Here is a 113379-nt window from a genome sequence, read left to right as displayed (position 1 = left end):
ATCCGGCGGCACGTGTTCAACCAGCCGGTCCATGGCTGACTGCAGCGGCCAGTCCACGAGTGTTACCGACCGCTGACCAGAAACTCGGCCGTGTGGCGGATATCGCTAGGATGGTGCCAAGCCGTAAGCGGTCTACGTGAGGGTCATCCACCCACAGACGAAACTCAGCAGAGGAGCCAGCATGCCCATTGCAACCCCAGAGATCTACGCAGAGATGATCGACCGCGCGAAGGCGGGCGGATTCGCCTTCCCGGCCGTGAACGTCACGTCCTCGCAGACGCTGAACGCTGCCCTCCGCGGCTTCGCCGAAGCCGAGTCCGACGGCATCGTCCAGGTGTCCACCGGCGGCGCGGCCTACTGGTCCGGTGCCTCCACCAAGGACATGGTGGCCGGCTCCCTGGGCTTCGCGGCGTTCGCCCGCGAGGTGGCCAAGAACTACGGCGTCAACATCGCCCTGCACACCGACCACTGCCCCAAGGACAAGCTGGACGGTTTCGTCCTGCCCCTGCTGGAGGCTTCCGAAGCTGAGGTCAAGGCCGGCCGGAACCCGCTGTTCAACTCCCACATGTGGGACGGTTCCGCCGAAACCCTGCAGGAGAACCTGAAGATCGCCCGCGACCTGCTGGCCCGCACCGGCGCCGCGAAGATGATCCTCGAGGTGGAAATCGGCACGGTCGGCGGCGAGGAAGACGGCGTCGAAAACGAGATCAACGAGAAGCTCTACACCACCGTCGAAGACGCGCTGGCCACCGTTGAGGCCCTCGGCTCCGGCGAGAACGGCCGCTACATCACGGCCCTGACCTTCGGCAACGTCCACGGTGTCTACAAGCCCGGCGGCGTCAAGCTGCGCCCGGAGATCCTCAAGGACATCCAGGCCCAGGTGGGTGCGAAGATCGGCAAGGACAACCCGTTCGACCTCGTGTTCCACGGCGGTTCCGGCTCCTCGGACCAGGAGATCGCGGACGCCGTTTCCTACGGTGTGATCAAGATGAACATCGACACGGACACCCAGTACGCCTACACCCGTCCCGTGGCGGACCACATGTTCCGCAACTACGACGGCGTCCTGAAGGTTGATGGCGAGGTCGGCAACAAGAAGACCTACGACCCCCGCGTCTGGGGCGCCTCCGCCGAAGCCGGCCTCGCAGCCCGCGTCGTGGAAGCCACCAAGCAGCTCGGTTCGGCCGGAAAGACCTTCTAGATGTCGGATGAGTTCCGCAAGAACCTGATGGGGCCGGAGCCCACGCTCCTGCCGGCAGAACCCGAGATTTACCAGCACCTGGCCCTGGGCCAGGAAGCACTGGACCTCGTGGCGAAGCACCCCACATCCTCGCTCCTGTGGGCCATCCTGGCCGAGGAAGCATGGGCGGAGGGCCGCACCATCGACTCCTACGCCTATGCCCGCGTCGGTTACCACCGCGGGCTGGATTCGCTGCGCCGCAACGGCTGGCGCGGTGCCGGGCCCATCCCGTGGGAGCACGAGCCCAACCGCGGCTTCCTGCGGGCGCTGTACTCGCTGGGCCGGGCCTCGGCAGCCATCGGGGAAGCCGAGGAGCCGGAGCGGATCGAAAAGTTCCTCAACGACTCCGATCCCGCTGCCAAGGCAGCCATCGAGGGTTAGCAGGACAGTTTGGCCCACGCCGCCAGGGGGCGGGTGGAGAACGACGACGGCAGGTCACCTTCTCAGCGAAGGTGACCTGCCGTCGTCGTTATTTCTGCAGGCCCGGGCGATTCAGGCCTTGCGTGCGATGCCCGTCCGGGCCATGGCGTCCGCGTAGGCGGTGCGCATGTCCGCGAGGAACTCCTCCTGGCGTGCCGGCGAACCGGCGAAGGCGCGGCCGCTCAGCGAGCGGACCTTGTAGGTCTTCAGGCCGCGGCGCCACAGCAGCGGGACCTCGGTCTTCAGCAGCAGGTTGGCCAGGCGGTTCGCTTCGGTTCCGTGCGCGACGATGACGGAGGCCCGGGGTACCAGCGCAAGGAACTTGAGCAGGGGCTTCAGGCCGGCCTGGACCTGGTCCGGGGTGAACTTGCCGTTCGGTTCGCCCGGCACGTGCCACGGGTGCACGTTCCACGGCATGACGAACTCGGGACGCAGGCCCAGTGTCCACTGGATGCCCAGCAGCCGGGTGGCGGCATCCTGGTCGCCGGCGGTGATGAAGCCAGACCCGTCCGCCTCACCGATGTTGGAAAACAGGCTGATGATCCGGCATTCCTCAACATCATGCATGGGATCAACGTAGGGAACCACGGTGCCCGGTTTGGCGTCCTGCAGGGAATCGCACAGTTCATTGACGGCGGCGACGTTAGGTTCGTAGCGGCGGCTCAGGAGCTGTTCGTGGAGGGATTCTGGGGCCAAAGCGGTCATGGGGTGCTGGGTCTCCTGCGGGGATTGGCGGTGCTGCCGCCGGTGAATGAGGGCGTGCGGAGGCACACCACGTCAGCGGCGGTTTGTTGGGGTGGGCCGGGGCGAACCGGCCTTCCCCAGTTTAGCGCGTGCCGGGCAGCGAAACGCCTGCTGTGCGTTCCCGGTGATGGGATGCACAGCCGGCGTGGTGTGGTGCGGGGACTTGTTACCAGAGACGCTTCTTGGCCCGGCGGGCTCCCTCGGCCAGCGCTTCCAGCTTCGCGGAGGCGATCTGCGGATGTACCCGGCCGCCCAGGCCGCAGCCTGTCGGGACAATGACGTTCCCGCGGCCTCCCACCTCAGCGAACCGCACGATGGGGCCTGCCGCGAGGTCCGGGTGCGCGGGCAAATCGGTGCCGGAATGTGCGGAGCCCAGTGAGGGAGCTGTTCAGGATTTCCTGACACGTATAAGACGACTGTTGATAACAATTAGTACGTTGCCTTGACTTTAATTACTAAGTAATGATGGTGTAGAAACATCGGTCTTTTGGGGGAAATACCGATCAATCCCCCTCGCCCGTGTCCCGGTTCTTACCGTTCGGGGTTTTTAATTCTATTTTGGGGGAAATCATGGTTGCATCAACCAGCGCTAAGCCGCGCTCAGAAAAGGCTAATAAAGTCCGCGCAATTCTTGCCGGCGGGCTCGTGTTGGGGGTTGGCGCAGCCTTCACGCTCGCCGCGTGGACGGACAACGAATGGGTCTTCGGACAAAGCGAGAACGGCGGCGGCCCGGGCACCAAGGTGTACCAGATGCAGCAGAACACGTGGAGCGGCAGCGGGGGCGCCGAAGCATGGAGTGACCAGCCGTTGTCTCCAGGTGGGGCATTGACCTTCAGCGTCAACGCGGACAACCTGGTCCCGGGCAGCACCGTTTATGCGCCGATGCAGCTGCGGGCCGTGGCGGGATCCGAAGCACTCGTTGCCAGCCTCACTGAGGCTGCGCAGTCTGTCCCGATCGACAGCGTCACCAACTCGTCCCAGCTCTACACGGCCTTGCGCTACGAGGCCAAACAGGGTGTGCCCAGGTCCTCGTGCAATGCCACGGGCTTCAGCAGCGTCCAGAACGGAAACATCATTCCGGCGGGTTCGAACCTGAACACCATCTCCATCCCGGGGGCCGCCACCAATATCAACCTGCCCAAGGGTGACAACGTCAACAGTGGCACCGCGGTGGATGTCTGCTTTGCCCTGACCCTTCCCACGGATGCCCCGGCATCGCTGCAGGGGACGAAAACCGTCCCGCTCTGGAAGTTCTCCAGCACCGTGGGCCTGCCGTAGCACCTCCGGTGCGGCGGATCACGGCCAGGCGTAAGCCCGGGTTCCGGCCGGCGGTGCCGTCCGGAACCCGGGCCCGGCCCACAGTGCGGGGGGTTGCCAAGGGAATCCGCGAGACGGTCCTTACCTTCGCCGCCCTGCTGGGGCTGGTATGCATCCTCTCGCTGGTACTTGGCTTCTTCTTCAAGGCGTCGTTCGTCGTCTTCCGCACCGGATCGATGGAGCCGCAGTATCCGGTGGGAGCGCTGTCCCTGACGATCCAGGTGGACGCCAAGGACCTGGTGCCGGGCGACGTCGTATCGGTCCGCCGGGAAAGCGCGACGGCCCTGGTCACCCACCGCGTGGTGGCAGTCGACCCGCCCACTGCGGCGGGGGCAACAGCGTCACTGCGCCTTCGCGGCGACGCCAACATCTCCGATGACCCCTTGCCCTACGAGGTGGCCACGGCGCAGAAGGTGATTTTCACCGTTCCCGCCCTGGGAGCCTGGGTCATGGCCTCGCGCGGGCCGGAATTCCTTGGTGCGGCAACGCTGGCCGTGACGGCGCTGGTGACGTGGGCCTACTGGCCCAGGCGCAGGGTCGCCAAGGCTGCAGAGGCTATTGATGCCGCAGAGTTCGGCGATCCGACCGAGGCGAAACCACAACAGTAAGGTCGTAGATGACATGGCGGGACCCAGCTTCAGGCACGCCGCAAGAGCCGCGGGGGTGATTGCGGTTTTGCTGGCCACAACTGCGCCCGTCGCAGCAGTGGCTGACGAACAGTTGATTCCGGTCCCGGAGACTGGAGCGGCAGGATTCCTGTCCCTTTCTTCCTCCGTGTACCCCTTGGCACTCCCTGCGCTTCAAGCAGGGGAGTCCTTCAGTTGGCAGATCGGCATCTCACTGGACCAGCCCAGCGGGGAATCGACCCTGCAGGTGACTGCAGATGGCGGGATTGCCGGCACGGAAACCTACGTGGTCGCCGTAGACGAATGCGACGTCCCTTGGCAGGGAAACAGCGGCTTGGGCGGGAACCTGCGCTGTCCCGGCGGGTCCACGCCACGCATAGCGCCCGTGACGCTGGTTGAGCATCGGCAGGATGTGCAGGTTCCCTTGCGGGATCTGCGCGGAGGCACCTCGCCCTACCTTCGGTTCGTCCTGTCCCGGCCTGCGGGGTCACAGGATCCGCCGGACACGTCGTTGACGTTGGGCATTGGGGTTACCGCTGCAGGCAAGGACGACGCCGTGGTCCCGCCGGGGAGGCCGCCGGCGCCACTGGCGAACACGGGGGCAGCGGTGCTGCAGGGACTGCTGGCGGGCGGCGGACTTCTGCTGCTGGGCGCGGCGGCAGTGGCCGCCGCGCGCCGAACCAGGCCCCGGACCGGGAGGACATCATGAGAGCCCCACGCGGGAATGTACTTCACCATACGGTCAGGAATCCGCGCGTCTCCCTGGCCATCGCCGCGGCCGCGGCAGTATCACTGGCGGCGACCACCACTGTCACCACGGCGGCGTGGGTGGACAACGAATGGGCCACCGGCAGCGTCGGCGTTGGCACTCCGGGGGACTGTTCCACCAACACACTCTTCAACGGCGAGGCATCGGCCACCCAGCTGTCCGGGAACGTCCTGGGCATAGACCTGAAGTCCATTGCAGGAGTTGAGGGGCTCACCGTCACCAACGCGGACGGCGGGGCCTCACCGCTGCCTCTCACGGCAACCCCCGTGACAGGAGTTCCCGACGCCTTCATCAGCAAGCTGCCCGTGACCGCGCTTGGCCTGAACCCGGTGACGGTGGGCCTGGGACTGGGCCTCCCCGTGGGAGGCCTGGGTACCTACACGCAGTGGGCCCAGGCACAGGGCAGCGGACAAACCCGTGCTGCGTCCGGGCTGGTCACGGACCAATCCGGGGCTGTGGACGTGGGTGGAACGGCGACGGGAGCCACCACTGCTCCGCAGGCAGCCAAAATCTCGTTGGGCAATATTGTTCCCGCGTCACTGGCCGGCGTCACCCTCGACGTCGGTGCCGTCGCGTCCTCCGCGTCTGTCCAGGGATGCGAGATGGTCAATGGCTGGCCCACGCTGGCGGCGGACCCTCTGGATGTCCGCGACTACGGCATCGCCAGCCTGGATCTGGGTGCGAATGTTCCCGCGGCCGGCGCGATTGTTGACGCAACGAACACCGCGCTTGCTGGAGTACCGACGCCGCAGGATCTGCAGAGCAACCTCATCAGTGCACTGAATACCGGAGTTCAGGAGGCGCTCGGATCTCTGGGCCTCGTTAGGACCACGACAACCGCCGCCGTCGTAGGCCTGGATCTCAGCTCGGTCCGCGCACTGCTTGAAAAGCCGCAGACTCAAGGCGCTGTGACGCTGAACCTTGGTTCTGGCCGGCTCTCGGTCGACCTGGCGAAGCTTCCCGGCACGTCGCCGCTGGGCAACGGGCTGGCCCCAAACACTCCCGTAGTCCTCACGCAGTCCGACGTAACACAATTGCAGGAAGACGTTCGATTACTCCTGGCACAAATCACCAATCGCCTGCGGGCCGCCGTTGATGCGGTGACCGTATCAGCGACGGTCAGGGCCAGCGTTGAGGTGCCAATCGTTGGCACGTCTCTGGGCAGTACAGACGTCCGGATATCAGGAACCGTAGGGCAAATCAGAGCTGGTTCCGTTCAACCGACTATCACCCCCTTAGGGCTGGATCTCAGCACGCCGCTGACAGCATCACTGGTGGGTGCGGTTTTGGGAGCGGTCACCAGCTCCGTGGTGGGGCCACTGAGTGCAGTTGCGTCCAATCTGGAATCAACCTTGGCGCCAATTGCTACTGAAGCCCGTGCTGCCGCAGGGACTCTACTGACAGCAGTGGGCGCCCTGGTGTCCATCCACGTGAACGTCCAGCCAGACCGGTTGTGGACCGGGGTGAAACCTGCTGACGTCGCGGCCAGGCCGGGTGAATACAAAGTTTCAGCCATTCGTGTTGGCCTCATTAACCAGCCGGGACTGCTCAGCATTTCCTTGGGTACGTCCGCGGCCGGACCAGTGAATTATCGCCCTTCCTGATTTTTATGACCCTGGGGGAACCTTTCCCATTTATAAACCGTGAGTGCATTGTTTTGGTGGACTTCGCAGAATTAAATACAGCTTGTCAATTTAATTGACAGTAAGCGGTTTCATTGGTTGGCTTTTGTCACAGCCCGCAATGGGGGACATGGCGGCTGGACGCACCCAATGCACTCGAAAGAGGTACTGCACGTGAAGAAATCCCTGGCTACTTTCAGGACCCTTGCCGCTACAGGAGCCCTGGCACTGGCCGTGGTTGCCGCACCCGCGCCGGCCATGGCCGTCGGCGAAGGGCCTAACTACGGCGGCAACGGCCAGATCACTACCTCGAAGCTGGCCACCTATGACCAGATGGTTTCCTTCCTGAAGGACCAGGACGCCAAGCAGCCGGCCATGGAGCTGGAGGTCATTGGCCAGACCGTCAAGGGCCGGGACATCCACCTGGTGAAGTACATTTCCGATCCAGCCAAGCCCACCATCCTCTACCTCACCCAGCAGCACGGCAACGAACAGCTCACCACCGAGGGCGCGCTGGAGTTCGTCAAACACCTGGGCACGGGAAAGTCGGGCGACATCCTCAAAGGCGTCAACATCCTGATTGTTCCCATGCTGAACGCTGACGGCGCCATGGGCGACGTGAACTTCTCCCTGGACAACTACGTGGCCAAGGGGGACCGCCACCTCACCCGCTACAACGCCGAGGGAGTGGACCTGAACCGCGACCACGTGGCCAAGATCCAGCCTGAGACCCAGGCGCTGCACAACAACGTGATGCGCAAGTACCGGGTGGACTACATGATCGACCTCCACCACCAGGGCACCCGTTCCGAGCGTGACGGTAAGCTGGTGTCCGGCTCCATCCTGTACCCCACCACGCCCAACGCCGATCCCGCCGTCGTTGAGAAGTCCAAGCAGCTCGGCGCGGTCGTCTTCAACAACGTGGACTCCACCGGCTGGGGCCACCTGGGCAAGTACCAGGGCGGCAGCGCCGAAACCATCAGCCGCAACGGCATTTCCGTGGAGTACGGGATCGCCACCCTCCTGTTCGAGATGCGGGGCATGTCGGACCACTACCTGGACGGCTATGCCCTGGGCCAGCGCAGCAACGGCTACCTGATCAAGCAGACGGTCACCACGCTGACGTCCACGGCCGCCGCCATTGCGGACGGTTCAATTGCCGACGCCGACACCTCCTTCTGGGACACCCTCGCCGAACAGACCACGCGTCCCGCGGGCGAGGCCGACGACGAGTAGCCGCTCCGGACGACGGCCGCCCCTGCCCCTTGCCCCCGGGTTAGGGACAGGGGCGGCCCGGCGAGTGGACAAAGTACACGATCGGCTAAACTTGGGTGGTAAGAGCCCCGGGGCCAACGCCTTCGCCGATCCGCCTGCGGACCTGCGGGAGCCGGTCCACTCGGGGCATTCTCATGAACGGCGCCGGACCAGGACCGCCCAACAGCGGAACCCGTGCGGCCCGAACGAATGGGGGAGGATCCCATGCCAGCAATTGTGATCGTAGGAGCCCAATGGGGCGACGAAGGAAAAGGCAAGGCCACCGACCTTCTGGGCGGCCGTGTCGACTACGTCGTTAAGCCCAACGGCGGCAACAACGCCGGGCACACCGTCGTCGTAGGCGGTGAAAAGTACGAACTCAAGCTGCTGCCGGCAGGGATTCTCAGCCCCAACGCGGTCCCCATCATCGGCAACGGCTGCGTGGTGAACCTCGAGGCCCTCTTCCAGGAAATCGACGGCCTGCAGGCCCGCGGCGCCGACACCTCCAAGCTGCGCGTCTCCGCCAACGCCCACCTCGTGGCCCCGTACCACCAGGTCCTGGACAAGGTGACTGAACGCTTCCTCGGCAAGCGCGCCATCGGCACCACCGGCCGTGGCATCGGCCCCGCCTACATGGACAAGGTGGCACGCCTGGGCATCCGCGTCCAGGACGTCTTTGACGAATCCATCCTCCGCCAGAAGGTGGAAGGCTCGCTCCACCAGAAAAACGAAGTCCTGGTCAAGATCTACAACCGGCGCAGCGTCGTGGTGGATGAGATCGTGGAATACTTCCTGTCCTTCGCCGAACGCCTCCGGCCGCTGGTCATCGACAGCACCCTGGTCCTGAACACCGCGCTGGATGAGGGCAAGGTGGTGCTGATGGAGGGCGGCCAGGCGACGTTCCTGGACGTCGACCACGGCACGTACCCCTTCGTCACCTCGTCGAACCCCACGGCCGGCGGTGCGTCGGTGGGATCAGGCATCGGCCCCACCCGGATCTCCCGGTCCATCGGCATCATCAAGGCCTACACCACCCGCGTCGGTGCCGGCCCGTTCCCCACCGAACTCTTCGATGAGATGGGCGTCTACCTGCAGAAGACCGGCGGCGAATTCGGCGTCAACACCGGCCGCCCCCGCCGCTGCGGCTGGTACGACGCAGTCCTGGCCCGCCACGCCTCCCGCGTCAACGGCTTCACGGACTACTTCGTCACCAAGCTGGACGTGCTCACCGGCATCGAGCAGATCCCGGTGTGCGTGGCCTACGACGTTGACGGCGTCCGCCACGACGAAATGCCCATGACGCAGACCGAGTTCCACCACGCCAAGCCCATCTTCGAGTACTTCGACGGCTGGACAGAGGACATCACCGGCGCCCGCACCCTGGCAGACCTGCCGGAGAACGCCCGGAACTACGTGCTGGCGCTGGAAAAGCTCTCCGGGACCCGTTTCTCCGCCATCGGCGTCGGCCCGGACCGCGACCAGACCATCGTGGTGAACGATCTCATCAACGACTGATCCTGCTGGAAAGAACGACGGCGGCGGCCCACCTTTTACTGGTGGGCCGCCGCTTTTCTGTTGGTACAGGAAGCCTGCCCTGCGCAATTTACACAGGGTTTACGTCCGCTGCCTTGCAGGGGTGCACGCGCAGGCGAAAGACTTTTTGAACAGCATCCGGGACCGCCTGGCAGGCAGGTCCACCACTTCGCGGGACCGTCACAGCTCTGTGCCGGCCGGGCAGGCGGAGCAGCCGTCCGGAGGAACCCGTCCACCACCGAAGGGAAGTGCGCCATGGCGGGCAAGTTCGAAGTTTTCCTCGATTCCGAAGCAAAGTTCAGGTTCCGGCTGCTGGGTCCTGACGGGACCGTCATGGCGGAATCACAGCCTTTCGATGACAAGGCGGCCCTCGCCGCAGGAATTGCCGCGGTCCGTGAGTGCGCCGGAACGGGGCTGGTGACGGACCTGTGCCCGCAGGGCGTCCAGGGCCCGGCAGTTCCCAGTCGCCAGGATGTTCCCGCTTCCGCCGGGCTGTCCTGCGATGACCAGGCCGCAACCAGGCTCCGCGTTTTCGCGGCCGCCAAGGGAGTGCGGCACCACGTGGCGCCGGCACGCTGGGAGCGGCGCCGCGACCACGCCTCCATGGCGACCTAGCCGTGCCCATTGGTTCCGGCAGGCAGTGCCTCTACCTGCCAGCGGGAAGACCCGAAAATTCTTTTGCAAGCCGCGTAACCTTTTCCTGCCCCCAGACGATTACCTTTATGTAGCGCCGGCCTGGAACTTGTCCCCCATCACGTTCCAGGCCGGCTCTTTCACGTTTCGGCGGCACGGGCAGCGGCGCCGGGGACCGGGAGCGGCAGTGCTCGTGGCGGTCAGGAACGTGGTGGTTACCGCGGGGTAAAGTAGGCGGGCAAAGGCATTCCAATGGAATGCCTCCAGCAACCACCTCCCCGCACCAACCAAAGGCACTGCGTCCGTGACCGATGCACTGACAGACGAGTCCCTGCTGGACCCAGATCCTGGGCCGGCTGCTTTCGGCGCCGTCTACAGGACCTACGCGTCACAAGTATTGGGCTATCTCACAGCCAGGGGAGCGGAAGATCCGGAGGCGGCAATGCAGGACGTGTTCCTCGCCGTGCTGCCACGGCTCGATACCGTCACCGGCGGAAGCGACGGATTGCGGACTTTCATCTTCTCGGTAGCCCACGCCCGAATGGTGGATGACCGCCGCCGGCACGGCCGCGCACCGGCCAAAGTGCCCTTTGATCCCGAACTCGACCGCCGGGAAGACCTCTCGGCCGAGGACGAGGCGCTGGACCGGATAGCCCCGGGCGAGGTCCTGGGCCTGCTGGAGTCCCTCCCCGAAGACCAACGTGAAGTGCTGGCCCTCCGGCTGGTGGCAGGGCTGAGCATCGAGCAGGCGGCGGAAAGCATGGGCAGGAGCGCTGGTGCGGTCAAGCAGCTGCAGCGCCGCGGCATCCTCAGACTCCGGGAGCTCGCGTCCGTAAAGGAGTACCTGAAGCCATGACTGTGTCCAAGGACAGACTCCGGGCGCTCGTTGATGAGATGCTCGAAGAGGCGGGCCAGGACGGCAGCGACGGACTGCGCGACCTGCTGGTGTCGTTGGGTGGCCTGCAGTCCCTGCCCGCCCCGGCTCCTTCCGGTGAGCTGGCCGCCCTCATGGCCGACGGCGAAGGCACTCCCGGCCAAGCGGAGGTGGAAAGCCTGGCCGGGCGCCGGCGTCGCCATCTTCGCCGGAACACCGCCCTGGGCCTTGCCTTGATAGCGGGCATGGGCGTGGGCGCCGGCAGCGTGGCTGCCAGCCCCCAGGCCGGAGGGGGCGCCGGTACCAGTGTCCAGCACCTGCTGGAGGGGTGGGTTCCGTGGAGCATCCCTGCCCGGCCCGCAGCGGGCGCACTGTCCGAACCGATGGACCCGGAGCTCCAGCCGCGGCATGACCTGCGGGAAGGCGGGCGGGCGGCTGGGGACCCCTTGTTCCTCGACGTGGATGGTTCACCGCAGCCGCCGCGCCCTGCCCTGGAGATCGACGGCACGGACCATGACGAACCGGCCCCGCCCGCCTCAACACCCCACCGTGGTCGAGGACCGGGCCGCGGGCAGCCGCCGGGAACCATGCCGCCCGCAAGCGCAGCACCCGGGACGCCGGGCGAAGATGCCGGGACCGGCCGGCAAGCGGGCCAGCCGGACGATGGCTCCCGCCTGCAAGGCGGCGGTCCTGCCGGCGGGCCCGGGGCGACGCCGGACAACCCTGTTTCCACCCTGTACCCCGGGCCCTCTGAAGCGGGCCCGGGCAAAGCGGGTAAGGGCGCGGGCGAGGACGCCAAACGAAACCAGGGCAGCCCTTGGCTGGAGAAGTTCAAGAAGTGACGGAACTCCACAGGGAACGGGCAGCCCGGGACTAGGCTAAGCCCATGCCCCATACAAACGATCCTGCAGTCATCGAACGCCTCATGCGCACCAAAGGACGCTGGGCCATCGTCGGCCTGACCACCAATGAATGGCGGTCCGCCTACGACGTCTCCCTCTTTGTCCGGGACAAGCTGGGCATGGACATCATCCCCGTCAACCTGGCCGGCGATACCGTGCACGGTGAACCCGGGTACCGCAGCCTTTCCGACATCCCCCCGGAAAAGCAGCCCATCGACGTCGTGGACTGCTTTGTGAACTCCCAACGGGTGGGGGCGGTGATTGACGAAGCGATCGCCGTCGGCGCCAAGGCAGTGTGGCTCCAGCTGGGCGTCATCGACGAAGCTGCAGCAGAGCGGGCTAAGGCCGCGGGCCTGGACGTGGTGATGAATTCCTGTCCCGCCCAGCAGGCATGGAAATACAACCTCTGATGACTTTCCTGCGGATCAGCCGCGCTTTAACAGCCCGGGGTAATGCCTTTCGGTGACGTCCGGGTGGGCCCGCATCCTGCCTTTGAGCATGTTCATCCCGAACGAGGCAAGGAGCGGATTGGCGGGATCGTCGGTGATGCCGCGCGCAGCAGCCTTCAGCCCAGGCGCCAGGGGGACCGGCCCGATGACGGCATCCAGGCGCGGTGACCAGAAGAACGGCACCGAATAACGGTCAACGCCCGGCGGCGGTGCCTGGACCCGGTGGATGGTGGCCGCCAGGTAGCCTTCGGTTGCCACCTCCAGCATTTCGCCAAGATTGACCACCAGCGCTCCGGGCAGGGGTTCCACCGGGATCCAGCCCGTGGTTCCGGGCGGCTGGACCTCGAGGCCGCCCACGTCATCCTGGAGCAGCAGGGTGACGAACCCGTAGTCAGCGTGCGAGCCGACGCCCTGGTCGCCCGCAGCTTCCACCACGCCGCCCACGTAGTGGATCAGCTTTCCCATCCATGCCGGTGCATCCCGGAACGGTTCGTCGAAGTAGTCCTCCGGAAGCTGCAGGGAAACCGCAATTGCCCTGAGCAGTTCCATGCCCACGGCAGACATCAGCCCGGCCCACGCCATGGCCGCGGGCTTCAGTTCGGGGAACGCCTCGTCCGGCCACAAGTTGGGACCCTGCAGGAGCCAGTACGGCTGGTCCGGGGGATAGTCGGCCACGGGCCGGCGCTCGGGAGAGTAGTCAATCTGCTCCCGCGCGTCCGCCCTGCCCTGGGTCACCTCCGTTCCCATCCGCGTGTAGCCGCGGAAATGCGGCGAGAGCCGGTTGTCCAGCTTCATGCGTTCCTCAAGGGGCAGGGCGAAGAACCGGCGTATGGTGTCCAGCAGGCGGTCCGCTTGGCCGGGTTCACCGCCGTAGCCGGTGACCTGGAAGAACCCCACCTCGTGGGTGGCGTGCCGCAATTGCTCGATGAATTCCGGACTGAAGGACCCGTAGGGCTGCCGTGCGGTACTCAAGTCCAGGACAGGTATGGCGGCCCGATCGCGTGACATCCTCGCAGACTAGCACCGTGGCGGGCGGCTTTATAGGCTTCGTCCATGGACCCCACCACCCTGCGGACAATCTGCCTGTCATTTCCCGGTGCCTTCGAGGATTTCCCTTTTGGCCCGGACACGTCGGTGTTCAAGGTCCGGGCGCACATCTCCGGCGGAGCCCGGCATGAGGCAAAGCTCTTTGCGCTGTCCACCATGGACCCCGCCGATTTCTTCGTGAACCTCAAATGCGAGCCGTCCCTGGCGGTCCAGTTGCGGGCGGCGCACGCGGCGATCACGGGTGCCTGGCACATGAACAAAACCCACTGGAACGGCGTCCGCCTGGACGGTTCACTGCCGGACGACATGGTGCGGGACATGGTGGAGGACTCCTACGACCTCGTCGTGGCCACCCTCAGCCGCAAGCAGCAGGAGCGGCTTGGCTGGGCCCGGCTGGGACGCGGCGTTGAGTAGGGGCATGGACTACCCGGGCATCGGTGGTACCAGGAACGGGGAGGCGCCGGAAGGGTATGCCCGGGTGCTGGAGGAGATTTACCTCGGCTCCGGCCTGCCGCTGTACCGGCGCCTCGCCGACGCAATCCTCGAGTGGGAACTGCAACGACGGGCCGGGCTCCGTGTCCGGGCCGACTCGCCCAGGGCTGTGCCGGGCGCACGGGTGGTGAGCGGATTCGGCGTCGGCCCTTTCCGCCTCAACGCACCCTGTGAGGTGGTGTGGGCGCAGGAGCCCGCGGCGGAGGGGCTGCCGCAGTCGGCAGGCTTTGGATACGGAACGCTCCCGGGACATCCAGCCCGCGGTGAGGAATCCTTCGAGGCGGTCATCGACGCGGCCGGCGAAGTGTTCCTGCGCGTCAGGGCGTTCAGCAAACCCGCCAACTGGTTCTACGCCGCCGGCGGACTGGTGACCCGCGCAGCCCAGCGGTACGTTACTTCCCGGTACATTGAAGGGGCACGCAAACTCGCCGCGGAAGGAAAGTCCCAGTGATCTTTATCGTCGTCAAATTCAAGGTCAAGCCGGAATGGTCGGAACGCTGGCCGGACCTGGTGGCTGACTTCACCGAAGCCACCCGGAAGGAACCGGGCAACCTCTGGTTCGACTGGTCCCGCAGCCTGGATGACCCCAACGAGTACGTCCTGGTGGAAGCCTTCAAGGACGACGCCGCCGGCGACCACGTCAACAGCGCGCACTTCAAGAAGGCCATGGCGGACATGCCACAGGCCCTGGTCGAAACGCCCCGGATCATCAGCCGCCAGCTCGACGGCGAGGGCTGGGACCGGATGGGCGAGCTCACCATCGAGTAAGGAAGGCTGCCGGCTATGTGGATCGGCTGGATCGAGTTCGACGTCCTGCTGGGCGACGTCCACACGCTGAAGGAAAAACGCTCGGTGATCCGGCCGCTCCTCGCCGAACTCAAACGCCGGTTCGACGTCTCGGTGGCCGAGGTGGGGGACCACAGCCAGTACCGCCGCGCACAGCTTGGCGCCGGCCTGGTGGCAGGGGACCGGGCCCACCTCGTGGAGGTGCTTGACGCCGTCGAACGTTTTGTTGCCGGACGCCCGGAAGTCGAGCTGCTCAGCGCCCGCCGCCGGGACCTGCACAGCGAAGACTGACCACCATCGATTGCTCCGTAAACGCCCTTTAGAAGCCTCAAAACGGCGGAGGCACTCGATGAAGGGTGTGGATAACTTCTGCGGAGCTTGCACGGTTTTGGTCTGATGTAGCAATGAAGACCGCACGTCCGCTTCCGGGAGTACTTGAGGGCCGTCCTTTCACTGCGGCTGAGGCTGCACGGGCAGGAGTCTCGGCCAAGCGCTTGAGGCATCGTTCCCTAACAGGCTTGGTAAGGGCATCAGGGCGGACGGCCCGACGGCGGAGCTCGCCTTGAGCCTCAAGGTGCGGCCCTTCATTGAGGTCAACGAGCGATGCGCCGCATCCCACCTCACCGCCGCGGAGCTGCTTTCGCTGCCTCTTCGGCTGCGAAAGGAGAATCCCGACATGCACCACATCATCCGTCCCGAGGGCGAAGCGCATCTCGACCGGCCGCACGTTATCGTCCACCGGATGAAGCTCTATGAGGATGAAGTCACGGTGCATCAGGGTATCCCCGTCACTACACCGGAGCGGACCTGGCTCGACATGGCCGAGCTGTTGTCCGTGGATGAAATCGTGGCCATGGGCGATGCTTGTGTCCGTGTGCCGCGTCCCGAATTCGAGGGTAGGGACTTGCCGCTCTGCTCCATCGCCGATCTTCAGCGGATGATCGACCGGCACAAGGGCAAGCGGGGAATCCGCAAGGCTAAGGAGGCTATCCAACTGGTGCGGGTGGGCTCGGATTCACCGCAGGAAACATTGCTGCGGCTCGCTATTGTCCGGGCTGGCCTGCCGGAGCCGGAGCTCAATGTCCCGATCATTGCCAAGGACATCACGCGCTCTGAACGGCACGCCGCCCTGGGGTGGACGGAGGTCAGAATCTCCAAGCGCCATATGCTGAATGACGCCAAGCCGGCCGCCGCCAAAGTGCTTGTTGCCCTGGCACAGGCCGGCTGGCGCCCGGGCACTTAAAACGACTGCTCCGTACTTGTCGTTCTGACGGTTCAAAACGACAAGTACGGAGCAATCGATGGGGGGACTAGCCGAAGTACTTCGGCAGGGTCCCTTCATGGGCTTCGCGGAGGGCGTCGAGGGACAGGGCGTCCACTCCGTTGATCTCCAGCTGTCCACTGGCTGCGTCCACCACGCCGATGCGGGTGTGCGCAAAGCCGCGGGCGGTGCACATGTCCGTGAAGCGGACTTCCTCGGAGCGCGGGACGCCCACCACGGCGCGGCCCTGCGACTCGGAGAACAGCGCCGTGAACAGGTCCACGCCGTCGCGGTCCATGACGTCCTGCAGCGCGATCCGGGCACCCACGCCGTACCGCAGCGAGGACTCGACCAGGGCTGCTGCGAGGCCGCCTTCGGAGAGGTCGTGCGCGGAGTCGATCATGCCGTCGCGGGAGGCGTTGATCAGGATCTCGCCCAGGGCGCGTTCGGCGTCGAGGTCCACCTTCGGCGGCTGGCCGCCCAGGTGGCCGCGCATGTTGGCCCACTCGGAACCGTCCAGTTCAGCGGCGGTGGTGCCGAGCAGGTAGATGGCCTGGCCATCCTCGCGCCAGCCCGACGGCGTGCGGCGGGCGACGTCGTCGAGCTTGCCCAGGACCGCCACCACGGGGGAGGGGTGGATGGGTGTGGTGCCCGTCTGGTTGTACAGCGAGACGTTGCCGCCGGTGACCGGGATGCCCAGCACCTGGCAGGCGTCGGACAGGCCGCGGATGGCTTCGGCCAGCTGCCACATGACATCCGGGTCCTCGGGGGAACCGAAGTTCAGGCAGTCGCTGACGGCCATCGGGATGGCACCTGCAGTGGCAACGTTCCGGTAGGCCTCGGCCAGCGCCAGCTGCGCACCGTGGTACGGGTCCAGGTAGGTGTAGCGGCCGTTGGCGTCGGTGGCCAGGGCGACGCCCAGGCCGGTTTCCTCGTCCACACGGACCACACCGGCGTCGTCCGGGAACGCCATGGCGGTGTTGCCGCCCACGTACCGGTCGTACTGGTTGGTGATCCAGGACTTGGAGCACATGTTGGGGGACGCCACGAGTTCGGTGACGGCCTTGGCCAGTTCCGCCGGTGCGGCCGGGCGGCCTGCGTCCTGCACGGACCCGGTGAAGGTGTCGCCCTGGACGGCATCCTGCCACTCCGGGCGGGCGTATGGGCGGTCGTAGACCGGGCCGTCGTGCGCCACGGTACGGGGGTCGACGTCGACGATCACCTCGCCTTCCCAGGTGATGATCAGGCGGCCGGTATCGGTCACCTCGCCCAGCCAGGAGTACTCCACGGCCCACTTGTCCATGACGGCCTGGAACGCTTCCACGTTCTCCGGCGTCACCACGGCCATCATGCGTTCCTGCGACTCGGACATCAGGATTTCGCCCGGGGTCAGGGTGGGGTCGCGCAGCAGCACGGACGTCAGCTCAACCTGCATGCCGCCGTCGCCATTGGACGCCAGTTCCGAGGTGGCACAGGAGATGCCTGCAGCGCCGAGGTCCTGGATGCCCTCAACCAGGGAACCCTTGAAGAGCTCCAGGCAGCACTCGATGAGGACCTTCTCGGCGAAGGGGTCGCCCACCTGGACGGCGGGGCGCTTGGAGGGCTTGGTGTCGTCGAAGGACTCGGAGGCCAGCACGGACGCGCCGCCGATGCCGTCGCCGCCGGTGCGCGCACCGAACAGGACCACCTTGTTGCCCTTGCCGGAGGCGTTGGCCAGGCGGATGTCCTCGTGGCGCATGACGCCAACGGCCAGCGCGTTTACCAGCGGGTTGCCCTGGTAGACGGAGTCGAACACCATTTCGCCGCCGATGTTCGGCAGGCCCAGGGAGTTGCCGTAGCCGCCGATGCCGGCCACCGCGCCGTGCATGACGCGCGCGGTGTCGGGGTGGTCGATGGCGCCGAAGCGCAGCGGGTCCATGACGGCAACCGGGCGGGCGCCCATGGAGATGATGTCGCGGACAATGCCGCCGATGCCGGTCGCGGCGCCCTGGTAAGGCTCAACGAACGACGGCGAGTTGTGCGATTCGATCTTGAAGGTCACGGCCCAGCCGTCCCCCAGGTTGGTGACGCCGGCGTTTTCGCCGATGCCCACCAGCATGTCCTTCTTCATCTCCGGAGTCACCTTCTCGCCGAACTGGCGCAGGTGGTTCTTGGAGGACTTGTAGGAGCAGTGCTCGCTCCACATCACGGAGTACATGGCCAGCTCAGCACCGGTGGGGCGGCGGCCCAGGACCTTGACGATCTCGTCGAATTCGTTCCGCTTCAGGCCCAACTCGGCCCAGGGCAGCTCGGTGTCCGGGGTCTTGGCGGCGTTCTCGACGGTGTCGATGTTGAACTTCTTGGTGGTTTCGGTGGTCACTTGTCGCCTCCCACAATCTTGGTCAGTACGGAGGTGAAGAAGCCGAGGCCGTCGGTATCGGACCCGCCGATGCCGTCCAGGGATTCGGGGCCGAAGCCCGGTTCGGTGGCGTGTTCGGGGTGCGGCATGAGGCCCACGACGTTGCCGGCGGCATTCGTGATGCCGGCGATGTCGCGGCGCGAGCCGTTCGGGTTGAAACCGACGTACCGGAACGCGACGCGGCCCTCCGCCTCCAGGGCGTCCAGGGTCTTCTCGTCGGCGATGTACTGGCCGTCCTGGTTCTTCAGCGGGATGGTGATTTCCTGGCCCGCCTCATAGTCCAGCGTCCAGGCCGTGGTGTTGTTTTCCACACGCAGCACCTGGTCCCGGCACAGGAACTTCAGGTGGTCGTTCTTGATCATCGAGCCCGGCAGCAGGTGCGACTCGGTGAGGATCTGGAAGCCGTTGCAGATGCCCAGCACAGGCAGTTTGGCGTCCGAGTTGGCGGCGTCGATGATTTTGGACATCAGCGGGGCGAAACGGGCGATGGCACCGGCGCGCAGGTAGTCGCCGTAGGAAAACCCGCCGGGAATCACGACGGCGTCCACGTCACCGAGTTCGGTGTCGCCATGCCAGAGTTCGACGGCGGTGCCGCCGGCGAGGCGGACGGCCCGGGCAGCATCACGGTCGTCGAGGGTCCCGGGGAAGGTGACGACGCCGATCTTTGCGCCCGCGAGGCGCGGGTTTGCGGCGACGGCCACGGCCTCGCCGATCAGGGGAAGCTCAGTCATCTCAGGCCTCGACGACCTCGACGTTGACGACGTCCTCGATCACGGGGTTGGAAAGCAGGGTTTCCGCGGCGTTCCGGGCCTGGGCCAGGATCTCCTCGGTGACTTCACCGTCCACCGTGAGCTCGAACCGCTTGCCCTGGCGGACAGAGCTGAAGCTGGTGAAGCCGAGGCGGGGAAGAGCGCCGACGATCGCCTTTCCCTGGGGGTCAAGAATCTCGGGCTTGGGCATGACGTCAACAACGATCCGGGGCATCCGGCAACTCCTGTGCGTGAGCTTGGGTAAGGGCGCAGCGGAGTGGTGCCGTCTCACGCCGTACCGGTGTTGGGGACACGCTGTGTCAGGCAGTGTCGATGGCCGTTTTCAGACCGTGTTCCAGCCGTCTTCCAGACATTGTGGTGGGGCGCTCCGCGAGCTTGCCTTATCATTCTACCGGCCCGGCACCCCCACTCTGTATTCGGGGGACGTACGTCACTGCGGGGACATGCGGGCCGTCGGGCGGAGTACGGCTTGACCTGCTATGGAGTTGGGCGCCGGCCTTCATTAAGATGGCGGGATGGCAGAGAATTCGAAGTCCGTCCTTTTGCCTGTTATGGCCGCCGCCGTGTTTGCCGGCCTGGGCCGGATGGTCTTCCAAAAGATCAAAGCCGACCGCCATGCCCGGCGGAACCGTACAGCCGGTCCCGTGGACGAGAAGACCCGGCAGTGGATCAGCGACGTGGTCCGGACTCCCCGGCGGTAGGCTTCCGCCCGGTTTTTGGCCCTCGGCGCATGCTCCGGGGGCCGCCCCGCCTGCCTGGAAAACGGCGCCTGCTCCAGCCCCGTATGACTGGCAAAAATTCCCCTTATGTGCCTTATGTCATATTCGGCTATCAGTCTGTACTCTGTGAACCGGCTGGTCTTATTGGATTACAAAATCTGTAATTCCCTGTACCACGCCCGTCGTTTCCGGCCCTCCAATCCTGACTGGCCGGTTCATCGTGAAAGGGTGCACGTGAAATCAACTGGAAAAAGCCCTGTAAGGGCCAGTGGATTCCGGAGGGCCGCCGCGTTCTCTGTCGGAATCCCGCTGCTCCTCGGCTCAGTGGCAGCCACGCCGGCAACGGCGGCCCCCTCCGCCGGACAGGTTCCGGCGGTCCAGAAACAGGACCTTGATCCCAAGGACTACCAGGCCGGACGGTACATCGTGGTGATGACCGAAAAGCCTGCCGCAACCTATGCCGGCGGCACCGGGGATCTCCCGGCCACCAAACCGGACACGGGCAAGAAGCTCGACGCCGGGCGCCCGGAGGTGCAGCGCTACCAGCAGCACCTGGAAAACAACCAGCGCGAACTCGCCAAGGACGAAAGCGTCCAGATCAAGCGGAACTTCACTGCCGCCATCAACGGTTTCACCGCCGACCTCTCCGCCGACCAGGCGCTGAAGCTGGCCAGGGACCCGAAAGTCCTGATGGTTGCCCCGGACACCGAGAACGCTCCGGATTATTCCACCACCGACTTCCTGAACCTCTCCGGCCCCCAGGGCATTTGGAACAGCACCTTCGGCGGCACCGACAATGCAGGCAAGGGCGTAGTGGTGGGCGTCATCGATTCCGGTTACACCCCCTCCAGCCCCTTCTTTGCCGGGTCCGAGGTCAAGCCGCTGACCGGCAACCCCGAAGTCGGCGTGCCCTACCGGACGGCGGACGGCAAGATCGCCATGCTGAAGGCCGACGGCGACACCTTCCTGGGCGAATGCCAGAAGGGAGAAGGGACGGGGGCCGACTTCGACGGCACCGCCTGCAACTCCAAGGTGCTCAGCGCCCGTTACTTCGCCGACGACTTCAAGAAGTACGTCCCCCCGGCCAACCGGGCGCCCGAAGAACGGCTGTCTCCCGTCGACGTGGGCAGCCATGGCACCCACACCGCCAGCACGGCGGCCGGCAACGCCAACGTCCGCGCCAACCTGGGCGGCCGGGACATGGGCATTACCGGCGGTGTGGCCCCGGCAGCCAAGCTTTCCATCTACAAGGTCTGCTGGGAGGACACGGATCCCAACACGGGCGGCTGTTACAGCTCCGCGTCCGTGGCGGCCATTAACCAGGCAATCCTGGACGGCGTGGACGTCCTGAACTACTCCATCTCGGGCAGCACCTCCACCACCACCGATCCGGTGGCGCTGGCCTTCCTTTCGGCGGCGTCCGCAGGCGTATTCGTCTCCGCCTCCGCCGGCAACAGCGGCCCCACCGCCAGCACGGTGAACCATGGAGCCCCCTGGCTCACCACGGTTGCCGCTTCCTCCTTCTCCACGGAACTTCAGGGGACCGTGGAGTTCGAGGACGGCAGCAAGTTCCGCGGCGCCAGCCTGATGGCCAACAACGTGCCGGCCAGCCCGCTGGTGCTTGCCGCCTCGGCCGCGGCGGCCGGAGCTGCCAGCCCTGAGCTGTGCGGGCCCAACACCCTGGACCCTGCCAAGGTCTCCGGACGGATCGTGGTGTGCGACCGTGGAGTCATTGACCGCGTGGCCAAGAGCGCCGAGGTCAAGCGCGCCGGCGGCGTAGGCATGATCCTCGTCAACGTCACGCCGTCCTCCGAGGACGTGGACCAGCACGCTGTTCCGACCGTGCACGTCAATCCTCCGGCCACCCAGCAGATCAAGGACAAGCTGGCGGCCAACCCCGCCATCAAGGCTGCCCTGGTGAACAAGGACAGCACCGGCCTGCCGCAGGCTCCCCAGCCGCAGATCGCTGGATTCTCCTCCCGCGGCCCTCTCCTGGCCACCGACTCCGACCTCCTGAAGCCGGATGTCGCGGCTCCGGGCGTGGCAGTGCTCGCCGGTGTTTCGCCCATCGGTGAGGGCGGTGCCCAGTTCGGCATGATGTCCGGCACGTCCATGGCTGCGCCGCACGTTGCCGGCTTTGGTGCCCTGGTCCTTGGAAAGAACCCCACCTGGTCTCCGGCCACGGTGAAGTCCGCCATGATGACCACCGCCTCGGACGTCAAGAACGCTGACGGCAGCCGCAACACCGACGTCTTCGCCACCGGCGCGGGCCAGGTGTCCGTCGCCAAGGTCCTGGATCCGGGCCTGGTGTATGACGCCAATGACACCGACTACCTGAGGTTCATCCAGGGGACCGGACTGGACCTTGGCATTCCTGACCTGGGCAGCACGGCGCCCCGGGACATGAACCTGGCCTCGTTTGCTCTGGGTTCCCTGACCGGCAGGACCGAAGTCACCCGCACGGTCACGGCCCTGACGCCCGGAATCTACCGCGCCCAGGCGAACGTTCCGGGCGTAAAGGTGACGGTCACGCCGTCGGTGCTGAACTTCAGCGCGGTGGGCGAGAAGCGCACCTTCAAGGTCAGGTTCGAGAACGCCGGCGCCCCCACCGGACAGTTCGCCATGGGAAGCCTGGCCTGGCAGGGTGCGGGCAAGACCGTCACCTCGCCCATCGCCGTCCGGCCGCAGTCCGTCGTCGCGCCGGCCAACGTTGCCTTCAGTTCCACGGGCGGCACCGGCCAGGGCACCATCCCCGTGGTGTCCGGCACGAATGCCCCGGTGAGCATGACCGTGGACGGCCTGTCCAAAGCCGATTCGACGGCAGTCGAACTGGTTCCGGGGCCGCTGGCCCTGGCAGGCAACGCCTCCAACGCCATGAAGCAGGTGACGGTTCCGGCCGGTTCGCCGTTGGCCAAGTTCTCTGTTTTCTCCTCGGACGAGAACGCCGACTTCGATCTCTTGGTCTTCACCCCGGACGGAAAGCAGCTTGCCTCCCAGACGGTGTCAGCCAGTGAGTCGGTCTCCGTCAGCAACCCCAAGGCCGGCGTGTACACGATGTTCGCAAACCTCTACGCGAGCCCCAACGGACAGCCCACCAAGGCTTCCCTGGATGCGGCGGTCCTGGGCGCGAACGTCGGCAACGCATCCGTCAGCCCCAACCCGCTGCGCCTGCCGAACGGTACGTCCGGTGACGTGACGTTGTCCTGGCGGAACCTTGAACCCGGTTCGTACATCGGCCGGGTGAACTACTCCGGTGGGGCTGTCCCCACGTTTGTCTCGGTCGTCGTGACTCCGGGCACCAGTGCCTCGCTGCCGGATGATGAGCAGACTGATCCAAACAAGAAGGACAAGAAGGACAAGGTCAAGAAGGAAAAGAAGAAGAAGGAGTTCCAGGACGAGTCCGGGAGCGCTGACCTTGGCGTCTAGGGCCGTTCCCTCGGAAAACCTCTCGTAAAAAGCACGGCAGCAAGCGACACAACGGCAATGGCCGGCGGATCATCAGATCCGCCGGCCATTTCCGTGATGCCGGTGTCCCGTGCTCCGCTAAGCCACCCGGACGCCTAGGTCCTGCCTGCAGTACCGGCGGTTCCACCCAGCAGCGGCGCGAGGGCACGCCAGCGGGCAATCTCGCAGCCGTCGGTGAGCGTCAGCGTGGTGTGGACCCGCCTGCCGCCGAAGGTGCCCGTAACAACCGCCTGCTGGGGTCCGCCGTACTGCTGGGTGCACAGGCGCGGGGGACCCGGAACGGGGAAAAACACCGCTTCCCCGTTCCTGAGGACTGCATCGAGGGCGGCCTGCGGATCCGGCACGGTGGAGCCGGACGAGAGTTTGCCGTGGACGGCCCGCAGGGTGAATTCGTGGTGGGGGCCGTCGGGGGTTTCACTCAGGGTGACCGCCAGGTCCAGCGACCGGGGGTCAGGCTGCTCCGCGCTCATGGTCCTGTCCTTCCTCCGGGGCCAAGTCCGTCGCCGCAGACAGGGAGCTCAAGGCAGAGGCCAGCCTGTTGCGGAGGACGGCCGCTTCCCGGGCAAAGCCCCGCTGCCGGGAAACGTAGTCGGCTTTTCCGTCAGTGGTTTCTATCCGGATGGGCGGATAACCCCAACCGGAGAGGTCGTACGGCGACGCCTGCATGTCCATGGCCCGGATCCGCCAGGACAGCTCGAAGCAGTCCATCACCAGTTCGCTGGGAAGCGCGGGCAGCAGTTTATAGGCCCATTTGTAGAGGTCCATGTTCGCGTGCAGGCAGCCGGGTTGCTCCAGGTGCCGCTGTGATTCCCTGGTGGGCCGCAATTCATTGAGCGGAGACGCATCCGGCGTGTAAAAGCGGAACGCGTCGAAGTGGGTGCAGCGGATCCGGTTCTCTTCCACCACCGCGTCCGTGCCGGCGGCGCCCAGCCTCAGGTCCAGGTATTCGTGGCGGAGTTCGAACTTGTCCTGGTGGTACACCATGGCCCACTCGTGCAGGCCGAAACAGCCGAACTGAGCCGGCCGGGCCGCCGTTCCCCGCAGAATGATGTCCGCGAAAGCCAGGGCCTCGCGGCGGTCGGCCAGGAAGGCGCCGCGGTCAAAGGCGGCCGCCGTGCTCCCGGCGGGCAGCCCGAGGGAGGCGAGTTCGCCGTCGTCGAGCAGGCGGTAGTGTTTCCAGGCGCGCCGTTCCCCGGCTGCGCTGCCGGTGAGGACGGCGCCTGCGCCCGGATGCCAGCGGCGCAACTGACCCGGCTTGTGCGTGTAGTACGTGAAAAGGAAGTCCTCCACCGGGTGCTTCATTCCGGCGGAGCGGCGTTCCAGGTAGGGGCCGGCGTAGCGGTCCACGCGCCGCCGGTGTGTTTCTTCCCGGGCCTGCCACTCGTCCGCCGCCAGGACCCTAAACTGCTCCACCGGCTGCTCCAAGGACATCCTTCGCCGCTTCCCAGGCGCTGATCTCGCAGCCGTTGGTCCGGGCAAAGGAGGAGTCGACGGCGGTTCCATCCACTATGCCGGTAACGGTGGCTTTCTGGGGGCCGCCGTACTGCTCGGTGCAGGCCTGGTCCTTGCCGGGCGCGGAGTTGTTGAGCAGTGCGGCGTTCTTTTTCAGGGCAGCACAGGCGGCGTCGGCGGCAGGGTGGTTGCTTTCCGCCGCAGGTTTGCCGGATTCACACACCAGCGTGTAGTTGACAGCTGCCGCGCCTTCGCCGGGAAGCACCGTAATGGCCAGTTCTGCATTGCCCTGCCCGGGGCCGGTCGGCAGTGCGGTGGGAGCGCCCGGAGGGGGTGCAGGCACGGTGGTTTCGGTGTCCGGCGCGGGGCTGGTGGATGACGCCGTCCCGCTCGCGGACGCCGTTGCGGACGGGGATGTGGAGGGGGATCCCGGAGCCGGGGAAGAGGACTGGTTCCCACCGCCAGGGGTGCCCGTGCACGCCGTCAGCAGCCCGGCGGTGATGGCCAGCGCGGCCGCGGAGGGCCACAGGCTGCGCATGGTCCGGGCCTTCGTCATGGCTCGATTCTATCGTCCCCGGCGGGTGCGGAGGTGGCGGCGATGAGGCTCATCATGGTGGCGTGCAGCTCGGTGACCTGCGCGCGGGTAAGGCCCAGCCGGTCCATCATGGTGCCCGGGACCTTGAGGGCCTCCTGCCGGAGGGCGGCTCCCGCAGGCGTGAGTTCCACCGCCAGGGCGCGTTCATTGCCGTCAGCGCGGCGCCGGCTGATGAACCCGGCGGCTTCCAGGCGGCGCAGCAGCGGCGAGATGGTGGCGGGTTCCTGGGCCAGGGCCTCGCTGATGTTCCGGACAGTCCGCGGGCTGGTCTCCCACAGGGCCAGCATCACCAGGTACTGCGGATGGGTCAGGTTCAGCTTCTCCAGCACGGGTTTGTAAGCTCCCACGACGCTGCGCGATGCCACGGTCAGGGCAAAGCACAACTGGTGTTCCAGGAGCAGGTCGTCTTCACGGGTTTCCTCTGCGGTGGTCATCAGCCCTCCAACTGTTAGTGCACTAATAATTAGCGTACACTTTTCGTAGGTATCATGTCAGATGAAAGGAAAGGTTCATGGCCAGGCGCAACACGGAAGACAGGGGCAACGCTTCCCAGCGGTTCATGCGGGCCACCGGCAAGCTGCGGGTGATCTTCGGGCCGGCCAACCGCTCTTCGCTCGGGCATGACATGACGGAGGAGAACCGCAGGCTGCTGGCACAGAGGCAGGCCGAGACCCAGCAATGGGAAACCGTCACCAGGCCGGACGGCAGCACCTACGTGGTTCCCAAGGACCCGGGCGACAAGTCGCTGCGCTGACCTGCCGGCACCGCCCTGTTGGGGAAATCGACGGGGCGGCGGGCCGCCGGAATCCCGGATCCTTTTGCACCGCCCCGGCGTAAAATAGGGGCACCGGCCCCGGGCGGGACCGGCGGCTCATTTCCTCACACCGGGGAAGGGGGTGGGAAACAGTGGCACACGTACTCAGCGGATTCATGAGCATGACCGACCGGCTCCGCTTCTTCTTCGGTCCTGCGACGCGCCTCGACGCCGACACTCCGGTGCTTCACAAGCACGACGAGTTCGAACAGGCATCGGAGGAGGACCTTTCGCACTTCGTGGTGGAAACGGACTCAACCGGCCACCATTACGCCGTCCGGCGTGAAGACCTCGAGCGGGACAGCTGACCTGTTCCCGTCCCGGCCTGCCGGCCCTCTGCGGTTTGGCCCCCTCAAAACGGAAAGCCGGGTTTCCGTCCATAATGCGTGGACGGAAACCCGGCTTTAGCTTGCCCGGTGCAGGTCAGCGGCCGGTGCCGCCGTAGACGGTGGCTTCCTTGTCACTGTCCAGCTTGAAGGCCTTGTGGATCACGCGCACGGCTTCATCCAGGAGATCGGCGTGGGTCACCACGGAGATCCGGATTTCCGAGGTGGAGATCATGTTGATGTTGATGCCGGCGTCCGAGAGTGCCTTGAAGAAGGTGGCGGAGACGCCCGGGTGCGAGCGCATGCCGGCACCGATCAGGGACAACTTGCCGATCTGCTCGTTGTACTCGATGGTTTCGAAGCCGATTTTGTCCTGGGCGGCGTGCAGGGCCGCCAAGGCGTCCGCACCCTCGACGATGGGCAGCGTGAACGAGATGTCCGTCTTGCCGGTGCCGTGGGTGGACACGTTCTGGACGATCATGTCGATGTTCGAGTGCGCGTCGGCGATGACCTGGAAGATCGCGGCTGCCTTGCCGGGAATGTCCGGAACGCCAACGACCGTGACCTTGGCTTCCGAGCGGTCGTGCGCAACGCCGGAGATGATTGGCTGCTCCAAGGCAACTCCCTCTTGTGTGGTGATCTTGTCTTCGGCGCTGGGGATGACCCAGGTGCCTTCGTGCTGGCTGAATGAGGAACGGACGTGCAGCGGCACGCCGAACCGGCGGGCGTACTCGACGCACCGGAGGTGCAGGATCTTGGCGCCGGACGCCGCGAGCTCCAGCATTTCCTCACTGGAGATGGTGTCCACCTTCTGGGCGGACGGGACTACCCGGGGATCAGCGGTGTAGATGCCGTCCACGTCCGTGTAGATTTCGCAGACATCCGCTTCCAGGGCAGCGGCGAGGGCCACGGCCGTGGTGTCCGAGCCGCCCCGGCCCAGGGTGGTGATTTCGTTGGTGGTGCGGCTCATGCCCTGGAACCCGGCCACAATCGCGATGTTGCCCTTGTCCAGGGCGGTGCGGATGCGGTGCGGGTCGACGTCGATGATGCGTGCCTTGCCGTGGATTCCGTCGGTGATCATGCCGGCCTGGGAACCGGTGAAGGACTGGGCGGATGCGCCCAGCTTGTTGATGGCCATGGCCAGCAGCGCCATCGAGATGCGCTCGCCGGCGGAGAGGAGCATGTCCATCTCGCGGGCAGGGGCGGAATCGGTGACCTCTGCGGCCAGATCAAGGAGCTCGTCGGTGGTGTCGCCCATGGCGGATACCACCACCACAACCTCGTTGCCGGCCTGCTGGGCCGCGACCACCCGGGCGGCCACGCGCTTGATGCCGTCGGCGTCGGCGACGGAGGAGCCGCCGAACTTCTGCACAATGAGCTGTTTGGTTACCGCACCGGCGGCGGGCAGTCCTTGCGGCTGCGTGGCATTGTGCACTTCGGTGGTGGGCGTACTCATGGCGCGTACCTTCATCGGATCAGTTGGATTTCTGGAGGCCAGGAGCCTGGCGGCGCGGCTTCCTTCGACAGTTTATCGCCGCCCGGACCGCCCCGTTGAATTGTGACCGAATGCCGGCTCCCGGACCGGCCGCATACAGGGTCTGGACACCCCGCCGGGGCTGGCCCACGATGGAGGCAGCTGTAACCCAACAGGGGCGCAGGCCGCCCGGTGCCGCGGGCGCCGGTGCCCGACCCGGAAAGGTGGATCTCCGTGGCCGATGACCGGCATTCTCCGGGAAGCTCCGCGGCGGAGCCGTACTTCGAACCCATTGGGGACCGGAGGGGCGTGCCGGGCCAGGGCGTCGACGGGGCCGGTGTTGCGTGGGAGGACGACGGCGGTGAGCCGCCTGCGGGACCAGGCTTCCGGGCGGTGGCACGTGCCGGAGTGGAGGACTTCCGGGGCGGCCTGCGGTCGCTGCCGTTCTGGGCTGCTGCAGCCGGCACAGCCTGCGCCACGTGGGCCGTCGTGGGGGTCATGGTCTGGCTGGTGGGCGTTATTGAAGAGGACCCGGCCGGATGGGTTGGCGGCGGACAGTTCACCGCAGCCCTGGCGTCCCTGCTGCTGCCCACGGCGGCAGCACTGCTGGGGATGCAGTGGGGCCTTGGCGGCGTTCGACGGATCGGCGGGCGTGAGGAACAGGCAGCCGCAGCACTCCCGGCCTTGATTGCCGCTGCGTTGCGGGGCATGGTTTTCGCGGTGCTTGTCCTGGCGGGCCTTTCGCTGCACGCAGCGGTTGCTGGTGTACCCGGAAGTGTTGCGCTCTACGCTGCCGGCATCGCGGCGGTCGAAGGGGCGCTGTTTGGCGCGATGGGGGCGGCGCTCGGTGCGCTGGTGCGGCAGCCGGCCATCGCCGCGGCGGCCGGCTGGCTGCTGGCCTTGCTCCTGGTGGTGGGGACTGTTGCCGCGGCCACGTTCCTGGTCCCTGTGGTGCGGTCCGAGGAGCCGGTGACCGTGGCGCTGAATGTTGAGCGGGCCACGGACGGCGCTCCCGTGGCCTACACGTGTTCGCGGGTGCCCGCCGGAAGTGCCGAGGTGTACCGGACCGAGCGGATCATGTGGCTCCCCGCGGCGAGCCCTGCCGTGGTGCTGGTCATGCTGGTGGGGGATTCGGGCGGCGGGCAGCAGCTCTTCGGCTGGCTCGCCACCGAGCTGCAGAGGGCTGCCGACGGCACCCAGGTGCCTTGCGTCAATGGTGAGCCGCGCAGCATGGACGCAGCGCACGTGCCGCTGCCGGCCGTGGGACTGCTGCTGCAGGCTGCCCTGACCGGCGTATTGCTGGCCGGAGCGCACGCGGCGGAGTCCCGTCGTCGTACTTCGTCCTGAGGCGGCCGCGGCCGCGAAGGTGGACGCAGCGGGAGGCTGAGGACTTCCAGTCAGCTCAGGGCGTTCCGCCGGCCCTCAAACGCGCGGCCCAGCGTGACTTCATCCGCGTACTCTAGGTCTCCGCCCACCGGCAGGCCGGACGCCAGGCGGGTGACCGTAATGCCGATGGTCTTGAGCATCCGGGCCAGGTAGGTGGCCGTCGCTTCGCCTTCCAGGTTGGGGTCCGTGGCGATGATGACCTCCTGGATGGCGCCATCGTTCAACCGGGTCAGCAGCTCACGGATCCGGAGCTGTTCCGGACCCACACCGGCAATGGGATTGATGGCTCCGCCGAGCACGTGGTAGCGCCCGCGGAATGAGCGGGTGCGTTCCACGGCGAGGACGTCCTTGGACTCCTCCACCACGCAAATCACGGCGGGGTCCCGGCGGGGATCCCGGCAGATGTTGCACAGGTCCTGCTCCGTGACGTTTCCGCAGACCGTGCAGAATTTGACGCGGTCCTTGACGGTGGTGATGGCGTCCACCAGTCGCTTCATGTCCTGGGGATCTGCTTCGAGGATATGGAAAGCCAGCCGCTGAGCGGACTTCGGTCCCACCCCGGGAAGGCGTCCGAGCTCGTCGATCAGCTCCTGGACAGCACCTTCGTACACAATTCCCTCTTTAGCTTGACGTTGTTTGCGGGCAGATCAATGGCTTCAGCCGGCGTGCCGGGCCGGGGTGCGGGTCAGTAGCGCGGGGCGATGGGGCTGCCGTCGGCCGAGCGCTCCTCGATCAGCTTTCCGCCCAGAATACGCTCCACGGCCGCCCGCCCGAACACACCCGATTCCTCGATGGTTTCGTCGTCGGCGCTGGGGATGTCCTGCACGTAGGTGACGGCCGCGGTGGCCGCCCGTGCCGGTGCCTTGGACCGTCCGGCTTCGGCCTCCGGGCTGTTGGACAGCCTCTGGTAGAGGCTTTGCCGCGCTGACGCGGCCGGACCGGGGGATGATTCCCGGGGTGCCTCGGCCGGCGACTGGACCGGCGATTGGACCCGTGCCGGGGCCGGGGCAGATGTTGTGGCACCGGCCGGAGACGATGCGGGGGCCGGTGCCTGCGCGGGCGCCACGGTTGCCATGGCATACTCGCGGGCCACAGCCGGTGCTGTGGTTCCGCCACGGGACGGTGCCCCTGCCGGATCCGGGTTGCGTGCCTGTCCGGCTGCCGCCGTGACCGGAATGGACGGCGGTATCTGGGCGGTCGCCGGCTCATAATGCGGGACGGCGGTGCCACCCGTGGCGGCGGAGGTTCCCTCCGATGCCGCGCCTGAGCCTGACGCGGCGGGCTTCTTGTCCACGTTGCTCTCGGTTCCCACCACCCAGACTCCCGGCGCCTGCTCCACTGCCCGGGTCCAGGGGTCGTGGGGTGCGCCCGAGTGGCTGTCCGGACGCTGGCTGTCCGGACGCTGGCTGTCCGGATGTTGGGCGGCCGGGGCTGGGCCGGAGGTTTCGGGCCGCTGGGCCGACGGGGCCGCCGGCGCGGAGGACGTGACTGTTCCGCGGGCATGGCTGGACTGGTTTGCCGGGCCGGACGCGTTCGCGGGGCGGGTCGGGTTCGCGGAGTTGGACGGTGTCCAGTCCATGGGAGGTTCTTCCTCCAGCGGGGGAGCGTCCTCATCGCGGGGCGGACCCCAGTCATCATCCGAGTAGGAGTAGTCGCCGGCAAGGTCCGGGTAGGAATCCGGGGCTTGGCCGACCCCGCCCCGCCCGGTGGCAACCTGTCCAGTTGCCCCCTGACCAGTTGTGCCCTGAACAGTTGTGCCCGGTCCAGTTGAGCTCTGTCCGGGCGCGCCGTACCCGGTGCCCTGACCAGCTTCACCGGTGGCGGCAGACCCTGCAGGTCCCATGGGGCCGGCTGCAACGGCGGGCACGCCGGAGCCGTCCTTCATGAGACGGCCGGACCCGCGTGAACCGGCCCCGCCGGACCCGGGCAGCCCGGAGTCCTCACGGCGGTCACTCTCGGAGACCCCGTGGCCGCTGGCCGCCATTGTCAGGGAACCCGGGCGGCCGGCAACCGGCTGGTCCCCCTGGCCGGAAGGCCCGTCACCTCGTGCAGGGGCACTGCCCGTGCCTGCGGCCTGCGCGGCCACCGGAGCGGGCGCCAGGCCCCAGGCCACGTCAGCCGAACTGGCCGTGGCCGCCTTGCTGACGGGTGCTTTTGGGTTTGGCTCAGCGCTCGCTCGGCCTGCGCCCGCCGCCACAGCGTTGATCTGGCAGTCGATGCCCACTGTTTTGTGGATGGCCTGCCGGAGGTTGTCGGAGTGGTCTGCACGGCCGAAAGCGCCGGCCAGGCCTGCCGTGGTGAAGCTTAGGGTCAGGACGGTGCCGTCGTAGGCGCTGACCTGCGCATTCGGTTCCACCAGGGCCCAGGTGCTGCGTTTGATCCTGGACAGCGTCTGCAGGACATCCGGCCAGGCCCGGCGCAGTACCTCCACGTCGCCCACGCCTGCCGGTCCTGCCGGAGCGGGGGTCGCGGGAACTGAGGCCGGGCCTGCCGACGGAGTTTCCGCGGCGCTGTTTCCGGCAGGAGCGGTCCGTGCCGGGCCGGACGCAGCGGCGCCGGTGTCCGCAGGGGTCCTGGTGCTTTCACGGGAGGCGTTTGCTTCGGGTTGGGGCTGTGAAGTTACGGGCGCGGACTGCCCGTGCGTGCCTGCTGCCTCCGGTGACTGTTCCTGAGTGGCCGGGTGGGCGGCTGCCGGCGGGACGGGGGGCTGCGACGGGGCCTGGGCAGGAGAGGTGCCGGCTGCGCCGGGGGTGCCGGTGCGGCTGCTGTTGGGACGGCCGTTGCCCTGTTCCACAGGCCAGTCGTTGGTGCTTACCCGTGGGGCCGCCATCGGTGGCCGGTCCCCGGACACCGCCGCCGGGTCCGCAGCGCTTGCGGGACCGTGCCCGCCGGCATTGTCCTGGCCAAGGCCAGGCCGAGGGCCGGACTCCTGGACGGACGGGACGCGGGACGATGGAGCCTGCCCGGACGAGGGATCCGCAGCCGCTGGCAGTGGCGTCGAGGAGGGTGGAATCGGGGCGGGGGCGGCAACCGGAGCGGCACCTGGGGCGGGGGCCACACCCTGGCCGGCGGGAGCACCGACGTCGTTCCCGGCGTAGTTCAGCCGGCGCTCAACGCGCTCGATGCGCGCCGCCATGCCACGCTCATTCTGGTCCGAGCCGGGCAGCAGGATCCGGGCGCACAGCAGCTCAAGATGCAGCCGGGGGGAAGTGGCCCCCGTCATTTCGGTCAAGGCTGTGTTGGTGACATCCGCCGCCCGTGAGAGCTCGGCAGCGCCGAGGCTGTGGGCCTGGTTCTGCAGTCGGGCAATCTGGTCGGCCGGCATCCCCCGGAGGATCGCCTGCGCGCTTTCCGGCATGGCCTGGACAATGATCAGGTCCCGGAACCGTTCCAGCAGGTCCTCGACGAACCGGCGGGGATCGTGCCCCGTCTGGATCACGCGGTCCACTGCGCGGAACACCGTGGCGGCATCTGACGCAGCGACGGCCTCGACGACGTCGTCCAGGAGTGACGCGTGCGTATAGCCGAGCAGGGCGACGGCGAGTTCGTAGTCCAGGCCGTTGGGCCCGGCGCCCGCCATCAGCTGGTCCAGGACGGAGAGGGAGTCACGGACGGAGCCGCCGCCGGCGCGGATGACCAGTGACAGCACGCCCGGGGCCACGGGGACGTTCTCCTGGCCGCAGAGCTGTTCCAGGTACGCCATCAGCGGCTCCGGCGGCACCAGCCGGAACGGGTAGTGGTGGGTGCGCGAGCGGATGGTGCCGATCACCTTGTCCGGCTCCGTGGTGGCAAAGATGAACTTGATGTGTTCCGGCGGCTCTTCGACGATCTTCAGCAGGGCGTTGAACCCCGCCGAGGTGACCATGTGGGCCTCATCGATGATGAAGATCTTGTAGCGGTCCCGGACCGGGGCGAAGGTGGCGCGCTCGCGGAGGTCACGGGCATCGTCCACGCCGCCGTGGCTGGCGGCGTCGATCTCGATAACGTCCAGCGAGCCGGAGCCGCCGCGCGCGAGTTCGACGCAGCTGGGGCACACGCCGCAGGGCGTGTCCGTGGGGCCCTGCTCACAGTTGAGGCAGCGGGCCAGGATGCGGGCGGAGGTGGTCTTGCCGCAGCCCCTGGGACCGGAGAACAGGTAGGCGTGGTTGACCCGGTTCTTGCGCAAGGCCGTCATCAGGGGACCGGTGACGTGCTCCTGGCCGATGACGTCCGCGAATGAATCCGGGCGGTACCTGCGGTAGAGAGCGGTAGTAACTGTCACAGGAAAAACCCTACCAATCCGGGCTGACAACAGCCGCCCTGTGGGGGAATAGTAAAGACCCCCCATGCACCCGCCAGAGCCCGTCTACCCTTGCTACCTTCCGGTCCTGGGGGAGTTCAACAGGATGACGCCACATGAGGGGCCGTCAGATACTTTACCCGAACATCGGGCTCTACTCGAATCGGCGCCGCTCAGCGCCAGCCCTTCACCGGCCAGGTCATGAACGCCGGTTCCTCGTAAGGGTGTGCAGCCCGCAGGGCGGCCACCACGGCGCCGAGCCGTCCCTCTTCGACGACGCATTCGATCCGGTCCTCAGCCACTTCTTCGGCGGTCCCCGCCTGGCCAATGAAAGGGCTGGCGCCTGGCTGCGGAGTAAAACGGCCCGTGCCGGGCGACACGAAGGAACAGTGCGAGTAATTGCCCAGCCTGCCGGCGCCGGCGTCGCCGATGGCTTTCAGGACAAGGTCGGTGTGGGTGGCGGGGGAGTAGGCCACCAGCGCATGAATCTTCATGGTTCCATCGTGCCAATCCGCGCCCCGCCAGGGGCCGTTGTCCGTTGCTTATCACCGCAGTGGCCGGGATCATGGGCATGTACACCGATTGGGCAATCCAAGGTTGTGAGCTGCGGGGCCTGGCTGGGCGGGCCGGACCCGGCAGTTCAACGGTGTCCGGTGGAATGGGCGCATTGGGGGCGCCCATTTCTGGTGTGGAGCAGGGCGCCGGAAGGCCCGGAAAACGGCCGATTGGGCGTTGCGCGAAACATCAGGTACTCTAGTATCTGCTTTTGGTTCAAGAGCAGCTGGAGAATTCGCCTAGCGGCCTATGGCGCACGCCTGGAACGCGTGTTGGGTTAACGCCCTCGGGGGTTCAAATCCCCCATTCTCCGCCGGTTGAAAGCCCGGCCCGGATATCCGGGCCGGGCTTTCGCGTTTCCAGTGGCAAAAGCCGTCAGGCATCCGCAACGGACAGTCCCAGCCTCCGCAGCCTGGCCCGCGCCGCCAGCTCACTGGGTCCCCGGGGACCCAGTGCAAGGCGTACGACGCCGAGGACGGCCTTGGTGGCAAGCCTCACCGGCAGCGGGAACGGGCCCAGCCGTGGAACAGACAATCCCAGCATCTCCCGGTACCGAGGCTCAAGACTGTAGACCGCCCCGGCAAACAGGATCCGGTAGCCCGGACGAAGTATCGGATGCAGGGGCGCGTTCCGGATGAAGTCCACCGTCTCCGCCACCCGTTCGTCGGCCCGCAACTCGCCGCTGCGGTACCAGCGGTCCAGCTCGTCCCGCATGGCCGACTCCGTCAACGGTGGCCGGTCAACACCCATCAGCCGGCCGGCCTGCGCCCACTCGCCAACATATGCATCCGGTCCGCCGGGAATCCTGCCGCCCCACAGCTTGTGCGAGGCCAGGAAGGCGTCCGTGAAGGCGAGGTGGATCCAGGAACCAAGCCGGGGGTCGTTCGCGCTGTAGCTGCGCGCCCCGCCGTCGTTGGCGTGGTAGGTCCCCTGAACCGGCGCGTGCAGCCGACGGACCCGGCCGGATGCCTCCTCGGCAGCTTCCCGCGAACCATAGGTCACAGTGAAGATCCAGCGGATGGTGTGTGCCAGCCGGCCCAGCGGATCGTCGCGGAAGTTCGAATGCTCGTGAACGCCGGCCAATGCTCCCGGGTGGAGCGACTGCATCAGCAGGGTCCTGATGCCGGCGACGATCGGGGACATGGAGCCGTGCACTGCCCACACGGCCGAGCCCGGAAGGTGGTATCCGGGATCGTCGCCGTCCTCGAGGCGCAGCGCCCAGTCAGGGGGCGCGTCGGAACGCCCTGTGAAGGTCTTTTTGAGTTCTTCCTGCCATTTCCGGAGAAAGGTCCGCATATCCCATTGTGGCCCGGATCATTAGGGGCAGGGCCTCCTGGCCCCGGGTTATCCACAGAAACCCCGCACCCTGCAGTTAGGGGTTCACACCGCAGCGGACGTGTGGTCCCATGGGAGGTACCGTCAAGACAGCGCGGGTGGCTACCTTCCGGAGTCAGACAATTGGGCAAGCATTGGGGAACCGGCATGGGCGAAAACCCCCGGCGTTTCAGCGTTCCCGCTGCACGTGTGCTGGCCGCCGCCGGTGCCCTGGCCCTGACGTTCGGGGTGCTCAATGCTGCCGGGCCCGTCACGGCGCCCGTCCCTGTGGCCGCCACGGCGGCCCGGGGCACAAGCGGCTCCCCGGGCGGCGCAGGTACTCTTCTGCCTGGCGCTTCGGCACTGGATGTCCCTCCGTACGGCAAGGTGGGGCCGGGTTCGTTGGCCCCGCTTATCCTCACCGACCCCGGCATTCCGGTGGCTTTTCCGCGACCCCAGGTGGGCAGCACGGGCGCCGGCGGCCAGGCCACGGTGTCAGTGGGCCTGACGGGTATCGGCCGGCCGCCCGCGGGATTCCTGATGGCGCCGTTGGCGTCCCTGGACCCCAGCTCGCCTTTCGGCTTCCGGACGAGTCCGCTGACGGGCTCAACAGGAGATTTCCACCTCGGCCAGGACTACGCAGCGCCCTGTGGAACCACGGTGTACGCCGCGGATTCCGGCGTGGTCCGGGCTGCGGGCTGGCATCCGTGGGGCGGCGGCAACCGGGTGGAGATCGACCATGGCGACGGGCTGATCACCACCTACAACCATCTGGAGTCCATCGCAGTCCGGACCGGGGACACAGTGCAGGTGGGCCAAGCCATCGCCCGGGTGGGCTCGACCGGGTGGTCCACCGGCTGCCACCTGCACCTTGAGACCATCCTCGACGGCCGCTACGTCAGCCCCCAGGGATGGAGCCTGATGACGCTGCGTGCGCTCGAGGCAGCATCGCCGGAGCCACTGGTGTCCTTCGCCCCGGGCCAGGGAGCTTCCGCCGGCGCTGCCGTGTGGACCATCCCCGTGGGAGTAGGTCCTGACCCGGCCTCGGGCCAGGCCGAGGCACAAAGCCCGGCAGCGGCCCCCGCGGAGCCGTCACCGTCACCGGCCGAACCCCAGCCGACCGGAACGGTACTGCCGCCGCCTGGAGCACCGCAGACGCCTCCGCCCGCAACGCCGTCCCCATCTCCTTCGCCGACACCGACCCCTTCTCCTTCGCCGACACAGTCCCCGTCCCCGACGGCTTCACCAACGCCGACGGGGTCGCCGACGCCGTCTGGGTCGCCGTCGCCATCTCCGACGCCGACGGGGTCGCCGTCGCCATCTCCGACGCCGACGGGGTCGCCGACACAGTCCCCGTCGCCCACCGCATCGCCTTCGACCACCACGGCTCCCACGGCGTCCCCGAGTCCGACCCGGCCTCCGGCCAGGGCGCCGCGGTCCTCCCCGACTCCAACGTCGTCGCCGGCCCCGACGCAGAGCCCCGCGCCGACCCCGACGCAGAGCCCCGTGCCAGCGCCGTCGTCGTCACCGACGGTTACGACGACTGCCCCGCCCACCCCGGCGCCGACGCCGACCGCGCCTCCCACGGCGGCCCCATCCTCACCAACGGCTGACCCCGCGCCCACCGGGACCGCCACTCCGGAAGCCCCCGTGCCGCCGTCGGCAACCGGCACTGCCCAGCCCAACTAGTCACCCCGCGGGGTCCGTCCAGCAAACACGCAGGCGGGACCAGTACCTTGGGTGGTCGGCAACGAACCACCGGCATGGACATCTACCCGAGGACGCAACCCGTGGCACCCCTGTATCCCATTCCCTTGACCCTCAACGACGGCACCAACACCGACTTTGGCCAGTTCAAAGGGAAAGTGGTGCTCGTGGTCAATGTCGCCTCCAACTGCGGTTTCACCCCGCAGTACACGGGCCTGGAGGCGCTGTATGGCAAGTTCCGTGACCGCGGCTTCGAGATCCTCGGGGTCCCCTGCAACCAGTTCGCAGGCCAGGAGCCGGGCACTGACAGCGAGATCGCCGAGTTCTGCGAGCGCAATTTCGGGGTGTCCTTCCCGCTGACCGCCAAGGCCGACGTGCGCGGCAGGAACCAGCATCCCCTCTACGCGGAGCTGACGAAATTCAAGAACGGAATACTTCCCGGGCTGGTTAAGTGGAACTTTGAGAAGTTCCTGGTCAACCGCGACGGCGTGGTGGTGGCACGGTTCGCCCCCACCGTCGAGCCGGATTCGGCAGAGGTCATTGACGCCATCGAGGACGCGCTCGGCTGAAATTCACCCCAACAACCGAATTTGCCCTGCAGAAAGCGCAGTTTTCGCAGATTTTTCCACATGGGCTACGGTGATTCGCCCAAAGTTTGCCATTTGTCTGATTGGATAAAGGCTACTGAAGGGTACAAGGGAAGCGCCGTTTCCCACCGACCACAGAGGCAGCAATGGAGCACATCGAGGCCGAGCATCCGCGGCCACGCCATTTCCTACTCCACCTGAGCGATCCCCACTTGTTGGGAGGTCCGGAACCCCTGTACGGCGTCGTTGACAGCGAAGCACGCCTCATCCAGCTCTTCGAAGAGGTCAAAGCGTCCGGGGCCCGGCCTGAGGCCGTCATCTTCACCGGCGACCTCGCGGACAAGGGCGATCCCGGGGCGTACGCCAAGCTGCGGGCCATCGTGGACCCCGCCTGCCGGGAGCTGGGCGCGCAGGTCATCTGGGCGATGGGAAACCACGACAACAGGGCCAATTTCCGCGAGGGCCTGCTGGACGAACCCCGCACCGACGCCCCCGTGGACAGGAGCTACTTCATCAATGGCCTGCGGGTCATCACCATGGACACCTCCGTTCCCGGGTACCACCACGGCGAACTGAGTGAGGCGCAGCTGGAATGGCTTGGCAGGGAACTGGAAACACCTGCGCCCGACGGGACCATCCTTGCCCTGCACCACCCGCCGGTGCCGTCCGTCCTTGACCTGTCCGTCCTGGTGGAACTCCGCGACCAGGCCACGCTCGCCGCGGTGGTGCGGAATTCTGACGTCCGCACCATTCTCGCCGGGCACCTGCACTACTCCACCACCGCCACGTTCGCCGGCATCCCGGTGTCGGTTGCCTCCGCCAGCTGCTACACGCAGGACCTCAACGTCCCTGTGGGCGGCACCAGGGGCCAGGACGGCGGCCAGGCCTTCAACCTGGTGCATGTTTACGAGCACACCATTGTCCACTCGGTGGTCCCGCTGGGCACGTCGACGACGGTGGGCGAGTATGTGCCCGCGGAGGAGACTGCACGGCGGCTCGCCGCGGCAGGGGTCCGCATCCCGGAAACCACCAAGCAGCGCGGCGGCGCCAGGATGGGCGCGGCTACCGGGCGCTGACGGCCCCCGGAAGGGCCACGGCGCTGGTGCCGCGCCGTGGCACGCGCGGGCTACTTCTCCCAGGGCGCCTTGATGGGGAAGTACTTCTCCAGGAAGTCCGTGACCAGTTCTGCCCGTTCGTCGGCTTCGACTTCGGGGAAGCTGCCGTCGTTGAGGCAGAAGAAGTCCATGTTGCGCTTGGACAGGAGCTTGGGCAAGTACTTCAGGCCTGCCCGCATGGTGGTGTCCACGTAGCGGACCTTGGCGGCCGTCTGGGTTACCGCGCGTCCGGTCAGCAGCGCGTAGTAGTGGTAGAACGAGTTGGTTACGGAGATGTTGTCCGCGGCCCGGAACCGGCTCGCGGCGGTCTTCCGGAACTCCTCCGGGAACTCTTCCTCCATCTTGGCGACCAGGCTTCGGCGCAGCGGTGCCGCGGTGTGCTCCAGGTGGCGGGTGGTGATCCGGCCGAACCTGTTCCACAGCAGCTTGCGGTTGACCCGCGCAGCGTTCTCGAACCCGCTGCGCTCCGCGGCATTCTCGCCCAGCCCGATCCGGGTTTCAGCCTCGATGAACTTGGTGATGCCGCCTGGGGTGAAGAACAGGTCCGGACCCACCGGCCGGCCAAAGAACATGTCGTCATTGGAGTACAGGAAGTGTTCCGAGAGCCCTTCGATGTGGTGCAGCTGGCACTCCACCGCCTGCGAGTTGTGGGTGGGCAGCACCGAGGGATCGGAGAAGAACTCCTCACTCCGGACGATGGTCACCGACGGGTGGTCGGCCAGCCATGCGGGTGCGGGGGAGTCCGTGGCGATGAAGATCCGGCGGATCCACGGGGCAAACATGTACACCGAGCGCAGCGCGTACTTGAGCTCGTTGATCTGCCGGAACCGGGCCTCGTGGTCGTCCCCCTCGCCCAGGACGGCGTCCTTCTGCTGGGCGCGGCGCGCGGCGATGTACTCGGGCGAGCTCCCGTCCACCCAGGAGAAGACGATGTCCACGTCGAAGCTGATGTCGCTGGCGTGGTCGGCGAACATGTTCTCGATGGTGGGCCAGGTGTGGCCGTAGCGTTCCACGGTGCCCCGGACGGCGTCCTGCCGCAGCAGCGTCCTGCGGGTCAGGGAGTTCTCGATGGGCAGGATGATCTGTTCGCCCTCGAAGGACCAGAGTTCGATCTGCACGCCGGCTGAGGCGCCGAATTCGAAACCTCCCACGGGCTCCACCCGGGGACGGTACAGGCGGAAGATGCGCGCCTGCCGGTTCGACGACAGTTCGCCGTCCGCCACCAGGACGGAGGTCTTCTTCTTGGCGTCCACCGTCATGGAGTAGAAGGGTTCGTCGCGGCACGCCTCAACGAGGGCGGCCCTCAGCTTTTTCCGGTCCTTCCAGCCCAGTGCGATGACCGGCCGGTCGTTGTTGCCGCGGACCAGGAGATAGGCGAGACCGGCGTTGGCCAGCACGTTGCGCAGGAACAGCAGGTCCTCCACCATGGCCTGGTAGGGGGTCCTGGTGTCGTTGATGAGGGCGTAGCGGCCCTTGTGCCAGAGGACGTCGGTACGGAGCCTGAAGCGCTGTCCGGCTTCCGCCGAGGTCACCTCGGCATGGTGCTCCTCCTCGATGGAGGGCTGTCCGGCGTAGTAAACCTCATCCTGGACGGGTGCTTCTGCGATGGTGGTCTCCGTGCTGGTCAAAGTGAGCCTTTCTACCTGCATGATAAGCCGGATGGGGTACGGCCGGGGTGGCTTGCCGGGGTGCCGCAGGGAAGCGGTTGGTAATGCGTTTTACGTGGCCCGGCCGCGGGGCCGGATTTGGCATGTCCGGGGCGGCGATGGCGCCGCGTGCCGGGGAACTGCTGCGTCAGGCGCCCAGTGCCTCGCGCCAGCTGCGCAGGAAGGCGCCGCCGGCATCGTCGTGGATGGTCGAATCGTCCAGTCCAAGGTCCGCCGCGGTCAGGATATCGTACGGCTTGGCCGGGACGCCGTCAGCAGGCCGGACATCCACATGCTTGACTGGGTGGTCGTTGTGGTGCAGCCAGTCCGCCATGGCGTAGTCGGTGCGGGAGTCGCCGACGGTCCGCCAGGCTTCCGGTGTGATGCCCTGGGCGGCCAGCAGTTCAACCGCCCGGCTGGCCCCGAGGTCCTTGCCCAGCCGCACCGACTCAATGTCGGTGGAAATGATGGTGGGATCCACGCGGTAGTCCACCTCGTCGTCGGAGTTGGGCGCGTGGTGGCCCAGCCGCACCACCCCAAGCCCGTGCGTGGCCATCAGTTCCACGGCAGCGGCGTCGAAGAGCTTCTGCTCGGCCAGGTAGTCCGCGCTGGCCACCTCGATGTGCTGTTCCACGGACACCATGGCCCGTTTGGTTTCGTCGAAGAACATGTGGTCGGCATAGTCCTTTGCCACCAGCCGGCGGATGTCCTCGCCGTAGGCGGCCGGAACAGCCAGCTCCCGGTCCACATGGACGGGGCCGGGACCGGCGGAGGTGAAGCTGAACCAGACGGCGCCCTTCTCGCAGACGGCGTGGACCACGGTGCCGTCCGGGATGCCCCCGGCCAGCATCGGCTCCATGACCTGCTCCCGGATGAACGCGTCGGAGCGGCCGGTGTTGAAGATGACCGGGATTCCCGCGGCGGCCAGGGCCACCAGGTCCCCGATGATGTCCGGCTTGACGTCCCGGGTGACGGGGCTGGCCACCGGGCCGTCCACATCCAGCAGCAGCGCCAGCGGCGGAGTCGACGGCAGCCGGGCTGCGGTCACGGACACGGCGGAGGCTTCGGATGCTGTCATGGCACCATTCTCTCAGCTGGCCGGGAAAGTCCCGCTTCAGGCACCGAAAGTTCGCAGCGTGTGACATGGTCACCGTTTGGCCACAACCTACCGGCGGTACGGCCGGGCACTTCCGCTGCCCTTGGCAGGATGCCTAGGGTGGCATGGTGATATTCAAAGCTGTGGGTGAGGGCCGCCCTTACCCCGACCATGGTTACAGCACGCCCAAGGACTGGGCCTCGCTGCCGCCGCGGCCGGTCCGGCTGGACGAACTGGTAACGACCAAACGCACCCTGGACCTGGAAGCGCTGCTGGCGGAGGACTCCACGTTCTTCGGCGACCTCTTCCCGCACGTGGTGCAGTATCAGGGGACCCTGTACCTGGAGGACGGGCTGCACCGCGCAGTCCGGACCGCCCTGCACCAGCGCACCGCGATCCACGCCCGGGTCCTGGTGCTCGATGGCTAGGCAGCGGAAGCCGCAGGACGTCAGCGTCCTGCACGGACACCACGTGGTCACCGGGCAGGAGCTGCGGGCCACGTTCGAGGCCAACCGGAACGCCGATGACACCGCCCGGGTCCGGCGCCGCGTCCTGCACGGGATTGTCCTGGTGCTCCTGATCGGCCTGATCGCCGCGGGGATCATCACGGCCCTGGCCATCATCAACGGCAAATTCAGCATCCCCACGGCCGAACCGGCCCCGAAGGCCGCCACCGCCTGCCCCTCGGCAACCTACGACTACACCCCGAATGAACAGGTCAACCTCAACGTCTACAACTCCACCAGCAGGCCGGGGCTGGCCCGCACTGCCGCAGACGAATTCCTGGCCAGGAAGTTCGTGGTGGGCGCCGTAGCCAACACCGAGGCCGGGTACCGGGGCGTGGCGGCAGTGATTTCGGGAGCAGCCGGGCAGTCCGCAGCCTTCACGGTGCAGCGGAACCTGCCGGGCTCTGACTACTTCCAGGACGGCCGCCAGGACGGCAGCGTCGACGTGATCCTGTCACAGGACTACCGCTCGCTGGCACCGCCGGAGCTCGTGGACCAGACGCCGGGCACGCTCAGTTGCCCGAGGGAAAGCCGGCGGGTGGCGGACGACGACCTGTGGCCAGTGATGCCGTCGGCGGCGCCGGGCAGCTAACGCCCGGTGCCCTATCAGTTGGGGTCGTTAAAACCTGTTTTTGGGGACTCGAAGTGATGGGGCAACTCAGCCTGCCACGGCGCGAAGGGGCGCCACACGCACGGGCCGCCCTTCGTCGTCGAACCTTGCTCCCGCACCCAGCTGGATGAAACGGACCGTCCGGGCGACGCGCGCTTCCAGTTCCGCCGGCTCGTCGCTACCCCTGGCTGCACTGGAGGACAGGGTGCCAAGGATCAGCTGGGCCTGCTGGCCCACGTCCGCCGGCGGCAGGTAGCCCTGGTCCATGCCATCCTGCAGGATGCCCTGCAGGAGCACGCTCAGCTCGCCCACGTGGTCCGCGAGTTTGGCAAAGGACGACGGCGACAGCACGGCGCCCATGGCAGGTCCCGGCGGCAGGTGGCGGCGGGTGAGGTCCTCCACTTGGGCGCGCACGTACAGGGCCAGCCGCTCCACCGGATTGTCCAGCCGGCTCAGCGACTCCCGCAGCTCCGCAAGGAATTTCTCCGTCTCCTCCAGGGCGTAGGAGATCAACAACTCCTCGATGTCCGCGTAGTAGTTGTAGACGGCGGTGCGGCCCACGCCCGCATGCCGTGCCACGTCAGTCATGGTGAGCCCGGGAAGCCCGTGGGAGAAAAGGAGTTCGCCGAACGCCGTCAGGATGCGGCGCTGTGTATCGGCGCGTTGCGCTGCGTTGGTGGCCGCTGAGATCCTTGGCATACAGACACTTTACCGCGATGTGTCACCAAACAGGGAGAGTGCCCCGCGTCAGACGCTGCAGCCCTCCGGCCCGCAGGCGTCCCCGTCACCGGCGTTGACCAGGACCAGCGGGTTGGCGTCCTGCCAGGCCTGGTCCAGCGCGGCGCTGAACGTCTCGACGGGCTGTGCCCCGGACAGGCCGAACTTCCTGTCAATGACGAAAAACGGGACGCCGCTGATGCCCAGGGCGCGGGCCTCCGCAGCGTCGGCACGGACATCATCGGCGTACTTGTCGGTGGTGAAGAGCTCCTCCACCGCGGTCTCCGGAAGGCCGAGGTCCCGGCCCAGCGCGGCCAGGTACTCCCGGCTTCCGATGTCCTTGCCGTGCTCGAAGTGGTCGCTGAGCAGGCGTTCCTTGGCGGCGTCCTGCTTGCCGTGGGCCGCCGCCAAGTGGATCAGCCGGTGCGCGGTGAAGCTGTTGGCCACCACGACGGTGTCGAACCGGTAGTTCAATCCCTCGCCCTTGGCCTGCAGGGCCACATGCTCGAACATCTGGGAAACCTGCTCCGGAGCCATGCCCTTCCGGGTGCTCAGGTAGTCCAGTTCGGTGCCGTCGTAGTGCCCGGGCAGGCCGGGATCCAGCTGGTAGCTGCGCCACGTTACGTCAACGGCATCCCGGTGCGGGAAGGCCGCCAAGGCAGCTTCGAAGCGGCGCTTGCCGATGAAGCACCACGGGCACGCAACGTCGGACCAGATCTCAATCTTCATGGACTGCATAACCCTGGCCTCCGGGACGTCATTCCGCGCGGCAGTGTGAGATACCCCACGGTAGGTCTTGTGGCGCGCCGCATCCTGCGCAATAGTCTGATCAGAGGTCAAGCAAAGGCCGCACAAACCCGAACACGCCACCGCGGCACCGCCTGCCGCGGCGGGGTGGCGCCCGGCCTGCTGGGGAGCCCGGCCTGTCTCACCTGGGAGGCCAGGATGCGTATTGGTCTGGTTTCAGGACCGTGGATTCCCGTACCGCCGGAAACCTATGGCGGCACCGAACGGGTGGTGGACACCCTGGCCCGGGGCTTCGCAGCAGCCGGACACGAGGTGCTGCTGGCCGCCCCCACCGAGAGCCGGTGTCCCGTTCCGCTGGTTCCCGGCATGCGTCCGGCGGACTACGCCGGCCTGGGCACGAGCCTTTCGGAGCTCAGCCACATCGTCCGGGCTTATGAAGGCCTGCAGGACGTCGACATCATCCACGACCACACCCTGGCAGGCCCGCTTTACCTGCACCGGCCGCGCGGGGTGCCGCTGGCCGCGACGATGCACGGACCCCTTAACGCCCAGGCCGCGGACATCTTCCGTGCCATCGGCCGGCACGGGGCAGTGATCGCCATCTCCCGCGACCAGGCATCGCACGCCCCCGACGTTCCGGTGACAAAGGTCATCCACCACGGCATGGACCTCTCGGCGGTTCCCGTAGGCACCGGCCGCGGCGGTTACCTGTGTTTCGTGGGCCGGGCCTGCCCGGACAAGGGCCTGCTTGAGGCCATCAACATTGCCCGCGCCGTGGGCATGCACCTGAAGATCGCCGTGAAGATGCGGGAACCGGACGAGGTGCGCTTTTTCCGCGAAACCGTCGAACCGATACTCGGGCCCAACGAGGACTTTGTGGGAGAAGTGGACGACGCCGCGAAGTACCGGCTGATGGGGGAGGCTGTGGCCTTCCTGAACCCCATCCAGTGGTCGGAGCCGTTCGGGCTGGTCATGATCGAGGCGCTGGCCACCGGGACTCCCGTCGTCGGAACCGCAGTGGGCTCGGCGCCGGAAATCGTGCGGCACGGGCGTACGGGCTTCCTGGGGAAGACAGGCGACCTGGCCGGGTTCGTCCCCGCCGCCGCGGCGCTGGACAGGGCCGCCTGCCGGCGGGATGTGGAGGAGCGGTTCAGTGCCGCCCGCATGGTGGCCGACCACCTGCAGCTCTATGCCGACCTCCTGGAAACGAGGCCCGTCGGAGGGGTTCCGGAAGCGGTCCGGGTGCACCAGAATCGATAGGGCAGCAGTGCTTCCCGGACGCTCCGGGCAGCATTTACGTCAACTGGGAGGGGAATCCCCGATGACCGCCTGGAACGCTGACAACGAAGCGTCCGTTTCCGATTCCGGTTCCGTCACCGTCCTGGAAGGGTCCTCCTTCTGCATTTCGTCCGGCAGCGGAGACATCATGTCCGACGGCGGCACGAACGGTGCGTTCTTCCAGGACACCCGCATCATTTCCGGCTGGGTCCTGCGCATCAACGGCTCGCTGCGCGAGCCGCTTTCCGCCCAGCGGCCCCAGCCGTTCAAGGCGACGTTCGTGGGCAGGGCCAAATGGCCCGGCGGCAAGTTCGACAGCCCGCTGGTAGTCAGGCAGGTCCGGCATATCGGCCCGGGAATGCAGGATGACATCACCCTCGAGAACTACGCGGCCGAGCCGGTGGAGTGCGACATCGAGCTGCAGGTGGATGCGGACCAGGCGGACCTGTTCGACGTTAAGGGCGGACGGACTTTTGACACCTCGGACACCGCCCGGTCTGTCCGGGACGGCAGGCTTATCATCGAGGCGGAAAGGCACGGACAGCAGCGGGGCTCGGCCATCGGAGCCCGTGAAGCCCAGGCCACCGAAGCCGGGCTGCGTTTCACCGTGACGGTGCCGGCGCGCGGCAAGTGGACCACCAGCATCATCGTGGTGCCCCTGGTGAACGGGGAAGCGCCGGAGAAGCCCTTCCGCGAAGGCCAGCTGCCGCACCACCGGGAGGGTGTGCGGCGGCACCTGGACTGGGAGGAAGGCGTCCCGCGGATCAGGATCGAGGACGCCGGCCTCCAGGACCTGCTCAACCGGAGCCAAAGCGACCTGGGCGCCCTGCGGATCTTCGATCCCCACCACCCGGAACGGGCAGCCGTGGCGGCGGGGGCGCCCTGGTTCATGGCCCTGTTTGGCAGGGATTCGCTGCTGACCTCCTACATGAGCCTGATGGTCAACCCCAACCTTGCCCTGGGGACCCTGCAGACCCTGGCCGGGATCCAGGGCCGGAAGGTGGACGTTGACTCGGAAGAGGAGCCGGGCCGCATCCCGCACGAGGTCCGGCTGGGCGTGACGGCGGGGCTGTCGCTGGGCGGCACCGCCTACTACGGCACCGCCGACGCCACGCCGCTGTTCGTAGCCGTGCTCGGCGAGCTCAGCCGCTGGGGGCTCTCCAAGGACGTGATCCAGCCGCTGCTGCACAATGCCGACCGTGCCCTGGAATGGATCGAAAAGTACGGGGACCGGGACGGCGACGGGTTCGTGGAATACCTGCGCCCCAATGACCACGGACTGGTCAACCAGGGCTGGAAAGACTCCTGGGACGGCATCAACTTCGCGGACGGAACCATGGCTGAGGCGCCCATAGCCCTCTGCGAGGTCCAGGCCTACGTCTACTCTGCCTACCTGGGCCGTTCGCTGCTGGCACATTGGGGCGGGGACAGCGATCTGGAACACCACTGGGCGGCCAAGGCGGCAGCGTTCAAGGAGGAATTCAACAAACGGTTCTGGCTGCCGGACAAAGGCTATTTCGCGGTGGCCCTGGACAAGGACAAGCGGCCCGTGGACGCCCTGACCTCCAACATCGGCCACTGCCTCTTCTCCGGCATTGTTGACCGGGACAAGGCGCAATCGGTGATGGAACACCTCATGTCGCCGCAGATGTTCACAGGGTGGGGCATCCGCACCCTCGCCTCGGACATGGGTGCCTACAACCCCGTCAGCTACCACAACGGTTCGGTCTGGCCTCACGATACGGCGATGGTGGCCACCGGCCTGATGCGCTACGGCTTCGTGGACGAGGCCAAACGAGTGGCACTGGGTATCTTCGAGGCCGCTGGACACTTCGACAACCGACTGCCGGAGTTGTTCTGCGGTTTTGACCGCGGTGAATTCCCCGGTCCGGTGCCCTACCCCACGGCCTGCTCCCCGCAGGCGTGGGCCGCCGCGGCACCCGTCCAGCTGGCACGGATCCTGCTCCGCTTCGACCCGGTCTTCACGCGCGGCGTGGTGCACCTGGCGCCCATCCTGCCGGATGTGGTGGGCGCCTTCCGGGCCGAAAACGTCCTGCTGGATTCGTCCCGGGTGACCATCACGGCCTCGGGTAACCAGGGCGGCATCGAGGGGCTCCCGCCCGGGCTCAAGCTCCTCGCCGAACCGCGCCCGCCGCTGGCCTACCCGCCGGGCAGCCCGGAAGCCGCGTCAGGCCATGCCGGGCTGAACCAGCCGGGCGCCTGAGGGTTGGGGCGTTCAGGGTAGCGGCCGCTCCAGGACGAAGTCGTGCTCCACGGTGCTGCCGAGCCTGAAGGACTTGGTGCCCACCTGGCGGAACCCGGACTTTCCGTAGAAGCGGATGGCACGGGTGTTCTGGCTGTTGACGCCCAGCCAAATCCCGGACCGGCCGGTCTCCGCCGCCGCCTGGATGCTCGCATGCATCAGTTCCGCGGCCGCGCCGAGCCCGTGGTGGTCCGGATGGACGTAGCACTTGCTCAGCTCCACCGACGGCGTCAGCGTCAGCGCCGCTGCGACGTCCGGGTCGGAGGCAGCCCGGTCCACCAGCAGGCTGTATCCGTTGAGCCGGTCACCGCTGTCCAGGACCATGACCGTGATGTCGGGATCCGAGAGGTAGCGCCGGAAGTGTCCTTCGCTGAGGGTGTTGGCCAGGTGGGCCGCGATGTCCTCCGGTGAGGAGGAGGGCGGGCAGGCCAGCGGGAAGGTGACGGCCGCCAGCTCAGCCAGCGCACCGGCGTCGTCCATGGTGGCGCGGCGGATGGTGTGGCTCATTGAGGTCCTCCTGTTCAGGGGGTAATGGTGCGGATGGGCTCGCCGGCCAGCCACGCGGTGACGTCCTCGAAGGCGCCGCCGTAGAACTGCCGGTAGCTTTCCTGGGTGACGTACCCCAGGTGGGGTGAAAGCACGGTGTTCGGTGCGGCCAGGAGCGGGTGCCCGGCCTGCAACGGCTCCTGGTCGAAGACATCAAGCGCAGCGCCCCGGATCCAGCCCTCGTTCAGCGCCCTGATCAGTGCCTCCTGGTCAACCAGCGACCCGCGCGCGGTGTTCACCAGGATGCCCTCCGGACCGAGGAGCCGCAGTTCCTCCTCGCCCACGGTGTTTTCAGAGCGGGGCGAAAGCCGCAAGTGGAGGGTGGCGACGTCGGACACGCGGAACAGTTCGTCCTTGGACACCAGCCGTGCACCGGCCTCCGCCGCGGCCTCCTCCGTCAGGTTCTGGCTCCACGCCACCACGTCCATGCCGAAGGCCTGTCCGTAGCCGGCGATCCGGCGGCCGATTTTGCCCAGTCCCACAATGCCCAGGGTCTTGCCTGCCAGCTCCACACCCACCGTGGACTGCCAGGATCCGGCCCGCAGCGAGTTCTCTTCGGCCGGGAGGTGCCGCGCGCAGGCCAGCAGCAGGGCCCACGTCAGTTCAGGGGCAGCGGTGGGGGACCCTGGCGTGCCGCACACCGTCACGCCGTGCTCGGCGGCGGCCGCGACGTCGATGGAGGCGTTGGCCATGCCGGTGGTGACCAGCAGCTGGAGCGCGGGGAGTTTTTCGAAGACCTCGCGCGTGAAGGCCGTCCGTTCCCGCATCGCCACCACCATGGTGCTGTCCGCCAAGGCCGACACAAGGGCATCCTGCGAGGCGAAGGGTTCGCGGAAGGTGGCCACCGACACCCCGTCCGCCTCCAGGGCAGCCCAGTCGGCGAAGCCACGGGCCACGTCCTGGTAGTCGTCGAGGATGGCAAGGCGGTGCGGCATGAGGGTGTCCTGTCCGTCGGCGGAAAGTCAGGTTCATCGTAAGCCAGGGCGCTCCGCCGGGTCTTCCGTGATTCCGGCTCCGCGCGGCGTGATAGCAATGAAGGTGATGAAACATCCCCTTTCCTTCCGTGCCGCCCCGTGAGCGGCCGGACACTCTCCCGCATTCCCCGCAGCTGGATCCTGCTCGCCTGCATCGGCCTGCTGGCACTGAACCTGCGCGGCCCGTTCGTGGCCGTAGCGCCGGTGGTGGGACCCATGCAGGCGGAACTGGCCTTCTCGCCCGTGGTGCTGGGCCTGCTGACCAGCATTCCCGTGCTGTGCTTCTCGCTCGCCTCGCCGCTGGCCTCCCTGGCCGCACGCAGGTTCGGTGCCGAGTTCGCGGTCACCCTCACTATCCTGGGGGTCCTGGCCGGCGTGGTGGTCCGCTCTGCGGGTGGCCCGGTGCTGGTGGTGGCGGGCACGGTGGTCATCGGGCTGGCCATCACCGTGGGGAACATTGCGGTCCCGCTGATCATCCGGCGCGATTTCCCGCCCCGGCGCCAGGGCACCGCCATGGGGATCTACACGGCTGCGCTGAACATCGGCTCGTTCCTGACGTCCGTGGCCATGGCGCCGTTGGCCGGGTGGGCCGGCTGGCGTGCCGCGCTGGCCTCGGTGGCACTGCTGGCCGTCGCCGCCATCGTGGCGTGGACGCTGGCGGTGGGGCCGAGGACCGCGTTCCTGGCAGCGGCCGCCGTCGAGGAACCCGGAGAGGCCGGCCTGCCGGCCGTGGCAGGGACCGGGTGGATCACGTTCGGACTCACCGCCGGCTTCGGCGGGCAGGCTTTCTCCTACTACGGTGTCACCGCCTGGCTGCCCAGCTACCTGCACGATGAACTGGGAATGAACGCCGCAGAGGCCGGAGCCGCGTCCTCAATCTTCCAGATCCTGGCCATCGTGGGCGGCCTCGGCGTACCGTTCGCGGCCAAATACATGAGTACGACGGCGGTGGCGGTCACCTTGGGCGTGCTGTGGACGGCCGTCCCGGCCGGGCTACTGCTGGCCCCGCAGCTGTGGTGGCTGTGGTCCACGTGCGGCGGAATCGCCCAGGGCGGCGGCATCACCATCATCTTCATTGCCATCATCCGGCTGGCCCGGTCCCAGGCCTCGGCCGGCCGGATGTCCGCCACTGTGCAGGGACTTGGCTACTGCCTGGCGGCCGTCGCCCCGCCCCTGGTGGGGCTGGTCCACGATGTCTCGGAGTCCTGGACGCCAGCGCTGCTGGTGATCCTGGCGTCGGTGCTGACCTTCTTCGTCAGCACCACCCTCTCCGTCCGCCGGGTGCCGCGCGGCCGCTAAGCCGGCGCCCGGCGTCGTACACTGCATCAGCACCCCGACGCCCGCTCAGATCCTGCAGCAAATGGTGGGACGCTCTCTCAGATCTTGCGCCCCAAAGGAAATCGCTCTCTCACTTTCTTTAGGAAAGTGAGAGAGCGTCCGGGGGTTTCCGCGTCAAGTGAGAGAGCGTCGGAGGGGTAGGTTCCGCTGCCGGGCCGGCCCTCCGGATTTCGGAGGGGCCTGTTGCGAAGGGCGTGCCGGCCCGGCAAACGGAAGTTCTTGCGGTGGCTCCCGGTCAGGCCGCGGCGAGTTCCTCGACGGTGGCCTTTTCGCGGGCTTCGGTGAGGTAGCGGGCGTAGGCGGGAAGGGTCAGGAAGGACGGGAAATCACGGGCGAGGGTGACTTCCTCAAAGATGTCGCGGGCATCCTCGAACCGGTCGCCGTCAAAGCGTTCCAGCCGTGCGAACTCCTCATCCAGCAGCTCTTCCACCCATTCGTGGCTGACGATCTCGCCGTGGTCCGTGATGGCACGGGCGTAGATCCACTGCCACAGCTGGGAGCGCGAGATCTCGGCGGTGGCGGCGTCCTCCATCAGGTTGTGGATGGCCACCGCCCCGTTGCCCCGCAGCCAGGACTCGATGTACCGGATGCCCACTTCGATGTTGTTCCGGATGCCCTGCTCGGTGATGGTGCCGTGCAGGGAAGCAACGTCGATCAGGGCGCGGTCGTCCGGGGTGACGTCCTCGCGCAGCTTGCCGAGCTGGTTGGGGCGCTCGCCAAGGACTGAATCGAAAACGTCGCGGCAGATGGGCACCAGGTCCGGGTGGGCAACCCAGGAACCGTCAAAGCCGTCGTTGGCCTCGCGGGTCTTGTCGGCGCGGACCTTCTCCAGGGCGTTGGCGTTGGCTTCCGGATCCTTGCGGTTGGGGACGGCCGCAGCCATGCCGCCGATGGCCATGGCGCCGCGCCGGTGGCAGGCCCGGACCAGCTGCTCGGTGTAGGAGCGCATGAAGGGGGCGGTCATGGTCACCTGGCCGCGGTCCGGCATCACGAACCGGGGACCACGGGTGCGGAAGTTCTTGATGATGGAGAAGATGTAGTCCCATCGGCCGGCGTTCAGGCCCGAGGCGTGGTCGCGCAGTTCGTAAAGGATCTCCTCCATCTCGAAGGCGGCCGTGATGGTCTCGATCAGCACCGTGGCCCGGATGGTGCCCTGCGGGATGCCGAGCAGGTCCTGGGCCAGGATGAAGATGTCGTTCCAGAGCCGGGCTTCGAGGTGGTTCTCAATCTTGGGCAGGTAGAAGTAGGGGCCTTTACCCTGCGCCAGGAGGCGTCGGGCGTTGTGGAAGAAGAACAGGCCAAAGTCCACGATGCCGCCGGCGATGGGTTCGCCGTCGATGAGCATATGCTTCTCCGGGAGGTGCCAGCCGCGGGGGCGGACCACGATGGTGGGCAGTTCGCCGGCGGGCTTGAGCTTGTACTCCTTGCCCTCGTCCGTGGTGAAGTCGATCCGGCGTTCCAGGGCATCGGTGAGGTTGAGCTGGCCCTTGATGACGTTGCGCCAGGTGGGGGTGGAGGAGTCTTCCATGTCCGCGAGCCAGACCTTGGCGCCGGAGTTCAAGGCATTAATGGTCATCTTCTTGTCCACCGGGCCGGTGATCTCAACGCGGCGGTCCTCCAGGCCGGGTGCGGGGGGAGCGACGCGCCAGGACGGGTCGTTGCGGATGTGCTCGGTCTCCCGGAGGAACCGGGGATCCTGGCCTGCGGCGATATCGGCGCGCCGTGCCCGCCGCGCCTGCAGCAGTTCCTGCCTGCGCTCCGCTGTGGCGCGGTGCAGTTTGGCGATGAACGCCAGCGCGTCCGGCGTCAGCACCTCATCCTGCCGGCAAATGGGCTGCGCCGTCATGGTGATGCCGTTGATCGTGAATGAGTCAGTAAAGCGGTTCATGGGAGTTCTCCTTGAAAACCCTCGTTGCTCTATCACTTTTGGTACCCAAACAGGACTTTTAGGGCCCCAAAGTGATAGAGCAACGAGCGGGAAAGTATGGGTTTTAGTGGAACTGGCCCTCTTCGGTGGATCCCACGAGGGCGAGAGTGGACGCGTTGGGGTTGAGCGCCGTGGAGATGGTGTCGAAGTAGCCGGTGCCGACTTCGCGCTGGTGCTTGGTTGCGGTGTAGCCGCGGGATTCGGAGGCGAATTCCTTTTCCTGGAGTTCAACGTAGGCGCTCATGCCGTTGCGGGCGTAGCCGTGGGCGAGGTCGAACATCGAGTAGTTCAGGGCGTGGAAGCCGGCCAGGGTGATGAACTGGAACGTGAAGCCCATGGCTCCGAGTTCACGCTGGAACTTGGCGATCGTGTCGTCGTCCAGGTGCTTGCGCCAGTTGAACGACGGCGAGCAGTTGTAGGAGAGCATCTGGTCCGGGAACTCGGCCTTGACGGATTCGGCGAACTTGCGCGCCAGCTCAAGGTCCGGGGTGCCGGTCTCCATCCAGATCAGGTCCGAGTACGGGGCGTAGGCCTTGGCCCGGGCGATGCAGGGTTCGATGCCGTTGCGGACCTTGTAGAAGCCCTCGGCGGTGCGGACCGGCTGTCCCCCTTCGCGGAGGATGAATTCCTGGTCGCGCTCGTCCACGTCTGAGGTGATCAGGGTGGCGGCCTCGGCGTCGGTGCGGGCAATGACGACGGTGGGGGTGCCGGCAACGTCAGCCGCGAGCCGGGCGGCGTTCAGGGTGCGCACGTGCTGCTGGGTGGGGATCAGGACCTTGCCGCCGAGGTGGCCGCACTTCTTTTCCGAGGCGAGCTGGTCCTCCCAGTGAACGCCGGAGGCGCCGGCCTGGATCATTGACTTCATGAGCTCGTAGGCGTTCAGCGGGCCGCCGAAGCCGGCCTCTGCGTCGGCAACGATCGGCACGAGCCAGTCCTCGACGGTCTGGATGCCTTCGGAGAACTCGATCTGGTCGGCGCGGAGCAGGGCGTTGTTGATCCGGCGGACCACGGTGGGGACCGAGTTGGCCGGGTAGAGGGACTGGTCCGGGTAGGTGTGGCCGGAGTTGTTGGCGTCCGCGGCAACCTGCCAGCCGGAGAGGTAGATGGCACGGAGGCCTGCTTTGACCTGCTGGACGGCCTGGTTACCGGTGAGGGCGCCAAGGGCGTTGGTGTAGCCGCCGGTCTTGTGTTCCTCCGTGAGCTGCTTCCACAGCTTTTCCGAACCCCGGCGGGCCAGCGTGTGTTCCTCGGAGACACGGCCGCGAAGACGGACGACGTCGGAGGCTGAGTAGTCCCGGGTCACACCTTCCCAGCGGGGGTTGGCGGCCCACTCGAGCTCCAGGGCGGCGGCCTGCTCTTCAGGCGTCTGCGAGGTGGGCTCAAATGCTGCAGTCATCGTTGATCTCCTTGATTGAGCTCCGGAGGGAGTAGGTGGGAACCGCGCCGTTGAGGTTCCCACCGGCTTATCCGGTGCGGTGTTTCTTTCCGTGACAACTACTTTTCAGCACTTTCAACCCCCTTTCCAGATAAAACCTCTGGAAAGAAACGCACTTCTTCACGTATTCTTCAGAAATGTCGCCTTCAAGCTGGAACCGGGACATCCTGCAGCCGCCGTCGGCCGCCGCCCCCGAACTCGACGTCATCGCCCTGGGCCGCCGCGTCCGCCATCTCCGCAAGCAAGCCGGGCTGACGCTCGATGACCTGAGTGCCGCCGTCGGAACCGCTCCCAGCCAGCTGAGCCTGATTGAGAACGGCAAGCGCGAACCCAAGCTGACCCTGCTGCAGCACCTCGCCTCAGCGCTCGGTGTCAGCATCGACCAGCTGCTTGGGGCAGAGCCGCCCAGCCGCCGGGCCGCCCTGGAGATCGAGCTGGAACGGTACCAGCGCGGACCGCTCTACGAGTCCCTCAACCTGCCGAAAATCCGCATCAGTTCACGGCTTCCGCTGGATGTCCTCGAGGCCCAGGTGGGGCTGCTCCATGAGCTTGAGCGGAAGATGAACGAGCAGGTGGCCACACCCGAGGAAGCCCGCCGTGCCAACGGCGAACTGCGGGCCATGATGCGGGAGCGCGGCAACTACTTCCCGGAGTATGAGGCCGAGGCGCAGAAGGTCCTCAAGGAGGTGGGTTACACCACCGGTCCGCTGAGCCAGCACGTCATCGCGGACATCGCCGCGCACCTGGGTTTCACCCTGTACCACGTGTCTGATCTGCCGCATTCAACCCGGTCCGTTACCGATTTGAAGAACCGCAGAATTTACCTGACGCAGAGCCAGCGGCAGGACCATGACCCGCGGTCGGTGCTGCTGCAGGCGCTGGGCCACTACGTCCTGGGGCACGAGACCCCCAAGAACTACGGGGACTTCCTGGCCCAGCGCGTGGCCACCAACTATTTCGCTGCAGCGCTGCTGCTCCCGGAACAGGCCACTGTGGAATTTCTGCAAAAAGCCAAAGCGGCCAAGGAAATTGCGGTCGAGGACATCCGTGATGCCTTCGCTGTGTCCTACGAGACCGCGGCGCACCGTTTCACCAACCTGGCCACAAAGCACCTGGGCATCACCACCCATTTCCAGAAGACGCACCAGAGCGGCATCATCTACAAGGCCTACGAGAACGACGGCGTGAACTTCCCGCAGGACCATACCGGCGCCATTGAGGGCCAGCCGTCGTGCAAAGCCTGGACGTCCCGGGCCGTCTTCGATGTGCCGGACAAGTTCAGTGCCTACAGCCAGTACACGGATACGCCGTCCGGCACGTATTGGTGCACCGCGCGCACGGAACGCTCGGCGACCGGCCAGTTCTCCCTGAGCATCGGCGTGCCGTACCAGCACGTGAAGTGGTTCCGGGGGCGGGAAACTACCGCCCGGGCCACCTCAAACTGCCCAGACCCCACCTGCTGCAAACGTCCGCCGGCTGAGCTGACCAACGAATGGGCCGGCAACGCCTGGCCCTCGGCGCGGGCACACTCGCACTTGCTCGCGGCCATGCCGCCCGGCGCTTTCCCCGGCGTGGACGAAACTGAGGTGTACAGCTTCCTGCAGGCCCACTCGGGGAACTGAGCCGGTCACCGGCCGGCGCTTGTGCGTGAGCCGCCACGGGGGAGCGCGCGTCGGTGGGAGAGCCGCCTTTAGGTGAGCGGGCGTGACTAGCCGTGGAGCGCCCGGTAGGCGTCCGCGGCAGCAGGGTGCAGAGGCACGCCTGCGGTGTTGATCAGGGTCTCCGGGCTGAGGAATTGAACGCCCAGGCTGGACTGCGGGATCAGGTCGCCCGCATGGTTCACCAGAAGCTGGACGGTGCGTTCCACGGTCCCGGCGTCAAGGTCCGCGCGGCACAGCAGCAGGTTGGCGGCGCCCACGGTCCACACCGCCGGAACCCCCGGGTAGCTTCCCGCCGGGATGAACACGCGGTCGTACTGGGACCCGTACCGGCTCCGCAGCTCCGGCAGCAGCGACGAGAGGTCCAGCAGTGCCAGCGCCACATCCTGCTGCGCGGCGGTGATGGCGGCCGTAGGCACGCCGCCGGACCAGAAGAGGGCGTCCACGCCGCCCGTCTTCAACGCGGCAAGGCCGTCATTCAAGCCAAGGCTGACGACGGCGACACTGCCCGGCGCTGCGGGTCCGCCCGCCGCCGAGGTACCCAGGCCCGCTGCCGCCAGCAGCCTGGGCGTGGTGAGGGAGGTCCCCGAGCCCGGCTGGCCGATGGCGACCGTACGGCCGGACAACTGGGTAAGGCCGGTGATGCCGCTGCCGCGCCGCACTATGCAGTGGACGTAGTTTTCGTAGACCTTGCCAAGGGCGGCCAGCTCCGCCTGGCCGGAGGTCCCGGGAGCCTGGCTTTGCCCGGCCCGGTCGCCCGGATTGTCCGGTTCGGCCACGGCATCGGCCAGGGACACGGCAAACGTGGCTTTCCCTTCCCTTAGCTGGGCCAGGTTGTCCAGGCTGCCGCCGGTGGGCACGGCCACGGCCCGCTGCGCCACGCCGTGGCGTTCCAGGGCAGCGGCCAGGAGGGTGGAGAACTCGAGGTAGAAGCCCCCCGTTTCGCCGCCGGCAACGGTCAACAGCTCCGGCCTGCTCCCGCTGCAGGCGGCCAGCCCGGATGGGAGCAGCGCCACGGCTGCCAAGCCTGCCCCCGCCCTGAGCAGGGCCCGCCTGGAAAGAGCCGCCTGGCCGGGTGTCACCGACGCGCCTGACTCACGCACGCGTGCCACCACCATGTGCGCTGCCGTCCACAGGTTGGGCCGGGAACTGCAGGCGGGCCCGAAGGCCATGCGGCGACGCTGTGTCCAGGACCAGCCGGCCCCCGTTCGCCGCCGCCAGTTCACCCACGATCGTCATGCCCAGCCCCGTTCCCCGCACCGCCGCGTGCTTCGGGGCCCGCCAGAACCTGCCCGGCGCCTGGGCGAGCTCCGCTGCCGAAAGCCCCGGGCCGTCGTCGGAAATCTCCACCGTCACCAGTCCCTGCTCCTGCCGGACGGCGGCGGTGACAGTGGCTCCCGGCGCATATTTCACGGCGTTGCCAAGCAGCTCCCCGGCCATCTGGGCAAGTTCAGCCGGTTCGCAGGCCACCAGGACAGGACGCGGTGGGGGAGCGAGGACCAGCCGCACGCCGGAGCGTTCGGCCGCCGGAGCCGCCCGCTCCACTTCGCCCTGCAGGACCGGGTAGGGGTCGATGGGCCCGGCCACGGGCCTGGCGTCCGGGCTGTTGAACGCCCGGACGGCGTCCTCGCTCACGCGGTGCTCGGCGGCTGCGAGCTTCAGGACATCGTCCAGGATCTCCTCGACCCGCTCGAGCTCTGCCACCACGCTGGCCGCTGCGTCGTGCTCCCGCTCCGTTTTCAGTTCAAGCTGGAGGATGTCCAGCCGCAGGCGGAGCGCACCGATGGGATTCCTGAGCTGGTGGGACGTATCGGCAATCAGTTGCCGCTGCGACTCGATGCTGTCGCTGACGGTGCGGGCCATGGCGCTGAAGGACCGGCTCAGCTCACGAAGCTCGGGCGGCCCGTCCTCTGGAAGGCGGCCGGCACGTCCGGTCCGGCCCAGCTCGGTCACGGCCGAATTCAGCCTCAGGACGGGGCGCAGCACCCATCCTGTCACCCGGGCGGCGGCGAGCAGCAGGACCGCAGCGAGCGCGACGGCGGCTGCCGCCACCACGAGCCAGCGCTGCTGCAGCTTGGCGCGGGCGGCGTCGAGGTTCACGTCCAGCACCACTCCGCCGAGCACCTGGTTGGCGCTGCCGAACGAGCGGAACATGACGTCCGAACCTGAACCGAGCGGCTCCAGCGGGGCCAGGGAGGTGCCGTTCACGTTCAGCCGGGCCAGCGACAACGCATCCCGCACGTCCGGCCGGTCAGCGCTGAGGCCGCCGGAGCTGAGGGTTTCCTGCTGCATGCGGACCACGATGCCTTCGGCGTACAGGGCCGAATAGGTGTTCATCTCGCGCTGCAGCCGCGCAGTGTCGCCGTCTCCGGCGGCATCGAACGCCACCTGGGCCAGGCGGTTCAGCGACGCCGCCCGGTTGATCTGGACCTCCTGGGTAAGCTCCCGCGCGGCGGAGGACAGGATGGTGCCGGACACCAGGAACACCACCGCCAGGCAGAGCACGCTGAGGACGCCGAGCACCCGCAGCCTCACGCCGGATCAGCCTCCACCCGGTAGCCCACGCCGCGGACATTGATGATGAAACCGGGCTTCTGCAGTTTGGCCCGCAGCCCGGTCAGGTGCACGTCCAGCGAACGGGAGGACGCCAGGAAGGCATCCCCCCAGAGCGCATCCAGGATCTGTTCCCGCGTCACCACGGAGCCGGCATGCCGGGCCAGGAGGGCGAGCAGTTCGAACTCAGTGGCCGTCAGCGGGAGGACTTCGCCGTTCCTGGCGGCGATGCGCCTGCCAAGGTCTATGCCGAGGTCACCCAGGACAATGCTGTCCGGAAGGTTGCCGGTGCTGCGTCCGGCGCGTCGGGCGACCGCCTCGATCCGGGCCAGCAGCTCTACCAGTTTGACGGGTTTGACCAGGTAGTCGTCCGCGCCGGACCGCAGACCGAGCACCACGCTGCGTTCGTCGTCGCGGGCCGTGAGGATGAGGATGGGGCAATCGGTGATCTGGCGGAGCTTCCGGAGCACCTCCAGCCCGTCCATGTCCGGCAGCCCGAGGTCCAGCAGGATCACTTCGAAATCCCGGTGCACCAGCAGTGCATCCGCGCCCCGTGCCACCCTTGTGGCCCTGTGGCCGGCAGTGGCTACTCCGGCCGTCAGGGCATCGGCCATGGCGTCGTCGTCCTCGACGATCAGCACTTCCATGGCGGTATTCCTTGTCTGCGGGGCCGTGCGGGCGACTTTCCCCGCCTTTGGAGATTACCGCCTGGCGGGGACCAACCGCCTGCCCGCCGGGAAAAGACCGGATTCCTAAGGAAGTGTTAGGAAACCTGCCGCCGCGTTGGCTGTGCCGTGGATCACCCATAGTTTGGTGGAGGTCCTCCGCGCATCCGGGAGACCGTCACACCAAGGAAGGTTCATGATGAGCACCGAACAAGCAGCGCCGCTTAAGGGGGCAGCCGGGTCCGAGGCGGCACAGACCCGCCGGGCAGTGGGCAACATCCTCAAGGGTTCCGCGGGCAACCTGGTGGAGTGGTACGACGTCTACATCTACACGGCGTTCCTGGCCTACTTCCAGCCCCACTTCTTCAACTCCAAGGACCCGCTGCAGGGTGCCCTCGAAGGCATGGCCGTCTTTGCCGTCACCTTCCTGATGCGGCCCATCGGCAGCTGGTTCTTCGGCCGGTTCGCGGACCGCAAGGGCCGCAAGGCTGCCTTGACGCTGAGCGTGACCATGATGTCCGCCGGCTCCTTCTTCATCGCCATCCTGCCCACCAAGGACGTCATCGGCGTCTGGGCCCTGGTCCTGCTGGTGCTGGCGCGCCTGGTGCAGGGCTTCTCCGTGGGCGGCGAGTACGGCACCAGTGCCACGTACATGTCCGAGGCCGCCACCGCCAAGCGGCGCGGCTTCTTCTCCAGCTTCCAGTACGTCACCCTGATCGGCGGCCAGATGCTGGCCCTGCTGGTGCTGGTGGTGCTCCAGAACGCCCTGGGCAAGGAAGCCCTGTCCGAGTGGGGCTGGCGCATCCCGTTCGCCATCGGCGGCGTTGCCGCGCTGGTGGTGCTGTGGCTGCGTCGCTCCATGGAAGAAACCGTCTCCGCAAGCCAGGTGGAAGCCGCTGCCGGTGCGAAAGCTTCCGGCGAGGCACAGCCCGGCACCCTCAAGCTGCTCTTCACCAAGCACTGGAGGGCGCTGCTGGTCTGCATCGGCGTCACCCTGGGCGGCACCGTGGCGTTCTACACGTACACCAACTTCATCCTGAGCTTCATGAACAACACCAGCGGCATCCCCAAGGAGACCACCTCGGTGATCAACTTCTGGGCCCTCTTCATCTTCATGCTGCTGCAGCCTGTCTACGGCCTGATTTCGGACAGGATCGGCCGGAAGCCGCTGCTGCTGTGGTTCGGCATCACCGGCGTCCTGTTCACCTGGCCACTGATGTCCGCACTGGCCGGCACCAAGGACCCCATGGTCGCGTTCCTGCTGATGATGGGCGGGCTGCTGATCGTGGGCGGCTACACCTCCATCAACGCACTCGTGAAGGCCGAGCTGTTCCCCGCTTCCATCCGCGCCCTAGGCGTGGGACTGGGCTACGCGCTGGCCAACTCGATGTTCGGCGGCACTGTTCCGCTGATCGGGGCCGCGCTGCAGAAAGCCGGCCAAGTGGAACTGCTCTTCACCTACGTCACGGTGGCCATTGGTATCTCGCTGCTGGTCTACATCTTCGCGCTCAAGAACCGGAAGGCCACGCACCTGGACCGGGAGCAGGGCCACGCCTGGGACGGGCACGCAGAGCTGCAGGCAGACGACGACGGCGACCGCCTCACGCCTGCCAACCGCTGAGTTCCGCTGGACGCACCGGCGCCCGTCCCCTGCTTGGGGGAACGGGCGCCGGTCCGTTTAAGGCGTGGCGCGGTCAAGCCTGCGGGCGGCGGCGGATCAACGAGGAATGAACCCTCATCATCCGGGGCACCACCAGGTAGACGGCGGTGGGGACCACCACGAGCGTGAGGGCCAGGGCCTTGAGCACCGGGTGCCATCCCTCGGTCAACGGTGCGGAGGCCATCATGCCGACGGCCACCAGCGGGAAGATCGCCAGCCAGGTGATGACGGCCCGCACGTGCACGGACGGCGGAGCCGGAAGCTGCGCGGGAGCGGCAGGCGGGGTGACGACAGCGGGGCCGGGAGCGGTCTCCATGGAAATCTCCAACTAAATGGTTGCTTTTGGTGTGAACCGAGGATATGCCGCCCTCGCAGCAATTGCAACTGGTTGGTTGGAATTGCGTAAACTGGTGCCATGGCCTGGAACACGGAACGCACCAAGGAACTCCTGCTGGCTGCCGCCACGGAGGAGTTCAGCGCCAACGGGTTGGCCGGTGCGCGGGTGGACCGGATCGCCGCCGCGGCCGGGGTCAACAAGGAGCGCATCTACCAGTACTTCGGCAAGAAGGATGAACTGTTCGACGCCGTCCTGGCCGCCGAAATGATCCGCGTCATGACCGAGGTCCCCATCCAGGGGACCGGGCCCGAAGCGTTCGGCGACTACGCGGGCAGGCTCTTCGACCGGCACACCACCGACGGCGTCCTGCCGCGGCTCGTGTTCTGGGAGGGACTGGAACGCGGCAGCGAAACCGTCAGCAGGGCCACCCGCACCGACCACTGCGCCATCAAGGTGGGCCAGGTGATGGACGTGCTGCCCGGCGTCGCCCGGGAGGACGCCGCGGACCTGCTCATCACAGTGGTCACGCTTTGCGACGGCTGGCCGGTGCTGCCCCAGATCGACGCGCTCCTGGCGGGCCCCGGCACCGGCCGTGCGTCCCGGCGTCGTGCGTTCATAGTGCGGACCGCCACGCTGATGGCCGGCGCCCTGCTGGACGAGGCGGCAGCGGCGGCCTAAGCCGGGCAGAACTCCCCATGGCACGGTCCTGGACGGGACCCTAGGATATCCCTGAACCGACCGGTTCACACTGTCACTTTCCGGGGGAAAAGGACTCACCCATGCCGTTGCCGCGCCCTGCACTGTCACGACCACACCGAAATCCACGGCAGGGGGCATGGGTCAGGGCCCGGGCCGTCCTCGCCGCCGCCGTACTCCTCGCCGCCGCACTCCTTGCCGGTGCCGTCCCTGCGCATGCCGCCACCTACACCTTCAAGGGCGTAGTGAAAGGCAAACTGACCGCCACCGCCACCCCCGCTGTCCTGGGGAATGCCTGGGTGGGCGCCTACACCAACGATTCCAACGCTTCCTTCGTGGCGGGTGCCTGGTCCGCCGCGGATGGAACCTACAGCTTCACGGTTCCGGCGGCGGGCAGCTACAAAATCTGGATCACCTGCGGAAACAACCCATGCGCCGACACCTACGCGGACGAATGGAACGGCAACTCCTCAGGCTCCTACGACTCAACCCCGCTGGCCGTCACCGACGCCGCGCCCACCACTGTCTACAACCCGCAGCTTGAGGCGTACGGCACCATGAGCGGCCGCGTCACCAACAGTGCAGGACAACCCGTCACGGCAGTGGAGATCTCCGCGTCGCCCGCAAACGGGGGCCAATACCGCACCACCGCGCCGGACGCCAATGGGTACTACACGCTGACCAAGGTCCCGCCGAACCAGGCCTACATCAGTGTCCGCGACGACTCCGGCAAGCGCCTGTACCTTGAGCAGTACTGGAACGGCACTCAGGCCGTGGACACCTACACGGCCGCCACAGTCCCTCCGGGCGTCAACTGGACGGGCGCCAACTTCCTCCTCAAGAACGAGACCGTCCTTGAGGCCACCGTCACGGACACCGCCGGCGCGCCAATCTCCGGAGCGGGCTACATCCCCTACGTTTACAACGATGCCACGGGCGCCTGGGACGGACCCCAGATGGGGCCGCTGACCACCGACGGCAACGGCAAGGCCTACTGGCGGATGGTGGTGGGCAAGAAGTACAAGTTCTGCATTTCGGACACGGACTATGGAGTAACCCGGCAGTACCGCTACAAGTCCGAGTGCTACGACAACGCAGCCACCCTGGACACGGCCGCCGTGCTGACAGCGACCGCCGCCGGGCAGCGCGTCCAGGCGAACTTCCAGCTGGAAGTTGCGGGTCTGTCGCTGTCTCCGGGCCGCATCTTCGCCTACGGTTCCGCGCAGCCGGGCCAAACCCTGACCGTAGATCCGGGCGTGTGGGGACCGGCACCCGTCACCCTTACCTACCAGTGGCACCGCACGAAGGGATCGGAGGCAGCGGACATCACCGGCGCCACCGCCGCAACCTATACCGTCACCTCCGCGGACACCGGCTACGACATCTGGGCCAAAGTAACCGGGACCAAGTCCGGGTACGCCCCGCACACGGACATCGTGCACGCCGGGCAGGCTGGGGCTGAAGCCGTCACCGCGTCCAAGCCCTTCACCGTCACCGGAACCCCCAGCCCCGGCAACACCCTCACTGTGGACCACGGAACACTGACGCCCACGCCCGATTTCGGCCCGTACTACGACTGGTTCGTCAATGGTGTGGCGGACTACCGCTCCAACACCCGGACCTTCACCCTGACCGCCGCGGACGCCGGCAAGAAGGTCACCGCCCGCCTCAGCGTCCACGCCTGGCCGCTCCAGCCCTACTACGGCCAGGCCACCGTGACCGTAGCGCCGGGCACCCTGACGGCGCCGGTCCCCACTATTGCCGGAACCGCCAAGGTGGGCAGCACGCTGACCGCCAACCCCGGCACTTGGGGTCCGTCTCCGGTGACGCTGGCCTACCAGTGGTTCCGCAGCGGGACGGCCATCAGCGGCGCCACCGCGGCAACGTACCCGCTGGCAGCCGCCGACCTGGGCAAGACCATGACGGTCCGCGTCACTGGCACCAAGGCCGGGTACACGACGGTGGCCAAGACCTCCGCTGCCACCGCTGCAGTGGTCGCCGGGACGCTGACTGCTCCCGTGCCCACCGTCACGGGAACCGCCAAGGTGGGCAGCACGCTGACCGCCAACCCCGGCACCTGGGGTCCGGCTCCGGTGACGCTGGCCTACCAGTGGTACCGCAGCGGGACGGCCATCAGCGGAGCCACCGCCGCCAAGTATCAGTTGGCCGCCGCGGACCTGGGCAAGACCCTGACGGTGCGGGTCACCGGCACCAAGGCCGGATATACGACGGCGGCCAAAACCTCGGCTGCCACCGCTGCCGTGGCTGCCGGGACGCTGAGCGGTCCCACTCCGACCATCACCGGCACCAAGGCGGTGGGAAGCACCCTGACGGCCAACCCCGGCACCTGGGGACCCGCTCCGGTGACCCTGGCCTACCAGTGGTACCGCGGCAGCACCGCCATCACCGGGGCCACCGGCCAGACCTACAAGCTGGTGGCCGCGGACAAGGGAACCGCCATCAAGGTCCGCGTCACCGGCACCAAGTCCGGATATACCACGCTGGCCCGCTACTCGGCCGCCACCAGCCTGATCGGCTGACACACCCGGCGCAGCCATGACGGTGCACGTGCCCTGTCCGCCCACCCGGGCGGGCAGGGCACCCGTGTATCCACTGCCGTATCCGGCGGCCCCGGGCCGGGGGTGCCAGGGGTGCGGACTATATTGGGGCTTGTCAGCACACCACCACCACCGCGGGAGTCTGCACCCATGGCCAAGGAACTTGCCAACCAGCTCATCGAACAACTCCAGGCTGCCGGCGTGCAGCGGATCTACGGGATTGTGGGGGACAGCCTCAACCCCATCGTGGACGCCGTCAGGCAAACAGGCGGCTCGGCGAAAGGCGGCATCGACTGGATCCACGTGCGGCACGAGGAAGCGGCAGCGTTCGCCGCAGCGGCAGAGGCCCAGCTGACGGGCAAGCTCGCAGTCTGCGCGGGCTCCTGCGGCCCCGGGAACCTCCACCTGATCAACGGCCTGTACGACGCCAACCGCAGCGGCGCCCCGGTGCTGGCCATCGCCTCCCACATCCCCAGCAAGCAGATCGGCAGCAGCTTCTTCCAGGAAACCCACCCGGACCGGCTGTTCAACGAATGCTCCGTGTACTCGGAACTCGTCAGCACCGCGGAGCAGGCCCCGCGGGTCATGCACAGCGCCATCCAGCACGCGCTGGGACTGGGCGGAGTCGCCGTCGTCACCCTCCCCGGGGACATCGCCGGGCTGGAGGCCGCGGGCCCCACTCCGCTGCCTGCAACCTTCCGGCCGGCCAGCCTTGTCCCGGACCCTGCCAGCGTCCAGGCCCTCGCGGACGCCATCAACGACGCCGGAAAGGTGGCGATCTTCGCCGGCGCCGGCGTGGAGGGGGCGCATAGCGAATTGATGGCGCTCGCAGAACTGGCCAAGGCGCCGGTGGGCCACTCCCTGCGCGGCAAGGACTTCGTCCAGTACGACAACCCGTTCGACATCGGCATGACCGGACTGCTGGGGTACGGCGCCGCCGCCGAGGGCATCGAGGACGCGGACCTGCTGGTCCTGCTGGGCACCGACTTCCCCTACGACCAGTTCCTGCCGGACACCCGGACAGCGCAGGTGGACCGGGCCGCACACCGGCTGGGCCGCCGGACCGACGTCGACATCGCCGTGCACGGGGACGTGCTGCCCACCCTGCGCGCGCTCCTGCCGCTGGTCAAACCCAAGAAGAGCCGGCGCTTCCTGGACCAGATGCTCAAGAAGCATGACCGGCTGATGAACAAGGCCGTCGGCGCGTACACCCGCAAGGTCGAAAAGAAACAGCCCATCCACCCGGAGTATGCGGCGTCCCTGCTGGACCAGGTGGCCGCGGAGGACGCCATCTTCACCGCGGACACCGGCATGTGCAACGTCTGGACGGCCCGGTACATTAACCCGCTGGGCACCCGCCGGCTGATCGGGTCCTTCCTGCACGGCTCCATGGCCAACGCCCTGCCGCACGCCATCGGCGCCCAGCTGGCCAACCCCGGCCGCCAGGTCATCTCGGTGTCCGGCGACGGCGGCCTGTCCATGCTGCTGGGCGAACTTATCACCGCTGCTGCCTACAAGCTGCCGGTCAACGTGGTGGTGTTCAACAACTCCACGCTGGGCATGGTCAAGCTCGAGATGCTGGTGGACGGGCTTCCCGATTTCGGCGTGGACGTCCCCGACGCGAACTACGCGGCCGTGGCCCAGGCGCTGGGCTTCCACGCCGTCCGGGTCACGGATCCGGCCCAGATCGAGGCCGCGTACCGGGAGGCCTTCGCCCACCCGGGTCCTTCGCTAGTGGAGCTCATCACCGATCCCCAGGCGCTGTCCATCCCGCCGAAAATCTCGGGTTCGCAGGTCATCGGGTTCGCCACCGCGATGTCCAAGGTGGTCCTGAACAGGGGAGCGGGCGAGGCCGTGAGCATGGCCCGCAGCAACCTGCGTAACATCCCCCGCCGCTAGTCCGACGGCGGCACGGCGGCGTCCGGGCTAGCGGGCGCCGCCCTGCCACAGGGCGTCGAACGGGGCGCCGGACGCCACCCGGTTGCGGATGCCGGCGGTCACGAAGTCCTTGGCGGTCCGCGCTGCGTCGAGGGGAGACGCGCCCTTGGCCAACTCCGCGGTCACGGCGGCGGCCAGCGAGCAGCCTGCGCCCGACACAGCCACCTCACCCACCTTCGGAGCGCTCAGGACCTCCAGGGTCTCGCCGTCGTAGAAGACGTCGACAGCGTCCGGGCCGTCCAGCCGAACGCCGCCCTTGGCCAGCACCGCGGCGCCGCTGAGTTCGTGGATGCGGACTGCAGCGGCCTTGAGGGATTCAACGTCGGTGATCTCCAGGCCGGACAGGGACTCTGCTTCGAAGTGGTTCGGAGTCACGAACGTGGCCAGCGGCAGGATCTGGGCCTTCAGGGCCTGGTCCGTGTCCAGGGCGTGGCCGGGCTCCTGGCCCTTGCAGATCAGCACGGGGTCAAGGACAACATTGCCGAAGCTGTTCTCCTTCAGGGCGCCGGCTACCGTGCTGATCGTTGCCGGGCTGCCCAGCATGCCGATCTTCACCGTGTCCAGGGCCGAGGGAGCGCCCGACGCCGGGCCGTACGCCGCGGTGGTCGCTTCCAGCTGGTCGGCGATCACCTGCTGGTCCACCGGCACGAAGCGGTGGTTCCAGCTGTCCTTCGGATCAAAGGACACAATGCAGGTGAGGTTGGCGATGCCGAAGACACCCAATTCCTGGAAGGTCTTCAGATCGGCCTGCGCGCCTGCGCCGCCGGTGGCCTCGGAGCCTGCGATGGTGAGGACGACGGCGGGGGCGTCCGCGGACAGCGTTGCGTCAGGGGATACGGAAGTCATGCACCCATCCTGCCACCCGGCGTCGTGCGCTGCCTTGTGGCGCTGAACAGTGCCGCCGGGAAGGCTGTGTTCACCGCCACAAGAGCGCCTACCCTGCAGGGTCCACGCGGGCCATCCGCCAGACCGCCAGGCGGCCGACAGCCAGGGCGCCGGCCATGATGAGTGCCGCGGACAGCATGAAGCCGGCGTCGGAACCGGGCGATGGCCTCAGCGCGGCGAGGCCGGTGCCTAGGAGTGCACCCAGCCCGGCAAAAGCGGCAACGTGCAGCCACTGGCTGCGCACGGGATGGAGCAGGATTCCCAGCGGCGCTCCGCAGCAGAATGCCAGGACCGCGGCGGGCACGGCTCCCCACACGAGCGTGGCCAGGAACATGGGCAGGAACCAGGTCCCGCCGCTCTGGAACGCCAAGGTGAGGGCCAGGCACACCAGGCTCACCAGCGTCCCCACTGCGAGGGCCGGCGTGTCCAGCACCACGCGCCGCGGCCGGGTCATGGCCGCGAGCCGGCGATCTGCTTCAGCGCTCCGCCCAGTTCGGCCTGCGTGTAGATGAATCCGGAGGACAACAGCTTCTGCGGCATGACCCAGCGGCTCTTGAGCACGAGCTCGGTTTCGGTGCGGATGAGGATGGCGCCGGCCCTGAGGAGCCACGCGGGGGTGGGCAGCCCGACCCGCTTCCCGTAGGCGCGCCGGACCAGCCGCATCAGTTCGTGGTTGCTCACCACATCCGGCGATGCCACATTGACCGGGCCGGTGATGTCGGTCCGAGCGTGCAGGAACCGCAGGCTCCGGTACAAGTCCTCCACGTGGATCCAGCTGAACTTCTGGTCCCCGTCGCCCATGTGGCCGCCAAGCCCCAGCCGTGCCAGGTTCGCGAACGGGCGCAGCGCACCCCCGCCGGGGCCCAGCACGATCGCCATCCGCAACGGAATCTTCCGGGTCCGCGGCGTGTCTGCGGCCGCCAGGGCAGCCTCCCAGGCGCTGGCCACCTCCACCGAAAAACCGGTGCCCGTTTCACCGTCCGCCTCCGACTGCGGCCGGTCCCGGGCGTCCCGGTAGATGGTGCCCGTGCTGGCGTTCAACCATGTCGACGGCGGCTCCTGGCAGCGCGCCACGGCACGGCCAAGAGCCTCGGTTGTGCGGACCCGCGACTCCCGGATCACCGCCTTGTTCCGCGCGTTGTAGCGGCAGGACACTGAGCGTCCGGCGAGGTTGACCAGGAGGTCGGCGCCGTTGAGCACCCGGACGAGGGCGTCGTCGTCGTCCCAGCCGGTGGCGGATGTCCCCGACGCCGAGCCGATGAGCCGCACCGCCCAGCCGTCCTGCCGGAACCGCTTGCGGACATACTTGCCGATAAAGCCCGAAGCTCCGGCCAGCACCACGGTCTTGGTCGTGCCCATCTGTTCCCCCATTGGTTGGTTCATGCTGCGTTGGTTTCCTGTGCTGTGGTGGTGGTTTTGTGCTGCGGTGCCTCAGCTGCGAATGCTGCGGCTGAGGCTGAGGATGTCATCGAGGACCTTGGCGGCCCCGGGAAGGCGGGCCAGGGAGAGGCCCCGTGCCATCAGCGGTGCCGCACCGTCCACAAGGCGCCGGGTGCGCTGCTGTCCGGGGGAGGTGTCGTATACCCAGAACAGGGTGATGCCCATGTAGCCGAGCCACAGCAGCTCCGGCAGGTCGGCCCGGAGTTTCCGGGGAACCGCCGGGCGGGCGCCGTCAACCGCCAGCCGGAAAATCGCCAGCGATGCCTCCCGGGCGGGGGTTGAAGCCTCCGAGAAGGGATTGACCGGCGAGGTGGGGCGGATGGCCGTGGACACGAAGTCGGCGCCAAACGCGTGGTACGGCGCCATCACGTCCAAGCCGGCGTGCAGCACGGCTCCCAAGCGCGAGCCCAAGCTCCCGGAACCCTCCAGCGCCAGCGCAGCCGTGGCGGCGTGCTCCTCCTGGACCTGGACATAAAGCTCGTGGACAAGGTCGTCCTTGGACGCAAAGTAGTAGTAGGCGTTCCCCACGGATACCCCGGCCTCCGCAGCGATGGCCCGCATGGTGGTCTTCTCGAACCCGATCTCGCGGAACATGTGCAGGGCGGTGTCGGCCAGCTTTTGGCGGGTTTGCTCGCTCTTGACTGCCATCCTGCCCCCCGTGTTTTGAACGTGTTCAGAAATAGTATGCCACGGTTTTGAACGCGTTCAGATGCATGGGCTGCCGGCCGGCGGCGGGGGTCCCTGGGCGGTAGTGGGAGAATGGGACGGACAGTGCTAATACAGCCGGCGGGCCAGCAGTCCAGCCGCCGAGCGAACCACTTTGAACGGATCACACCCATGTCCCCTGCCTCCGGCCGGAACGCCCTGCCCGAAACCATGCCATCCGACTCCGCCGCGAAGTTCGCCTCCATTGGGTCGCCGTACTTCGGCATCATGCTGGCGGTGATGGCAGTGGTGTTGATCCTGTCCAACATCGGCGCGTCCAAGGGCGTGGCCTTCGGCCCGATCGTGACGGACGGCGGCTTCTTCCTCTTCCCCCTCGCCTATATCCTGGGCGACGTCATCAGCGAGGTTTACGGGTTCAAGGTGGCGCGGAAGGCCATCGTGACCACCTTTGCCCTGTCCGTGTTCGCTTCCCTGTGCTACTGGGTGATCATTGCCCTTCCCGGGTTCGACGACGATTACAGCGCCGCCAAGCAGTCCGCCCTGGAGGGGGCGCTGGGACCGGTGCCCCAGATTGTGCTGGCCTCGCTGCTGGCGTTCCTTGCAGGCCAGACCATCAACTCCTGGATCCTGGTGAGGATGAAGGCCCGTACCGGCGAAAAGTCGCTGTGGGCCCGGCTGATGGGGTCCTCGGGTGCCGGCGAATTCGTGGACACCCTGATCTTCTGCAGCATCGCAGCGTCCGTCATCGGCATCACGGACTTTGGCATGTTCGCCAACTACGTGCTGGTGGGGTTCGTCTACAAGACCCTCGTAGAGTTCCTCTTCGTGCCGGTGACGTCCCTGGTGATCGGGTGGGTCAAGAAGCGCGAACCCAGCTACGGGGCGGTTGCCACGGCCTAGCCTCATTTCACCGGGGACGCTGGAACGGTGCGGGGACGCTGTTCCGGTTCAGCGTCCCCGCACCGTTCCAGCGATTTCGACGGCGGGAGGCTGCCGCCGGAGGGCCGCGAGGACACGCTGCTTGAACTCCTGCTCCCGGAACAGGTCCTTCCATTCCACGCGGACGAAGAACCAGCCGTCCTCCGTGAGCGCCTTTTCGCGGCGCCGCTCCTGGAACAGGACCTCGGCCGTGGGCTTGTAGTCGAAGTACTTGACCTTCCCGTCGAACTCGAGGGCCACCTTCTTGTCCTTCCACGCGAAATCGAGCCGGTGCCGGCCCGCTCGGCTGTGCACCTCTACCTGGGACTCCGGCTTGGGGAGCCGCAGCCGCGTGATGAGTTCCCGGGTCAGAGTTTCGCCGGCCGATTCGGCACGGGCATCCGCATTGGCCAGCGCCGCCCGGAGGTTCCGGATTCCGCGGTGGCCCGCCAGCGCATCCGCCGCCGACTGCATGAGGGCGGCATCCGCGCCGAGGCGCAGCGCGCTGTCCATGACGATCAAGGACTGGCGGTAGTCAAGCATCAGCGCGCAGTCCACTGCCGTCCGCTCAAGTGCAGTGACTCGGAGGACGCCAAGGGTCACGACGTCTGCCTCGGTGTAGGGCCGGGTGTGCCCGCGGACGTCCTTGCCCAGGCGCTCCTGGGACGGCCGCACCCGGAACAGCAGGTGGATCAGTTCGTCAACGTTCCAGAGAAACAGGCCATGGAGCCGCGCAGCCGAGGTGTGGCTGTACACGAAGCCGCCGGTCGACGTCGTCAACGTCCCGTAGGCATGGGCATGGATCTTTTGCACACTGCGAACCGTGGCGGACTGCTTTTCCCACACTTCGCCCCGGATGTAACAGCCGTACCGCAGCCGAACCAGTTTCCCGCTGCCGACCAGCCGGAGGACCGCACGCGAATTGAGCCCCGCGGTACGCAGTTGGTCCGTCCGCCAGAGGTTATCCGTTGCGGGGAGCGGCGGGGACTGTGTCATCAACCCAGTGTCGGGTGGGCTCCGTGCAGTGGCCAGGTGCCGCCGTCGTGATGTGGAAAACGCCGGGACGCTGGAACGGTGCGGGGACGCTGATCCGGTTCAGCGTCCCCGCACCGCTCCAGCGATTTCGACGGCGGATGGCCGCCCCGGCGCGTCAGGAGTAGTACTGCCCCAGGGTCTCGGCCTTGAAATCGAAGAACGTGCCGGACTCGATGGCCAGGCGGGCGTCATCCACCATCTTCACCACGAAACGCTCGTTGTGGATGGAGATCAGGGTGGCGGACACCATCTCCTTGGCCTTGAACAGGTGGTGGATGTAGGCCCGCGAGTAGTTCTGGCACGTGTAGCAGTCGCAACCGTCCTGCAGCGGCCCGAAATCGCGCTTGTACTTAGCGCCGGAAAGGTTGTACCGGCCGGTGGGCGTGTAGAACGCCGAGTTGCGGGCAACCCGGGTGGGGGAGACGCAGTCGAACGTGTCGGCGCCGTTCTCGATGGCGGTGAAGATGTCATCCGGCTCGGAAATGCCCAGCAGGTGACGCGGCTTGTCCTCCGGCAGTTCCTCGTTGCACCAGCGCACAATCGTCCCGAGGTTCTCCTTCTCCAACGCCCCGCCGATGCCGAACCCGTCGAACGGCATCGCCCCGAGGTCGCGGCAGGCCTTCCGGCGCAGGTCCTCGTACTGCGCACCCTGGATCACGCCGAACAGCGCCTGGTACGGCTTTCCCACACGTTCTTCGGTGAGCCGGAAGTGTTCGGTAATGCACCGCTCGGCCCACAGCCGGGTGCGTTCCAGCGACTCCTCCTGGTAGCCGCGCGAGTTCTGCAGCGTGGTCAGCTCATCGAACGCGAACATGATGTCCGCGCCGATCTGATGCTGGACCTGCATGGAAATTTCGGGGGAAAAGCGGTGCTTGTCGCCGTTGAGGTGGGACTTGAACCAGACGCCGTCGTCATCGATGTGCGCCAGGCGTTCCTTGCCGGGGGCCACGGCGTCGTCCGGCCCGGTGGCGTCCACGGATTTCATGTCGATGACCTTCTTGAATCCCGAGCCCAGGCTCATCACCTGGAACCCGCCGGAGTCCGTGAAGGTAGGCCCGGGCCAGTTCATGAAGGCGCCAAGCCCGCCGGCCTCGTCCAGGATGTCGGCACCGGGCTGCAGGTACAGGTGGTAGGCGTTGGCCAGGAGGGCCTGGGCACCAAGGTCAGCCATGGACTCCGGCAGCACGGCCTTGACGGTGGCTTTGGTGCCGACCGCGATGAACGCCGGCGTCTGGATCTGGCCGTGCGGGGTGGTGATGGTGCCGGTGCGGCCCAGGAATTGCCCGCCGTTTTCCGCTTCCTGCGCGTCCGACGGCGGGCAGGACTCAGCAAGGCGCGTGCCCACGGAGAAGGAGAACGTGGACTGGCCTGCGGGGAGCGCGGCATCAGCATGGGTTGCGGGGGAGGGGTTGGCTGGCACCGTACCAGTGTGCCAGCAAACCGGCTGCCGCCTGTAAACCCGGGCTGCGGGGCCTTAGCTGATGGGGTCCGACTCGGGGTACTGTGCAGAACGCCAAGATTCCCAAGAGGACCGCACGGCGTCCAGCCTGGCAGCACCGAGGTCATAGGTGAAGGCAATCACCAGTGACCCCTCGCCCTCTTCGCGGACGTCCTTGATGGCTGGGTGGTCCGCCACCACCAGCAGGCCCTCGCCGTGCTCGGCATAGTCATGGACGGTCAGGCCCACCTGGTGGCTGGTCCGGTACCAGACCTTGCCGCTGATCTTTTCGCCCGTACCCAGCGTGAGCTGGTACTCCTCGCCGGGGGCAGGGAGGTCGGCCAGCCCCAGCTTCTCGATGGCTGAGCCTTTCCCGTCGGTCAGGTGCAGGAACAGGGTGTGGCGCTTGCCGTGCGGATGGCGTTCCAACGCGAACCGCAGCTGGTGCAGGAACGTGAGCCACCCCTGGGTGATGTCCTCGTCCCAGGCGGCCCACTCGGAGTCGTGGTCCAGGGCACCGCGCGTCACGTTGACCCGTGTCCCGCCGGGAACCGGTGAGAGTTCGAAGGTGTCGCCGCCGTGCACGGTGAGGCTGGTGTGGTCCGGAGCCTCCTGGACATCGGCGGAGAAGTAGATTTCCTTGATTTCGGATTCGAGGTCCTCGGCCTGCCAGCCATGCCATTGGGCCACAAGGGACGGTTCACGCAGCATGTTCCAGACCTGCGGCGCGTCGGCGTTGATCACTACGCTGAGGTTGTTCGTCATAGCCCCGAATGTACAACTCCCGCCGGGCCCCGGGTAGGCCCAATTTGTTCAGGAGCGGACGGCCTCAAGCTCATTGCCGATCCGGCGTTCCAGCTCCGACATGCCAATGGTCTCCGACCCGCCGTGGGCTCGCAGGAACAACAGGGATTCAAGCCGCAGCAGCCGCCATTCGCGCTCCGCGTCGTGGTTGGAGTTGTCGATGGAACGGAAGATTTCCTTGTCGTACAGGTTGGGCTCGTTGAGGGAGCGCTGCCGTACCTTGGCTGCCATCCGGGCCTTGAACGGATCCGTTTCCTGGTTTTCCGGGGTACGGATCAGTTTCTCGTACACGGCGGCCCGCTCGTCCTGGCCGTCCTGCCGGCAGATGTAGCTGGCCAGCGCCAGCGACGCCTCCACGGAGGCCCAGCGGCCCGGGTTCCCGTCGTAGGGCAGGACCGTCAGCAGGTCCGCGATGGACAGGGCGCCCTCGGCATCCTTGAGCGTGACGAACAGCTCGTGCGCAAGGTCGGTGAGGTCCTTCAGGCAGCTGCCGGACTTGAAGTTCACGCCTTTGGAGAGCCGGTCCGTCAGCAGCAGCACGCCCACCGCGTCCGGATGCGCCTCCGCGGCGGCCTCCACCACAGACTCCGGGGTGCCGTCAGGGGCGGGGATCAGGGACAGTTCCTCGTCGGAAGGGCCGGTGGCCGCGGGCGGGGCCGGCGGCAGGGGAGGGACGACGACGGCGGGACCGGGAACGTCGGCGGCACGCCCGCCGCCGGGCTGCTCCTGTCCGGGTTCAGCCGGTGCCGCGTCGCCGGCAGGGGCGGTGGTGCCGGTGCCACCCGCTGTCCCGGCGCCGCCACCTGTCCCCGTGCCGTCCGCCGCAGCGGCCGCTGCACGCGGAAGCCGGGTGACGGCGTCGTGCGTTTCCTCCACCAGGGTGACGGTGCTGCCTGCGGCGATCCGCAGGGTCCCTCCGCCGGTCAGGCTGGCCAGGACCAGGGCAGGCACGCCGAAGTCGTCGCGCTCCAGCTCCAGCTGCCGGATCTCCGCAGTCCGTTCACCGTCGGGCAGGAGGATGTGGCTGCCGGTGGTCAGGGATCCAGCCAGTTCTTCGCGACGCTGCCGGGCTGGTGTTTCGGTCATGGGAGTCCTTAAGTTCTCTTGCGGTCCGCCCTACAGTCTACAAAGGCAGGGCCCTGAAACCGGGGACCCCCGTGCCCCGGCGGGATGTCAGAAGCCGACGCCCGCGAATGCCAGGGCCTGGCGGATCAGGCCGCCGCGGCCGCCGGTGAACTCGAGCTGCACGCCCGGGCTGAGGACCTCGTCGGGCGTCATCCAGGTCAGTTCCAGGGCGTCCTGGCGGGGCTCGCATTCGCCGGTGACCGGAATGACGTAGGCGAGGGAGACGGCGTGTTGCCGCTCATCGGTGAAGCCCGTCTGGGACGGGGCCGGGAAGTATTCGGCCACGGTGAACGGCACCGGGCTGATGGGAAGCTGCGGGAAGGCCAGCGGGCCCAGGTCCTTTTCCATGTGCCGGAGCAGTGCGGCCCGGATGGTTTCGCGGTAAATGACCCGGCCGGACACCAGGGAGCGGACCATGGTGCCGTCGGTGTCGGCCTGCAGCAGGGTACCCACCTCGTTGACGTAGCCAAGGGGATCGAGCCTGACCGGAACCGCCTCCACGTAGACCATGGGCAGCCGGCCACGCGCCTCAAAGAGGTCCTCTTCGGAGAGCCAGCCGGGATTCGGGTCAGGGGTGCGCAGGTTCATGGTTAAGTTCTACCCCATGGCACGGCGCTCCGAGATCCACACCGTGGCGGGCACGCTGGCGGCGAACACGGCCGCGTCAGGGTTGCCAACATGCAGGGTGCTGCCAAAGGCCTCCTCGGTGACGCCCGCCGGGAAGCCGGCCGCGGCGAGCCGCTCCCGCAGCGGTTCCAGGCCGCCGTCGTACTCGAAGCCCAGCCCGGAACGGGGCTGGCCGGACGCCGGACGGACCATCAGGATCCCCCCGTTCTTGGCGGTGAAGTCCGCGGTTTCGTCATTGTCGGGGTTTGGCCGGGGACGGGCTCCGACGTGGCGCAGGGTCCGGGCCGCAGCCTCGGGGTCCGGTGAGAACCAGACCGCGACCACGGCTAGCGCCGGGTCCGCGTCGGCGCACTGCGCGCCGTGCGCGGCCGGATCGGCGAGGAAGCTGAACCCGTCCGGGCCGGTGATCCGGCAGGCTTCGCCGTGGTCCACGGTGACCAGCTCGGCGGGGGTGGCGCCCTCCCCGGCGGCGGACTCGTTGGTGCGGCGGGCGAACTCGGCAAGGTCGCCCACCTCCACCGCGAACGCCGTGGTCCCGTCCCGCGGATCGCCGTCGGGGACCTCATGGAGGACGAGCCGTCCGGCGGCGGAGTCGAAGACCCGGAAACCTCCGTCCCCCTCCGTGAGGACCAGGCCCAAGGCGGTGAGGAACCGGTTCCAGTCCTCGATGCGGGACGTGAAGTGGAGGGGGCGGGCGCGGAGCATCGGGAGTCCTTAGGGTCGGGGCGGGGACTATACGCCCATGATGGCATCCGGTGTGGCAACAGCACAGTGCCGCAGTGTCCGCACTGCCCCTGGCACCCTTGTTTTGCCGGGGAGCGGGGGCAGAATAGGGCCATGGCTGTTGAACTGGAGGAACTGCTGGTGCCCGATTCCGCGGCCTGGCGTGCCTGGCTGGAAGCGAACCACCAAGCCAGTCCGGGGGTGTGGCTGGTGCTGCACAAGAAGGGCGGCACCATCACGGAGCTGGACTACGCGGCAGCCCTCGATGAGGCATTGTGTTTCGGCTGGATCGACGGGCAAGGCAGGCGCCGGGACGATGAGACTTCTTACCAGCGGATGACGCCCCGCGGGCCCCGCAGCGTGTGGTCTGCCCGGAACGTCACGCACATCGCCCGGCTCGAGGAGGCGGGCAGGATGACCGACGCCGGACGGGCGGCGGTGGAGGCGGCCAAGGCTGACGGACGCTGGGACAAGGCCTACGCCGGGCAGGCGACGGCGGAGGTTCCGGAGGACCTGGCCGCCGCCATCGCTGCGGTCCCGGAAGCCCAGGCCATGTTCGATGTCCTGACCAGGACCAACCGGTTCGCCCTGATCTACCGGGTCAACTCGGTCAAGCAGGCGGCCACCAGGGAACGGAAGATTGCCGGCTTCGTGAAGATGCTGGCCCGGGGCGAGGCGCCCTACCCGCAGAAGAAAAAGCCCGGCGACGCTCCGCAGCCGTGAGCCGGGCCGGGACCCCGCTGCAGGGCCGTGCTGCCAAATCGTTACGCCACTGACGTGCGGCGATGGCTGCGCAGTTGGGTTCCGGGCAGCGGGCCGGTAAAATTGATGGCTAACTTGCGCTGGTGCCGTTCCCCGACCCGGGGGACGGCACTTGTGCGTTCAGCTACGGATTGAAAACCATGCCTTTCAACGTTCCCCGTCCTTCCCTGTCCCCGCTTGCCGCTGCCCTGCAGCGCCGCCCCCTGTTGTGGGCCGCGGCGGCGGCGGGTGCCGCCGTCGTGCTGGTCCTGTCCCTGGTGCTGGCCGGGCAGGGGCGCCCCGGCGCGGAAGCCGCCGCCGTCAGGATCCTAGGCGCCGTGGCAGCCGCGCAGGACGCCTCCAAGGAGCGGGCGGGCGGATATGCCTCGGTGTGGCTCAAGGGCAATGACCGGACGCTGTTCGAGCGCGGCGGGCAGGTGGCGGCGGGCGGCGCCGAGGACCTGCGCAGCGTCGAGTGCGGTGCCGGCTGGCTGGCCGGTGCCCGCGTGGACGGAAAGGTCTACCTGCGCAGCAGCGCAACGGACACGGTGTCCGCGGATGCCGGCGCGGTGCAGCTTCCCGCATGCATCAGCGCCGAGGCCCGGGACGGGCTCCTGGCAGACCTGGGTGTCCCGAAGGCCTGGCCATCGCCGGACGCCGCCGCGCTCGCTGCCCCCGCGCAGGACCCCGGCTACCGGCCCGCCTTCCACCTCACCCCGGACCAGCACTGGATGAACGATCCGCAGCGGCCCTTCTTTCTGAACGGACTCTGGCACTACTACTACCTCTACAACGCCGACTACCCGGAAGGGAACGGCACCGAATGGTTCCACGCCACGAGCACCGACATGGTGCACTGGAAGAACGAGGGAGTGGCGATCGAAAAGTTCCGCAACGGACTGGGGGACATTGAAACCGGCTCCGCCGTGGTGGACACCGAAGGAACGGCCGGGTTCGGCAAGGGCGCCGTGATCGCCGTGCTCACCCAGCAGGACGACGGCGTGCAGCGGCAGTCGCTGTTCTACTCCACGGACAACGGCTACAGCTTCAAGAACTACGACGGCAACCCCGTCATGGACAACCCCGGCGCGGAGCACTGGCGGGACCCGAGGATCGTGCGGGACGACGCCGGCAACCAGTGGCTCATGCTGCTCGCCGAGGGCCATAAGATCGGTTTCTACACCTCGCCCGACCTGAAAAAGTGGACCTACGTCTCCGCGTTCGAGCAGGACGGGCTGGGGATCCTGGAGTGCCCTGACTTCTTCCAGATGGACGTGGACGGCGACCCCGCCAAGCGCACGTGGGTCCTTGCCGCGGGGGCCAACGGATCGGAAGGGGGACGCACCACCGGCCTGGCCTACTGGACCGGGAGCTTCGACGGGAAGGCGTTCACCCCCGAGGGCGGCCACCAGTGGCTCGACGACGGCGCGGACTTCTACGCCGCCGTCACCTGGGACGACCCCCGCCTCACCGACGGGCAGCGCAAGGCGTCCCGCCACGCCATCGGCTGGATGAACAACTGGAGCTACGCCCGGGACCTGCCCACGGACGGCTTCTTCGGTTCAGCATCGGTGACGCGGGACATCAGGCTGGAGTCCGACGGCGGCCGGCCGGCTTTGGTCTCCGCTCCCACCCCGGCGCTGCAGTCGCTGGAGGGGGAGGCCACTGCGGTGCCGGCAGGGACCCTGGGTGGCGGGAAGGTGCTTCCGGTCCCGGAGAGCGGCGCGTACAAGGTGGACCTGGAGCTGGAGCGGCCCGCCAACGGGGCCGGTGAAGCCCGGCTGCTCCTGCAGAATGGCGGCAAGGCGTACGCCACCGTGGGGTACGACTTCCGGACCGGCCGGGCGTTCGTGGCCCGGGACGGAGATGCGGTGGCCACCGGCGGCAAGGCGGCTGCGGACTACCGGCAGATCCGGGCGGCGGGCGGCGGCCAGGAGCGTGCACGGCCGCGGGGCAGCGCCGGTGAAACGGTCAGCCTGACCGTGTACGTGGACAGGTCCTCGGTGGAGGTCTTCGCGGACGGTGGCCGGCAGGCACTGACCTCCCTGGTGTTCCCGCCGGCAGGAGCCAAGGAAACCCGGCTCGTGCAGGACGGCGGAGAGGTGACGGTGCTGCAGGGAAAGGTCACGCCCCTGGCGTCGATCCGCCAGGGGTGATTCCAGCTAGGCCTTCTCGACCGGGAACGCCACGCCCTCGCCCACCACGCGAAGGCACAGCTCCATGCCCGGCCGGGCGATGGAGGCGTTCCAGTGGCGGATGGTGATGATTTCCCCGCCGCCGGGATAGCGGTGGTCGGAGCGTTCCGCCAGTTCGGGCGGAACGGAGAGCTTGAGCCGGACGGTGGTTTCGGGGCCGAAGTAGTCGGTGTCCACCACCACGCCGCGGATGTCCCCGTCCTCGGCGATCCGGATCTGTTCGGGCCGGAGCATGAGCTGCACCGGGCCCTGCGCCGGCGGCCTGCGGACCGGAATGCCGCCCAGCGAACAGGTGGCCAGGGATCCCTCCATCCAGGCGTCCAGGATGACGGCGTCGCCCAGGAACTCCGCGGTGGCACGGTCCGCGGGGCGCGTGTACACCACGAACGGGTTGCCGATCTGGGCCAGCCGGCCGCCCCGCATGACGGCAACCTGGTCCGCGAAGGACAGCGCCTCGGCCTGGTCGTGGGTGACCAGGATGGTGGTGACCCCGGCGTCCGCCAGCACCTTGGCAACGGCGCGGCGCGTGGCCACGCGCAGTCCGGCGTCGAGCGCTGAGAACGGCTCATCCAGAAGCATCAGTTCCGGTTCGCGGGCCAAGGCCCGGGCCAGGGCGACGCGCTGCTGCTGGCCGCCGGACAGCTGGTGCGGCCGGCGCTTGGCCATGGCCGGATCCAGCGACACCATTTCCAGCAGGTCGCTGACGCGGCCGGCCACTGCGCGGCGGCCGCCGGCCAGTTTGGCCGTATCCAGTCCGAAGGCGATGTTCTGCCCCACGGTGAGGTGCGGGAAGAGGGCGCCGTCCTGGGCCACGTAGCCGATGTGCCGCTTGTGGGCCGGAACCCGGATGCCGTCACCGGCCACGGTGGTGCCGTTCAGGGCGATGCTGCCGGCCAGGGGGTGTTCAAACCCGGCGATCAGCCGCAGGAGCGTGGTCTTGCCCGAGCCCGACGGACCCACGATGGCTGTGGTTCCGCCCTTGGACACGGACAGGTTCACGCCCTTGAGGACTTCCTGCGGGCCGAAGTTCTTGGTGACGTCGGTGATCTGCAGGTGGGGGTTGGTGCTGGCCGCCACCGACGGGGCCACCCGGGGCTCCGGCAACCTGGAGGTGGATGGTGCTGTCACTGTCCGGCTACTTTCTTGGACTGTTGGAAGAGGAGGTAGGTCATCGGCGCGGAGAGCAGGATCATCAGCAGCGCGTAGGGCGCGGCGCCGGCATAGTCGATCTCGCTGCTCTTGCTCCAGAATTCGGTGGCGAGGGTCCGGGTGCCGTTGGGAGACAGCAGCAGGGTTGCCGTCAGCTCGTTGGCGATGGCCAGGAACACCAGGGCCGCGCCGCCGGCGGCAGCCGGGGCCGTCAGCCGGAGGGTGACGCGGATGAACGACGCCAGCGGAGGTTTGCCCAGCGACTGCGCTGCTTCATCCAGCTCCTTCGGGGCCTGGGCCAGGCCCGCGCGCAGGCTGACCAGGGCGCGCGGCAGGAACAGCAGAACGTAGGCGGCCACCAATACGCCGGCGGTCTGGTACAGGCCAGGGACCAGGCGGATGCTCACGGTGACGAAGGCCAGGCCCACCACGATGCCCGGCAGTGAGCTGGTGATGTAGTTGGACAGTTCCAGGGATTTGCTGAACCAGCCCGGGTGCCGGACGGCAAGGTAGGCCATGGGGAACGCGACGACGATCGTTGCCGCCGCGCCGGCCACGCCGTAGCCCAGGGTGGCCAGGAGCGCGGGAAGGAACTCGTCCGCGGCCCAGGCCGTGGAACCGCCGAGCGCGGTCCAGCGGAGCACGAAGAACAGCGGCAGGCCCAGCGCCAGGGCGGTCAGGCCCAGCAGGAACAGCTGGGCCGGGACCTGGTAGAAGCGCAGCGGCAGGCGCAGCGCCTTGCCCTGGGCGCCGGGGCCGATCCGGGCGTACCGGGCGGTGCCGCGGCTGCGGACCTCCGCCACGAGCAGGAGCAGGCAGAAAAAAACCAGCACGCTGGCCAGCATGTTCCCGGCGGCGCCGTTGAACGTGGACTGGTACTGCACCATGATCGCGGTGGTGAAGGTGTCGAACCGGATCATGGCGAACGCGCCGTACTCGGCCAGCAGGTGCAGCGAGACCAGCAGGGCGCCGCCGGTCATGGCGATGCGGAGCTGGGGGAGCACCACCCGGAAGAACGTGGCCCAGTTGCCCAGGCCCAAGGCAGCGGCGGACTGCTCAATGGCGGGGTCCAGCCGGCCCAGCGAGGCCGCCGCGGGGATGTACACCAGCGGGAAGTAGGAGAGCGTGGCGATCAGGACGCCGGACCACAGCCCGCCCATCGAGGGCACGGCCGATACCCAGGCGTAACTGTTGACGAAGGCCGGAATGGCCAGCGGCGCTGCCAGCAGCACGGCCCAGATCCGGTGGCCCCGCAGGCTGGTGCGCTCCACCAGCCAGGCCCCGGCCACGCCGAGCACCAGGCACAGCGGCACCGTGATGACGGTGAGCAGCAGCGTGTTGAGCAGCAGCTCCATCACGCGCGGCCGGAAGATCAGCGCGGCCGCGGTGTCCCAGCCGGTGGCCACCGTCATGTAGGCCACGTAGCCCAGCGGGACAAGGGAGAACAGGGCGATCAGCACCGCCACGACGGACACTGCTGAAACGCCGAAAGGCGGGCGGGGGCGGTTGCCCCGGCCCGCCGTCGTCGTGCTCCCTCTCGAAGGGGGAGCCGATAGGTCGGTGGTCACGGAATTAGAGGAGTCCTGCCTTGGTCATCAGGTCGGTGACCTTCTCGGAGTTGAGCTTCGCGGCGTCCACGGAGGGAGCCTGCAGGTCCTTGATCGGGACCAGCTTGTCGTTGGCCGGAACGTCGGAAGCGATGGCGTACTCGAACGAGGTGCCGTCCTTCAGGACTTCCTGGCCCTTCTTGCCGGTGATGAACTTCAGGAACTCCTGGGCGGCCGCGGCGTTCTTGGAGGACTGCAGCACACCGCCGCCGGAGACGGACAGGAAGGCGCCCGGGTCCTGGTTCTTGAAGTAGTACGGCGTGACGTTCTTGGAGTTTTCGCCGGTCTTCGCCTGGTCGCCGTAGTAGTAGTAGTGGTAGATCAGCGCGGCATCGACTTCGCCGGCGTTGACGGCCTTCATGGCGGTGCTGTTGCCCTTGTAGGCCTTGAAGTTCTCCTTCATTCCCTGCAGCCATTCCTCGGTGGCGTCCTCGCCCTTGAGTTCCAGCAGGGCGGAGACGATGGCCTGGAAGTCGGCGCCGGTGGGCGACGCAGCCCACTTGCCCTTCCACTCCGGCTTGGCCAGGTCAAGCATGGACTTGGGGAGCTGGTCTTCGGAGATCTTGTTCTTGTCGTACACCAGGACGGTGGAGCGGGCGGCGATGCCCGTCCACTTGCCCGTGGACGGCTGGAACTCCGTGGGGACCTGCTCCAGGGTGGCCTTGTCCACGTCGGCAAACAGGCCGGCGTTCTCCACCTGGGTCATGGCGGGCGAGTTTTCCGTGAGGAAAACGTCGGCGGGGGAGGCCTGGCCTTCCTGGATGATCTGGTTGGACAGCTCCGTGTCCGAACCCTGGCGCATGGTCACCTTGATGCCGGTCTCTGCCGTGAAGGCATCCACCCACTCCTTGGTGAGGCTTTCGTGCTGCGCGTTGTAGACGGTGATCTCACCGGAGGCCGCTCCCGCGGAGGCGGAGCCGGACGCGGAGGACGAAGCTGCGGGCGTGGTGCTGCCGCCGCAGGCGGTCAGGCCGAGGACAGCGGTCGCGGCAAGGGAGATGCCGGCCAGTGCGCGGGTGCGGATCTTCATTGAGGCTGCTTTCTGGGAAATGTCAGGGGGACCGTGAACCGGTCCGTTGCGGGTCCTGGGGAAGGGGCCCACGGAGAAACTGTAGGGTAGGCAACCCTAAGCAGCTAGGTGGAAAGCGCTTAAGGTGACCAGCGTCACAATAATTACGGAAGTGTGGCGTGACTTAATTCTAGGACGCGGCCACGGTTGCCGCCGCCTCGATGGCCATCCAGGCCTGCAGCTGCGTGGAAAGTTCGACGACGGCCCCGGCTGGAAAGGTGGCCTCGGCCGGCGCGGAGGCATGCGCGGAAAAGATGACGGCCTCCGCCGGGGTCCGCGAGGACTCTCCGGGCATCACGTTCCGGCGCCCGTCCCAGAAGGCCTGCGCCGTGTCCAGGACCAGCCGCGCGGCCTCCTTTCGCGTCTGCCCCGGAAGCCGGCTGTCCCGTGCCGCCAGTGCGAGGTACCTGCAGAGGATGCCGGTGAACAAACCGCCGTCGCCCGATCCCTCGCAGCGGAGGACCCTGCCCTGCTCCCCGCTGCGCTGCTCCCCGCTGGCTGCGGGGACGGTCAGCAGCCTGTCCACCGCCGCCACCAGTGCCGCGGCCCGGGCCAGGTTGGCGTCCCCGCCCAGTTCCAGGAGCGCGCCGAGGATGGGCCCCTGGTTGTAGGTGTAGATGGTGCGCTCCACCAGGACCTCGCCGGCCGTCCCGGCGCGCGCGCCGTCCAGGTACAGGTGCTGCTCCGGGTCGAACAGGGTGGTGTCCAGCCAGTCAACCAGCGCCTGCGCCCTGGCGGCCCGCCCGGTGCGGGCGTAGTGGAGTGCCACGGGGGCGTTGGCCGGGGTGTTCTTGAAATCGCGCTTCTTGCTCCAGAACACGCCGCCGCCCAGGTCGTCGCTGCCGGCAGCATCGAACTGGAGGGTCAGTGACCGGCGCACCCGCGCGTTGCGGCCCCGCCCCGGCTTGCGGGTTTCGCCTGCCAGGCGGTCCAGCCGGTCGGTGGCCAGGGCCAGCCAGGCCATGTCGTCGTAGTAGTTGTTGACCATGGTGAACAGGTTGCGGATCCTGATGCCCGTGACCAGCCGCGAGCCCAGCCGTCCGGCGCTGGGATTGCCGGGGCCGTTGAACCGGGCTGCCGGGGTGGCGCCCCCGCCGAGTTCGCGCAGGCCGGTGTCCACCAGGCAGTCGAGGTAGTGCGCCTGCCACCAGTAATGCCACGGGTTCAGGACGGCGGCAGCGTCCGCGGCTGCCCGCAGTGTCCGCCGCCGGCCGCGCACAGAGCCGGTGCCGCCCCACGTGACGGAGGCCAGGTGGGTGTTCGGGAGGAACAGCAGCCTGCGGCCGAAGAGTGCAGTGACGGACCGCGCGGCATCGTTGGCCCGCTGGTGCCAGGTGGCGGCGTCGCTGGAAGTCATGACCCCAGCCTAGCCACGACGGCGGTATTTCAAGGGTGCGTCACGCTCCCGGGAATGGCACAAAGGGTGCAGGCTGCGCCAATTTCAGTTAACATTCACTAACTGGTGCGCTGCGGTCAGGCCGGGGCGCGGGGGCCACATCAAGGAGGATGCATGGATGCCAGAGGCAGTGTCGCGCTGATCACCGGAGGGGCATCGGGCCTGGGGGCCGCCACGGCCCGGACACTGTTCGACGCCGGCGCGTCCGTGGTGCTCGTGGATCTCCCGTCGTCGGCCGGCGAATCGGTGGCTGCCGGGCTCAACGGAACGCCGGACGGCGGCGCCAAGGCGGTCTTTGCCCCCGCCGACGTGACCAGCGAAGCAGACGTTCGTGCCGCCGTCGCCACCGCCGCGGGGCTGGGCCCGCTGCGGATCGTGGTCAACTGTGCGGGAATCGCCACGCCGGGCAAGGTCCTGGGCCGCGACGGCGTGCTGCCGCTGGAGGCCTTCAACCGGGTCATCCAGGTCAACCTCGCGGGAACGTTCAACGTCATCCGCCTGGCGGCCGAGGCCATGGTTGCCACCGAACCGGCAGTCACTGACATCGGCGGCCCGGAGCGGGGAGTCATCATCAACACTGCCTCCGTCGCCGCCTTCGAAGGGCAGATCGGCCAGCCCGCCTACGCCGCCTCCAAGGGGGCCGTGGCCGCCATGACACTGCCCATCGCCCGGGAGCTGGCGCGATACCTGGTCCGGGTGGTCACCATCGCACCAGGGATTTTCGAAACCCCCATGATGGCCGGCCTGCCCCTGGAGGCACAGGAATCGCTCGGCGCGCAGGTTCCGCACCCGTCACGGCTCGGCAAGCCCCAGGAATACGCCAAACTCGTGGCGCACATCGTGGACAACGCCATGCTCAACGGCGAAACGGTCCGCCTTGACGGCGCCATCCGGATGGGACCCAAATGAGCGCCTCGCCGGGCCTGTCCGGGCGGCCCGCAGAACTGCCCTCCGCCGACTTTTTCGCCGTCGAATCCCTGCTCAGCGACACTGAACGGAACAAACTGGCCGAACTGCGGGACTTCCTCGCCGCCGAGATCGCCCCCCACGCGGGGGACTGGTGGAACGCGGCCGAGTTCCCCGCGCACCTTTTGCCCAAACTGGCCGCCCTGGAACTGAGCACCCCCACCCAGCGCGGCTACAGCCACCTGTTTGCCGGGCTGGTGATCGCCGAGATGACCCGGGTGGACACCTCGATCGCCACATTCTTCCTGGTGCATCACGACCTCTTCGTGCAATCGCTGCACTCCTTCGGATCCGCGGGCCAGAAGGAGCGCCTGCTCGCGGACGCTTCCAGCCTGCGGATCACCGGGGCATTCGCCCTGACCGAGCCGATGCACGGCTCAGACGTCGCCGGCGGCCTGGAAACCACGGCGCGGCGGATCTCCTCCACCACCGGGGCAGCGGACGACGGCGGCGACACCTGGGTGCTGAACGGCGCCAAACGGTGGATCGGCAACGGGACGTTCTGCGACTACATGCTGGTGTGGGCCCGCGACGAAGCCGATGGATCGGTCCGCGGGTTCATCGTGGACGCCACCCTGCCGGGCGTAAGCCGCAGCCGCATCGAGAACAAGATCGCGCTGCGCACCGTGCAGAACGCGGACATCGTGTTCAAGGACGTCCGGGTGGCCGAGGCCGACCGCTTTGCTGCCATCAGCAGCTTCGACGGAACCCGGGAACTGCTGCGCAGCTCACGGATCATGGTGGCCTGGCAGGCGGTGGGCCAGCAGCTCGCCGCGTTCGACGTTGCCCGTCAGTACGCGGTGGAGCGGCAGCAGTTCGGCCGCCCGCTGGCACATTTCCAGCTGATCCAGCAGCAGCTGGTGACCATGCTGGGCAACGCCGTGGCCAGCACGGGCATGCTGGTCCAGCTCGCCAGGCTGCAGGAGCAGGGGGCGGCGGATATGGCGCAGGTTGCGCTGGCGAAGTCCTACGCCAGCGCCAGGATGCGGGAAACCGTCGCCTTGGGCCGGTCCATCCTGGGCGGCAACGGCATCGTCACGGACTACCGGATGGCCAAGATCTTCGCCGACGCCGAGGCCATCTACACCTACGAGGGGTCCTACGAAATCAATTCGCTCATTGTGGGCCGGGCCATCACCGGCGTGTCCGCCATCGCCTAGGGAGCATACGGCTGCTTCTCCCCGGCTTCCACGCGGACGTCCAGGCTGTTGTTGCGGACCGGCATGGGGCAGGTGCCGTACGGCGTGAAGGCACTGGGATAGTTGATGGCCCGGTTGAAATCCAGGACCACCGTGAAGGTGCCGTCCGGGTTGGGCCGCGGCCGCGGCGTGGAGACTTTCCGCCACTCGGCTGTCTGTCCCGGCGGGGCGGCGCCGTTCGTTTCGTCATGGAAGGTGACCGTCAGGGCGCCGAGCTTCTCCTCTTCAGCCTGCAGCCGGAACTCGTGCGGACTGCCGGGGAGCCGGAATACTACCTCTCCCACGGTCCGGTGGATGCCGTCAACCAGCGGATTCGCGGTGCTGATGGGAACGTCCACGGGTTCGGCGTACGGCTCGAACCGGCCCGTCACTTCCCAGTCCGGGTTGTACGGGTAGGTGGGGACGCCGTCGAATTCGGTGAACACCGGCGATTCTGCGTCCCGGGTGCGGGCCGCGTACCGTCCGCTGCGCATGGCCAGTTCCACCACCGTCCGGTCGCCGCTGGGCCCGCCGAACTGCACCCACATCAGTGATTCCTCATCGGCGAGGACCGCGGTGATGGTCCCGTCCACCGCTTCGCCGGTCTCCACGAGCGTGAGCCCGTCGGAAGGCACCGCGGTGAGTACCGCCGTCGTGCCGTCCGTGGACCACAGGCCCGGGGCGAGGTCGACGGCGGCGGGGGAGTCCTCCAGCCACTGGAAGGAGGTGATGGTGAGCCAGCCGTGGCGGGTGGCCAGGGCCTTGTCCCGGTTGGCGCGGAAACGCTGCCATCGTTCGAGCCGGGCGGTTGCTGCTGCCGTTCCGGCGGGGGTTGTGGTGCCCATGGTTCCTTCCCATCGTCTGCCACCGCTACAACGGGCCCCGGGCCCGCTTCATTCCATGTCCGCGGCGTCCATGCCGGACCCCTTGCCTCCGCCCGGGCCGCCGGTACGCTTCTGAATCATCAGGCACGCACACCCGCCGAGGGGAGAAACCATGAAGATCGCAGTCTTTGGCACGGGCACCGTGGGCCGTGCGCTCGCCGGGGCCTTCAGCCGGCTCGGCCACGAGGTGGCCGTCGGCACCCGGAACCCGGAGGAAACCGCCGCCCGGACCGGCCGCGGGGCCATGGGCGCGCCTCCGTTTGCTGAGTGGATGGCAGAACACGCAGACATCCGGCTGGACACGTTCGCCGCAGCCGCGGAACGCAGCGAACTGGTGGTCAACGCCACCAACGGTGCAGCGTCCCTGGAGGCTCTGGCCGCCGCCGGCGCGGCGAACCTTGCCGGGAAGATCCTGGTGGACGTTTCCAACCCGCTGGATTTCTCCCAGGGCATGCCGCCGTCGCTGAACCCGGTCAACACCGAAAGCCTGGGTGAGCGGATCCAGGCCTCCTTCCCGCGGGCCAGGGTGGTCAAGACCCTGAACACCATGAACGCCGGACTCATGGTGGACCCCGCCCGGCTGGCCGGCGGCGACCACACCGTCTTCCTTTCGGGCGACGACGCCGGGGCCAAGTCCGTGGTCACCGGCCTGCTCCGGGAGCTGGGGCACCGCGACATCATCGACCTGGGCGACATGACGACGGCCCGCGGTGCGGAAATGCTGCTTCCCCTGTGGCTGCGGCTCTACGGGGCGCTGGGAACCCCGGACTTCAACATCAAGGTGGTGCGCGGCGGCTGACACAGTCCGAGACAGATTCCGCCTTCCACGCGCCAAAGGGGTAGCATCTTCTGCTAGTTACGTGGCTCACAGTATCCAGCGCAGTGTACGAGCCAAGTCCGCAACCCCGAAAGATTGCTTCCATGGCTCACACTGCAGCACATCCCGAATCCGACCTCGCCTCCGAACTGCGGGCAGACGTCCGCCGGGTCTCCACCCTGCTGGGCGAATCCCTGGTCCGCCAGCACGGGCCCGAGCTCCTGGACCTCGTGGAGCAGGTCCGCCTCCTCACCAAGGAATCCAAGGAGGCTGCCCGCGGCGGCGCCGACGCCACGGGTCCGTGGAGCGCGCACGACGTCGTCGCCCAGGTCCGCGAGCTCCTGGGCTCCCTGCCGATCGAGCAGGCAACCGACCTGGTGCGGGCTTTCGCGTTCTACTTCCACCTGGCCAACGCCGCCGAGCAGGTCCACCGCGTCCGCGGCCTGCGCACCCGCGCCGAAAAGGATGGCTGGCTCGCCAAGACCGTGGCCGAGATCGCCGGCCAGGCCGGCCCCGAAGTGCTGCAGGAAGTGGTCAACGGGCTGGACGTCCGGCCCATCTTCACCGCGCACCCCACCGAGGCGTCCCGCCGCTCCGTGCTGGATAAGATCCGCAAGCTCTCCGACGTCCTGGCCCAGCCGACGGCCGAAGGAACCACCGCCCGCCGCCGGCAGGACCGCCAGCTCGCCGAGATCATCGACCAGATGTGGCAGACCGATGAACTGCGCCAGGTCCGGCCCACCCCGGTGGATGAGGCCCGCAACGCCATCTATTACCTGGGCGGCATCCTGACGGACGCCATGCCGGAAATGCTGGCTGAACTTTCCGAGCTCCTGGGCGAGCACGGCGTGACCCTGGCGTCCCAGGACGCGCCTATCAAGTTCGGCTCCTGGATCGGCGGGGACCGGGACGGCAACCCGAACGTGACGGCCGCCGTCACCCGGGAAATCCTGCAGATCCAGAACCAGAACGCCATCCGCATCAGCATCGGCATGATCGACGAGCTGATCTCCATCCTGTCCAACTCCACGGCGCTCGCCGGCGCGGACCAGGTGCTGCTGGACTCGATCAGCGCCGACCTGAAGAAGCTCCCGGGCCTGGACAAGCGGGTCCTGGAACTGAACGCCCAGGAGCCGTACCGGCTGAAGCTGACCTGCATCAAGGCAAAGCTGATCAACACCGGCAAGCGCGTGGCCGCCAACTCCAACCACGAGCATGGCCGCGACTACAACGGCACCGACGAACTGCTGGCAGACCTCGACCTGCTGGAACTGTCGCTCCGCAACCACTCCGCGACCCTTGCCGCGGACGGCGCACTCGCACGGGTCCGCCGCGCCATCGCCTCCTTCGGCCTGCACCTGGCCACCCTGGACATCCGCGAGCACGCAGACCACCACCACGACGCCGTCGGCCAGCTGATGGACCGGATCGGCGGCCCCGGGCTGCGCTACGCCGAACTCAGCCGCAAAGAACGCTTCGAGGTGCTGGGGTCCGAGCTGGCCTCCCGGCGTCCGCTCTCCGGCCACCCGATCAAGCTCGACGGCGCCGCGGACGGAACCTACGACGTCTTTCGTGAAATCCGCCGCGCCCTGCGGATGTACGGCCCTGACGTCATCGAGACGTACATCATTTCCATGACCCGCGGCGCGGACGACGTGCTGGCTGCCGCCGTCATCGCCCGTGAAGCCGGACTGATCAACCTCTTCGGCGAAAAGCCCTACGCCAAGCTCGGCTTCGCGCCGCTGCTGGAGACCGTGGAGGAGCTGCGGGCTTCCGCCGAGATCATCGACCAGCTGCTCTCCGACCCGTCCTACCGCGAACTGGTGCGGCTCCGGGGCGACATCCAGGAAGTCATGCTGGGCTACTCGGACTCCAACAAGGAATCCGGTGTGATGACCAGCCAGTGGGAGATCCACAAGACCCAGCGCAAGCTCCGCGACGTTGCCGCCAAGCACGGTGTGCGGGTTCGCCTGTTCCATGGCCGCGGCGGTTCCGTGGGCCGTGGCGGCGGGCCCACCTACGACGCCATCCTGGCGCAGCCCAACGGTGTCCTGGAAGGCGAGATCAAGTTCACCGAGCAGGGTGAGGTCATCTCGGACAAGTACTCGCTGCCCGAGCTGGCGCGGGAGAACCTGGAACTGTCGCTGGCCGCCGTGCTGCAGGGCTCGGCGCTGCACCGCGATCCCCGGACCTCCGAGGACCAGCGCGAACGCTATGCGCACGTCATGGAGACCATCTCGGACGCAGCCTTCGAACGGTACCGCGGCCTCATCGACCACCCCGACCTGCCCGCCTACTTCATGGCGTCCACCCCCGTGGAACAGCTGGGTTCGCTGAACATCGGCTCGCGCCCGTCCAAGCGGCCGGACTCCGGCGCAGGGCTGGGTGGCCTGCGCGCCATCCCGTGGGTGTTCGGCTGGACCCAGTCCCGGCAGATCGTTCCCGGCTGGTTCGGCGTCGGTTCCGGCCTGAAAGCGGCCCGCGAGGCCGGCCACTCGGCGCAGCTGGTGGAAATGATCGGACACTGGCACTTCTTCCGCTCGGTGCTTTCCAACGTGGAGATGACGCTCGCCAAGACGGACCTGGACATCGCCGGGTACTACGTGGACACCCTGGTGCCGGAAGAACTGCAGCACATCTTCCGGACCATCCGCGAGGAATACGAGCTCACGGTCGCCGAGGTGCAGAACCTGACCGGCGAACACGTGCTCCTGGACGCCCAGCCCACGCTCAAGCGTTCCCTGGAGGTCCGCGACCAGTACCTGGACCCCATCAGCTACCTGCAGGTGGAGCTGCTCCGCCGTGTCCGCGCCGAGGCAGGCGGGGGCATGAGCAACGGTGAGATTGACGAGCGGCTCCAGCGGGCCATGCTCATTACCGTCAACGGGGTGGCAGCCGGCCTCCGCAACACCGGCTAGCCCCCCGGTTGCTCTATCACTTGGGGTCCCTACAACGCCCTTTTAGGGACCCCAAGTGATAGGGCAACTGGGTTTGGATAGGGTTGGGGGCATGCCGTCGTTCCAGACCCGCCTGAAGATCACCGGGCTCCGGCCCGGCAACGCCCCCGAATCCGTTATGGACACCGCCGTCGAAGCCTTGGGGACCCGCCACCACGTCGAGGCACACCAGCTGCAGATCGCCGGGGGAGTGCCGCAGCTGAACCTGCGCTTCCTGGTGGAGGCGACCGAATACAGCGGCGAGAACCGGCAGGCGGTGGAATCGGCAGCCATGATGCGCGACGCCGTCGAACGCGTTGCGCTGACAGGTTCCCTCAGCGTGCTGCGGCGCAGCCGGGGCAAGTGGCTGCCCGTCTGACCTTCCTCAGGTGAGCGGCCCGGGCTCCTCGACGGGGGAACGGTTGCCGCGGCGGCGGGTCACGATGATGCCCACGACGCCGCCAATCACCAGGCCGAGCACCACGCCGATCAGTGAGCTGGCCCAGAACGGCAGCCTGGTTGCCGAGCCCGTAAAGAATCCCAAACCCACCAGCCAGCACGCCCACAGCAGCGCACCCAGCCCGGCGCAGAGGCTGAAGCCACGGACCGACACATTGGCGATCCCCGCGGCAGCCGACGTCGCCAGCCGTCCGCCCGGGATGAACCTGGCACCGATGATGGTCCCGTAGGTGGAGGACCGGCCGGCTTTGGCCAGCGCTTCATGGATCCCGCTGTGCACCCGGCGGCCCCACTTCCACCGGTCCAGCAGGTGGCTGAGCCGGCGCCGGAAGAGCTGGAACACCACCATGTCACCCATCCACGATGCGAGGGCGGCCAGGGCGAGGACCAGGAAAATGTTGGCCCGGCCGTCGGCGGACAGCGCCCCGCCGGTGATCACCACCATCTCTGACGGGACCGGCGGGAAAATGGCATCGCCGAGGACCACGGGGATGATCCAGAAGTAGATGGCCGCCCCCCAGCTGTCAGCGTAGCCGATGTCCATTGCCACAAGTTACCGCACTTTCACGTCACCGGGGCGGGCCGGGACCACAGTCCTGCCCGCACTGATGTCCGCAGTCCGGGATGGGGAAACTACGGGGTGCGGGCCGGTGCTTCCGCCGCGGCCCGGGAGCGCGCCCGGACTGCCTCGCTGAGCTCCATTCCGCTGCAGTATTCCACTGGCCTGCCGGAGACCGGGTCCACGAACCGGATGCCGCGGGCCAGCAGCTGCAGCGGCTTGCCGAAGTTGTCCGGGGCCTTGTCCAGCAGGTCCGGATAAAAGGCATCGTTGACGATGCCAAGGCCAAGCGATGCCATGTGGACGCGCAGCTGGTGGGTCTTGCCCGTGTGCGGCTCCAGCCGGTACCTGGCGAGCCGCGGCCTGGTTCCATTGGCACCGGGGGCCGTGCCGGCGTCGAACGTTTCCAGCCGCTCAACCCGCGTTTCCGTGTTCGGCTCGCCCTCGACGACCTCGGCCAGCAGGTAGCTGCGGGACTTGGTCATCCGGTTGCGGACCACCACGGGAAATTCGACGGCGGCGTGCCCCGGCGCGGGCTCGGCGGCCGAGACGCACTCGTAGTCCTTCTGGACCTGCCGCTTCTCGAAGAGCACCTGGTACTTGCCGCGGGTCTGCGGGTTGGTGGAGAAGAGCAGGACGCCGGCGGTCATCCGGTCCAGCCGGTGCATGGGGATTAGGTCCGGCAGGTCCAGCTGGTTCCGCAGGCGCACCAGTGCGGATTCCTGGATGTAGGTGCCGCCCGGTGTGGTGGGCAGGAAGTGCGGCTTGTCCACTACCAGGAGGTGGTCGTCCCGGTGCAGGATGCTGATCTCCACCGGCAGGCGCGTCTCGGGCGGCAACGTGCGGTAGTACCAGATGAACGTGTGGTCCTCGAGCCTGGTGTGCCTGGTCAGCGGGACGCCGCCCTCGCCGACGATCTCACCGGCGTCGAACCGGTCCTCGATGCCCTGGGGATCGATGTGTCCCCAGCGGTGCATCATGTAGTCCATCGCGGTGTCCCAGGGCCCCTCGTCCGGGAGGCGCAGGCGGGTGGCGTTGACGCCGTCGCGCACGGGGAGGGGGGATTGCATCACCGCTCCATTCTAGCGGCGCGCTGCATGGCGCCTCCCGTCATACCGACGACAAAAAAGTTCTTGACAAGAAAAGTTGTCGGTTGGCAGACTGGACGCATGTTGGACATCGCAGTGATTGAGGACCCCGCGGCGGCAGAAGCCTCGCTGGATCCCATCCGCTCTGCCATGCTGCGGGAACTGGCGCAGCCGGCGTCGGCCACCCAACTGGCCATCCGGGTGGGGCTGCCCCGGCAAAAAGTGAACTACCACCTCAAAGCTTTGGAACGGCACGGGCTCGTGGAACTGGTCGAGGAACGGCGCAAGGGCAACGTCACCGAGCGCGTCCTGCAGGCCAGTGCCGCGTCCTACCTGATCTCGCCGTCAGCCCTGGCATCGGTGTCGCCGGATCCGCGCCGGTTCGCGGACAGGTTCTCCGCCTTCTGGATGCTGGCCCTCGCGGGCCGCATGGTGCAGGAGGTGGGAAAGCTGATCGCCGGCGCGGCGGCGGCGCGGCAGAAGCTGGCCACGTTCGCCATCGACGGTGAGGTCACGTTCCGCTCGGCAGCGGAGCGGGCCGCCTTCGCCGAGGAACTCGGCGTCGCGGTCAGCCACCTGGTGGACAAGTACCACGACGCCGGGGCCGCCACCCGCGGCCGCCGCCACCGGCTGGTGGTTGCGCTGCATCCGGCACTGAAAACTTCCGATCAGACCACTACACGCAAGGAGCAGGACAATGACTGAGAACCGCAACTTCGAAATCGTCTACGACACCGAACTTCCCGGAACCCCGGAACGTGTGTGGGAAGCTGTCACCACCGGGACCCCCGGCTGGATGTTCCCCACGGACCAGTGGCCCGACGTCAAGACCGTCAACGAGTACCCCACGCACCTGGTATCCCGGATGGACGGTCCGGATGGGTGGTTCAACCAGCTGGAGCACGTCCTGGAACCGCTCGACGGCGGACGGGCCCGCCTGCACTACGTCCACAGCGGCATTTTCGCGGAGGACTGGGACCAGCAGTACGACGGCGCCAGCCGCCACACGGAGTTCTACCTGCACACGCTGGGCCAGTACCTGCGGTACTTCGACGGGAAGCCCGTGGTCTTCACCGACGTCCAGGGGCCCGCCGGATCGCAGGCGGCGGACGGCTTCATCCGCCTTCGTGAAGCGCTGGGGCTGCGTTCCGCCCGGCAGGGAACCCCGGTGGACATCGAGGTCGACGGCGTCGGCCGGCTCACCGGCGAGGTGGACTTCGTGAACGAGCACTTCCTGGGCGTGCGCACCGGGGACGCCATGTACCGGTTCTTTGGCCGCAACGCGTGGGGAGCCCCCGTGGGAATGACCGTCCACGATTTCAGCGGCGCCGGCGATGAGGAAACCACCGCCAAGGCGTGGAACGGATTCCTCGAAGGCGTCTACGCCTAAGCCCTGGGCCGCCGTCGTTCTTTACCCCCCCCGGCGCCTGGCGCATGACGCGCCGCTCCCGCAAACGTGCGGTCGCGGCCAGGTGCGTCAGGCGATGGCGACGGCGGGAGCCTGGGTCAGCGAGCGCCGCAGCTGGGGTGCGGCCTCAAGCCTGTCCTGCGCGGCGCGCAGGGCCAGCACTGCGGTTTCCAGTTTGTCCGGCGGCAGGGTGAACGGGATGCGCAGGTTCCGCTCGAAGGCGCCGCCAATCCCGAACCGGGGACCTGCCGCCAGCCGGATGCCATGCTCCGGGGCGATGACGGTCAGCCCGGTGCTGATGGGCGCGGGCAGCCGGCACCACACCGAGAGGCCGCCCGCGGGGTCCATTGGCACCCAGCCGGGCAGGTGCTCCGCCAGCAGCGACAGGAGCGCGGCCCGGTTGCCCCGCAGGGTTTCCAGGAGTGCCGGCATCGGCTCGTCCAGGTCCCGGACCAGATGGGCGGCAGCCAGCTGCTCCATCACCGGGCCGCCCAGGTCCAGCGTGGTGCGCGCCGCGGCGAAGCGCTGGATCATCGCTTCGGACGCGCGGATCCAGCCCGTGCGCAGCCCGCCCCAGTGGGATTTGCTCAGCGAACCGATGGACACCACCCCGCTGCCGAAGCCCGCCAGGGGAGTGGACTGCACGCCGTCCAGGTTCAACTCACGCAGCGTCTCGTCCGCGATCAGTACTGTTCCCGCGGCGGCAGCGGCCCGGACCAGCCTGCGCCGCTGCTGGTCCGGCATCACCATGCCGGTGGGATTGTGGAAGTCCGGCACCAGGTAGGCGATTTTGGGCCGCTGCTGGGCCAGGACCGCTTCCAGGGCCCGCAGGTCCCAACCCTGGTCGGCGAAGGCCACCGGGACCGGGCGGCAGCGTGCCGCCCGGATGGCGTCCAGCGCGTTGGGATAGCTGGGATGCTCCACCAGGACCTTGTCCTGCCGGTCAGCCAGCGTCCTGATCACGATGGTCAGCGCGTGCTGGGCGCCGGAGGTGACCATGACCTGCGCCGCGTCCGTGGGAACTCCGGCGTGCGTGTACCGGTCCGCGATGGCCCGGCGCAGCGGAAGGAGTCCCAGTGCGTCGTACCCGAAGCCCGGCAGCAGTGCCGGAAGCTCCGTCAAGGCAGCCGCGAAGGCGCGGTGGACCACCTCGCCGCTGGCCGGCAGGGCGGAATAGGCAAGGTCGATCAGGCCCTCGGGGGCAGTAAGCCCGGGCGCGGTCATCCCGGGGTGGGCAGCCACCTGCTGCCGCGCTCCCGCCCCGCCGGCGATGCCCGCCCTGCCGTTGGTGCCCACTCCGCCGTTGCTGCCTGCTCCGACGTTCCTGCCCCTGCCGTTCCGGACGCCGGGGCCGCGGCGGCCGGCAGTGCCGGCCACCGCGCTGTCCGCAGAGGGTGCCCCTGGCGGCAGCGGCAGGCTGTACGGGGCCGGAACCAGTGGTCCAGGCCCCGGGATGCGGGTCCTGGCGCGGCTGCCCTGGCCGCTGCTCAGGAATCCCTGCTCCCGCAGTCCGGAGTAGGCGGCCGTGACCGTGGTCCGGCTGACCCCGGCTGCTGAACTCAGTGCCCTCTCGCTGGGCAAGGCGGTGTCCAGCGGCACCCTGCCGTCCAGGATGAGAAGCCGCACCACGTCCGACAACTGGCGGTAGGCGGGGCCGGCGCCCGTGTTCCATGGCCCCAGAAGACGGACAAGCGCGGAAGCGGAGAGCGAAGCGGACATAGGGCCAGTATCTCAGACTGGCTATGTAATCCAAGGCCAGTTTCTGCGAAGGTGGTTCCATGATGACCCGCAGACTGATCCAGCTCTTCACCGGCCTTGCCATGTATGGCATATCGCTTGCCATGTTCATCCGGGCCGGCCTGGGTCTCGACCCTTGGGACGTCTTCCATCAGGGCCTGGCCAACCGGACGGGACTGAGCATCGGGCTGGTGGTGATCATTGTCAGTTTCCTGGTGCTGCTCTTGTGGATTCCGCTGCGTCAGCGCCCGGGATTCGGCACGCTGTGCAACGCCGTCCTGGTGGGTGTTTTCGCCGACATCGGCTTGGCCCTGATTCCGTCGCTGTCCACCCTGGCGGGCCAGGCTGCCATGCTCGCCGGTGCCATCATGCTCAACGGTGTTGCATCCGCCTGCTACATCGGGGCGCGGTTCGGCCCAGGCGCCCGGGACGGGCTGATGACGGGTCTTGCCCGTCGGACCGGATGGTCGGTGCGCCTGTCGCGGACCCTGATCGAGGTCACGGTCCTGGCGGCCGGCTGGCTGCTGGGCGGTTCGGTGGGAGTGGGCACCGTGCTGTATGCCCTGGCCATTGGACCCCTGGTGCAGCTGCTGTTGCCCCGTTTCATGGTGCCGGCGTCGGTCCCGGAGGCTGCCCCGGTCCGTGGCGGGGACCTTGGCGCGGATCCGGTGGATGGCCGCGAACGTGAGGACGGACGGAAGCCTGAAGGGGAGCCGGAGCCGGAGACGGCAGCCACCCGGTAGGGCCGGAATCGCTCCGGGTTGCTGCGGACGGGCTTAGGCGGGAACCGGCTGGCAGGTGGGGCAGACATAGATGTCGCGTTCCTCCTCGCCGTTGGGCTTACCCAGCAGGCCACGCCGGATGGGGGTGCCGCACTTGAGGCAGGGACGGTGCTCCCGGCCGTATACCCAGTAGCCGGGGCGCCCGGCCATCCGCCCCACAGGGACGCCCCGCGGGTTGAGGATGGTGACGCGGCGGCCCGGTCCCAGGTTGGCCTCCAGCAGCTGTTTGGCGTCGGTCACCAGCGTGCGGACATCGGCGACGGCCGATACCGGTGTGGCCGGGTGGACACCGGAGAGGAAGCACGCCTCACACCGGTAGATGTTGCCGATCCCCGCCAGGTTCCGCTGGTCCAGGATGGCTACTCCGATGGGGACTTCGGGAGCGGCGCGGATACGGCGTTCGGCCTCGTCGACGTCCCAGTCGGGGCCCAGCAGGTCCGGGCCCAGGAAACCCACAATGGAATCCTCGTTGTCCGTGGCCACGACTTCCAGCACTCCCAGGGAGAATCCGACGGCGTCTGCCGCCGCGGTACGCAGGACGCACCGTGCAGTGAAGCCAGGCTTCCGCCACCGCCCGCCGGGCGGGTAGACCTGCCAGGCGCCTTCCATCTTCAGGTGGGAGTGGATGGTCAGCCGTTTGCTGTCCGGCCCGGTCACGCGCATCAGCAGATGCTTGCCGCGCGGAACAACTTCCTCCATGGTCCAGCCCGCGAGGTTGAGGGTGGCGAACCTGGGCACCCGGAAGTCGGAGGCGATCAGTTTCTGGCCGGCCAGTGCCTGATGCAACTGGTGGGCGGCACGCCAGACGGAATCCCCCTCAGGCACGGATCCTCAGCCCCTTGGGTGTGGAGTAGGCGCCGGCAGCGCTGAGGGCAGCGGCAACGGGAGTGTCCAGGATGCCGTGTCCGTTAACCTTTTCCATGATCAGCTTGTCCACGGCTCCGCGGGTGACGACGCCCACCAGGGCCGCGCCGGCGGCGGCCAGGACAGCGGTGTCGTCGCTGAAGGCCAGCAGGGTCTTGCCGCCGCGTTCGACATACAGGACCAGCGCGCCGTCCACCAGGACCACCAGGGCCCCCGCCTTGCGCCCGGGCCGGTGCCCGGTGCCGGCTTCCTCCTGCAGGGACGGCCAGGGCAGCGCCGCGCCGTACGGGTTCGCCGGGTCCGTGGCTGCCAGCGCAAGGGCAACCGGCTCCGGCTTGGCCAGCTGGGTGTCCTCCGTGAAGGATCGCAGCCGGTCCACCGTGGCGGGGACGGCGAACTGCGCGGCGCCGAGATGCTCGATGAAGTATCCGCGGCGGCAGCGGCCGGCTTCTTCGAGCCTGGCCAGCACCTTGTACATCAGGCCAAAGCCGCCAAGGATCTGCTCGGCCATGACCGAACCGCGGGTAACCACCCCGTACCTGTCCAGCAGCAGTTCGGCGGTGGCCCTGGCATGGATGGTGGGGTCCAGCTCCGGCTGGGGCAGGGCGGACCAGCGTCCCGCCGCAGTGGGGGGAGTGGCCACTCCTCCGTGCGAACCGAACCGGCCGCCGCCCGGCCCGGCGGATCCCATCAGGCCGGTACCGTGGGAGCGGCCCAGCCTGCCCAGCCGCGGAGCCCTGGCGCGGGGAGCCTTGGCCACCTGCCGGTGCGCCGTGTGCCCGCCGGCGATCAGGGACCGGACCGGGGCGAAGGTGTCCCCGGTGATCCGCCCGGCCCAGGCGAGGTCCCAGAGGGCGGCCACCACTTCCTGGTCACTGAGGACTGCGTCCATGCCCCCGGCGACGTCGGTGAGTTGCCGGAAGAAGTATCCGCCGCCGTTGGTTTGGAGGTGGGCCAGGATGCGCCGGCCGGCGTCACCGGGCTCGTAGTCCGGAGCCGGGTTCAGGGTCAGTTCCGCGGAGTCAGCCAGGTGCATGCTGATCCAGCCGTCGTTGCCCGGAAGGGCCCCCGCCCCGGACCACAGGACTTCGCCGGTGGCCATGAGTTCATCCAGCATGGCGGGCTGGTAGTTGGACACCCGGCCCGCCAGGATCAGCGGTTCCCACGCCGATGCGGGCACGGGCACGCCGGAGAGCTGGTCGATGGCGGTCACTATGCCGTCCAGACCCCGCAGCGACGGCTGGCCGCGGCCGCCGCCCGGAACCCTGACGTTCTGCCAGGCCGGCAGGAACCGGCCGTAGGCGGCGGCATCCACCGGTTCCACTTCGGCGCGGAGCGCAGCAAGGGACCGGCGCCGCAGCTTGCGCAGGACTTCGGCATCACACCACTCGCTGACAGCGGCGTGCGCCGGCTCCGGCAGCAGCGTGCCTCCGGCCGGATCCGGCCTATCGCCAGCGCTCCGCAGGTCCCCGCCGGCAGGGTCGCCAGGTTCCTGGCTGGCCTGGCTATCCGCCGGAGCCGGTGCGTGGGGCCGGAATTCGCCCTCCACCACGCGGCCGTCGTCGGCCAGGCGTTTCAGGGCGGTGGAGACAACTGCCACTCCAAGTCCCAGCCGTGCAGCGGCTTCGGCGGCCGTGAACGGTCCGTGGGTCCTGGCGTAACGGGACACCAGGTCCCCCAGGGGATCGGCGACGGGCTCGATGAAGGCCAAGGGCACGCCCATGGGCAACGGCACACCGATCGCGTCCCGGAGCCGGGCCGCGTCTTCGACGGCGGCGAACCGCTCCGTGCCTGCAATGTTCACCTTGATGGCACGGTTGGCCCGCTGCAACGCCGCCAGATGCGAGGCGGCTTCGCCGACGCCGGCGGAAGGGTCCGGGGCCGGCGCCGTGTCCGGCTCTGGGCCGGCAGGCTCAGCCGGCGGGGCTTCGGACCCGTCCTGGGTTTCGGGTGCAGCCTGCGGAGTGCCCTGCCCGGCATCCGGAGTGCCGGACTTGGCCGCCGGGGCGCCGGGTTCCAGCCTGGCCGCGACCTCGTCCGGGTCCAGCGGCCCGAGCAGGCGCAACAGGTCTGCCACGCCCTCCATGCCGCGCACCCGGTAGTCCGGGACCAGCCGCTGGAGCTCACGCTCGGTGGCGTCGATGACCTTGGCGTCCAGGAGCTCCCGCAGCTCCACCCGCCCCAGCAGCTCGTTCAGCAGCGTCGAGTCCAGGGCGAGGGCGGCGGCGCGGCGTTCAGCCAGCGGGGAGTCGCCCTCGTACAGGAACTGGGCCACGTAGCCAAAGAGCAGGGACTTGGCGAACGGGGACGGCTGCTGGGTGGTGGTTTGGACCATCCGCAGCTCGCGCCTCTCCACGGCGGCGGCAATGTCCTTCAACGCCGGAAGGTCGTACACGTCCTGCAGGCACTCGCGGACCGTTTCCAGCACGATGGGGAAGCTGGGGTACTTCCGGGCCACGTCCAGGAGCTGCGCGGACCGCTGCCGCTGCTGCCACAACGGTTGCCGCTTCCCGGGGGTCTGGCGCGGCAGCAGCAGTGCCCGGGCCGCGCATTCCCGGAACCGGGACGCAAACAGGGCGCTCCCGCCGACCTCGGCCGTGACGATCTGGTCCAGTTCCTCCGGATCGAACAGGAACAGCTCGGCCCCCGGCGGTTCGTCCTCCATCATGGGCACCCGCAGCACGATGCCGTCGTCGGCTGCCATCGCGGAACCGTCCAGGCCGTACCGCTGGTGGAGCCGCTGTCCCACGGCAAGGGCCCACGGTGCGTGGACCGGCAGGCCGAAGGGGCTGTGCAGGATGACCCGCCAGTCTCCCAGCTCGTCATGGAACCGTTCCACCACCAGGGTGGTGTCGCTGGGGACCACCTCGGTGGCCTGCTTTTGTTCGGAGAGATATTGGATGAGGTTGTTGGCCGCGAAGGTGTCCAGCCCACTGGCCCGGCACCTCTCGGCAGCAGGGCCCGGATCCGATGCCGACAATTCGCGGATGAACGCGCCGAGTGCCCGGCCCAGGTCCACGGGCCGGCCCAGGGAATCGCCCTTCCAGAACGGGAGCTTTCCCGGCTGGCCGAAGGCAGGGGAGACCAGGACGCGGTCGTGCGTGATGTCCTCGATCTTCCAGCTGGTGGCGCCGAGCGCGAAGACGTCGCCCACCCGGGACTCGTAGACCATCTCCTCGTCGAGCTCACCCACGCGGCGGCCGCCCTTGGGGGCGCGGGCCGGCTTGCCGTCCTCACCGGGTGCGCCGGAGCCTTCAAGCTCGGTCCCGATGATGTACACGCCGAACAGTCCGCGGTCCGGGATGGTCCCGCCGGAGGTCACGGCGAGCCGCTGGGCACCCGGCCTGCCTTCGATGGTGCCCTCGTTGCGGTCCCAGATGATGCGGGGGCGGAGCTCGGCGAATTCGTCGGACGGGTAGCGGCCTGCCAGCAGGTCCAGGGTGGCTTCGAAGGCTGAGCGGGGAAGCGAGGCGAAGGGGGCCGACCGGCGCACCGTGGCAAACCACTCTTCGACGTCGATGCTGCCCAGGGCGGCGGCCGCGACTGTCTGCTGGGCCAGGATGTCCAGCGGGTTCGCGGGGATGTTGAGCCGCTCGATCTTCCCGTCCAGCATCCGCTCCACGGTGATGGCGGTGTGCACCAGGTCCGCCCGGTGCTTGGGAAAGAGGACACCCTGCGATACTTCGCCCACCTGGTGGCCGGCGCGGCCCACCCGTTGCAGACCGCTGGCCACGGACGGTGGGGATTCCACCTGGACCACCAGGTCCACGGCACCCATGTCGATGCCAAGTTCCAGGGACGAGGTTGCCACCACGCACCGCAGCCGGCCGGACTTGAGGTCGTCCTCGATCATGGCGCGCTGGTCCTTGGACACGGAGCCGTGATGGGCGCGGGCCAGGACAGGGTCCGCGCCGGCGCTGCTGCCGGCCTGGGCCATCATGTGCGCGGGGGTGGCGGTGGACGCGGGAATGCCCGACGGCGGGCCGGCCGTTGCGCGGGCGCTGCCGGTTTCCAGCCCTTCCGCACGCAGTCCTTCAGCGTCCGCACCGTCGCCGCCAGGTTCATCCCAGCCGCCCCCGGCGGCCAGCAGTTGGCGTTCGGCGTAGATCTCGTTGAGCCGGGCCGTCAGCCGTTCGGACAGCCGGCGCGAATTGGCAAAGACAATGGTGGACTGGTTCGCCAGCACCAGGTCCACGATCTTCTCCTCCACATGGGGCCAGATCGAAGCCTGCGGCTGCAGCCCGGAGGCCGGGCCGGAGTCGAACGCCCCGGCCGCGCCCTGGAGGTCGGACATGTCCTCCACCGGGACGGAAACCGTCAGGTCCCAGTTCTTCCGGGCCGGCGGCGCCACGATTTCCACCGGCGCGGTCCCTGCCAGGAACTGGGCCACGAGTTCCTTGGGTTCCACCGTGGCGGAGAGCCCGATCCGTTGGGCGGGCTTGGGCAGCAGCGCGTCCAGGCGTTCCAGCGATACGGCCAGGTGCGCCCCGCGCTTGGTGCCCGCGACGGCGTGGACTTCATCGATGATGATGGTGTCCACCTCGGTGAGGGTGTCCCGCGCACGGGAGGTCAGCATCAGGAACAGCGACTCGGGCGTGGTGATCAGGATGTCCGGGGGGTTGCTCAGCAGGGCCCGCCGGTCCGCCGTCGTGGTATCACCGGACCTGACGCCCACGGTGATCAGCGGCGCCGGAAGCCCCAGCCGCTTGGCGGTCTGCGTGATGCCGATCAGGGGTGAGCGCAGGTTGCGTTCAACGTCCACGCCCAATGCTTTGAGCGGGGAGATGTAGAGGACCTTGGTCTTGCGCTTGGGCGCGCGGGGACGCCTGCCCTTGGCCGGGGCTTTTACTGCCGCGCCGGGGGCACCGGATGCGGCGGTGGTCCCTCCAACTTCAGGGGCTTCGGCTCCGGAGACGGCGGGGGAAACGAGCAGCCGGTCCAGGGCCCAGAGGAACGCGGCGAGCGTCTTTCCTGATCCGGTGGGTGCAACCACCAGGGCGTGGGAGCCGGAGGAGATGGCATTCCACGCACCGTCCTGCGCCGGGGTGGGCTCCGTGAAGGCACCCAGGAACCATTCCCGGGTGGCACGGCTGAACTGGCCCATCGGCGCGGTAGCCACCCCGCCCCTGCCGCCCGAGGAGGGCTGATCCTGGTTCATGCCTCCATCATGCCCCACCTCACCGACACGACGGCCCGGACCCTCGGAGGCGGGCAGCGCCGGACGCCGGTCAATCCTTCCCGGCCTGCGGCAGGTTGCGGGTGGCGGGCCCTTCCAGGAGCGTCCCGTCGCTGCTGAAACGTGAGCCGTGGAGGGGGCAGTCCCAGCTGCGTTCGCTGTCATTCCAGTGGAGAATCCCGCCCAGGTGCGTGCAGACCGCCGACAGCCTGCACGTCGTTCCGTCCACGGTGGAGGCAGCTACCGGGCGGGTGCCGTCGCGGTATACGGTGCCGGTCCCTTCGGCCGGTACGGGAGGTGACGACGGCGGTGCGGCGGAGGGGCCGCCGTCGCGTTTCAATGCTTTTCCGCCTTCGGTCTTCAACCCTTCAGCAGCCAATGTTCCCCAGCCGGTGGCAAGCCTGGCTGCCACGCCGGCGTTGAGGGCGACGGCGGACAGGGCGCCGGCGGGTGCCGTGACCCGGTGGTGGATGGTCTTTGCCCAGGGAACGTTGCCGCCCAGGATGTCGGCCGAGATGTCCAGGGCTGCGGCCACGGCGTTGGTCATGCCCCACTTGTTGTAGCCGGTTCCAAAGTAGATGTTGCCCTTGCCCCGGGGAAGCTTGCCGAAGAACGGCATGAGGTTGGTGGGCAAATAGTCCTGGGCGGACCAGGTGTGCGTTGCGGCGGCCCCCGGCCAGTGCTGCCGGGTCCAGTCCAGCAACCCGGCAAGGTGTTCCTTTTCGGAGCCGGTCCTGCCCACGTGGTGGCCGTGGCCTCCCACCAGGAGGAGCCGGCGGCCTCCCTGCTCAAAGTCCCGCAGGGAGTGGGTGGGCTGTTCCACTGAGATGTACATGCCCGCGGGCGGCTCCTGGTCCCCGGGCAGTTCGAGGGCAGCGGCATAGGAGCGGCTGGGCGTCAGTTTCGCGAAGTAGAGGCCGCGGTCCAGGACAGGGATGCCGGTGGCCAGGACCACCCGGTCCGCGCGCACGCTTCCCTTGTCGGTCCTGACCGCTGCCGGTGAGGTGCCCGTGACGTCGCGCAGGCGCACCCCGCCCACCACGCTGCCGCCGCGGCTGCGGATGTCCGCGACGAGCGCGTCCAGGACCAGGAGGGGGTGGATCTGCGCCTGGTCCGCGAGGCGTGCGGCGCCGTGAATGGCGAAGGGCAGCCCGGCGTCGCGCACGTATTCCACATCCAGGCCGGCGGTAGTGGCGGCGCTGACCTCCGCCCTCAGCTTTTCGGTGGCCTGCGCGGTGGCCGCATAGGTGTACGCGTCCCGCCGCTGGTACGGCACGGCGTGGTCGTCGAGGTAGCGCAGCAGCCAGGCCTGGCCTTCCCGGTTCGCGTCCACATACGCCTGCACCTGTTTGGCCGGGTACTGGCGGGCAAGCTGTGACAGGAAAGTCCCCTGCAGGAGCGTCACCTTGGCGGTGGTGTTGCCCGTAGTGACGGCGCCCGGGTAGCGCGCCTCCAGCACGAGCACCCTGTGCCCGGCCCGGGACAGGAGCAGGGCCGTGACCAGTCCTGTCAACCCCGCCCCGGCCACCACGGTGTCATAGATGGTGTCCGGCTCAAACGGGTCGGAGACGAATGCTTCCTTATGGTCCAGCCAAATCGACGTCATGCCTGTTCAACCTGCCTCATCCGAGGGGCCCGCGGGCCGAATCCGTGATGGGTCCGTTATGGGCCCTGCCTGTCCGTAGCGGATTTGATAAGTATACTTATCTTGTCGGGGCTTAAGTCGATGGTCACCTACAGCCCGGCAGTGATGACGTGCACGTAAACGACTGAAAGCAGGACAAATCATGACCAGCATGAGTTCCACCGGTCGCACCGCAGGCCGGACCACCATCCAAAAGGCATCCCTGGCGGTAGGCGCCGTCTTCCTCCTGGTCGGGGTCCTGGGCTTCATCCCGGGCATCACGTCCAACTACGAGAGCCTCGGTTTTGCCGGGCACGGTTCCGAAGCGTTGCTGCTGGGCATCTTCCAGGTGTCCGTCCTGCACAACATCGTGCACCTGCTCTTCGGTATCGCCGGCATCGCCATGGCAAGCAGCGCTGCGCAGTCCCGCAACTACCTGATCGGCGGCGGCGCCATCTACCTGGTCCTCTGGCTGTATGGCCTGCTGATCGGCCAGGATTCCGCGGCAAACTTCGTGCCGGTCAACACGGCGGACAACTGGCTGCACTTTGTCCTCGGTGTGGCCATGATCGGCCTGGGCGTCGCCCTCTCCCGCAACACTGCACGGACGGGCCGCACCACCGCGGCCTGATCCGTCCACAACCACAACCACAACCAAGCAGGCGGTCCGGCAGTTGCCGGGCCGCCTGCTTGCGTGGAAGGAGATGCCGGCCTAGGCGGGCTGGAATGCTCCGATGGTCAACAGCTTGATGTCGGCGTTGCTGCAGGCAGTGGTGGGCTGCGGCAGGAACAAGGACGCGGTGTCTTCGGGCGGGTAGATCCGGTAGCCCGCCGCATCCACCGGCGAGCAGTCGGTGTAATTGCCCGCCTGGGTGTAGCGCAGCTGGGCGGTGCCCGTCTGGCCGGGTGCCAGCACAACATCCGTCACGGGGACTGACTCGTCCCGGGCCGCCGCCGCGCCGATGGGGCCGCCGGAGCCGTCGGCAGCCAGTGACACGCCCGCGAAGCCACGCAGGATGCACGGCTCGCTGCCGGTGTTGGTGAGGTTGAGTTTCATGTAGACGCTTCCCGCGGCGCCGCCGCCGGAAGCGTCGGTCGCGGCGGAAAGGCCCGCCGCCTTGCACAGCCCGGGCCCGGACGGTGCCGCGCTGGTCGGGGCACCGGTCGACGGCGGCGCGGACGCGGTGGCCGGAGGTGCGGACTGCGACGGGCTGGCAGTGCCCGTGCCCGTCGCAGCCGGGGAGGTGGTTTGGCTTTGCGGCTGTGCCGGACCGCACGCGGCGAGCAGGAGGACAGCCGCTGCGGCTGCCGTCGGCAGGGCTATGCCCCGGAGTGTTTTCTGAGACCTCATGGCACCACCTTCGCCGCAGCGGGTGGCGGCGTCAACGATGCCGCGTGACTGATGGCCAATTTGATGCCCGGATCGTGATGATCCGGGCATCAAATACGGCTACTTGCCGGCGCCGGCCTTGCGGCGTGATCCGCTGCGGACCAGGGCCACGCCGCCGAGCACCAGCCCGGCCACGCCGGCGCCGAGGCCCGCCCAGCTCCTGGCATCTGCGCCGCTGTCCGTCACAGCGGACGCCTGTTCGGTGTGTGCCGCACCGGTGGCGGCGGCGCCGTGACCGTCCGCGGCGGCCGCCTCGGTGATGGTGACGGACGGCGCGGGGGCCTCAAGCGAGTGCGGGTCCTGCCCGTCCTTCGCAATCTCGGACCAGTCCGTCTGGCCTGTTTCGCACGTCTGGAGCGTGGGGAAATTCAGGGTCGTGCCGGGAAGGTCGGGGAGCTTGACGGACAACACCAGCGTGTCGCGCAGTTCATGCGGCAGGGGGGCCTTGGCCGTGTAGACGATCTGGCTGGTGCGCTTGGTGATGGAACTGCCGTCGGCGAGCTTCTTCGGCTCGGACAGCTGCTGCGTTACCTTCTCAACGGTCCAGTTGGGGTTGACCGTGGGTTGGGCGTCGTTCAGTTCCTCCGGCAGGGTGATGGCCACCTTCGTGGTTCCCGATTCCTCACAGCCATGCGGGATGGCGAAGGTGAGCAGGGCATAGGAGTTGGCCGACGTCTTGTCCGGGGTCACGCCCACGTGGGCGGAGGCGGCGCCTGCGCCTGCAAGGATCAGTGCGGCGGTGCCGCCTGCTGCTGCGGCGGTAGTCAGGGCACGGCGAAGGACGGGGGTATTCATGGGTTTGCCTTTCTGGCGCACACGGGAAGTCCCGGGTGCAGAATGTCAGGTCCGGCGCAGGGGCCGGTGGTCAGGAGGGAAGCACGACGGCGGAAGGCGGGCCGCGCCGGCTGTCTTGCCGCAGGTTCCGCCAGGGCGGGCGGGGGGCGGCGGGGGAGGGGAAGGCCTGGACGGCGGGCACGGCCGGGGCAGGCCGGGCAGGTTCGGGAAGCGCGGCGAAGGGCCTGAGCCATGCGGCCAGGGCCCAAAGGGCGGCCTCGCCCTTGGCCAGCAGGAGGGCGCAGCCGAGGGTGGCCACGGCGTGTGCTGCCACCATCAGGGGAGCTGCCGCGGGATCGGCGGGGCTGAGGTGCCCCGCCAGGGACGGCAGGTCGGGCGGGAAGGCAGGGAGTCCGTGCTGGTGGCCGGCAGGCACTGACGTTACCGCCGGGCCGCCTGCCGCGCTCAAAGCCGTGAAGAGCTCATGCAGTGCCACCTGTCCGCCGCCCATCAGCGCCGCCATCGCAGGAAATGAGAGCCTCAGCCGGGTGGCGACGGTACTCGCCAGACCGGTCAGCGCCAGCATGGCCAGCAGGATGCCCGGGGCGGGCAACTGTCCGCCCGCTGACGTGTGCGCGCCTGAGGCCAGGGTCAGGATGCCCGTGGCCAGGGCGGAGGCACGCAGGAAGTGGAAAGGCGTGCGCGTGCGGTGTGCTGGCACGGACGCTCCTCTCCCGGCGTGGCCTGGCGTGGTTGGGCGGCGGGAAACCGTGGCTGTTCCCGCCGTCCTGATTCTACCGGCGGCGTGCGGCCGGAACGGTCCGTTGGGCCCCTTAGGAGCCGGCCAGCAGTTCGGCCAGGACGTCCGCCGCCGTGTGGTGCCGGACCAGCCGTGCTGCCTGGCCGGCCCACAGGGACATGAGGTCGGTGTTTCCGGCGGCGGCCGCCTGGGGCCTGAACCGGCCGGTCAGCCAGTTCTGCACGGGGAACGGGGCGATGGCGGGTGCTGCCAGTTCTGCGGTGACGCGGTTGGGAATGCCGCGGGCCAGGCGTCCGCTCAGTGCCCGGGTGAGGACGGTGGTGCCTGCCGCGGGGCTGTGGAGCAGTTCGCGGTAAGCGGGTGCGGCAGCGGATTCCCGGGTGGCCAGGAAGGCTGTACCCACCTGGACGCCGGCGGCGCCCAGCGCGGTGGCGGCGGCGAAGCCGCGCCGGTCGGCGATTCCGCCGGCCGCGATCACGGGGATGCTGACGGCGTCGGCAACCTGCGGCACCAGGGCGAAGGTGCCCACCAGGGATTCCTCCGCGGGGCGAAGGAAGGAGACGCGGTGCCCGCCCGACTCCATCCCGCTGGCCACCACGGCGTCAACCCCGCCGGCCTCGAGAGCCACCGCCTCGTCCACGGTGGTGGCGGTGCCGGCCACGCGGATGCCCCGCCGGTGGGCCTCTTCCACCACCTCCGACGCCGGCACGCCAAAAACAAAGCTGACGACGGCGGGAGCCGCTTCCAGCGTTGCCTCCACCTGCTCGCCGTAGTCGGGCATGTAACGGGCGGGCATCTCCGGCAGCGGGATCCCCAGTTCCTCGAAGTAGGGCTGCAGGACGCGGACGTAGCTGTCGAACTCGGCCTCCGGCAGGTCCGTTGCCTCGCTGCCGGTGGGGACCCACAGGTTGAGCGCGAAGGGCTTTGCCGTGGCGGCGCGAATGTCGGCTGCGGTCTTCCGGATCGCCCCGCCGTCGTACCCGTACAGGCCATAGGAACCCAGCCCGCCGCCGTCGGACACCGCAGCGGTGAGCGCCACCGAGGAGACGCCGCCGAAGGGCCCCAGAACCACCGGGGCCTCAATGCCCAGCAGGTCCTGGAGGGTGCGCGGGCGCGAAACGGAGTGGTCCTGCTGGGTCATGGCGTTCTCCTGGCGGGGGTCTGGGCTGCGGGGCTGGTCCGCCCAGTCTTGCAGGGGAAGGGGGTGCCCCCAAAGTCCTGCCAAGCCGGGCCCGGGCCCACCCGCCGGGGCTAGACTGCTGTGCATCCGCGCAGGCGATCTAAGGAGAAGTTCATGGACTACACCGGAAGCCAGTCAGAAAAGGTTGTTCCCGCTGGTGAACTTGGCCGCAGCCATATTGGCCAGACCATCACGTTCCAGCCCAACGAGTTTACGGTGGTCTTCGGCAAGCTGGCCGGGATTGCCCGGACGGAAGCGATGGTTTACCTGTCCCTCCAGGGCGTTGGCAGCGGCACGCACCTGAAAGATGAGTACGACCTGCCGGTTTCCCACGACGTCTACGTGCCGGTGGATGTCATCACCAACGCGGAGTCCACCATCAAGGACCTCTTCGGCAAGGTCCAGGAGAACCTTCGCGGCAGCAGCCACAAGGGCGGCGAGGACCGTACCGACAGGCTGTAGCCGCATAACGCCCGGGACCCCTGTGGCCGCGCGTGCGCCTGTTCAGGGGTGCACGGTCAGCGTGGCCATGTCCGGTGTCCGGAGGTCCAGGGACGGCAGGTACGCCAGCACCAGATAACGGCCGGCCGCCAACCCGGACAGGGCGGGGGTGCAGGCTGTTACCTGCAGGGTGGCCCGGCCTCCGGGCAACAGTTCGGGAAAGGGAGGCAGCCCCAGCCTTCCATAGGCGAGTCCCCCGGTTCCCAGGCGGCGTCCCCGCGAATCGTGGATGATGCCGTGAAGGTGGGCAACATCCTCCTCCGTAGGTGCCCATGGCTGTCCGCTCCCGTTGACCAGCACGGTGTCCAGCGCAGCCTGTTCCCCGTGCGGCGTGGAGAACCTGCTGGCCGCCCATTCCAGCCGCAGGCCGCGGCTGCGCTGGCGCTTCGTCGGAACCGGCGGGTTGCTTGACGGTGCGGCCAGGACCCATCCATTGCTGCCCCTGTGCAGCTGCACCGTGATCCAGTGGCCGGGGCGGACTGTGGACGGGGCCGCCAGGACGAGTGTCTCGGATGCCCACGGCGCGGCGTCCCGGAGGACCACGCGCCACCCCTGCTCCGGGAACCCGTCGCCGGCACGCCGGGGCTTGGCGGCGGGGTCCAACGGAGGGTGGCCCGCGATGATGCCGGGCCACGTGGTTCCAAGCCCGTCGAGCATCGTTGACGGGATGTCCCAGGTGCCCAGTTGAACCAAGTCCGCCGGTGGGCTGGTGTCCGTCAGGGGCTTCACAGTTGCTTCCCAACGGAGCCGTGGCCCTGCGGCAGCCGGACTACGGCGGTGGCCGCCTCAAGGTAGGGGGCAGGATCCGGGTCGTTTCCGGCGGCCCACTCAAGCCACGCCTGGAAGGTGGCGCCGATGAAGGCTGCGCAGGCATAGCGGGCGGTGGCAGCCGGAACACCCGCCGCCTTGAGGTGCTCCAGGGTGACGTCCCGCTGCGAACCCAGCGCCTCATAGCTGCGGTTGAGCAGGTCCCGGTGGGTACCGATCAGGCGGAGCCGGGCCCGGGTGACCGCCAGGTCCGGCAGGGCCGCGGCGCCGGCAACGACGGATTGCCGCAGCGCCGAGAGAGGGTCGTCCGCGCGGCCGGCGGCACCGGCCTCCAACTGCACCACCGAGGCTTCGACCGCCGGCTCGGTGCCGCCCCACACCAGGTCCGCCTTGGTGGCGAAGTAGCGGTAAAGGCTCTTCCGGCCAATCCCCGCCGCGCGGGCGATGTCCTCCATGGACGTGTTTTCATACCCGTCCCGGGAGAAAAGCTCCATGGCCACGCGGGCCACGGATTCCGGATCAATGGTGACGGGACGTCCTGTGGACCGGGTGGCTGGCTCGACCGTGGGCATGCCCCCAGTATTCACCCAACGCACCCTTCCATAAAGACACTCAGTGTCATAAGCTGTCCGCACGTACTGGAGCAGATGAAAGGGGCACCATGGGCAACGACGCCGCATGGCAGGAAAACGCAACACCCGGCCGGTTCGCGGGCAGGACCGTTATTGTCACGGGCGCAGGCTCGGGCATCGGCCAGGCCACCGCGCTTCGGGTTGCCAGGGAGGGCGGCCGTGTTATCGCCGCGGACATCAGCAAGCAGCGGCTCGATGACCTCGTGGCGGAGAACGCCGGCCTGGACCTGGTGCCGGTGGCCGGCGATATTTCCACGGAAGAGACTGTGGCCGCGGCGGTGGCCGCCGCCGCGGGCCGCGTGGATGCCCTGGCCAACGTAGCCGGGATCATGGACAACTTCGCTCCCGTGCACGAGGTTGACGACGACCTGTGGGACCGGGTGTTCCGGATCAACGTCACGGCGCTGATGCGGCTCACCCGTGCCGTGGTCCCGCTGATGCTGGAGGCCGGTGAAGGGTCGGTGGTCAACGTCGCGTCCGAGGCCGGCCTGCGGGGCTCGGCCGCCGGTGCCGCCTATACCGCGTCAAAGCACGCCGTGGTGGGGCTGACCAGGAATTCCGCTGTCATGTACGGGCCAAGGGGGCTGCGGTTCAACGCCGTTGCGCCCGGCGCCACCATCACCAACATCGAGGCCAACTGGGGCTCGGAGCTGGCGGCAGGACGCCTTGGTCCGCTCATGCAGGCCAACATTCCCGCGCCCGCCACGGCGGCGCAGCTGGCCGCGTCCATCACCTTCCTCCTCAGCGGGGATGGCACCAACATCAACGGCGCCATCCTCGCGTCCGACGGCGGCTGGTCGGCCGTGTAGGGGCAGGCTCAGATCATTGCGGGGCCAAGGCCATTGTTAGGCTCCAGGGATGGGGCAAGTCTTCGGGACCGGGCAGTGGGACGGCGGGCTGTTGGGCCCCGAACAGTCCAGGCTCGTCGAATCGTGGCTTGAGGTGCCGCAGCTCGTGGCCGACCTGTCCTGGGGGCTCGTCGACACCAAGGTCCTGCACGTCCAGGCGCCCGCCGGACAGGTGATCGTCAAGGCCGGGGCACCGGCCAACCACCACCTGGCCCGCGAGATCGCAGCCCACCGCGCCGTTACCCGTCCGCTGGTGGAGCGCGCGCGGGCAGCCCGCCTGCTGCACGCGGACCCTGCTGCCAACATCCTGGTGACTGAGTACCTTGAGGGCGTGCTGGTGGAGGGAACAGCGGCAGAACAGTCTCCGGACACGCATGCCCAGGCCGGCCGGCTGCTCAGGCTGCTGCACGGCCAGGAAACCCGCACTGATGGGAGCTACGAAGCCCGGGCCACCTCGGCGGCGCTCGCGTGGCTGGAGCGTGACCACCGGATTGACTCCGATATTGAACAGGAGGCCCGGCGGCGGCTGGCGGACTACCGCACGGAACCTGCCGCCGTCGTTCCCACCCACGGGGACTGGCAGCCGCGGAACTGGCTTGTCCACCGGGGCGAGGTCTGCATCATCGACTTCAGCAGGTTCGCGTTCCGGCCTGCCGCCACGGACCTGTGCCGGCTGGCCGTGCAGCAGTGGCGGGGACGCCCGGACCTTGAACAGGCGTTCCTGGACGGCTACGGCGGGGACCCGCGGTCAGCGCCGGTTTGGCGGATCGCCCTGCTCCGGGAAGCCATCGGCACCGCGGTGTGGGCGTACCAGGTGGGGGACGAAGCCTTCGAGAACCAAGGCCACCGCATGCTGCGCGAGGCACTGGAGCGCTGGTGACCGGCAACGCCGCCGGCTCCCGGATCCCGTTTCAGACGCGCTGTTCCGATCCCGACGCGCATATTCGATGTCGCTCCGTATATACGGGGTGCGCCATCGAATATCCGCAGCGAAAACGCTTATTTGCAGCGAAGTTGGGCCGCCGCCGTCAGTTCCCCGGCGCCGACGTGGTGGAGCCCCGCACCGTGAGGTGGGTAGGCATCACCGAGCGGCTGCGGACGCCGCCGCCGCCCAGGGGATTAAGCTGCGCCAGGAGCATTGACACCGCCACGCGGCCGGCCTGCTCGATGGGGGAGGAGAGGGTGGTCAGGGGCGGGTTGCAGAAATCTGCCCCGAAGATGTCGTCGCAGCCCACGATGCTCATGTCTTCCGGGACCCGGATGCCGCGCTCACGCAGCCGCTGCAGCATGCCGATGGCAATGAGGTCGTTGAAGACGATGCAGGCCGTGACCCCGCTGTGCACCGCAGCATCCGCAGCGGCCGCGCCGGATTGTTTCTTCGGCGCAAAGGGTCCCAGGTTGCGCACTTGGACGCCGCGGTCCTCGGCCACCTGGGTCAGCGCCGCCCAGCGCCGGGCACTTGACTGGGACACCACCGGCCCGGCGATGTAGGCAACGGAGATGTGGCCCAGCGAGATGAGGTGGTCCAGGGCCTGGGTCATGGCGGAGGGGGTGTCGATGATGACCGCCGGAACACCGTCCACATCCCGGTTCACCGTGACCATGGGCATCCGCGCGGCGGCAGCGGCAAGGGATTCATCGTTGAGCCTCGAGGCAGCCACAATGACGCCGTCGGAACTCTTCCGCAGCTGTTCCAGCGTGCTGGCCTCCACCTCGTCCGATTCCTCCGTGTCCACCAGGAGCTGCGTGTAGCCGGCGGCCTTGAGCTGGAGCTGGGTGCCCCGGATGAGGTCGAAGTAGAACGGATTGGTAATGTCCGGAACCAGCACCCCCACCGCTGCGGTGCGGCCGGAACTCAGTGCCTTGGCCTGCGAATTGGGCGTGTAGTTGAGTTCGACGGCGGCCGCCTGGATGCGCTCGCGGGTCCTGACGTTGACGCGGTCCGGCGTGGACAGTGCACGGGACACGGTTGAAGGCGCCACACCGCACAGGGCAGCGATGTCGTGGATGGTGGCGGGACGGCCCACGGAAACTGGCGGCGATGCCATGGCGTTCCTCTCTGAACGGACTGGCGGAAGCGCGGTTGTGACCGGAGACACGGCGCTGAAAGCCCTAGGATGTCACGGATCGCATCGAATGGCAACCGGTTGTCAGCGA

The 113379-nt window shown here is 67.9% G+C and carries 105 protein-coding genes, 1 tRNA gene, 1 other RNA gene and 2 pseudogenes (1 of these 109 running past the window's edge); 52 read left to right on the top strand and 57 right to left on the bottom strand.

Going from position 1 to position 113379, the window contains the following annotated elements; translation table 11 throughout:
* The 3 genes from AS031_RS14945 to AS031_RS14935 all read left to right on the top strand — a co-directional run.
* Positions 1-39, top strand: the 3' end of a protein-coding gene (locus AS031_RS14945; protein WP_228379648.1) for a TrmH family RNA methyltransferase. It extends 636 nt beyond the left edge of the window; 39 of the gene's 675 nt are visible here — the last part of the coding sequence; the start codon falls outside the window, past its left edge; it ends in the stop codon at positions 37-39.
* Between the two features lie 142 nt (positions 40-181).
* Positions 182-1201: a class II fructose-bisphosphate aldolase gene (gene fbaA, locus AS031_RS14940; protein WP_058268943.1), complete on the top strand. Its 1020-nt coding sequence runs from the start codon at positions 182-184 to the stop codon at positions 1199-1201.
* Positions 1202-1621, top strand: a complete 420-nt coding sequence (locus AS031_RS14935; RefSeq protein WP_058268942.1) for a DUF3151 domain-containing protein — start codon at positions 1202-1204, stop codon at positions 1619-1621. It begins immediately after the preceding gene.
* A gap of 111 nt (positions 1622-1732) precedes the next feature.
* Here the strand turns inward: AS031_RS14935 and AS031_RS14930 are convergent, their stop codons facing one another.
* Positions 1733-2365 carry a uracil-DNA glycosylase family protein gene (locus tag AS031_RS14930; RefSeq protein WP_058268941.1) on the bottom strand — a complete coding sequence of 211 codons (633 nt, stop codon included), beginning with the start codon at positions 2363-2365 and terminating at the stop codon, positions 1733-1735.
* 205 nt (positions 2366-2570) lie between these two features.
* Positions 2571-2750: pseudogene (locus tag AS031_RS14925) on the bottom strand (epoxyalkane--coenzyme M transferase); the annotation flags it as partial.
* A 224-nt stretch (positions 2751-2974) separates the two neighbouring features.
* Between AS031_RS14925 and AS031_RS14920 the strand changes: the two are divergent.
* From AS031_RS14920 to AS031_RS14875, 10 genes are all read left to right on the top strand, one after another.
* Positions 2975-3682 (top strand): SipW-dependent-type signal peptide-containing protein, encoded by a 708-nt coding sequence (locus AS031_RS14920; protein ID WP_058268939.1) that lies wholly within the window; start codon positions 2975-2977, stop codon positions 3680-3682.
* Between the two features lie 53 nt (positions 3683-3735).
* Positions 3736-4329: a signal peptidase I gene (locus tag AS031_RS14915; RefSeq protein ID WP_058268938.1), complete on the top strand. Its 594-nt coding sequence runs from the start codon at positions 3736-3738 to the stop codon at positions 4327-4329.
* Positions 4330-4396: 67 nt separating this feature from the next.
* Positions 4397-5056 (top strand): hypothetical protein, encoded by a 660-nt coding sequence (locus AS031_RS14910; protein ID WP_228379647.1) that lies wholly within the window; start codon positions 4397-4399, stop codon positions 5054-5056.
* The gene (locus tag AS031_RS14905; protein WP_058268936.1) at positions 5053-6720 is read left to right on the top strand and encodes a choice-of-anchor G family protein; all 1668 of its coding nucleotides are present in this window, start codon (positions 5053-5055) and stop codon (positions 6718-6720) included. Before AS031_RS14910 ends, AS031_RS14905 begins: the two co-directional genes overlap by 4 nt.
* Before the next feature lie 168 nt (positions 6721-6888).
* Complete coding sequence (locus AS031_RS14900; protein ID WP_058268935.1) at positions 6889-7974, top strand: M14 family zinc carboxypeptidase; 1086 nt, start codon at positions 6889-6891, stop codon at positions 7972-7974.
* 243 nt (positions 7975-8217) lie between these two features.
* Positions 8218-9507, top strand: a complete 1290-nt coding sequence (locus AS031_RS14895; RefSeq protein WP_015935889.1) for an adenylosuccinate synthase — start codon at positions 8218-8220, stop codon at positions 9505-9507.
* A gap of 273 nt (positions 9508-9780) precedes the next feature.
* Positions 9781-10140 carry a YegP family protein gene (locus AS031_RS14890; protein WP_058268934.1) on the top strand — a complete coding sequence of 120 codons (360 nt, stop codon included), beginning with the start codon at positions 9781-9783 and terminating at the stop codon, positions 10138-10140.
* 322 nt (positions 10141-10462) lie between these two features.
* Positions 10463-11014, top strand: a complete 552-nt coding sequence (locus tag AS031_RS14885; protein WP_058268933.1) for an RNA polymerase sigma factor — start codon at positions 10463-10465, stop codon at positions 11012-11014.
* A complete protein-coding gene (locus AS031_RS14880; RefSeq protein ID WP_058268932.1) occupies positions 11011-11874 on the top strand; it encodes a hypothetical protein in 864 nt (287 codons plus the stop codon). Before AS031_RS14885 ends, AS031_RS14880 begins: the two co-directional genes overlap by 4 nt.
* A gap of 44 nt (positions 11875-11918) precedes the next feature.
* Positions 11919-12344: a CoA-binding protein gene (locus AS031_RS14875; protein ID WP_058268931.1), complete on the top strand. Its 426-nt coding sequence runs from the start codon at positions 11919-11921 to the stop codon at positions 12342-12344.
* Positions 12345-12359: 15 nt separating this feature from the next.
* Here the strand turns inward: AS031_RS14875 and AS031_RS14870 are convergent, their stop codons facing one another.
* Complete coding sequence (locus AS031_RS14870; protein WP_058268930.1) at positions 12360-13391, bottom strand: isopenicillin N synthase family dioxygenase; 1032 nt, start codon at positions 13389-13391, stop codon at positions 12360-12362.
* 45 nt (positions 13392-13436) lie between these two features.
* Between AS031_RS14870 and AS031_RS14865 the strand changes: the two genes are divergently transcribed.
* The 5 genes from AS031_RS14865 to AS031_RS14845 all read left to right on the top strand — a co-directional run bounded on the left by AS031_RS14865 (position 13437) and on the right by AS031_RS14845 (position 15951).
* Positions 13437-13844: an MmcQ/YjbR family DNA-binding protein gene (locus tag AS031_RS14865; protein WP_058268929.1), complete on the top strand. Its 408-nt coding sequence runs from the start codon at positions 13437-13439 to the stop codon at positions 13842-13844.
* 4 nt (positions 13845-13848) lie between these two features.
* Entirely contained in the window at positions 13849-14373 is a 525-nt protein-coding gene (locus AS031_RS14860) for a DUF1990 family protein (protein ID WP_058268928.1), read from the top strand.
* Positions 14370-14690, top strand: a complete 321-nt coding sequence (locus AS031_RS14855; RefSeq protein WP_058268927.1) for a putative quinol monooxygenase — start codon at positions 14370-14372, stop codon at positions 14688-14690. Before AS031_RS14860 ends, AS031_RS14855 begins: the two co-directional genes overlap by 4 nt.
* A gap of 15 nt (positions 14691-14705) precedes the next feature.
* A complete protein-coding gene (locus AS031_RS14850; protein ID WP_058268926.1) occupies positions 14706-14999 on the top strand; it encodes a DUF503 domain-containing protein in 294 nt (97 codons plus the stop codon).
* A 271-nt stretch (positions 15000-15270) separates the two neighbouring features.
* Entirely contained in the window at positions 15271-15951 is a 681-nt protein-coding gene (locus AS031_RS14845; protein WP_228379646.1) for a hypothetical protein, read from the top strand.
* A 67-nt stretch (positions 15952-16018) separates the two neighbouring features.
* Here the strand turns inward: AS031_RS14845 and purL are convergent, their stop codons facing one another.
* The 3 genes from purL to purS are packed head-to-tail and all read right to left on the bottom strand — an operon-like array spanning position 16019 to position 19351.
* On the bottom strand, positions 16019-18328 hold the full coding sequence (purL, locus tag AS031_RS14840; RefSeq protein ID WP_058268925.1) for a phosphoribosylformylglycinamidine synthase subunit PurL: 2310 nt from the start codon (positions 18326-18328) through the stop codon (positions 16019-16021).
* Positions 18325-19098: a phosphoribosylformylglycinamidine synthase subunit PurQ gene (gene purQ / locus AS031_RS14835; protein ID WP_058268924.1), complete on the bottom strand. Its 774-nt coding sequence runs from the start codon at positions 19096-19098 to the stop codon at positions 18325-18327. Before purQ ends, purL begins: the two co-directional genes overlap by 4 nt.
* A gap of 1 nt (position 19099) precedes the next feature.
* A complete protein-coding gene (gene purS, locus AS031_RS14830) occupies positions 19100-19351 on the bottom strand; it encodes a phosphoribosylformylglycinamidine synthase subunit PurS (protein ID WP_045730009.1) in 252 nt (83 codons plus the stop codon).
* 301 nt (positions 19352-19652) lie between these two features.
* Here purS and AS031_RS14825 point away from each other — a divergent pair, with 301 nt between their 5' ends.
* Both AS031_RS14825 and AS031_RS14820 read left to right on the top strand, forming a co-directional pair.
* The gene (locus AS031_RS14825; protein ID WP_058268923.1) at positions 19653-19838 is read left to right on the top strand and encodes a hypothetical protein; all 186 of its coding nucleotides are present in this window, start codon (positions 19653-19655) and stop codon (positions 19836-19838) included.
* A 114-nt stretch (positions 19839-19952) separates the two neighbouring features.
* Positions 19953-23282, top strand: a complete 3330-nt coding sequence (locus AS031_RS14820; protein ID WP_228379645.1) for a S8 family serine peptidase — start codon at positions 19953-19955, stop codon at positions 23280-23282.
* A gap of 134 nt (positions 23283-23416) precedes the next feature.
* Here AS031_RS14820 and AS031_RS14815 read toward each other — a convergent pair whose 3' ends face one another.
* From AS031_RS14815 to AS031_RS14800, 4 genes are read right to left on the bottom strand one after another with little or no spacing between them, the layout of a single operon-like run.
* Positions 23417-23791 (bottom strand): hypothetical protein, encoded by a 375-nt coding sequence (locus AS031_RS14815; protein ID WP_058268922.1) that lies wholly within the window; start codon positions 23789-23791, stop codon positions 23417-23419.
* The gene (locus AS031_RS14810; protein WP_058268921.1) at positions 23772-24752 is read right to left on the bottom strand and encodes a hypothetical protein; all 981 of its coding nucleotides are present in this window, start codon (positions 24750-24752) and stop codon (positions 23772-23774) included. Before AS031_RS14810 ends, AS031_RS14815 begins: the two co-directional genes overlap by 20 nt.
* Positions 24721-25329 (bottom strand): SSI family serine proteinase inhibitor, encoded by a 609-nt coding sequence (locus AS031_RS14805; protein ID WP_228379644.1) that lies wholly within the window; start codon positions 25327-25329, stop codon positions 24721-24723. Before AS031_RS14805 ends, AS031_RS14810 begins: the two co-directional genes overlap by 32 nt.
* Entirely contained in the window at positions 25326-25802 is a 477-nt protein-coding gene (locus AS031_RS14800; RefSeq protein ID WP_058268920.1) for a MarR family winged helix-turn-helix transcriptional regulator, read from the bottom strand. The genes AS031_RS14805 and AS031_RS14800 overlap by 4 nt, the downstream gene beginning before the upstream one ends.
* A 77-nt stretch (positions 25803-25879) precedes the next feature.
* On the opposite strand from AS031_RS14800, the gene AS031_RS14795 reads away from it, so the two are divergent.
* Positions 25880-26122 (top strand): hypothetical protein, encoded by a 243-nt coding sequence (locus AS031_RS14795; RefSeq protein ID WP_058268919.1) that lies wholly within the window; start codon positions 25880-25882, stop codon positions 26120-26122.
* A gap of 152 nt (positions 26123-26274) precedes the next feature.
* A complete protein-coding gene (locus tag AS031_RS14790; RefSeq protein ID WP_058268918.1) occupies positions 26275-26490 on the top strand; it encodes a hypothetical protein in 216 nt (71 codons plus the stop codon).
* A gap of 115 nt (positions 26491-26605) precedes the next feature.
* On the opposite strand, the gene AS031_RS14785 is transcribed toward AS031_RS14790, so the two are convergent.
* Complete coding sequence (locus AS031_RS14785; protein ID WP_058269045.1) at positions 26606-27964, bottom strand: aspartate kinase; 1359 nt, start codon at positions 27962-27964, stop codon at positions 26606-26608.
* Between the two features lie 252 nt (positions 27965-28216).
* Between AS031_RS14785 and AS031_RS14780 the strand changes: the two genes are divergently transcribed.
* Positions 28217-29329 (top strand): hypothetical protein, encoded by a 1113-nt coding sequence (locus tag AS031_RS14780; protein WP_228379643.1) that lies wholly within the window; start codon positions 28217-28219, stop codon positions 29327-29329.
* A 50-nt stretch (positions 29330-29379) separates the two neighbouring features.
* Here AS031_RS14780 and recR read toward each other — a convergent pair whose 3' ends face one another.
* The 4 genes from recR to AS031_RS14765 all read right to left on the bottom strand — a co-directional run bounded on the left by recR (position 29380) and on the right by AS031_RS14765 (position 34141).
* Complete coding sequence (gene recR, locus AS031_RS14775) at positions 29380-29979, bottom strand: recombination mediator RecR (protein WP_058268917.1); 600 nt, start codon at positions 29977-29979, stop codon at positions 29380-29382.
* A 74-nt stretch (positions 29980-30053) separates the two neighbouring features.
* Positions 30054-33629 (bottom strand): DNA polymerase III subunit gamma and tau, encoded by a 3576-nt coding sequence (locus AS031_RS14770; protein ID WP_074446993.1) that lies wholly within the window; start codon positions 33627-33629, stop codon positions 30054-30056.
* 50 nt (positions 33630-33679) lie between these two features.
* An RNA gene (ffs, locus tag AS031_RS19580) (signal recognition particle sRNA small type) lies at positions 33680-33776 on the bottom strand.
* 44 nt (positions 33777-33820) lie between these two features.
* Positions 33821-34141, bottom strand: coding sequence for a YqfO family protein (locus AS031_RS14765; RefSeq protein ID WP_058268915.1), 321 nt, complete (start codon positions 34139-34141; stop codon positions 33821-33823).
* A 289-nt stretch (positions 34142-34430) separates the two neighbouring features.
* On the opposite strand from AS031_RS14765, the gene AS031_RS14760 reads away from it, so the two are divergent.
* A tRNA-Ser gene (locus AS031_RS14760) sits at positions 34431-34515 on the top strand.
* Positions 34516-34577: 62 nt separating this feature from the next.
* Here AS031_RS14760 and AS031_RS14755 read toward each other — a convergent pair.
* Positions 34578-35498 carry an oxygenase MpaB family protein gene (locus tag AS031_RS14755; RefSeq protein ID WP_058268914.1) on the bottom strand — a complete coding sequence of 307 codons (921 nt, stop codon included), beginning with the start codon at positions 35496-35498 and terminating at the stop codon, positions 34578-34580.
* 186 nt (positions 35499-35684) lie between these two features.
* Here AS031_RS14755 and AS031_RS20275 point away from each other — a divergent pair.
* Positions 35685-36362: pseudogene (locus AS031_RS20275) on the top strand (M23 family metallopeptidase); the annotation flags it as partial.
* Between the two features lie 47 nt (positions 36363-36409).
* Here the strand turns inward: AS031_RS20275 and AS031_RS20205 are convergent.
* The gene (locus tag AS031_RS20205; protein WP_228379651.1) at positions 36410-37102 is read right to left on the bottom strand and encodes a hypothetical protein; all 693 of its coding nucleotides are present in this window, start codon (positions 37100-37102) and stop codon (positions 36410-36412) included.
* A gap of 177 nt (positions 37103-37279) precedes the next feature.
* On the opposite strand from AS031_RS20205, the gene AS031_RS14745 reads away from it, so the two are divergent.
* Together AS031_RS14745 and AS031_RS14740 are read left to right on the top strand one after the other, a co-directional pair.
* Positions 37280-37792, top strand: coding sequence for a glutathione peroxidase (locus tag AS031_RS14745; RefSeq protein WP_058268913.1), 513 nt, complete (start codon positions 37280-37282; stop codon positions 37790-37792).
* Positions 37793-37956: 164 nt separating this feature from the next.
* Positions 37957-38886, top strand: a complete 930-nt coding sequence (locus AS031_RS14740; RefSeq protein ID WP_058268912.1) for a phosphodiesterase — start codon at positions 37957-37959, stop codon at positions 38884-38886.
* A gap of 50 nt (positions 38887-38936) precedes the next feature.
* Here the strand turns inward: AS031_RS14740 and AS031_RS14735 are convergent, their stop codons facing one another.
* Positions 38937-40574 (bottom strand): stealth family protein, encoded by a 1638-nt coding sequence (locus tag AS031_RS14735; protein WP_058268911.1) that lies wholly within the window; start codon positions 40572-40574, stop codon positions 38937-38939.
* Between the two features lie 145 nt (positions 40575-40719).
* Complete coding sequence (locus tag AS031_RS14730) at positions 40720-41649, bottom strand: Cof-type HAD-IIB family hydrolase (RefSeq protein ID WP_058268910.1); 930 nt, start codon at positions 41647-41649, stop codon at positions 40720-40722.
* Between the two features lie 146 nt (positions 41650-41795).
* Between AS031_RS14730 and AS031_RS14725 the strand changes: the two genes are divergently transcribed.
* Entirely contained in the window at positions 41796-42095 is a 300-nt protein-coding gene (locus AS031_RS14725) for a type II toxin-antitoxin system VapB family antitoxin (RefSeq protein WP_176716556.1), read from the top strand.
* On the top strand, positions 42088-42765 hold the full coding sequence (locus AS031_RS14720; RefSeq protein ID WP_058268908.1) for a LytR C-terminal domain-containing protein: 678 nt from the start codon (positions 42088-42090) through the stop codon (positions 42763-42765). The genes AS031_RS14725 and AS031_RS14720 overlap by 8 nt, the downstream gene beginning before the upstream one ends.
* A gap of 66 nt (positions 42766-42831) precedes the next feature.
* Here AS031_RS14720 and AS031_RS14715 read toward each other — a convergent pair whose 3' ends face one another.
* Together AS031_RS14715 and AS031_RS14710 are read right to left on the bottom strand one after the other, a co-directional pair.
* A complete protein-coding gene (locus tag AS031_RS14715) occupies positions 42832-43482 on the bottom strand; it encodes a TetR/AcrR family transcriptional regulator (RefSeq protein WP_058268907.1) in 651 nt (216 codons plus the stop codon).
* A gap of 48 nt (positions 43483-43530) precedes the next feature.
* Complete coding sequence (locus AS031_RS14710; protein WP_058269043.1) at positions 43531-44229, bottom strand: DsbA family oxidoreductase; 699 nt, start codon at positions 44227-44229, stop codon at positions 43531-43533.
* Between the two features lie 216 nt (positions 44230-44445).
* On the opposite strand from AS031_RS14710, the gene AS031_RS14705 reads away from it, so the two are divergent.
* The gene (locus AS031_RS14705) at positions 44446-45507 is read left to right on the top strand and encodes a glycosyltransferase family 4 protein (protein WP_058268906.1); all 1062 of its coding nucleotides are present in this window, start codon (positions 44446-44448) and stop codon (positions 45505-45507) included.
* Positions 45508-45568: 61 nt separating this feature from the next.
* Positions 45569-47749 carry an amylo-alpha-1,6-glucosidase gene (locus AS031_RS14700; protein WP_058268905.1) on the top strand — a complete coding sequence of 727 codons (2181 nt, stop codon included), beginning with the start codon at positions 45569-45571 and terminating at the stop codon, positions 47747-47749.
* Between the two features lie 12 nt (positions 47750-47761).
* On the opposite strand, the gene AS031_RS14695 is transcribed toward AS031_RS14700, so the two are convergent.
* Together AS031_RS14695 and AS031_RS14690 are read right to left on the bottom strand one after the other, a co-directional pair.
* On the bottom strand, positions 47762-48295 hold the full coding sequence (locus AS031_RS14695; RefSeq protein WP_058268904.1) for a GNAT family N-acetyltransferase: 534 nt from the start codon (positions 48293-48295) through the stop codon (positions 47762-47764).
* A 14-nt stretch (positions 48296-48309) separates the two neighbouring features.
* Positions 48310-49269: a D-2-hydroxyacid dehydrogenase family protein gene (locus tag AS031_RS14690; RefSeq protein WP_058268903.1), complete on the bottom strand. Its 960-nt coding sequence runs from the start codon at positions 49267-49269 to the stop codon at positions 48310-48312.
* A 138-nt stretch (positions 49270-49407) separates the two neighbouring features.
* Here AS031_RS14690 and AS031_RS14685 point away from each other — a divergent pair, with 138 nt between their 5' ends.
* On the top strand, positions 49408-50607 hold the full coding sequence (locus tag AS031_RS14685) for an MFS transporter (RefSeq protein WP_058268902.1): 1200 nt from the start codon (positions 49408-49410) through the stop codon (positions 50605-50607).
* A gap of 274 nt (positions 50608-50881) precedes the next feature.
* On the opposite strand, the gene aceB is transcribed toward AS031_RS14685, so the two are convergent.
* Together aceB and aceA are read right to left on the bottom strand one after the other, a co-directional pair.
* Positions 50882-52534, bottom strand: a complete 1653-nt coding sequence (gene aceB, locus AS031_RS14680; RefSeq protein WP_058268901.1) for a malate synthase A — start codon at positions 52532-52534, stop codon at positions 50882-50884.
* Positions 52535-52637: 103 nt separating this feature from the next.
* Positions 52638-53969 (bottom strand): isocitrate lyase, encoded by a 1332-nt coding sequence (gene aceA, locus AS031_RS14675; protein ID WP_058268900.1) that lies wholly within the window; start codon positions 53967-53969, stop codon positions 52638-52640.
* Positions 53970-54145: 176 nt separating this feature from the next.
* Between aceA and AS031_RS14670 the strand changes: the two genes are divergently transcribed.
* The gene (locus AS031_RS14670; RefSeq protein ID WP_058268899.1) at positions 54146-55630 is read left to right on the top strand and encodes a helix-turn-helix transcriptional regulator; all 1485 of its coding nucleotides are present in this window, start codon (positions 54146-54148) and stop codon (positions 55628-55630) included.
* An 86-nt stretch (positions 55631-55716) separates the two neighbouring features.
* On the opposite strand, the gene AS031_RS14665 is transcribed toward AS031_RS14670, so the two are convergent.
* The 3 genes from AS031_RS14665 to AS031_RS14655 are packed head-to-tail and all read right to left on the bottom strand — an operon-like array spanning position 55717 to position 58866.
* Entirely contained in the window at positions 55717-56784 is a 1068-nt protein-coding gene (locus AS031_RS14665) for a TAXI family TRAP transporter solute-binding subunit (RefSeq protein WP_058269042.1), read from the bottom strand.
* Positions 56762-58201: a sensor histidine kinase gene (locus tag AS031_RS14660; protein WP_058268898.1), complete on the bottom strand. Its 1440-nt coding sequence runs from the start codon at positions 58199-58201 to the stop codon at positions 56762-56764. Before AS031_RS14660 ends, AS031_RS14665 begins: the two co-directional genes overlap by 23 nt.
* Positions 58198-58866: a response regulator transcription factor gene (locus AS031_RS14655; RefSeq protein WP_058268897.1), complete on the bottom strand. Its 669-nt coding sequence runs from the start codon at positions 58864-58866 to the stop codon at positions 58198-58200. The genes AS031_RS14660 and AS031_RS14655 overlap by 4 nt, the downstream gene beginning before the upstream one ends.
* 217 nt (positions 58867-59083) lie before the next feature.
* Between AS031_RS14655 and AS031_RS14650 the strand changes: the two genes are divergently transcribed.
* Positions 59084-60505 carry an MFS transporter gene (locus tag AS031_RS14650; protein ID WP_058269041.1) on the top strand — a complete coding sequence of 474 codons (1422 nt, stop codon included), beginning with the start codon at positions 59084-59086 and terminating at the stop codon, positions 60503-60505.
* Positions 60506-60578: 73 nt separating this feature from the next.
* Here the strand turns inward: AS031_RS14650 and AS031_RS14645 are convergent, their stop codons facing one another.
* Complete coding sequence (locus AS031_RS14645) at positions 60579-60860, bottom strand: putative antibiotic biosynthesis monooxygenase (protein ID WP_058268896.1); 282 nt, start codon at positions 60858-60860, stop codon at positions 60579-60581.
* Positions 60861-60959: 99 nt separating this feature from the next.
* Between AS031_RS14645 and AS031_RS14640 the strand changes: the two genes are divergently transcribed.
* The 3 genes from AS031_RS14640 to AS031_RS14630 all read left to right on the top strand — a co-directional run bounded on the left by AS031_RS14640 (position 60960) and on the right by AS031_RS14630 (position 66034).
* Positions 60960-61559 carry a TetR/AcrR family transcriptional regulator gene (locus AS031_RS14640; RefSeq protein ID WP_058268895.1) on the top strand — a complete coding sequence of 200 codons (600 nt, stop codon included), beginning with the start codon at positions 60960-60962 and terminating at the stop codon, positions 61557-61559.
* Between the two features lie 101 nt (positions 61560-61660).
* Entirely contained in the window at positions 61661-64117 is a 2457-nt protein-coding gene (locus AS031_RS14635; RefSeq protein ID WP_058268894.1) for a carboxypeptidase regulatory-like domain-containing protein, read from the top strand.
* Positions 64118-64285: 168 nt separating this feature from the next.
* Positions 64286-66034, top strand: a complete 1749-nt coding sequence (locus tag AS031_RS14630) for a pyruvate dehydrogenase (protein ID WP_058268893.1) — start codon at positions 64286-64288, stop codon at positions 66032-66034.
* Positions 66035-66061: 27 nt separating this feature from the next.
* Here AS031_RS14630 and AS031_RS14625 read toward each other — a convergent pair whose 3' ends face one another.
* The 4 genes from AS031_RS14625 to AS031_RS14610 all read right to left on the bottom strand — a co-directional run bounded on the left by AS031_RS14625 (position 66062) and on the right by AS031_RS14610 (position 69046).
* Entirely contained in the window at positions 66062-66919 is an 858-nt protein-coding gene (locus AS031_RS14625; protein WP_058268892.1) for a hydroxymethylpyrimidine/phosphomethylpyrimidine kinase, read from the bottom strand.
* Between the two features lie 88 nt (positions 66920-67007).
* On the bottom strand, positions 67008-67412 hold the full coding sequence (locus AS031_RS14620) for a hypothetical protein (protein ID WP_058268891.1): 405 nt from the start codon (positions 67410-67412) through the stop codon (positions 67008-67010).
* Complete coding sequence (locus AS031_RS14615; protein ID WP_058269040.1) at positions 67409-68317, bottom strand: TIGR01777 family oxidoreductase; 909 nt, start codon at positions 68315-68317, stop codon at positions 67409-67411. The genes AS031_RS14620 and AS031_RS14615 overlap by 4 nt, the downstream gene beginning before the upstream one ends.
* Positions 68318-68389: 72 nt before the next feature.
* Positions 68390-69046, bottom strand: a complete 657-nt coding sequence (locus AS031_RS14610) for a TetR/AcrR family transcriptional regulator (protein WP_058268890.1) — start codon at positions 69044-69046, stop codon at positions 68390-68392.
* A gap of 189 nt (positions 69047-69235) precedes the next feature.
* On the opposite strand from AS031_RS14610, the gene AS031_RS14605 reads away from it, so the two are divergent.
* Positions 69236-69964, top strand: coding sequence for a queuosine precursor transporter (locus AS031_RS14605; protein WP_058268889.1), 729 nt, complete (start codon positions 69236-69238; stop codon positions 69962-69964).
* A 48-nt stretch (positions 69965-70012) separates the two neighbouring features.
* On the opposite strand, the gene AS031_RS14600 is transcribed toward AS031_RS14605, so the two are convergent.
* The 6 genes from AS031_RS14600 to AS031_RS14575 all read right to left on the bottom strand — a co-directional run bounded on the left by AS031_RS14600 (position 70013) and on the right by AS031_RS14575 (position 75716).
* Positions 70013-70978: a type IV toxin-antitoxin system AbiEi family antitoxin domain-containing protein gene (locus AS031_RS14600; RefSeq protein WP_058268888.1), complete on the bottom strand. Its 966-nt coding sequence runs from the start codon at positions 70976-70978 to the stop codon at positions 70013-70015.
* A 154-nt stretch (positions 70979-71132) separates the two neighbouring features.
* Positions 71133-72437 (bottom strand): tRNA guanosine(34) transglycosylase Tgt, encoded by a 1305-nt coding sequence (gene tgt, locus AS031_RS14595; protein ID WP_058268887.1) that lies wholly within the window; start codon positions 72435-72437, stop codon positions 71133-71135.
* Between the two features lie 54 nt (positions 72438-72491).
* Positions 72492-73220 carry an SRPBCC family protein gene (locus AS031_RS14590; RefSeq protein WP_058268886.1) on the bottom strand — a complete coding sequence of 243 codons (729 nt, stop codon included), beginning with the start codon at positions 73218-73220 and terminating at the stop codon, positions 72492-72494.
* A 48-nt stretch (positions 73221-73268) separates the two neighbouring features.
* The gene (locus AS031_RS14585; RefSeq protein ID WP_058268885.1) at positions 73269-74345 is read right to left on the bottom strand and encodes a DUF6707 family protein; all 1077 of its coding nucleotides are present in this window, start codon (positions 74343-74345) and stop codon (positions 73269-73271) included.
* An 87-nt stretch (positions 74346-74432) separates the two neighbouring features.
* The gene (locus AS031_RS14580) at positions 74433-74972 is read right to left on the bottom strand and encodes an NUDIX hydrolase family protein (RefSeq protein ID WP_058268884.1); all 540 of its coding nucleotides are present in this window, start codon (positions 74970-74972) and stop codon (positions 74433-74435) included.
* A 9-nt stretch (positions 74973-74981) separates the two neighbouring features.
* Complete coding sequence (locus AS031_RS14575; RefSeq protein ID WP_058268883.1) at positions 74982-75716, bottom strand: VOC family protein; 735 nt, start codon at positions 75714-75716, stop codon at positions 74982-74984.
* 132 nt (positions 75717-75848) lie between these two features.
* On the opposite strand from AS031_RS14575, the gene AS031_RS14570 reads away from it, so the two are divergent.
* Positions 75849-76457: a YdeI/OmpD-associated family protein gene (locus AS031_RS14570; RefSeq protein ID WP_058268882.1), complete on the top strand. Its 609-nt coding sequence runs from the start codon at positions 75849-75851 to the stop codon at positions 76455-76457.
* Between the two features lie 179 nt (positions 76458-76636).
* Entirely contained in the window at positions 76637-78631 is a 1995-nt protein-coding gene (locus AS031_RS14565; RefSeq protein ID WP_058268881.1) for a glycoside hydrolase family 32 protein, read from the top strand.
* Between the two features lie 6 nt (positions 78632-78637).
* Here AS031_RS14565 and AS031_RS14560 read toward each other — a convergent pair whose 3' ends face one another.
* The 4 genes from AS031_RS14560 to AS031_RS14545 form a co-directional block, all read right to left on the bottom strand.
* Positions 78638-79798: an ABC transporter ATP-binding protein gene (locus AS031_RS14560; RefSeq protein WP_176716555.1), complete on the bottom strand. Its 1161-nt coding sequence runs from the start codon at positions 79796-79798 to the stop codon at positions 78638-78640.
* Positions 79795-81387 carry an ABC transporter permease gene (locus tag AS031_RS14555; RefSeq protein ID WP_176716554.1) on the bottom strand — a complete coding sequence of 531 codons (1593 nt, stop codon included), beginning with the start codon at positions 81385-81387 and terminating at the stop codon, positions 79795-79797. Before AS031_RS14555 ends, AS031_RS14560 begins: the two co-directional genes overlap by 4 nt.
* Before the next feature lie 4 nt (positions 81388-81391).
* Positions 81392-82456, bottom strand: coding sequence for an iron ABC transporter substrate-binding protein (locus AS031_RS14550; RefSeq protein WP_058268879.1), 1065 nt, complete (start codon positions 82454-82456; stop codon positions 81392-81394).
* Between the two features lie 169 nt (positions 82457-82625).
* Complete coding sequence (locus tag AS031_RS14545) at positions 82626-83852, bottom strand: glycoside hydrolase family 76 protein (protein ID WP_058268878.1); 1227 nt, start codon at positions 83850-83852, stop codon at positions 82626-82628.
* A 153-nt stretch (positions 83853-84005) separates the two neighbouring features.
* Here AS031_RS14545 and AS031_RS14540 point away from each other — a divergent pair, with 153 nt between their 5' ends.
* Entirely contained in the window at positions 84006-84800 is a 795-nt protein-coding gene (locus AS031_RS14540; RefSeq protein WP_058268877.1) for an SDR family NAD(P)-dependent oxidoreductase, read from the top strand.
* Entirely contained in the window at positions 84797-86017 is a 1221-nt protein-coding gene (locus AS031_RS14535) for an acyl-CoA dehydrogenase family protein (RefSeq protein WP_058268876.1), read from the top strand. Before AS031_RS14540 ends, AS031_RS14535 begins: the two co-directional genes overlap by 4 nt.
* Here the strand turns inward: AS031_RS14535 and AS031_RS14530 are convergent.
* Positions 86014-86880, bottom strand: coding sequence for a DUF1684 domain-containing protein (locus AS031_RS14530; protein ID WP_058268875.1), 867 nt, complete (start codon positions 86878-86880; stop codon positions 86014-86016). The genes AS031_RS14535 and AS031_RS14530 overlap by 4 nt on opposite strands.
* A 151-nt stretch (positions 86881-87031) precedes the next feature.
* On the opposite strand from AS031_RS14530, the gene AS031_RS14525 reads away from it, so the two are divergent.
* The 3 genes from AS031_RS14525 to AS031_RS14515 all read left to right on the top strand — a co-directional run bounded on the left by AS031_RS14525 (position 87032) and on the right by AS031_RS14515 (position 91051).
* Positions 87032-87718, top strand: coding sequence for an NADPH-dependent F420 reductase (locus AS031_RS14525; RefSeq protein ID WP_058268874.1), 687 nt, complete (start codon positions 87032-87034; stop codon positions 87716-87718).
* Positions 87719-87840: 122 nt separating this feature from the next.
* The gene (gene ppc, locus AS031_RS14520) at positions 87841-90654 is read left to right on the top strand and encodes a phosphoenolpyruvate carboxylase (RefSeq protein ID WP_058268873.1); all 2814 of its coding nucleotides are present in this window, start codon (positions 87841-87843) and stop codon (positions 90652-90654) included.
* Positions 90655-90745: 91 nt separating this feature from the next.
* Positions 90746-91051, top strand: coding sequence for a hypothetical protein (locus tag AS031_RS14515; RefSeq protein ID WP_058268872.1), 306 nt, complete (start codon positions 90746-90748; stop codon positions 91049-91051).
* 6 nt (positions 91052-91057) lie between these two features.
* Here AS031_RS14515 and AS031_RS14510 read toward each other — a convergent pair whose 3' ends face one another.
* Together AS031_RS14510 and AS031_RS14505 are read right to left on the bottom strand one after the other, a co-directional pair.
* Positions 91058-91675: a DedA family protein gene (locus tag AS031_RS14510; protein WP_058268871.1), complete on the bottom strand. Its 618-nt coding sequence runs from the start codon at positions 91673-91675 to the stop codon at positions 91058-91060.
* An 89-nt stretch (positions 91676-91764) separates the two neighbouring features.
* The gene (locus AS031_RS14505; RefSeq protein WP_058268870.1) at positions 91765-92760 is read right to left on the bottom strand and encodes an RluA family pseudouridine synthase; all 996 of its coding nucleotides are present in this window, start codon (positions 92758-92760) and stop codon (positions 91765-91767) included.
* A gap of 99 nt (positions 92761-92859) precedes the next feature.
* Here AS031_RS14505 and AS031_RS14500 point away from each other — a divergent pair, with 99 nt between their 5' ends.
* Together AS031_RS14500 and AS031_RS14495 are read left to right on the top strand one after the other, a co-directional pair.
* Positions 92860-93483 (top strand): ArsR/SmtB family transcription factor, encoded by a 624-nt coding sequence (locus AS031_RS14500; protein WP_058268869.1) that lies wholly within the window; start codon positions 92860-92862, stop codon positions 93481-93483.
* Positions 93476-94168 carry an SRPBCC family protein gene (locus tag AS031_RS14495; protein WP_058268868.1) on the top strand — a complete coding sequence of 231 codons (693 nt, stop codon included), beginning with the start codon at positions 93476-93478 and terminating at the stop codon, positions 94166-94168. Before AS031_RS14500 ends, AS031_RS14495 begins: the two co-directional genes overlap by 8 nt.
* A gap of 87 nt (positions 94169-94255) precedes the next feature.
* Here the strand turns inward: AS031_RS14495 and AS031_RS14490 are convergent, their stop codons facing one another.
* The gene (locus tag AS031_RS14490) at positions 94256-95905 is read right to left on the bottom strand and encodes an aminotransferase-like domain-containing protein (RefSeq protein ID WP_058268867.1); all 1650 of its coding nucleotides are present in this window, start codon (positions 95903-95905) and stop codon (positions 94256-94258) included.
* Positions 95906-95964: 59 nt separating this feature from the next.
* Here AS031_RS14490 and yczE point away from each other — a divergent pair, with 59 nt between their 5' ends.
* On the top strand, positions 95965-96666 hold the full coding sequence (gene yczE, locus AS031_RS14485; protein WP_058268866.1) for a membrane protein YczE: 702 nt from the start codon (positions 95965-95967) through the stop codon (positions 96664-96666).
* 33 nt (positions 96667-96699) lie between these two features.
* Here yczE and AS031_RS14480 read toward each other — a convergent pair whose 3' ends face one another.
* The 3 genes from AS031_RS14480 to AS031_RS14470 form a co-directional block, all read right to left on the bottom strand.
* Positions 96700-97530: an Fpg/Nei family DNA glycosylase gene (locus AS031_RS14480; RefSeq protein ID WP_058268865.1), complete on the bottom strand. Its 831-nt coding sequence runs from the start codon at positions 97528-97530 to the stop codon at positions 96700-96702.
* Positions 97523-102727 (bottom strand): Lhr family helicase, encoded by a 5205-nt coding sequence (locus AS031_RS14475; protein WP_058268864.1) that lies wholly within the window; start codon positions 102725-102727, stop codon positions 97523-97525. Before AS031_RS14475 ends, AS031_RS14480 begins: the two co-directional genes overlap by 8 nt.
* A 70-nt stretch (positions 102728-102797) precedes the next feature.
* Positions 102798-104351 carry an FAD-dependent oxidoreductase gene (locus AS031_RS14470; protein WP_058268863.1) on the bottom strand — a complete coding sequence of 518 codons (1554 nt, stop codon included), beginning with the start codon at positions 104349-104351 and terminating at the stop codon, positions 102798-102800.
* A 181-nt stretch (positions 104352-104532) separates the two neighbouring features.
* Between AS031_RS14470 and AS031_RS14465 the strand changes: the two genes are divergently transcribed.
* Positions 104533-105000, top strand: coding sequence for a DUF4383 domain-containing protein (locus tag AS031_RS14465; RefSeq protein WP_074446991.1), 468 nt, complete (start codon positions 104533-104535; stop codon positions 104998-105000).
* Between the two features lie 81 nt (positions 105001-105081).
* Here AS031_RS14465 and AS031_RS20080 read toward each other — a convergent pair whose 3' ends face one another.
* The 4 genes from AS031_RS20080 to AS031_RS14445 all read right to left on the bottom strand — a co-directional run bounded on the left by AS031_RS20080 (position 105082) and on the right by AS031_RS14445 (position 108434).
* Positions 105082-105720: a DUF4232 domain-containing protein gene (locus AS031_RS20080; protein ID WP_176716553.1), complete on the bottom strand. Its 639-nt coding sequence runs from the start codon at positions 105718-105720 to the stop codon at positions 105082-105084.
* A 99-nt stretch (positions 105721-105819) separates the two neighbouring features.
* Positions 105820-106554: a YcnI family copper-binding membrane protein gene (locus AS031_RS14455; protein WP_058268862.1), complete on the bottom strand. Its 735-nt coding sequence runs from the start codon at positions 106552-106554 to the stop codon at positions 105820-105822.
* Positions 106555-106624: 70 nt separating this feature from the next.
* Entirely contained in the window at positions 106625-107254 is a 630-nt protein-coding gene (locus AS031_RS14450; protein WP_058268861.1) for a hypothetical protein, read from the bottom strand.
* 112 nt (positions 107255-107366) lie between these two features.
* Positions 107367-108434 (bottom strand): NAD(P)H-dependent flavin oxidoreductase, encoded by a 1068-nt coding sequence (locus AS031_RS14445; protein WP_058268860.1) that lies wholly within the window; start codon positions 108432-108434, stop codon positions 107367-107369.
* 153 nt (positions 108435-108587) lie between these two features.
* On the opposite strand from AS031_RS14445, the gene AS031_RS14440 reads away from it, so the two are divergent.
* The gene (locus AS031_RS14440) at positions 108588-108935 is read left to right on the top strand and encodes a hypothetical protein (protein ID WP_058268859.1); all 348 of its coding nucleotides are present in this window, start codon (positions 108588-108590) and stop codon (positions 108933-108935) included.
* Between the two features lie 42 nt (positions 108936-108977).
* On the opposite strand, the gene AS031_RS14435 is transcribed toward AS031_RS14440, so the two are convergent.
* Positions 108978-109703, bottom strand: coding sequence for a hypothetical protein (locus AS031_RS14435; RefSeq protein ID WP_058268858.1), 726 nt, complete (start codon positions 109701-109703; stop codon positions 108978-108980).
* Positions 109700-110314, bottom strand: coding sequence for a TetR family transcriptional regulator (locus AS031_RS14430; protein WP_058268857.1), 615 nt, complete (start codon positions 110312-110314; stop codon positions 109700-109702). Before AS031_RS14430 ends, AS031_RS14435 begins: the two co-directional genes overlap by 4 nt.
* 89 nt (positions 110315-110403) lie before the next feature.
* Here AS031_RS14430 and AS031_RS14425 point away from each other — a divergent pair, with 89 nt between their 5' ends.
* Positions 110404-111183, top strand: coding sequence for an SDR family NAD(P)-dependent oxidoreductase (locus AS031_RS14425; RefSeq protein ID WP_058268856.1), 780 nt, complete (start codon positions 110404-110406; stop codon positions 111181-111183).
* 49 nt (positions 111184-111232) lie between these two features.
* Positions 111233-112102 carry a phosphotransferase gene (locus tag AS031_RS14420; RefSeq protein WP_058268855.1) on the top strand — a complete coding sequence of 290 codons (870 nt, stop codon included), beginning with the start codon at positions 111233-111235 and terminating at the stop codon, positions 112100-112102.
* A 148-nt stretch (positions 112103-112250) separates the two neighbouring features.
* Here AS031_RS14420 and AS031_RS14415 read toward each other — a convergent pair whose 3' ends face one another.
* Positions 112251-113270 (bottom strand): LacI family DNA-binding transcriptional regulator, encoded by a 1020-nt coding sequence (locus AS031_RS14415; protein WP_058268854.1) that lies wholly within the window; start codon positions 113268-113270, stop codon positions 112251-112253.
* Positions 113271-113379: the final 109 nt, after the last annotated feature.

Origin of the sequence: Pseudarthrobacter enclensis (assembly GCF_001457025.1) — a bacterium.
Classification (GTDB): Bacteria; Actinomycetota; Actinomycetes; order Actinomycetales; family Micrococcaceae; genus Arthrobacter; species Arthrobacter enclensis.
This window is presented reverse-complemented; position numbering and strand designations above follow the sequence as displayed.

Coding starts and splice junctions, on each gene's coding strand:
- fbaA (WP_058268943.1), top strand. CDS start 182: ATGCCCATTGCAACCCCAGAGATCTACGCAGAGATGATCGACCGCGCG.
- AS031_RS14935 (WP_058268942.1), top strand. CDS start 1,202: ATGTCGGATGAGTTCCGCAAGAACCTGATGGGGCCGGAGCCCACGCTC.
- AS031_RS14930 (WP_058268941.1), bottom strand. CDS start 2,365: ATGACCGCTTTGGCCCCAGAATCCCTCCACGAACAGCTCCTGAGCCGC.
- AS031_RS14920 (WP_058268939.1), top strand. CDS start 2,975: ATGGTTGCATCAACCAGCGCTAAGCCGCGCTCAGAAAAGGCTAATAAA.
- AS031_RS14905 (WP_058268936.1), top strand. CDS start 5,053: ATGAGAGCCCCACGCGGGAATGTACTTCACCATACGGTCAGGAATCCG.
- AS031_RS14900 (WP_058268935.1), top strand. CDS start 6,889: ATGCACTCGAAAGAGGTACTGCACGTGAAGAAATCCCTGGCTACTTTC.
- AS031_RS14895 (WP_015935889.1), top strand. CDS start 8,218: ATGCCAGCAATTGTGATCGTAGGAGCCCAATGGGGCGACGAAGGAAAA.
- AS031_RS14890 (WP_058268934.1), top strand. CDS start 9,781: ATGGCGGGCAAGTTCGAAGTTTTCCTCGATTCCGAAGCAAAGTTCAGG.
- AS031_RS14880 (WP_058268932.1), top strand. CDS start 11,011: ATGACTGTGTCCAAGGACAGACTCCGGGCGCTCGTTGATGAGATGCTC.
- AS031_RS14875 (WP_058268931.1), top strand. CDS start 11,919: ATGCCCCATACAAACGATCCTGCAGTCATCGAACGCCTCATGCGCACC.
- AS031_RS14870 (WP_058268930.1), bottom strand. CDS start 13,391: ATGTCACGCGATCGGGCCGCCATACCTGTCCTGGACTTGAGTACCGCA.
- AS031_RS14865 (WP_058268929.1), top strand. CDS start 13,437: ATGGACCCCACCACCCTGCGGACAATCTGCCTGTCATTTCCCGGTGCC.
- AS031_RS14860 (WP_058268928.1), top strand. CDS start 13,849: ATGGACTACCCGGGCATCGGTGGTACCAGGAACGGGGAGGCGCCGGAA.
- AS031_RS14850 (WP_058268926.1), top strand. CDS start 14,706: ATGTGGATCGGCTGGATCGAGTTCGACGTCCTGCTGGGCGACGTCCAC.
- purQ (WP_058268924.1), bottom strand. CDS start 19,098: ATGACTGAGCTTCCCCTGATCGGCGAGGCCGTGGCCGTCGCCGCAAAC.
- purS (WP_045730009.1), bottom strand. CDS start 19,351: ATGCCCCGGATCGTTGTTGACGTCATGCCCAAGCCCGAGATTCTTGAC.
- AS031_RS14825 (WP_058268923.1), top strand. CDS start 19,653: ATGGCAGAGAATTCGAAGTCCGTCCTTTTGCCTGTTATGGCCGCCGCC.
- AS031_RS14820 (WP_228379645.1), top strand. CDS start 19,953: ATGTCATATTCGGCTATCAGTCTGTACTCTGTGAACCGGCTGGTCTTA.
- AS031_RS14815 (WP_058268922.1), bottom strand. CDS start 23,791: ATGAGCGCGGAGCAGCCTGACCCCCGGTCGCTGGACCTGGCGGTCACC.
- AS031_RS14810 (WP_058268921.1), bottom strand. CDS start 24,752: ATGTCCTTGGAGCAGCCGGTGGAGCAGTTTAGGGTCCTGGCGGCGGAC.
- AS031_RS14805 (WP_228379644.1), bottom strand. CDS start 25,329: ATGACGAAGGCCCGGACCATGCGCAGCCTGTGGCCCTCCGCGGCCGCG.
- AS031_RS14800 (WP_058268920.1), bottom strand. CDS start 25,802: ATGACCACCGCAGAGGAAACCCGTGAAGACGACCTGCTCCTGGAACAC.
- AS031_RS14795 (WP_058268919.1), top strand. CDS start 25,880: ATGGCCAGGCGCAACACGGAAGACAGGGGCAACGCTTCCCAGCGGTTC.
- AS031_RS14785 (WP_058269045.1), bottom strand. CDS start 27,964: ATGAGTACGCCCACCACCGAAGTGCACAATGCCACGCAGCCGCAAGGA.
- AS031_RS14765 (WP_058268915.1), bottom strand. CDS start 34,141: ATGAAGATTCATGCGCTGGTGGCCTACTCCCCCGCCACCCACACCGAC.
- AS031_RS14755 (WP_058268914.1), bottom strand. CDS start 35,498: ATGCGGACCTTTCTCCGGAAATGGCAGGAAGAACTCAAAAAGACCTTC.
- AS031_RS14745 (WP_058268913.1), top strand. CDS start 37,280: ATGGACATCTACCCGAGGACGCAACCCGTGGCACCCCTGTATCCCATT.
- AS031_RS14740 (WP_058268912.1), top strand. CDS start 37,957: ATGGAGCACATCGAGGCCGAGCATCCGCGGCCACGCCATTTCCTACTC.
- AS031_RS14735 (WP_058268911.1), bottom strand. CDS start 40,574: ATGCAGGTAGAAAGGCTCACTTTGACCAGCACGGAGACCACCATCGCA.
- AS031_RS14730 (WP_058268910.1), bottom strand. CDS start 41,649: ATGACAGCATCCGAAGCCTCCGCCGTGTCCGTGACCGCAGCCCGGCTG.
- AS031_RS14720 (WP_058268908.1), top strand. CDS start 42,088: ATGGCTAGGCAGCGGAAGCCGCAGGACGTCAGCGTCCTGCACGGACAC.
- AS031_RS14715 (WP_058268907.1), bottom strand. CDS start 43,482: ATGCCAAGGATCTCAGCGGCCACCAACGCAGCGCAACGCGCCGATACA.
- AS031_RS14710 (WP_058269043.1), bottom strand. CDS start 44,229: ATGAAGATTGAGATCTGGTCCGACGTTGCGTGCCCGTGGTGCTTCATC.
- AS031_RS14705 (WP_058268906.1), top strand. CDS start 44,446: ATGCGTATTGGTCTGGTTTCAGGACCGTGGATTCCCGTACCGCCGGAA.
- AS031_RS14700 (WP_058268905.1), top strand. CDS start 45,569: ATGACCGCCTGGAACGCTGACAACGAAGCGTCCGTTTCCGATTCCGGT.
- AS031_RS14695 (WP_058268904.1), bottom strand. CDS start 48,295: ATGAGCCACACCATCCGCCGCGCCACCATGGACGACGCCGGTGCGCTG.
- AS031_RS14690 (WP_058268903.1), bottom strand. CDS start 49,269: ATGCCGCACCGCCTTGCCATCCTCGACGACTACCAGGACGTGGCCCGT.
- aceB (WP_058268901.1), bottom strand. CDS start 52,534: ATGAACCGCTTTACTGACTCATTCACGATCAACGGCATCACCATGACG.
- aceA (WP_058268900.1), bottom strand. CDS start 53,969: ATGACTGCAGCATTTGAGCCCACCTCGCAGACGCCTGAAGAGCAGGCC.
- AS031_RS14670 (WP_058268899.1), top strand. CDS start 54,146: ATGTCGCCTTCAAGCTGGAACCGGGACATCCTGCAGCCGCCGTCGGCC.
- AS031_RS14665 (WP_058269042.1), bottom strand. CDS start 56,784: ATGGTGGTGGCACGCGTGCGTGAGTCAGGCGCGTCGGTGACACCCGGC.
- AS031_RS14655 (WP_058268897.1), bottom strand. CDS start 58,866: ATGGAAGTGCTGATCGTCGAGGACGACGACGCCATGGCCGATGCCCTG.
- AS031_RS14650 (WP_058269041.1), top strand. CDS start 59,084: ATGAGCACCGAACAAGCAGCGCCGCTTAAGGGGGCAGCCGGGTCCGAG.
- AS031_RS14645 (WP_058268896.1), bottom strand. CDS start 60,860: ATGGAGACCGCTCCCGGCCCCGCTGTCGTCACCCCGCCTGCCGCTCCC.
- AS031_RS14640 (WP_058268895.1), top strand. CDS start 60,960: ATGGCCTGGAACACGGAACGCACCAAGGAACTCCTGCTGGCTGCCGCC.
- AS031_RS14635 (WP_058268894.1), top strand. CDS start 61,661: ATGCCGTTGCCGCGCCCTGCACTGTCACGACCACACCGAAATCCACGG.
- AS031_RS14630 (WP_058268893.1), top strand. CDS start 64,286: ATGGCCAAGGAACTTGCCAACCAGCTCATCGAACAACTCCAGGCTGCC.
- AS031_RS14625 (WP_058268892.1), bottom strand. CDS start 66,919: ATGACTTCCGTATCCCCTGACGCAACGCTGTCCGCGGACGCCCCCGCC.
- AS031_RS14620 (WP_058268891.1), bottom strand. CDS start 67,412: ATGACCCGGCCGCGGCGCGTGGTGCTGGACACGCCGGCCCTCGCAGTG.
- AS031_RS14615 (WP_058269040.1), bottom strand. CDS start 68,317: ATGGGCACGACCAAGACCGTGGTGCTGGCCGGAGCTTCGGGCTTTATC.
- AS031_RS14610 (WP_058268890.1), bottom strand. CDS start 69,046: ATGGCAGTCAAGAGCGAGCAAACCCGCCAAAAGCTGGCCGACACCGCC.
- AS031_RS14605 (WP_058268889.1), top strand. CDS start 69,236: ATGTCCCCTGCCTCCGGCCGGAACGCCCTGCCCGAAACCATGCCATCC.
- AS031_RS14600 (WP_058268888.1), bottom strand. CDS start 70,978: ATGACACAGTCCCCGCCGCTCCCCGCAACGGATAACCTCTGGCGGACG.
- AS031_RS14590 (WP_058268886.1), bottom strand. CDS start 73,220: ATGACGAACAACCTCAGCGTAGTGATCAACGCCGACGCGCCGCAGGTC.
- AS031_RS14585 (WP_058268885.1), bottom strand. CDS start 74,345: ATGACCGAAACACCAGCCCGGCAGCGTCGCGAAGAACTGGCTGGATCC.
- AS031_RS14580 (WP_058268884.1), bottom strand. CDS start 74,972: ATGAACCTGCGCACCCCTGACCCGAATCCCGGCTGGCTCTCCGAAGAG.
- AS031_RS14575 (WP_058268883.1), bottom strand. CDS start 75,716: ATGCTCCGCGCCCGCCCCCTCCACTTCACGTCCCGCATCGAGGACTGG.
- AS031_RS14570 (WP_058268882.1), top strand. CDS start 75,849: ATGGCTGTTGAACTGGAGGAACTGCTGGTGCCCGATTCCGCGGCCTGG.
- AS031_RS14565 (WP_058268881.1), top strand. CDS start 76,637: ATGCCTTTCAACGTTCCCCGTCCTTCCCTGTCCCCGCTTGCCGCTGCC.
- AS031_RS14550 (WP_058268879.1), bottom strand. CDS start 82,456: ATGAAGATCCGCACCCGCGCACTGGCCGGCATCTCCCTTGCCGCGACC.
- AS031_RS14545 (WP_058268878.1), bottom strand. CDS start 83,852: ATGACTTCCAGCGACGCCGCCACCTGGCACCAGCGGGCCAACGATGCC.
- AS031_RS14540 (WP_058268877.1), top strand. CDS start 84,006: ATGGATGCCAGAGGCAGTGTCGCGCTGATCACCGGAGGGGCATCGGGC.
- AS031_RS14535 (WP_058268876.1), top strand. CDS start 84,797: ATGAGCGCCTCGCCGGGCCTGTCCGGGCGGCCCGCAGAACTGCCCTCC.
- AS031_RS14530 (WP_058268875.1), bottom strand. CDS start 86,880: ATGGGCACCACAACCCCCGCCGGAACGGCAGCAGCAACCGCCCGGCTC.
- AS031_RS14525 (WP_058268874.1), top strand. CDS start 87,032: ATGAAGATCGCAGTCTTTGGCACGGGCACCGTGGGCCGTGCGCTCGCC.
- ppc (WP_058268873.1), top strand. CDS start 87,841: ATGGCTCACACTGCAGCACATCCCGAATCCGACCTCGCCTCCGAACTG.
- AS031_RS14515 (WP_058268872.1), top strand. CDS start 90,746: ATGCCGTCGTTCCAGACCCGCCTGAAGATCACCGGGCTCCGGCCCGGC.
- AS031_RS14510 (WP_058268871.1), bottom strand. CDS start 91,675: ATGGACATCGGCTACGCTGACAGCTGGGGGGCGGCCATCTACTTCTGG.
- AS031_RS14505 (WP_058268870.1), bottom strand. CDS start 92,760: ATGCAATCCCCCCTCCCCGTGCGCGACGGCGTCAACGCCACCCGCCTG.
- AS031_RS14500 (WP_058268869.1), top strand. CDS start 92,860: ATGTTGGACATCGCAGTGATTGAGGACCCCGCGGCGGCAGAAGCCTCG.
- AS031_RS14495 (WP_058268868.1), top strand. CDS start 93,476: ATGACTGAGAACCGCAACTTCGAAATCGTCTACGACACCGAACTTCCC.
- AS031_RS14490 (WP_058268867.1), bottom strand. CDS start 95,905: ATGTCCGCTTCGCTCTCCGCTTCCGCGCTTGTCCGTCTTCTGGGGCCA.
- yczE (WP_058268866.1), top strand. CDS start 95,965: ATGATGACCCGCAGACTGATCCAGCTCTTCACCGGCCTTGCCATGTAT.
- AS031_RS14475 (WP_058268864.1), bottom strand. CDS start 102,727: ATGAACCAGGATCAGCCCTCCTCGGGCGGCAGGGGCGGGGTGGCTACC.
- AS031_RS14470 (WP_058268863.1), bottom strand. CDS start 104,351: ATGACGTCGATTTGGCTGGACCATAAGGAAGCATTCGTCTCCGACCCG.
- AS031_RS14465 (WP_074446991.1), top strand. CDS start 104,533: ATGACCAGCATGAGTTCCACCGGTCGCACCGCAGGCCGGACCACCATC.
- AS031_RS20080 (WP_176716553.1), bottom strand. CDS start 105,720: ATGAGGTCTCAGAAAACACTCCGGGGCATAGCCCTGCCGACGGCAGCC.
- AS031_RS14455 (WP_058268862.1), bottom strand. CDS start 106,554: ATGAATACCCCCGTCCTTCGCCGTGCCCTGACTACCGCCGCAGCAGCA.
- AS031_RS14445 (WP_058268860.1), bottom strand. CDS start 108,434: ATGACCCAGCAGGACCACTCCGTTTCGCGCCCGCGCACCCTCCAGGAC.
- AS031_RS14440 (WP_058268859.1), top strand. CDS start 108,588: ATGGACTACACCGGAAGCCAGTCAGAAAAGGTTGTTCCCGCTGGTGAA.
- AS031_RS14430 (WP_058268857.1), bottom strand. CDS start 110,314: ATGCCCACGGTCGAGCCAGCCACCCGGTCCACAGGACGTCCCGTCACC.
- AS031_RS14425 (WP_058268856.1), top strand. CDS start 110,404: ATGGGCAACGACGCCGCATGGCAGGAAAACGCAACACCCGGCCGGTTC.
- AS031_RS14420 (WP_058268855.1), top strand. CDS start 111,233: ATGGGGCAAGTCTTCGGGACCGGGCAGTGGGACGGCGGGCTGTTGGGC.
- AS031_RS14415 (WP_058268854.1), bottom strand. CDS start 113,270: ATGGCATCGCCGCCAGTTTCCGTGGGCCGTCCCGCCACCATCCACGAC.